This is a genomic window from Desulfospira joergensenii DSM 10085, from assembly GCF_000420085.1.
GTDB lineage: Bacteria > Desulfobacterota > Desulfobacteria > Desulfobacterales > Desulfobacteraceae > Desulfospira > Desulfospira joergensenii.
In genome coordinates this window covers 173,014-288,356 of the sequence record NZ_ATUG01000003.1, presented here as the reverse complement: position 1 = coordinate 288,356, position 115,343 = coordinate 173,014, and the positions used below count along the sequence as shown (strand labels likewise).

109 protein-coding genes and 3 tRNA genes (2 of these 112 only partly in view) are annotated in these 115,343 nt (G+C 50.6%); 46 read left to right on the top strand and 66 right to left on the bottom strand.

Annotation, left to right across the window (positions count from 1 at the left end):
• From F608_RS0125530 to F608_RS0125505, 6 genes are all read right to left on the bottom strand, one after another.
• A protein-coding gene (locus F608_RS0125530) for a branched-chain amino acid ABC transporter permease (protein WP_022668583.1) crosses the window boundary here: on the bottom strand, positions 1-960 show its 5' portion. 315 nt of this gene lie to the left of the window's left edge; the window shows 960 of its 1,275 coding nt (coding positions 1-960); its start codon is at positions 958-960; its stop codon lies beyond the left edge, outside the window.
• 57 nt (positions 961-1,017) lie between these two features.
• Entirely contained in the window at positions 1,018-1,953 is a 936-nt protein-coding gene (locus F608_RS0125525; RefSeq protein WP_022668582.1) for a branched-chain amino acid ABC transporter permease, read from the bottom strand.
• Between the two features lie 168 nt (positions 1,954-2,121).
• Positions 2,122-3,297, bottom strand: a complete 1,176-nt coding sequence (locus tag F608_RS0125520) for an ABC transporter substrate-binding protein (protein ID WP_022668581.1) — start codon at positions 3,295-3,297, stop codon at positions 2,122-2,124.
• Positions 3,298-3,558: 261 nt separating this feature from the next.
• Positions 3,559-4,602 (bottom strand): sigma-54 interaction domain-containing protein, encoded by a 1,044-nt coding sequence (locus F608_RS0125515; RefSeq protein ID WP_244154338.1) that lies wholly within the window; start codon positions 4,600-4,602, stop codon positions 3,559-3,561.
• Positions 4,603-4,650: 48 nt separating this feature from the next.
• Entirely contained in the window at positions 4,651-5,040 is a 390-nt protein-coding gene (locus F608_RS0125510) for a response regulator (protein WP_022668579.1), read from the bottom strand.
• Positions 5,041-5,148: 108 nt separating this feature from the next.
• Entirely contained in the window at positions 5,149-6,090 is a 942-nt protein-coding gene (locus F608_RS0125505) for a calcium/sodium antiporter (RefSeq protein ID WP_022668578.1), read from the bottom strand.
• 133 nt (positions 6,091-6,223) lie between these two features.
• Between F608_RS0125505 and F608_RS0125500 the strand changes: the two genes are divergently transcribed.
• Positions 6,224-7,231 (top strand): 3-oxoacyl-ACP synthase III family protein, encoded by a 1,008-nt coding sequence (locus F608_RS0125500; protein ID WP_022668577.1) that lies wholly within the window; start codon positions 6,224-6,226, stop codon positions 7,229-7,231.
• A gap of 17 nt (positions 7,232-7,248) precedes the next feature.
• On the opposite strand, the gene pgi is transcribed toward F608_RS0125500, so the two are convergent.
• Positions 7,249-8,871, bottom strand: a complete 1,623-nt coding sequence (pgi, locus tag F608_RS0125495) for a glucose-6-phosphate isomerase (protein WP_022668576.1) — start codon at positions 8,869-8,871, stop codon at positions 7,249-7,251.
• 132 nt (positions 8,872-9,003) lie between these two features.
• On the opposite strand from pgi, the gene F608_RS0125490 reads away from it, so the two are divergent.
• Positions 9,004-10,236, top strand: coding sequence for a protein GlmU (locus F608_RS0125490; RefSeq protein WP_022668575.1), 1,233 nt, complete (start codon positions 9,004-9,006; stop codon positions 10,234-10,236).
• 25 nt (positions 10,237-10,261) lie between these two features.
• Positions 10,262-11,617: a phosphoglucosamine mutase gene (gene glmM / locus F608_RS0125485; RefSeq protein ID WP_022668574.1), complete on the top strand. Its 1,356-nt coding sequence runs from the start codon at positions 10,262-10,264 to the stop codon at positions 11,615-11,617.
• A gap of 123 nt (positions 11,618-11,740) precedes the next feature.
• Here glmM and F608_RS0125480 read toward each other — a convergent pair whose 3' ends face one another.
• Complete coding sequence (locus F608_RS0125480; protein WP_022668573.1) at positions 11,741-12,451, bottom strand: Bax inhibitor-1/YccA family protein; 711 nt, start codon at positions 12,449-12,451, stop codon at positions 11,741-11,743.
• Positions 12,452-12,741: 290 nt separating this feature from the next.
• On the opposite strand from F608_RS0125480, the gene xseA reads away from it, so the two are divergent.
• The 6 genes from xseA to fusA all read left to right on the top strand — a co-directional run bounded on the left by xseA (position 12,742) and on the right by fusA (position 20,101).
• Entirely contained in the window at positions 12,742-14,082 is a 1,341-nt protein-coding gene (xseA, locus tag F608_RS0125475) for an exodeoxyribonuclease VII large subunit (protein ID WP_022668572.1), read from the top strand.
• A gap of 37 nt (positions 14,083-14,119) precedes the next feature.
• The gene (gene xseB, locus F608_RS0125470; RefSeq protein ID WP_022668571.1) at positions 14,120-14,347 is read left to right on the top strand and encodes an exodeoxyribonuclease VII small subunit; all 228 of its coding nucleotides are present in this window, start codon (positions 14,120-14,122) and stop codon (positions 14,345-14,347) included.
• Complete coding sequence (locus tag F608_RS0125465; RefSeq protein WP_022668570.1) at positions 14,334-15,266, top strand: polyprenyl synthetase family protein; 933 nt, start codon at positions 14,334-14,336, stop codon at positions 15,264-15,266. The genes xseB and F608_RS0125465 overlap by 14 nt, the downstream gene beginning before the upstream one ends.
• 49 nt (positions 15,267-15,315) lie before the next feature.
• Positions 15,316-17,205 (top strand): 1-deoxy-D-xylulose-5-phosphate synthase, encoded by a 1,890-nt coding sequence (gene dxs / locus F608_RS33355; RefSeq protein WP_022668569.1) that lies wholly within the window; start codon positions 15,316-15,318, stop codon positions 17,203-17,205.
• Positions 17,198-17,956, top strand: coding sequence for a TlyA family RNA methyltransferase (locus F608_RS0125455; RefSeq protein ID WP_022668568.1), 759 nt, complete (start codon positions 17,198-17,200; stop codon positions 17,954-17,956). The genes dxs and F608_RS0125455 overlap by 8 nt, the downstream gene beginning before the upstream one ends.
• Positions 17,957-18,031: 75 nt before the next feature.
• Entirely contained in the window at positions 18,032-20,101 is a 2,070-nt protein-coding gene (gene fusA / locus F608_RS0125450; RefSeq protein ID WP_022668567.1) for an elongation factor G, read from the top strand.
• An 83-nt stretch (positions 20,102-20,184) separates the two neighbouring features.
• Here the strand turns inward: fusA and F608_RS0125445 are convergent, their stop codons facing one another.
• Genes F608_RS0125445 through F608_RS0125435 form a run of 3 tightly spaced genes read right to left on the bottom strand, consistent with a single transcriptional unit; the run spans position 20,185 to position 23,158 of the window.
• Entirely contained in the window at positions 20,185-21,291 is a 1,107-nt protein-coding gene (locus F608_RS0125445; RefSeq protein ID WP_022668566.1) for an SPL family radical SAM protein, read from the bottom strand.
• A 12-nt stretch (positions 21,292-21,303) separates the two neighbouring features.
• Positions 21,304-22,293, bottom strand: a complete 990-nt coding sequence (locus tag F608_RS0125440) for a ParB/RepB/Spo0J family partition protein (protein ID WP_022668565.1) — start codon at positions 22,291-22,293, stop codon at positions 21,304-21,306.
• Positions 22,280-23,158: a phosphoribosylaminoimidazolesuccinocarboxamide synthase gene (locus F608_RS0125435; protein ID WP_022668564.1), complete on the bottom strand. Its 879-nt coding sequence runs from the start codon at positions 23,156-23,158 to the stop codon at positions 22,280-22,282. The genes F608_RS0125440 and F608_RS0125435 overlap by 14 nt, the downstream gene beginning before the upstream one ends.
• 199 nt (positions 23,159-23,357) lie before the next feature.
• Between F608_RS0125435 and F608_RS0125430 the strand changes: the two genes are divergently transcribed.
• Together F608_RS0125430 and F608_RS0125425 are read left to right on the top strand one after the other, a co-directional pair.
• Entirely contained in the window at positions 23,358-24,668 is a 1,311-nt protein-coding gene (locus tag F608_RS0125430; protein WP_027363120.1) for a TolC family protein, read from the top strand.
• A 282-nt stretch (positions 24,669-24,950) separates the two neighbouring features.
• On the top strand, positions 24,951-25,265 hold the full coding sequence (locus F608_RS0125425; protein ID WP_022668562.1) for a hypothetical protein: 315 nt from the start codon (positions 24,951-24,953) through the stop codon (positions 25,263-25,265).
• A 20-nt stretch (positions 25,266-25,285) separates the two neighbouring features.
• On the opposite strand, the gene aroC is transcribed toward F608_RS0125425, so the two are convergent.
• The 16 genes from aroC to F608_RS0125345 form a co-directional block, all read right to left on the bottom strand.
• Positions 25,286-26,338, bottom strand: coding sequence for a chorismate synthase (aroC, locus tag F608_RS0125420; protein WP_022668561.1), 1,053 nt, complete (start codon positions 26,336-26,338; stop codon positions 25,286-25,288).
• A gap of 124 nt (positions 26,339-26,462) precedes the next feature.
• On the bottom strand, positions 26,463-27,719 hold the full coding sequence (aroA, locus tag F608_RS0125415) for a 3-phosphoshikimate 1-carboxyvinyltransferase (RefSeq protein ID WP_022668560.1): 1,257 nt from the start codon (positions 27,717-27,719) through the stop codon (positions 26,463-26,465).
• A gap of 33 nt (positions 27,720-27,752) precedes the next feature.
• Positions 27,753-28,556 (bottom strand): shikimate dehydrogenase, encoded by an 804-nt coding sequence (aroE, locus tag F608_RS0125410; RefSeq protein ID WP_022668559.1) that lies wholly within the window; start codon positions 28,554-28,556, stop codon positions 27,753-27,755.
• 19 nt (positions 28,557-28,575) lie between these two features.
• The gene (pheA, locus tag F608_RS0125405) at positions 28,576-29,697 is read right to left on the bottom strand and encodes a prephenate dehydratase (RefSeq protein WP_022668558.1); all 1,122 of its coding nucleotides are present in this window, start codon (positions 29,695-29,697) and stop codon (positions 28,576-28,578) included.
• Positions 29,698-30,189: 492 nt separating this feature from the next.
• Positions 30,190-31,428, bottom strand: coding sequence for a hemolysin family protein (locus F608_RS0125400; RefSeq protein WP_027363119.1), 1,239 nt, complete (start codon positions 31,426-31,428; stop codon positions 30,190-30,192).
• Positions 31,429-31,559: 131 nt separating this feature from the next.
• Positions 31,560-32,741, bottom strand: a complete 1,182-nt coding sequence (gene lpxB / locus F608_RS0125395; RefSeq protein ID WP_244154337.1) for a lipid-A-disaccharide synthase — start codon at positions 32,739-32,741, stop codon at positions 31,560-31,562.
• Entirely contained in the window at positions 32,731-33,558 is an 828-nt protein-coding gene (locus F608_RS0125390) for an LpxI family protein (RefSeq protein ID WP_022668556.1), read from the bottom strand. The genes lpxB and F608_RS0125390 overlap by 11 nt, the downstream gene beginning before the upstream one ends.
• Positions 33,559-33,581: 23 nt before the next feature.
• A complete protein-coding gene (gene lpxA / locus F608_RS0125385; protein WP_022668555.1) occupies positions 33,582-34,352 on the bottom strand; it encodes an acyl-ACP--UDP-N-acetylglucosamine O-acyltransferase in 771 nt (256 codons plus the stop codon).
• 51 nt (positions 34,353-34,403) lie between these two features.
• A complete protein-coding gene (gene lpxD / locus F608_RS0125380; RefSeq protein WP_022668554.1) occupies positions 34,404-35,438 on the bottom strand; it encodes a UDP-3-O-(3-hydroxymyristoyl)glucosamine N-acyltransferase in 1,035 nt (344 codons plus the stop codon).
• A gap of 14 nt (positions 35,439-35,452) precedes the next feature.
• Positions 35,453-35,986, bottom strand: coding sequence for an OmpH/Skp family outer membrane protein (locus F608_RS0125375; RefSeq protein ID WP_022668553.1), 534 nt, complete (start codon positions 35,984-35,986; stop codon positions 35,453-35,455).
• 62 nt (positions 35,987-36,048) lie between these two features.
• Positions 36,049-38,724 carry an outer membrane protein assembly factor BamA gene (bamA, locus tag F608_RS0125370; protein WP_244154336.1) on the bottom strand — a complete coding sequence of 892 codons (2,676 nt, stop codon included), beginning with the start codon at positions 38,722-38,724 and terminating at the stop codon, positions 36,049-36,051.
• A 4-nt stretch (positions 38,725-38,728) separates the two neighbouring features.
• Entirely contained in the window at positions 38,729-39,424 is a 696-nt protein-coding gene (locus tag F608_RS0125365) for an ABC transporter ATP-binding protein (protein ID WP_022668551.1), read from the bottom strand.
• A complete protein-coding gene (locus F608_RS0125360; protein ID WP_022668550.1) occupies positions 39,417-40,640 on the bottom strand; it encodes a lipoprotein-releasing ABC transporter permease subunit in 1,224 nt (407 codons plus the stop codon). The genes F608_RS0125365 and F608_RS0125360 overlap by 8 nt, the downstream gene beginning before the upstream one ends.
• Before the next feature lie 10 nt (positions 40,641-40,650).
• Positions 40,651-42,129, bottom strand: coding sequence for a lysine--tRNA ligase (lysS, locus tag F608_RS0125355; RefSeq protein ID WP_022668549.1), 1,479 nt, complete (start codon positions 42,127-42,129; stop codon positions 40,651-40,653).
• A 108-nt stretch (positions 42,130-42,237) separates the two neighbouring features.
• Entirely contained in the window at positions 42,238-43,551 is a 1,314-nt protein-coding gene (locus F608_RS0125350; RefSeq protein ID WP_022668548.1) for a sensor histidine kinase, read from the bottom strand.
• Positions 43,544-44,755, bottom strand: coding sequence for a type II secretion system F family protein (locus F608_RS0125345; RefSeq protein WP_022668547.1), 1,212 nt, complete (start codon positions 44,753-44,755; stop codon positions 43,544-43,546). Before F608_RS0125345 ends, F608_RS0125350 begins: the two co-directional genes overlap by 8 nt.
• Positions 44,756-44,898: 143 nt before the next feature.
• Here F608_RS0125345 and F608_RS0125340 point away from each other — a divergent pair, with 143 nt between their 5' ends.
• Both F608_RS0125340 and trpS read left to right on the top strand, forming a co-directional pair.
• A complete protein-coding gene (locus F608_RS0125340) occupies positions 44,899-47,574 on the top strand; it encodes a CBS domain-containing protein (protein WP_022668546.1) in 2,676 nt (891 codons plus the stop codon).
• A 61-nt stretch (positions 47,575-47,635) separates the two neighbouring features.
• Positions 47,636-48,646: a tryptophan--tRNA ligase gene (gene trpS, locus F608_RS0125335; protein ID WP_022668545.1), complete on the top strand. Its 1,011-nt coding sequence runs from the start codon at positions 47,636-47,638 to the stop codon at positions 48,644-48,646.
• Here the strand turns inward: trpS and F608_RS33350 are convergent.
• Both F608_RS33350 and argJ read right to left on the bottom strand, forming a co-directional pair.
• On the bottom strand, positions 48,590-49,327 hold the full coding sequence (locus tag F608_RS33350; RefSeq protein ID WP_022668544.1) for a pseudouridine synthase: 738 nt from the start codon (positions 49,325-49,327) through the stop codon (positions 48,590-48,592). The two genes, trpS and F608_RS33350, sit on opposite strands and share 57 nt — an antisense overlap.
• 1 nt (position 49,328) lies before the next feature.
• The gene (argJ, locus tag F608_RS0125325; protein WP_022668543.1) at positions 49,329-50,495 is read right to left on the bottom strand and encodes a bifunctional glutamate N-acetyltransferase/amino-acid acetyltransferase ArgJ; all 1,167 of its coding nucleotides are present in this window, start codon (positions 50,493-50,495) and stop codon (positions 49,329-49,331) included.
• A 235-nt stretch (positions 50,496-50,730) separates the two neighbouring features.
• Here argJ and F608_RS35350 point away from each other — a divergent pair, with 235 nt between their 5' ends.
• Both F608_RS35350 and F608_RS0125315 read left to right on the top strand, forming a co-directional pair.
• Positions 50,731-52,683 (top strand): methyl-accepting chemotaxis protein, encoded by a 1,953-nt coding sequence (locus F608_RS35350; RefSeq protein WP_022668542.1) that lies wholly within the window; start codon positions 50,731-50,733, stop codon positions 52,681-52,683.
• Between the two features lie 124 nt (positions 52,684-52,807).
• Positions 52,808-53,005: a hypothetical protein gene (locus F608_RS0125315; RefSeq protein ID WP_027363115.1), complete on the top strand. Its 198-nt coding sequence runs from the start codon at positions 52,808-52,810 to the stop codon at positions 53,003-53,005.
• A 19-nt stretch (positions 53,006-53,024) separates the two neighbouring features.
• Here F608_RS0125315 and F608_RS0125310 read toward each other — a convergent pair whose 3' ends face one another.
• The 18 genes from F608_RS0125310 to F608_RS0125225 all read right to left on the bottom strand — a co-directional run bounded on the left by F608_RS0125310 (position 53,025) and on the right by F608_RS0125225 (position 66,802).
• A complete protein-coding gene (locus F608_RS0125310) occupies positions 53,025-53,690 on the bottom strand; it encodes a flagellar brake domain-containing protein (protein WP_022668541.1) in 666 nt (221 codons plus the stop codon).
• A gap of 218 nt (positions 53,691-53,908) precedes the next feature.
• Positions 53,909-53,983: transfer RNA gene (locus F608_RS0125305), tRNA-Cys, on the bottom strand.
• 7 nt (positions 53,984-53,990) lie between these two features.
• Positions 53,991-54,065, bottom strand: a tRNA-Gly gene (locus F608_RS0125300).
• Positions 54,066-54,118: 53 nt separating this feature from the next.
• On the bottom strand, positions 54,119-54,685 hold the full coding sequence (pgsA, locus tag F608_RS0125295) for a CDP-diacylglycerol--glycerol-3-phosphate 3-phosphatidyltransferase (protein ID WP_022668539.1): 567 nt from the start codon (positions 54,683-54,685) through the stop codon (positions 54,119-54,121).
• Positions 54,686-54,692: 7 nt separating this feature from the next.
• Positions 54,693-55,337, bottom strand: coding sequence for a fructose-6-phosphate aldolase (gene fsa, locus F608_RS0125290; protein WP_022668538.1), 645 nt, complete (start codon positions 55,335-55,337; stop codon positions 54,693-54,695).
• 1 nt (position 55,338) lies between these two features.
• Positions 55,339-55,854, bottom strand: coding sequence for a 2-amino-4-hydroxy-6-hydroxymethyldihydropteridine diphosphokinase (gene folK, locus F608_RS0125285; protein WP_022668537.1), 516 nt, complete (start codon positions 55,852-55,854; stop codon positions 55,339-55,341).
• 28 nt (positions 55,855-55,882) lie between these two features.
• Positions 55,883-56,332, bottom strand: coding sequence for a hypothetical protein (locus tag F608_RS0125280; protein WP_022668536.1), 450 nt, complete (start codon positions 56,330-56,332; stop codon positions 55,883-55,885).
• A complete protein-coding gene (argH, locus tag F608_RS0125275) occupies positions 56,333-57,712 on the bottom strand; it encodes an argininosuccinate lyase (RefSeq protein WP_022668535.1) in 1,380 nt (459 codons plus the stop codon). It abuts the gene before it with no gap.
• Between the two features lie 40 nt (positions 57,713-57,752).
• Complete coding sequence (gene argF / locus F608_RS0125270; RefSeq protein ID WP_022668534.1) at positions 57,753-58,670, bottom strand: ornithine carbamoyltransferase; 918 nt, start codon at positions 58,668-58,670, stop codon at positions 57,753-57,755.
• Between the two features lie 14 nt (positions 58,671-58,684).
• A complete protein-coding gene (locus F608_RS0125265; protein WP_022668533.1) occupies positions 58,685-59,863 on the bottom strand; it encodes an aspartate aminotransferase family protein in 1,179 nt (392 codons plus the stop codon).
• The gene (argB, locus tag F608_RS0125260; RefSeq protein WP_022668532.1) at positions 59,856-60,761 is read right to left on the bottom strand and encodes an acetylglutamate kinase; all 906 of its coding nucleotides are present in this window, start codon (positions 60,759-60,761) and stop codon (positions 59,856-59,858) included. The genes F608_RS0125265 and argB overlap by 8 nt, the downstream gene beginning before the upstream one ends.
• Complete coding sequence (gene hslU, locus F608_RS0125255) at positions 60,758-62,128, bottom strand: ATP-dependent protease ATPase subunit HslU (RefSeq protein WP_022668531.1); 1,371 nt, start codon at positions 62,126-62,128, stop codon at positions 60,758-60,760. Before hslU ends, argB begins: the two co-directional genes overlap by 4 nt.
• A 9-nt stretch (positions 62,129-62,137) precedes the next feature.
• Positions 62,138-62,710: an ATP-dependent protease subunit HslV gene (gene hslV / locus F608_RS0125250; protein ID WP_022668529.1), complete on the bottom strand. Its 573-nt coding sequence runs from the start codon at positions 62,708-62,710 to the stop codon at positions 62,138-62,140.
• Positions 62,711-62,731: 21 nt separating this feature from the next.
• Positions 62,732-63,670, bottom strand: a complete 939-nt coding sequence (gene xerA, locus F608_RS0125245) for a site-specific tyrosine recombinase/integron integrase (protein WP_027363113.1) — start codon at positions 63,668-63,670, stop codon at positions 62,732-62,734.
• Between the two features lie 11 nt (positions 63,671-63,681).
• Entirely contained in the window at positions 63,682-64,281 is a 600-nt protein-coding gene (locus F608_RS33340; RefSeq protein WP_022668527.1) for a uracil-DNA glycosylase family protein, read from the bottom strand.
• A 5-nt stretch (positions 64,282-64,286) separates the two neighbouring features.
• A complete protein-coding gene (coaBC, locus tag F608_RS0125235) occupies positions 64,287-65,483 on the bottom strand; it encodes a bifunctional phosphopantothenoylcysteine decarboxylase/phosphopantothenate--cysteine ligase CoaBC (RefSeq protein ID WP_022668526.1) in 1,197 nt (398 codons plus the stop codon).
• A gap of 14 nt (positions 65,484-65,497) precedes the next feature.
• Positions 65,498-66,049, bottom strand: a complete 552-nt coding sequence (locus tag F608_RS33335; RefSeq protein WP_022668525.1) for a hypothetical protein — start codon at positions 66,047-66,049, stop codon at positions 65,498-65,500.
• A gap of 225 nt (positions 66,050-66,274) precedes the next feature.
• Positions 66,275-66,802, bottom strand: a complete 528-nt coding sequence (locus F608_RS0125225; protein WP_022668524.1) for a hypothetical protein — start codon at positions 66,800-66,802, stop codon at positions 66,275-66,277.
• Between the two features lie 247 nt (positions 66,803-67,049).
• Here F608_RS0125225 and F608_RS0125220 point away from each other — a divergent pair, with 247 nt between their 5' ends.
• Genes F608_RS0125220 through F608_RS0125195 form a run of 6 tightly spaced genes read left to right on the top strand, consistent with a single transcriptional unit; the run spans position 67,050 to position 73,419 of the window.
• Positions 67,050-67,658 carry a GspH/FimT family protein gene (locus tag F608_RS0125220; protein WP_022668521.1) on the top strand — a complete coding sequence of 203 codons (609 nt, stop codon included), beginning with the start codon at positions 67,050-67,052 and terminating at the stop codon, positions 67,656-67,658.
• On the top strand, positions 67,655-68,344 hold the full coding sequence (locus F608_RS0125215; RefSeq protein WP_022668520.1) for a prepilin-type N-terminal cleavage/methylation domain-containing protein: 690 nt from the start codon (positions 67,655-67,657) through the stop codon (positions 68,342-68,344). Before F608_RS0125220 ends, F608_RS0125215 begins: the two co-directional genes overlap by 4 nt.
• Positions 68,345-68,346: 2 nt before the next feature.
• The gene (locus tag F608_RS0125210; protein ID WP_027363110.1) at positions 68,347-68,799 is read left to right on the top strand and encodes a prepilin-type N-terminal cleavage/methylation domain-containing protein; all 453 of its coding nucleotides are present in this window, start codon (positions 68,347-68,349) and stop codon (positions 68,797-68,799) included.
• Positions 68,799-69,338: a pilus assembly PilX family protein gene (locus F608_RS0125205; RefSeq protein ID WP_022668518.1), complete on the top strand. Its 540-nt coding sequence runs from the start codon at positions 68,799-68,801 to the stop codon at positions 69,336-69,338. Before F608_RS0125210 ends, F608_RS0125205 begins: the two co-directional genes overlap by 1 nt.
• Positions 69,339-69,372: 34 nt before the next feature.
• Positions 69,373-72,981 (top strand): PilC/PilY family type IV pilus protein, encoded by a 3,609-nt coding sequence (locus F608_RS0125200; protein ID WP_022668517.1) that lies wholly within the window; start codon positions 69,373-69,375, stop codon positions 72,979-72,981.
• 33 nt (positions 72,982-73,014) lie between these two features.
• A complete protein-coding gene (locus F608_RS0125195) occupies positions 73,015-73,419 on the top strand; it encodes a hypothetical protein (protein WP_022668516.1) in 405 nt (134 codons plus the stop codon).
• A 168-nt stretch (positions 73,420-73,587) separates the two neighbouring features.
• Here F608_RS0125195 and F608_RS0125190 read toward each other — a convergent pair whose 3' ends face one another.
• The 10 genes from F608_RS0125190 to F608_RS0125145 form a co-directional block, all read right to left on the bottom strand.
• Positions 73,588-74,355, bottom strand: a complete 768-nt coding sequence (locus tag F608_RS0125190) for an ABC transporter permease (protein ID WP_022668515.1) — start codon at positions 74,353-74,355, stop codon at positions 73,588-73,590.
• Entirely contained in the window at positions 74,348-75,292 is a 945-nt protein-coding gene (locus F608_RS33330; RefSeq protein ID WP_051148655.1) for an ABC transporter ATP-binding protein, read from the bottom strand. The genes F608_RS0125190 and F608_RS33330 overlap by 8 nt, the downstream gene beginning before the upstream one ends.
• Before the next feature lie 16 nt (positions 75,293-75,308).
• Positions 75,309-76,202 carry a hypothetical protein gene (locus tag F608_RS0125180; protein ID WP_022668513.1) on the bottom strand — a complete coding sequence of 298 codons (894 nt, stop codon included), beginning with the start codon at positions 76,200-76,202 and terminating at the stop codon, positions 75,309-75,311.
• Between the two features lie 314 nt (positions 76,203-76,516).
• Complete coding sequence (locus tag F608_RS37220) at positions 76,517-76,978, bottom strand: type IV pilin protein (protein ID WP_425248206.1); 462 nt, start codon at positions 76,976-76,978, stop codon at positions 76,517-76,519.
• Positions 76,979-77,295: 317 nt separating this feature from the next.
• Positions 77,296-78,684, bottom strand: coding sequence for a sigma-54-dependent transcriptional regulator (locus F608_RS0125170; protein WP_022668511.1), 1,389 nt, complete (start codon positions 78,682-78,684; stop codon positions 77,296-77,298).
• A 24-nt stretch (positions 78,685-78,708) separates the two neighbouring features.
• Entirely contained in the window at positions 78,709-79,995 is a 1,287-nt protein-coding gene (locus tag F608_RS0125165) for a dihydroorotase (protein ID WP_022668510.1), read from the bottom strand.
• Positions 79,979-80,920: an aspartate carbamoyltransferase catalytic subunit gene (locus tag F608_RS0125160; RefSeq protein WP_022669423.1), complete on the bottom strand. Its 942-nt coding sequence runs from the start codon at positions 80,918-80,920 to the stop codon at positions 79,979-79,981. The genes F608_RS0125165 and F608_RS0125160 overlap by 17 nt, the downstream gene beginning before the upstream one ends.
• Positions 80,921-80,930: 10 nt before the next feature.
• A complete protein-coding gene (gene lepB / locus F608_RS0125155) occupies positions 80,931-81,560 on the bottom strand; it encodes a signal peptidase I (RefSeq protein WP_022668509.1) in 630 nt (209 codons plus the stop codon).
• A gap of 21 nt (positions 81,561-81,581) precedes the next feature.
• A complete protein-coding gene (locus tag F608_RS0125150; protein ID WP_027363107.1) occupies positions 81,582-82,745 on the bottom strand; it encodes a homocysteine biosynthesis protein in 1,164 nt (387 codons plus the stop codon).
• A 33-nt stretch (positions 82,746-82,778) separates the two neighbouring features.
• Positions 82,779-84,149 carry a M23 family metallopeptidase gene (locus tag F608_RS0125145; RefSeq protein ID WP_022668507.1) on the bottom strand — a complete coding sequence of 457 codons (1,371 nt, stop codon included), beginning with the start codon at positions 84,147-84,149 and terminating at the stop codon, positions 82,779-82,781.
• Positions 84,150-84,371: 222 nt separating this feature from the next.
• On the opposite strand from F608_RS0125145, the gene kdsA reads away from it, so the two are divergent.
• From kdsA to ahbD, 19 genes are all read left to right on the top strand, one after another.
• Positions 84,372-85,187: a 3-deoxy-8-phosphooctulonate synthase gene (kdsA, locus tag F608_RS0125140; RefSeq protein WP_022668506.1), complete on the top strand. Its 816-nt coding sequence runs from the start codon at positions 84,372-84,374 to the stop codon at positions 85,185-85,187.
• 40 nt (positions 85,188-85,227) lie between these two features.
• Positions 85,228-85,743: a KdsC family phosphatase gene (locus F608_RS0125135; protein WP_022668505.1), complete on the top strand. Its 516-nt coding sequence runs from the start codon at positions 85,228-85,230 to the stop codon at positions 85,741-85,743.
• On the top strand, positions 85,710-86,318 hold the full coding sequence (gene lptC, locus F608_RS0125130; protein ID WP_244154335.1) for an LPS export ABC transporter periplasmic protein LptC: 609 nt from the start codon (positions 85,710-85,712) through the stop codon (positions 86,316-86,318). The genes F608_RS0125135 and lptC overlap by 34 nt, the downstream gene beginning before the upstream one ends.
• Complete coding sequence (locus F608_RS35345; RefSeq protein WP_022668503.1) at positions 86,296-86,934, top strand: LptA/OstA family protein; 639 nt, start codon at positions 86,296-86,298, stop codon at positions 86,932-86,934. Before lptC ends, F608_RS35345 begins: the two co-directional genes overlap by 23 nt.
• Before the next feature lie 2 nt (positions 86,935-86,936).
• Positions 86,937-87,671, top strand: coding sequence for an LPS export ABC transporter ATP-binding protein (gene lptB / locus F608_RS0125120; RefSeq protein ID WP_022668502.1), 735 nt, complete (start codon positions 86,937-86,939; stop codon positions 87,669-87,671).
• A 1-nt stretch (position 87,672) separates the two neighbouring features.
• Complete coding sequence (gene rpoN / locus F608_RS0125115; protein WP_022668501.1) at positions 87,673-89,115, top strand: RNA polymerase factor sigma-54; 1,443 nt, start codon at positions 87,673-87,675, stop codon at positions 89,113-89,115.
• Between the two features lie 11 nt (positions 89,116-89,126).
• Entirely contained in the window at positions 89,127-89,669 is a 543-nt protein-coding gene (hpf, locus tag F608_RS0125110; RefSeq protein ID WP_022668500.1) for a ribosome hibernation-promoting factor, HPF/YfiA family, read from the top strand.
• An 8-nt stretch (positions 89,670-89,677) separates the two neighbouring features.
• Entirely contained in the window at positions 89,678-90,136 is a 459-nt protein-coding gene (locus F608_RS0125105) for a PTS sugar transporter subunit IIA (RefSeq protein ID WP_022668499.1), read from the top strand.
• Positions 90,137-91,018, top strand: a complete 882-nt coding sequence (gene rapZ / locus F608_RS0125100; protein ID WP_022668498.1) for an RNase adapter RapZ — start codon at positions 90,137-90,139, stop codon at positions 91,016-91,018.
• On the top strand, positions 91,015-91,428 hold the full coding sequence (locus tag F608_RS0125095) for a PTS sugar transporter subunit IIA (protein WP_022668497.1): 414 nt from the start codon (positions 91,015-91,017) through the stop codon (positions 91,426-91,428). Before rapZ ends, F608_RS0125095 begins: the two co-directional genes overlap by 4 nt.
• A 100-nt stretch (positions 91,429-91,528) precedes the next feature.
• Complete coding sequence (gene gap / locus F608_RS0125090; protein WP_022668496.1) at positions 91,529-92,536, top strand: type I glyceraldehyde-3-phosphate dehydrogenase; 1,008 nt, start codon at positions 91,529-91,531, stop codon at positions 92,534-92,536.
• Between the two features lie 14 nt (positions 92,537-92,550).
• The gene (gene tpiA, locus F608_RS0125085) at positions 92,551-93,309 is read left to right on the top strand and encodes a triose-phosphate isomerase (RefSeq protein ID WP_022668495.1); all 759 of its coding nucleotides are present in this window, start codon (positions 92,551-92,553) and stop codon (positions 93,307-93,309) included.
• A gap of 14 nt (positions 93,310-93,323) precedes the next feature.
• Entirely contained in the window at positions 93,324-93,656 is a 333-nt protein-coding gene (gene secG, locus F608_RS0125080) for a preprotein translocase subunit SecG (protein WP_022668494.1), read from the top strand.
• A gap of 9 nt (positions 93,657-93,665) precedes the next feature.
• Positions 93,666-93,750, top strand: a tRNA-Leu gene (locus F608_RS0125075).
• Between the two features lie 128 nt (positions 93,751-93,878).
• Complete coding sequence (locus tag F608_RS0125070) at positions 93,879-94,064, top strand: hypothetical protein (RefSeq protein ID WP_022668493.1); 186 nt, start codon at positions 93,879-93,881, stop codon at positions 94,062-94,064.
• Positions 94,065-94,107: 43 nt separating this feature from the next.
• Positions 94,108-95,853, top strand: a complete 1,746-nt coding sequence (locus F608_RS0125065) for an AAA family ATPase (protein WP_027363105.1) — start codon at positions 94,108-94,110, stop codon at positions 95,851-95,853.
• On the top strand, positions 95,850-97,031 hold the full coding sequence (ahbC, locus tag F608_RS0125060) for a 12,18-didecarboxysiroheme deacetylase (RefSeq protein ID WP_022668491.1): 1,182 nt from the start codon (positions 95,850-95,852) through the stop codon (positions 97,029-97,031). The genes F608_RS0125065 and ahbC overlap by 4 nt, the downstream gene beginning before the upstream one ends.
• An 11-nt stretch (positions 97,032-97,042) precedes the next feature.
• On the top strand, positions 97,043-98,017 hold the full coding sequence (gene hemB / locus F608_RS0125055; RefSeq protein WP_022668490.1) for a porphobilinogen synthase: 975 nt from the start codon (positions 97,043-97,045) through the stop codon (positions 98,015-98,017).
• Entirely contained in the window at positions 98,017-99,138 is a 1,122-nt protein-coding gene (gene ahbD, locus F608_RS0125050) for a heme b synthase (protein WP_022668489.1), read from the top strand. The genes hemB and ahbD overlap by 1 nt, the downstream gene beginning before the upstream one ends.
• Positions 99,139-99,325: 187 nt before the next feature.
• On the opposite strand, the gene F608_RS0125045 is transcribed toward ahbD, so the two are convergent.
• Together F608_RS0125045 and F608_RS0125040 are read right to left on the bottom strand one after the other, a co-directional pair.
• Positions 99,326-101,416, bottom strand: coding sequence for a 6-phosphofructokinase (locus F608_RS0125045; RefSeq protein WP_022668488.1), 2,091 nt, complete (start codon positions 101,414-101,416; stop codon positions 99,326-99,328).
• A gap of 85 nt (positions 101,417-101,501) precedes the next feature.
• The gene (locus F608_RS0125040) at positions 101,502-102,917 is read right to left on the bottom strand and encodes a GGDEF domain-containing protein (protein ID WP_022668487.1); all 1,416 of its coding nucleotides are present in this window, start codon (positions 102,915-102,917) and stop codon (positions 101,502-101,504) included.
• Between the two features lie 166 nt (positions 102,918-103,083).
• On the opposite strand from F608_RS0125040, the gene ftsY reads away from it, so the two are divergent.
• From ftsY to F608_RS0125010, 6 genes are all read left to right on the top strand, one after another.
• Positions 103,084-104,193 carry a signal recognition particle-docking protein FtsY gene (gene ftsY / locus F608_RS0125035; protein WP_022668486.1) on the top strand — a complete coding sequence of 370 codons (1,110 nt, stop codon included), beginning with the start codon at positions 103,084-103,086 and terminating at the stop codon, positions 104,191-104,193.
• The gene (locus F608_RS0125030; protein WP_022668485.1) at positions 104,194-104,640 is read left to right on the top strand and encodes a GNAT family N-acetyltransferase; all 447 of its coding nucleotides are present in this window, start codon (positions 104,194-104,196) and stop codon (positions 104,638-104,640) included.
• A 15-nt stretch (positions 104,641-104,655) separates the two neighbouring features.
• Positions 104,656-105,096: a GNAT family acetyltransferase gene (locus tag F608_RS0125025; RefSeq protein WP_022668484.1), complete on the top strand. Its 441-nt coding sequence runs from the start codon at positions 104,656-104,658 to the stop codon at positions 105,094-105,096.
• Positions 105,097-105,150: 54 nt separating this feature from the next.
• Positions 105,151-105,435, top strand: a complete 285-nt coding sequence (locus tag F608_RS0125020; RefSeq protein WP_022668483.1) for a hypothetical protein — start codon at positions 105,151-105,153, stop codon at positions 105,433-105,435.
• Between the two features lie 166 nt (positions 105,436-105,601).
• On the top strand, positions 105,602-106,030 hold the full coding sequence (locus F608_RS0125015) for an Hsp20/alpha crystallin family protein (protein WP_022668482.1): 429 nt from the start codon (positions 105,602-105,604) through the stop codon (positions 106,028-106,030).
• Between the two features lie 205 nt (positions 106,031-106,235).
• Positions 106,236-106,682: a DUF2147 domain-containing protein gene (locus F608_RS0125010; protein WP_022668481.1), complete on the top strand. Its 447-nt coding sequence runs from the start codon at positions 106,236-106,238 to the stop codon at positions 106,680-106,682.
• A gap of 73 nt (positions 106,683-106,755) precedes the next feature.
• Here the strand turns inward: F608_RS0125010 and F608_RS0125005 are convergent, their stop codons facing one another.
• The 7 genes from F608_RS0125005 to lepA all read right to left on the bottom strand — a co-directional run.
• Positions 106,756-107,193 (bottom strand): universal stress protein, encoded by a 438-nt coding sequence (locus F608_RS0125005; RefSeq protein ID WP_022668480.1) that lies wholly within the window; start codon positions 107,191-107,193, stop codon positions 106,756-106,758.
• 18 nt (positions 107,194-107,211) lie between these two features.
• A complete protein-coding gene (locus tag F608_RS0125000) occupies positions 107,212-109,788 on the bottom strand; it encodes a TRAP transporter permease (protein ID WP_022668479.1) in 2,577 nt (858 codons plus the stop codon).
• A gap of 118 nt (positions 109,789-109,906) precedes the next feature.
• Positions 109,907-110,884, bottom strand: coding sequence for a TAXI family TRAP transporter solute-binding subunit (locus F608_RS0124995; RefSeq protein WP_022668478.1), 978 nt, complete (start codon positions 110,882-110,884; stop codon positions 109,907-109,909).
• Between the two features lie 90 nt (positions 110,885-110,974).
• Entirely contained in the window at positions 110,975-113,134 is a 2,160-nt protein-coding gene (locus F608_RS0124990) for an acetate--CoA ligase family protein (protein ID WP_022668477.1), read from the bottom strand.
• A 15-nt stretch (positions 113,135-113,149) separates the two neighbouring features.
• Positions 113,150-113,914, bottom strand: coding sequence for an enoyl-CoA hydratase/isomerase family protein (locus tag F608_RS0124985; RefSeq protein WP_022668476.1), 765 nt, complete (start codon positions 113,912-113,914; stop codon positions 113,150-113,152).
• A gap of 425 nt (positions 113,915-114,339) precedes the next feature.
• The gene (locus F608_RS36345; RefSeq protein ID WP_022668475.1) at positions 114,340-114,489 is read right to left on the bottom strand and encodes a hypothetical protein; all 150 of its coding nucleotides are present in this window, start codon (positions 114,487-114,489) and stop codon (positions 114,340-114,342) included.
• A gap of 6 nt (positions 114,490-114,495) precedes the next feature.
• Positions 114,496-115,343, bottom strand: partial view of a translation elongation factor 4 gene (lepA, locus tag F608_RS0124975; RefSeq protein ID WP_022668474.1) — the 3' end only. 970 nt of this gene lie beyond the right edge of the window; the window shows 848 of its 1,818 coding nt (coding positions 971-1,818); the start codon falls outside the window, past its right edge; its stop codon occupies positions 114,496-114,498.

Sequence of the window (115,343 nt, the reverse complement as noted above, 5' to 3'; positions counted from 1 at the left end):
AGCCCAGAAGGCCCCGAACATAAAGGCGCTCATCTTGGTTTTCCGGGTCTTGATTGTCATGGATTCGGCTGCGGCCTCGTCGTCCCGGACCGTGTTCAGGGCCTTGCCCAGGATGGAGCTGACAAAATTGTGCACGATCCAGATACAGAGCAGGGTCCAGCAGAAGATCACGGGCAGGGGAGCGTAATCGGGCTGACCGCCCATGCCCCTGGCCCCGCCCAGGACCTGAAGATTTTCCACTGCGGATTTCACGATGAACATGAATGCAAGGGAGATGATGGCCAGATAATCTCCCCGGGTTCGGAAAGAGGGAATGGCAACGGCCAGGGACCCCAGGGCGGCGGCGGCACCTCCGGCCAGAAGGGCCAGGGGAAAAAGCCAGGGGCCCAGGGCAGGGGGCAGGAGCGCAGCCCCGAAGATTTTATCATTGGTAAAGAGCAGCAGGGTGAAGATGGAGGAAACATAGGCCCCCAAAGCCATGAATCCGGGGTGGGAACAGGAAAACTCCCCCTGGTATCCGTTGATCACGTTGATGCTTACGGTGAGAATGATGGAGATCATGGTCAGCTTGATGATCAGGACCCTGTAGTCGTTGATACCGGCCCAAAGATGGAGAATGGCATAAAAAGCGGCCAGATGGATCACGGCGGACAGCCAGAGGGGAAGGCGTTCCAGGCCGGCAGCCAGAGAATTGGTAAAAAACGTGCTGAGCCTGGAAACCACCAGGATCGGTATCACATATACGATCAGATCATACCCGATGGCGCCGGGTATCATCAAGGGTTCCTTAAGCATGATCAGGGCGCCGAACAGCACGGGTATCTTGGGCAGCCCCAGGTAGTATGAGATATAATCGTATCCCCAGTAATACTCAATCAGTACGGCGGCCAGAAACCCCAGAAACCATCCCAGCACGGGCACTGTTGAAAACATATTTTTAAATTTTCTTGCGAATTCCATTCATCTTTCCTGTAAATAAAGTCTAAAGCCAAAAGTCTAATGGACAAAGCAGTTAGGTTATAACCTGAGTTTGGTGCTGTGCTCCATTCCGAAAAATCCCCTGGGTCTGAAGGTCAGGATCACCAGGATTATGGAATAGGCAATCAGGTCCCGTAAGGTTGACGGGAAAATCGTGGCCACGAAGATCTCGATGAATCCCAAAAGATAGCCGGCCAGGGCAGCTCCCTTGATGGAACCCCGGCCTCCGAGAATGGCCGCCACAAAGGCTTTCCATCCGATAATAACCCCCATGTAGGGATCCAGAATGGGATAGGCCTGACCGTAGAGTATGCCGGCGACGGAAGCAAGACCGGCTCCAACGGCAAAGGTCAAAGGCGCGATGATATTGATGGAGACCCCCATGAGGGGGACGGCAAGAAAGTCATAGGACATGGCCCTCATGGCCATTCCCCATTTGGTTTTCTGAATAAAGGCGTGCAGGGCGAGCATGAGGAGAAAGGAAAGGATGATGATCATGGCCTTGACATTGGTAAAGTAGATGCCGCCGATTTTATAGGTAACGGATTCCATAAGGGGAGGGAAGCTCAAGCGTTTGGCCCCCAGCAGAATGAGAATCCCGGTTTCAAAAATAATACCGATCATCAGACCCGTAATGGCGGCTGAGGCGCGCGGGGCGGCACGCAGGGGCCGGTATCCGGCCACCTCCACAAAGACCCCGATCCAGGAGGCCAGGAACATGGTCACCACCACGGTGGAGATAAAGATCAGGGGGGCAGGCAAAAAGCCTGCGAACATGGCCAGAAAAAGAGTGGCAATCCCGAAGCCGATGTAAGTGCCCACCATGAAGATATCGCCGTGGGCAAAGTTAAAGAGCATGAGTACCCCGTATACCATGGAGTACCCAATAGAGATCACCGCATAAAAACTGCCCCGCTGGAGGGCATTGATCAGGTTTTGTAGAATATATTGAAATAATTCTATCAAAGGTTCCATTCACCAACTCCTGTTGAAAAGCAAGAAAAGCGAGAGCAGCCATCAGCGAGAACAGCATTTTGCATTCGCTTTTCAATATATTTATGGTCTAGGACCATATAGGTTAATAAGGAATGACTGCTGTGCCCGGGGCACAGCAGTCATCTATTAAAAAGTTAGGTATTCTCTTTAGGGGCAACTGGATTTATAGAATTCGTAATCCCCCTGGTCGTTGATCTTGACAATCACGGCGCATTTAATGGGATCCCCTTCTTCGGTGAAGGTCATATTGCCGGTGATGCCGGAAAAGTTCTTGATTTTGGCCAGGGCATCACGGACGGCGGTTCTGTCTTTTTCGATCCGGCCGGTGATTTTTCCGGTATCCTGAATGGCCTGCTGGGCCAGGCGCAGGGCATCCCAGGTCAGTGCGGCCACGTCGTCGGGGATGTAACCGTAGGTTTTATTGTACCGGTCAATAAATTCCTTGGTGGCGCCTTTGGCTCCGGCTGCTGCATAATGAGAGGAAAAGAACAGGCCATAACAGGCCTCTCCGCACAGTTCAACGGTCTCTGCAGATCCCCAGGAATCAGACCCTACGATGGGGCCTTTCCATCCAAGGTTTTTGGCCTGGCTGACGATCAGAGGCACCTCATTGTAGTACTGGGGAGTAAACAGGACTTCGGCTCCGGATTTAACGATCTTGGTCAACTGGGAAGAGAAATCCGTATCCTTGGTGGTAAAACTTTCAAAGGCGACCACTGATCCGGCCCCATGTTTTTTCTCCCAGGCTTCCTTGAACACTTCGGCCAGGCCCTTGGGATAGTCCGAGGCTACGTCGTAGAGGACGGCTGCCTTGGTAAATCCGAACTCATCGGTGATAAAGTTGGCCACAACCGGTCCCTGGAAGGGATCCAGAAAACATCCCCGGAAAACATAGGGGCGGTCCAGGGTGGTGTTGGGGTTGGTGGACCAGGGGCTGATCATGACGGTCTTGTACTTGTTGGCCACTTCACCGGCCGGAACCGCCTGCTTGGAAGACTGGGGGCCGATAATGGCCAGAACGTCATCCTGGGAAATCATCTTTGTATTGGCTTTTACAGCGGATTCAGCCTTGGATTCATTGTCTTCGATGATCAGTTCCACTTCGTATTTTTTCCCGCCCACTTCCAGGCCGCCTGCCTTTTCAATGTCCTCAAGCCACATCATGGCCGCATATTTACTGCCTTCTCCTACCTTGGGGATATCCCCGGTCAGGGGCGCGTTGATGCCGATCTTGATAATGGTTTTCCTGGCGCTGAAGGCAAGGGGTGAAAACAGCATGGTCACGACAAAGGCTGCAAGGGTGAAATAAACAAGTTTTCTCATGGGTCCTCCTCTAAGATAATAAAAATAATTTTTCTGAATCCCCATATTTCTTATTGAGGAAATCCAAAATCATTGGCCGTTTAATTTCATTAAACCTAAATATTTTTCCAATCACACGAAAAAGATCCCTGTGATGCAATCAATGTTTGCGGGAAATATAAGTTTTATCTATATGTAAAAAAAAAGGGGAAGTAAACCCAAATTTTCAGTCAGATCGTAAATTTAAGAACTCGAAAAAGAGAGAATAAAACAGACGGCTTGTTATTTTACAGGGGGAGAGACCTTGAATTCGTTCATCTTGTACAGCAGGGTCTTATAGCTGATTTTTAAAATCTTGGAAGCCTTGGACCGGTTCCACCCGACTTTTTCCAGAACAAAGGTAATCACTTCTCTCTCAACCCTGTCAGAGGCCAGTTTTTTGATCTTCTTCAATGAGATGTCTTCAAATAACTTCTCCGAACTGGTGGACAGGTCCACAAACTGGGAGATGATGGATACACGCTCGTCGCTTAATTCTTCATGGACATTAATTTCAGACGCTTCATTCCGGGGCCGGGATGAAGGAACCTCGGGGATCAGTTCGGGGGGATGATCCTGGGGCAGTTCCTGGAATATCTTTTTCCAGGAGTTCATGACCATCTGTTTTTTGATGCAGTTTTGAAGCTGCCGTACGTTTCCGGGCCAGGGATATTCACAGAGCTTGGCCAGGGTGTCCGGGTCGGGCTTGGACCCCTGGCTGTCCGGGTACTCGGATTTATATATCCTGAAGTAATATTCAATCAGGGGGGGGATATCCTCTTTCCGCTCACGAAGGGGGGGGATGTCAATCTTAATGATATTGAGACGGTAGAAAAGATCTTCCCTGAATTGTTTTCGTTTCATGCTTTTTTCTAGATCGTGGTTGGTTGCGGCGATGACCCATACATCGGTTTTAAAATCCTGGTCCGATCCCAGGGGAGAGAACTCACCGCTCTGCAGGACATGAAGCATCTTTGACTGAAGTGCCAGGGGCATATCACCGATTTCGTCCAGGAAAAGAACCCCTTTGTCAGCGGTCTGGAACTTGCCCGGCCTTTTTCTGTGGGCACCGGTAAAGGCTCCTTTTTCGTATCCGTAAAGTTCGCTTTCCAAAAGGGTTTCCGGCAATGCCGCACAATTTATCTTTACAAAATTTTTGGAAGACCTTGTGGATTCCGCATATAGATTCTGAGCAACCACCTCTTTTCCTACCCCTGTCTCGCCCGTGATCAAAACATTCAGGCAGGTATGGGCTACATGGTTAATCAATTCCTTGATTTTCAACATTGACTTGCTTACGCCGATTAAGGGTGTACTCATAATTTTGTCGTAGATTTATTTTTCTGGGTTATCTTTGGTTAAGAGGGCGGAAACCTTTTCTTCAATTTTAAAAAGATCTATGGGTTTAAACAGGACCAGATCCGCTTCTGCTTCGGATGCAAGTGCTCCGGGCTGATCTCCGTAACCTGTCATGGCGATGATTTTGATATGGGGATACTCCTTTTTTACGATGGAGATTAATCCCACCCCACTGATGTTCGGCATGACAAGATCCGTTATCAGGCAGTGAAAAATATGGGATTTATCTTTCAGGATCTTAAGGGCTGCAAACCCGTCCACGGCGGTTTTCACTTCATATCCCATTGAATTGAAAAATTCATAAAAGGTGGACAGGATGTCTTCGTTGTCATCGACTATTAAAAGTCGTAAAGGGTTTTCTGCCATTTTTTTTTACCTTAAGAGTGCAAGGGAATCTTGTATAATGGTTAGTGCATATAATAGATCCGCAATGGTTTGCAAGAGAAAAAAAGAAAAAAAGAGTAGATTTTTATCTTATCTAAAGTAGGACACGACAATATAGATGAAAAATAAGGCGATAAACAGGGTTCCTGTTTTTTTATTCACCCCCCGGCCCAGAAAAGCCACACTGCCTAACAGGACAGTGATGAAGAGCATGAAGGGGAACTGAAAAGAGTGAAGTTCCGGATTAATGGCCATGGGATTGAACATCCCCACAGTTCCCATGACCAGGCAGATATTAAAGAGATTGGATCCCACCACATTCCCCACGGAGATATCACTTTCATTCCTGGCCGCGGCAACGGCGGAAGTGGCAAGTTCAGGCAAAGAGGTTCCCAGGGCAACCACTGAAATACCGATAAAGGTTTGGGACAGCCCGATTTTATTGGCAATGACAATGGCTTCAGTGACAACAAAATCCGCCCCGACCCCAAGCATGATGATCCCCAGAACGATGTAGATGCCGTTTTTCAGGATCTTTTTGCCGGACCGGACAGGGGAGGGGGTATCCGGACAGCCCTTGTTGTTGTCCTTTGCGGTCAGGATGCCGTAAACCAGAAACACCAGAAGCAGGAGCAAAAGGATAATCCCGTCGGTCCGCCCCAGATCTGAATCCAGGCAGAGAATCCAGAACACCAGGGAAACAAGGATCATATAGGGAATTTCAATCCTGGCCACCTGTTTTTTCACGGAGACCGGCTTAAGCAGGGCGGAAATCCCAAGGACAAGGGTGATATTGATGACATTGGAACCGATGATATTGCCGATGGATATTCCCCCGGACCCTTTTATGGCCGCCACCAGGCTGACCAGAAGCTCCGGGGCGGATGTGGCAAGGGAGACAATGGTTAATCCAACGATAACCGGGCGGATAGCAAACATGATGGCGGTGGAGGCTGCCCCTTCCACGAGAACAGTGGAGCCGATATAAAGCAGGGCAAGGCCTGCGGCCAGAATCAATAATTGAATGAGCACGGGTAGCTTTCTTTGGATATGGGTTCGGATGCTAAGGTTCTTGCCTTAACACAAAATTAATATTATAAGGCGTGAATAATAAATCACTGGAATGAATTTATCAAGGCAGATAATTAAAACAAGGAAGCCACCAATGAAACAGAGCATGATAAAAGGAACCGGCATGTTTGTTCCTCCCAATATAGTCACCAATCAGGATCTTGAAGAGATAATGGATACCTCGGATGAATGGATCCGCCAGAGAACCGGTATCCGGCAGCGGCATTGGATTACCGAAGAGTGCGGTTCTTCGGATCTCGGATATGAGGCCGCCCAAAAAGCCCTGGATATGGCCGGATGGACTCCCGAGGATCTTGATTTTATTATTTTTGCCACATTGAGCCCGGACATCATGTTTCCGGGGTCTGGCTGCCTCATGGCGGCGCGCCTGGGTCTCAACTCCACGCCGGTTCTCGATATCCGTCAGCAGTGCACCGGATTTCTCTACGGCCTTGCAACGGCGGATGCCTATATCAAATCCGGACTGGCCAAAAAAATTCTTCTTGTGGGCGGAGAGGTTCACTCTTCCGGGCTTGACAAATCCACCCGGGGCAGGGACGTGACCGTCATCTTCGGTGACGGAGCCGCTGCCGTATGTCTGGAAGGAATCGAGACCGATGAAAAGGTGGGGCTGCTGGCATCCGCACTCCATGCGGACGGGCATTTTGCCTCTTCCCTCATGACCGAACTGCCGGCCTCTAGGCTTGTCGACCGCTTCCCCAAGGAACTCAGCCTTGACGATCCCCGGTACTATCCGGTCATGGACGGCCCTGCCATTTTCAAAAAAGCCGTCAGAATGCTGCCCAAGGTGACCAATGAAGCCCTTACGACCGCAGGCATCACCCTGGACCAGATTGACCTGATCATTCCCCACCAGGCCAACAAAAGGATCAACCAGGCTTTTGGTCAATTCCTCAAGGTCCCTGAAGACAAGGTCTTTCATAATATTGAAAACTACGGAAATACAACGGCGGCAAGCATTCCCCTTGCCCTGCACGAGGCCATGGAACAGGGCCGGATCGGGACTTCCGGTCAGATCGTTTTATTTGCCGGTCTCGGCGCCGGCCTGACCTGGGGGGCGTCCATCTATAAGTTCTTCTGAATAATTTAAGAGAGACCCTATAGCTTACCTTTAAAAAGAGTGGTCAGATAAAATTCTTCGGCCCTTCCCATGTGATCAAAACCGTGGGAAGGGTCGTTGTTTTTTGATTGGATCTCGGTTCGGATGGAGGTTGCCAGGGTTTTTCCCAGCTCCACGCCGAACTGGTCAAAGGGATTGATCCCAAGGATAAATCCTTCCAGAACCGTTCTTGCCTCATAGAAGGACAGGAGTGTGCCAATGCTCCGGGCGGACAAATCATTGATCAGAATCACCGACGAGGGCCGGTTACCCGGAAAAAATTTTTCAGGCCGTTCGTCTTCCTTGCCAAGGGCCAGGGCCGTGGTCTGGGCAATCATATTGGCCCAGAGTTCCTGGTGGTTGGATACCCCCTTTGAAAGAGCGGCCCTGCCCGTAAACCCCGGAGTGACCACACCGATGAAATCAATGGGAAAGGCCGGACCCTGGTGGGCCAGCTGGAAAAAAGAGTGCTGGGCATTGGTTCCGGGTTCTCCGAATATGATGCATCCCCCGGGCTGATTCAAAAATTGCCCCTCTTCCGTCACCATTTTTCCCAGGCTTTCCATATAGAGTTGCTGAACATGGGGGGCCAGCCTGGATAGACCGCTGGAATAGGGGATGACGGCCTGGGCCGGATACCCGAGGCAGAAGATGTTCCAGATGCTGATCAGGGCGGCGGTTAAGGGGATGTTCTCTTCCGGCGCTTTTCTTTGGGCATGAAGATCCATTAAATGGCATCCTTGAAGAAAGTCCTCAAACACTCCAAAGCCGAAGGCCAGGCTCAAAGGCAGTCCGCCCACGGCGGAACTGACGGAATATCTGCCGCCGATGAAATCAAACATGTGAAAACTGTCCAGGATGGCTGCGGACGGATCATCGCCGGGACTTGCTTTTGCCGTAATCGTGACCAGATGGCCGGATACATTCAGATCATGGTCTTTAAGAAAGGTTTGAACCTGTTCCAGGTTGGCCATGGTCTCGGTGGTGGTGTAGGATTTGGAAATAACGATCCAGAGGCAGGTTTCAGGGTCGATCTCTTTGGTAATGGTGCCAAAATTATCAATGTCCACATTGGAGAGAAATGAGAGTCTGATTTTGGGATCATGAACGGTTTTTAACGCCTCATATACAAACTCACACCCCAGATAGGACCCTCCGATCCCAACGATCACGGCATGGGTAAAGGGTTTGCCTGTGGAGCCCTTTATCCTGCCTGCATGAAGGGAGGATGAAAAATCCTGAATCTCCTGATTCACCCGGGCCATTTCCCCAAGTACATCCACCTCTTTTGTCCGCAGTTCTTTGCGGCTAAACTCCCGGGCACCGGTATGGAGGGCGGCCCGTTGTTCGGTTTTATTCACCAGGCTTCCCAGGGTCATTTGAGAAAAGGTCTCCAGGGCCCGGGTCTTTTCTGCAAGAGCATGGAGGGAGGCCAGACTCTCCCCATCAATCCGCTGCCGTGAAAAATCAAAAAACATGGAATCCGCGCCCAGGCTGAACCTCTGAAACCGGTCCGGTTCCCGGATCAGATTTTTCAGGTGGTATTCACTTTGACTGAATTTTTCCGCCTGAAGACTGAGAGCTTTGAATTCGTCAAGTTCATGCATGGTTGCCCGGCTCATCTTTGTTCTCCTATAAAAGGGTATGAAATCCATCAAGATGGTCCCTAGGATAGTAAACCTGGCCCCCCGGGTCAAGCCGGGAAACTTAAAAATCCTTGACAGGGCAGGCAGAAGAAATCTAATAGTGAAGCCATGAAAGAGCGTAAAATAGAAGCTTTACTCCAAAGGGGGGTCAATATTCCCAATCCGGATTCGGTTTATATCGCGGAGGAAGTCGATCTGGACCGGATTTCCACGGACAATGTCACTCTGTTCAGCGGAACCAAGCTTATGGGGTCCCGAACCCTGATCATGGAAAATTCCAGGATCGGGTATGAGGCACCGGTCACCCTGGAAGATACCCTGGTGGGGAAAAACACCCGGCTCAACGGCGGATTTTTCCAGGGAGCTGTTTTTGCCGGGGAGAATACCTTTGGGTCTGGGGCCCATGTCCGTTCCGGAACCATTCTGGAAGAACAGGCCAATGCCGCCCACACCGTGGGACTCAAGCAGACTCTTCTTTTTCCCTTTGTCACACTGGGAAGCCTGATCAACTTCTGTGACTGTTTCATGGCCGGCGGCACCAGCCGGAAAGACCACTCGGAAGTCGGGTCTTCCTTTATCCATTTTAATTATACCCCGAACCAGGACAAGGCCACTCCGTCCATGATGGGGAATGTGCACCAGGGGGTCATGCTGGATCAGCGGCCCATTTTCCTGGGGGGGCAGGGGGGCATTGTGGGCCCTGTCAGAATCGGGTTCGGCTGCATTTCAGCTGCCGGCTCAGTTGTTCGAAAGGATGAAGAGAAACCGGACCGCCTGATTCTGGCAGGGGGAATGAAATCCATGTCCATGCCCTGGAAGCCCGGGGTCTACTCCCAGGTGGAAAGAATTTTCAATCATAATCTCAGATATATTGCCGGACTGATCTCTCTGAAGGCCTGGTATGCCCATGTCCGGCCCCTGTTTGCCGGGGATGATCTTTCAAAGGCTCTGGTTTGGGGCATGCAGGAAAACCTGGACATCTGCCTAGGGGAAAGGATCCGCAGGTTGGGAATTTTTTGTGAAAAACTAATTACCTCCAAAGAGATCCTAACCTCAGGCTCAAAAAAAACAAAACCCAATGGTGTATCCACCCGGATCAACAGCCATGACAGGGCCATCCAAAATTTTACCCTTGCCAAAAGAATTTTTGAGGCGGAATTGAAAAAAGAGCAAATGAACGAGGGCGGAGAAAAAGTAATCCGGGCAGTAGAGGCCGGAATCCGAGAAAAAGGAAAGGATTATACTGGCGTTATCAAAGGACTTTCTTCCCAGGCCCGGAAAACCGGAAGTGAATGGCTGTACAATATTGAAAACCGGATACTAGAGCCCCTATTGATATAAATCAGATCGGAATTAAGGCAAAAAAATGGCAGGACTTTTCGGAACAGACGGTATCAGGGGCAGGGCAAACACCTTTCCCATCACCTGTGAAATCGCGGTCAAAACAGGCCGGGCAGTGGGAAATTTTGTCAGAAAAAATCAAGATCAGTTTCTGATCATCGGAAGGGACACCCGGGTTTCTGGCCATATGCTGGAAGCGGCTTTGGCCGCAGGTGCCTCATCAGCCGGGGTGGAAGTCCGCCTTGCCGGAGTAATTCCCACCCCAGGGGTTGCCTATCTTTGTTCCTGTCTGAAAGGGGCAGGGGCCGGCATCGTGATTTCCGCTTCCCACAATCCCTATTATGACAACGGAATTAAAATATTCAGAAAGGGCGGAATTAAGCTCACCGATGCCCAGGAAGAGGAGATCGAATCCAGAATTCTGAATGACCAGGACGATGTTTCACAGAAAAATATCGGAAAAATTTCCATAATTTCAGATAGTTTGGATAAGTATGCCGCTTTTCTTCTGTCCAGGTTTCCAATCAGGAAACCCCAAGGGCCCGGCGAAAACCCCCTCAAGCTGATCATCGACGCATCCAACGGCGCGGCGTCAAAAATCGGACGCATGGTATTTGGCTCCGGCCTGTTTGATCCTCTCTATATCTTTGATCAGCCAAACGGATGCAATATCAATGAGAAGTGCGGATCCCAGCATACGGACACCCTGAAAAAACGGGTTATAGAAGAAAAGGCCGACGCCGGCCTTGCCTTTGACGGCGATGCAGACCGCCTGATCGCAGTGGATGAGACCGGCAAGGAGATTTCAGGGGACCAGATTCTGGCCATTTGCGCCAAATACGCAAAGAAAAAGGGAAGCTTGAAAAACAACACCCTTGTAAGCACAATCATGAGCAATATCGGACTGACAGAGACCTTAGACTCCCTTGGCATCAGACACTTAAAATCCGATGTGGGCGACCGCAAGGTATTGGAGGAGATGATGCGGTCCGGAGCCGTGATCGGCGGTGAGGACTCGGGGCACATGATCTTTCTTGAAGATCACACCACAGGAGACGGCATACTTTCAGCCCTTAAGCTCCTTGAAATAATGATGACCGCAAAAAAGCCCTTATCCGAATTGGCATCCATTATGACCGTATATCCCATGGTTTTGATCAACGTGGAAGTGGATGCATCAAGGCCGGATTTTAAAAGCATCCCTCCCATTGCCAAAACCATTGACCAGGTGGAAGAAAAATTGTCCGGCCGGGGCAGGGTGCTGATCCGGTATTCCGGTACACAACCTTTGCTCCGGGTCATGGTGGAAGGGCCGGATCAGGATCAAACCCTTGCCTATTGCGAGAAGATCTGTCAGTCCATCCGGGAGAATATCGCCTGACAATCGATTCAGTGGCGGGCATTGCACGTACAACGGGAGTTTTGGTATAAACAAACCTCACCAAAACGCCCGTATTTACTATTGCATATACAATATGCAATGCAGATGTCTATTTAGCAGATCTTAATCTCTGGCCACGCCCAGCAGATGGAGCAGATGGACAAACAGACCCATGAAATCCAGGTAAAGACTCAAAGCCCCCATGATGGCGCCTTTGCGAACCATGGCTCCGGTGGCGTTATCCGGCATTGTCACGGCCATGGATTTCAGTTTCTGGGTATCATAGGCCGTCAGACCGGTGAAGATAACCACGGCGATCATGGAAATGATCATCTGCATCATGGTGGAGCCGATAAAGATATTGACGACCATGGCAATGATGATTCCTATAAGACCCATCATCATAAACTGGGCCATACCGGTGAGATCCTTTTTAGTCACCATGCCGTAGACGCTTGCCGCACCAAAAGTAGCTGCGCAGATGAAAAAGGTCGAGGCGATGGACGATGATGTGTAAACCAGAAAAATGGGAGCCAGGCAGACACCGTAAAGCACGGTGAGAAGCGCATAAAGGCCCGTGGCGGTGCTGGCCTGCATTTTATTGATTCTGGCGCCCAGGAATCCACAGAGAATGACCAGTCCGATCATCATGGCAAAGGGCATAATGGGATTTCCGTAGACCATCTGAAGAATGGCCGGACTGGTGGAGACAAAATAGGAAGTGACTCCTGTAAGAGCCAGACCGACTGCCATCCAATTGTATGTACTTCGGATAAAGGCATTCACCCGGCTGGCAGTGCCTGCATACTGGGATGTTGAAAAATTTGTATTCATTGGTTTCCTCCGTAAAATGGATTGTCTATATATCTTGACTCGTAATATAACATCAAAAGAGGGGATTGCAAGATTACAATTTGATTAATTCCCCTTGGAACCCGGGCTATCCGTACATTCCGGGTATTTTATAAAAAGTTTACATAATATATATTATCAGACCTTTGATATCCGGGGGTTTTAAAAGAAAAATCAGGTTTGATTAAAATATCAGAATTCCAAGATTTGTATTGTTAAAACCACACCATTGTTCTATAAATATTATCTTTGCATTTGAACGGGTTGGGAAGATGGCTGCAGAAAAAAATAATGGAAACATATACACGGTTTCAAACCTGACCAGAGAGATCAAGTCTCTTTTGGAAAATAAATTTCCCTTTGTATGGATCATCGGGGAAATTTCAAATTATGCGGTTCCTGTTTCCGGGCATTCCTATTTTTCCCTCAAAGATGCCAAAGCCGTTGTCAACTGCGTCATGTTCAAAAATCAAAAGACCTCCCTGAAGTTCAACCCGGAAAACGGGCTCAAGGTTATCGGGCTTGCCAGACTTTCCCTGTACGAACCCAGGGGTGCATACCAGCTCATCTTTGAACATATGGAACCCGAGGGGGCCGGATCCCTTCAGCTCGCCTTTGAACAGCTGAAAAAAAAATTGTTCCAGGAAGGTCTGTTTGACGCGGCCCATAAAAAAGAAATTCCGTTTCTGCCTCTGAAAATCAATCTCATCACTTCCGGAACCGGTGCGGCTGTCCGGGACATCATAAAGGTCGCCAATCGCAGGCTTCCCCTTTGCCGGCTTGAACTTCTGCCGGTCAAGGTCCAGGGTGAAGGCGCAGATCGAGAAATTGCCCATGCCCTTGAACTGGCCAACAGGTCGGGAAAATCCGATCTGATCATCCTTGCCCGGGGCGGCGGATCCATGGAGGATCTGGCGGCTTTTAACTCTGAAGTTGTGGCCCGAGCCATATTCGAATCCAACATTCCGGTGATCACCGGGGTGGGACATGAAACCGATTTCACCATAGCCGATTTTGTGGCGGATCTAAGGGCCCCTACCCCGTCTGCGGCTGCTGAATCGGCCCTGCCCGACAAAAAAAATCTCATTCAGATTCTGGAACGTCTTGAAATGTCCATGGTTTCTTCCATGAATCAAAGATTGGGCTTTTTAACAAACAGGATCCATGATCTTGAATCCAGGCTCAAAAGTCCCAGGCGGACCATGGATGATTACCGGTTCAGGCTGGAAGAGCTTGAATCCAGGATGATGAATTCCCTTGAAAATCAGCTGTTTCATAAAAAGGAGAAACTCTCCTGGGCCTGCCGGAATTTGAACGGCTCCCAACCCCAGGTCGAGGCCGGAACCCGTCAACTCAAAGAGCTTTCCAAGAGAATGGGGCTGGAAATGAAGGGATGCCTGGACAGATCCCGGACCCGGCTGGATCAGCTTGAAATGCATCTGTCGGCCCTCAGCCCTGAATCCGTACTTGACAGGGGGTACAGCATCGTCCAGACCCTTCCTGAAAAAACAATTGCCATGGACGCCGGCAAAATTCAACCCGGGACTTCCGTTGAGGTCTTCTTGTCAAAGGGACGGCTGATGGCCCGGGTCGAAGATTCTATATGCGAATAAAACAATCGGGGAAAAATCCCCTGGAGAAATTGTAAATATGGCCAAGAAAAAAAGTTTCGAAGAATCACTCAAGCAGCTTGAAGAGATCGTCCGGGAAATGGAATCCGGGGACCTGCCCCTTGAGCAGGCCCTGAAAAAATATGAAACCGGCATTGCCCATGCACAATACTGCAAGAAAATCTTGAACCAGACCGAGAAAAAGATAACGGTTTTAACACAGGGACTGGATGGCTCCCTGGAGGAAACTCCCCTTGAGGACCAATGAACTTTCATTTGATCTGCCCGCTTATCTGAAGAGTTGCCGGAAACTGGTCAATGACGGGCTTACAAGAATTTTTACAGGCTTTGATCAAAACAGGGAACTGATCCGGGCCATGGATCACTCCCTCATGGCCGGAGGCAAGCGGTTGCGCCCGATTCTGGCCCTGGCCTCGGCCCAAGCCTGCGGCGGGAATCCCATGCTTGCCCTGCCCGCCGGCTGTGCCATTGAACTGATCCACACTTACTCCCTGATCCACGATGACCTGCCGGCCATGGATGATGACGATCTGAGAAGGGGGGTTCCCACCTGCCACAAAAAATTCTCCGAGGCCACCGCCATTCTGGCGGGGGACGGCCTGCTCACCCATGCCTTCCGTGTCCTGTCCCGGCCCCATGATCTATTTGAGGTCTATCCGGACAATGCCGTTCTTTTAAAGGTGATCGCAGATATTTCCCTGGCAGCCGGCATCGACGGAATGGTGGAAGGACAGATGCTGGACATGCAGTCCCAGGAACTGTTAAAAAAAGGGCCTTCAGATGAAATTCTGGACCGTCTGATCCGGCTCCATACCCTTAAAACCGGGAGGATGATATCGGTCAGTGTGGACTCGGGTGTGCAAAGCGCAAATGGCGGAGAAAAACTTCGCACTCCCCTGCTAAAGTATGCCGATTCCATCGGACTGGCCTTCCAGGTCATGGATGATATCCTCAACATTGAGGGCGATCCAAAGATCATGGGAAAGGCGGCAGGCTCGGATGCGGCCAGTGAAAAGACCACTTTCCCTGCGGTTATGGGACTTTCACGCTCCAAAGAATATGCTGAAAAATTAATCCGGGACGCATGGGATGCCCTGGAAGGGTTTGACCAAAAGGCAGATCCTTTACGGGCCATTGCCCGGTATATCGTTCAAAGGAAGAGATAGACGTAAAACAAGTTATTTAAAAATATAAAATTAAACACAGGTAAAAAATTTGAGTCTGCTTGAACAAATCAAAACGTCCAGAGATGTAAAAGCCTTGTCCCGGGACCAGCTGCCGGACCTTGCAAAGGAACTGCGAAGCCGGATTATTGAAGTGGTTTCAAAAAACGGGGGGCACCTGGCTTCCAGTCTGGGGGCCGTTGAACTGACCCTGGCCATCCACTATGTATTTGACCTTCCCCAGGATACCCTGATCTGGGATGTGGGGCATCAATCCTATGCCCACAAGCTTCTGACCGGACGCAATGAACTCTTTGACACCCTTCGCCAGTACAAGGGAATCTCCGGATTTTCCAAAATCAAGGAAAGTCCCTATGACGGATTTACCGTGGGCCATTCATCCACATCCATTTCAGCGGCCCTGGGAATCCGTTCTGCCAAGGGCTTGATCCAAGACAATTCAGACGTGATTTCCGTAATCGGAGACGGATCACTCACCGCCGGTATTGCCTATGAAGGACTGAACCAGACCGGGGATCTGAAACCGGGAATGATCGTCATCCTCAATGACAACGACATGTCTATATCTGCCAATGTCGGGGCCTTGTCTTCATACCTGAGCCGGACCTTTTCATCCAAGACCCTTCAGAATATGAGGAACCAGTTCGGTTCTTTTTTAAAGTCTTTTCCCAAGATCGGCGACGACATGTACGGACTTGCCAAACGGTGGGAAGACTCCTTTAAAACATTCGTCACCCCGGGAATGCTCTTTGAAGCCTTTAACTTCGACTATTTCGGCCCCATCAACGGCCATAACCTCGACCACCTCATCGACATTCTGACCAATATCCGGCATCCCGATTCCCCGGTACTTCTCCATGTCACCACCCAAAAAGGCAAAGGATACGGACCGGCTGAAAAAAATCCGGTTTATTTCCACGGAGTGGGCTGCTTTGCCGTTGAAACCGGGAAAAGCGATAAAAAAGCAAAAGATAAAGTCCCCACCTATACAGAGGTTTTCGGGGATCATATGATCCGTCTGGCCAAGAAGGATGAAAGAATCGTGGCAGTGACTGCGGCCATGCCCGAGGGAACCGGTCTGACCCGGTTTGCCCGGGAGTTTGAAAACCGGTTCTTTGATGTGGGGATTGCAGAGCAGCATGCCGTTACCTTTTCCGCCGGCCTGGCATCCAGGGGGCTGAAACCGGTGGTGGCCATTTATTCCACCTTTCTGCAGCGGGCCTATGATCAGATCCTCCATGATGTCTGTATTGATGCCCATCCCGTGATCTTTGCCATTGACCGGGGCGGCATCGTGGGAGAAGACGGCCCCACCCACCATGGTCTGTTTGATTATGCCTATCTGAGAAGCATCCCCAATATGGTGGTCATGGCCCCTTCCAATGAGAATGAACTGGCCAGGATGCTTCAGACGGCGGTAAATCATCCGGGACCCATTGCCATGAGATATCCCCGGGGCAAGGGGGAAGGAGTCAAAATTGAGGAAAATCCATCCCCCATTGAAATCGGTAAAGCCAGGATGGCCAAGGAGGGTCAGGATCTCCTCATTATTGCCATTGGCCGGTCCGTGAACGATGCCCTTGAGGCTGCCCGGATTCTGGAGGAAGAAAATATCCGGGTCTCGGTAATGGATGCCCGATTTGTCAAGCCTCTTGACGAATCTCTTATCCTTGAAAGGGCCGGAAAAATCAAAAGAATCATCACCGTGGAAGAGCATGTCCTGGACGGAGGCTTCGGTTCAGCCGTTCTTGAGCTGCTCTTTGACAGGAACCTGGGCCAGGTTCAGGTCAAGCGGATCGGTATTGAGAATTGTTTTGTGGAGCATGGTTCCCAGGCGGTTCTCCGCAGGGACTATCACATCGATACAACGGCCATTGTAAATGAGGCCCGCGCCCTTTTGGGCAAAGAGCCGGATGCATAAGGACAAGCCTGTAAAACAGAGACTCGACCAACTCATCACTGAGAAAGGGCTGGTGGGATCCAGGCAAAGGGCCAAGGCAATGATCATGGCCGGCAGGGTATTGGTGGATGATGCGGTCTGTGATAAGCCCGGAATCCCGGTGAGTACCCAGGCCCAAATTGTGGTCAAGGATGACGACAACCCCTATGTGAGCCGGGGGGGGCTCAAACTTGAAAAGGCATTTGAGACCTTTCCCATTAGTGCAAAGGATCGGGTCTGCCTTGATATCGGGGCGTCCACAGGCGGATTCACCGACTGCCTCCTACAGAACGGAGCCAAAAAGGTCTATGCATGTGATGTGGGGTACGGACAGCTCGACTGGTCCCTGCGCAAGGATGACCGGGTGGTTGTCATCGAAAGAACCAATATCCGGTATATGGACTATGATGTGATCGGTGAAAAAGTGGATATGGTGGTGGCTGACACTTCTTTTATCTCACTTAAAAAAGTGATTCCGGCTGCGGAAAAATTTATGGCTGCCGGAACCGAGGTTCTGGCGTTGATCAAACCCCAGTTTGAAGCCGGAAGAGAAAATATTGGCAAGGGAGGTGTTGTAAGGGATCCAAAAACAAGGGAAGCCGTGAGAAAAGATCTGTCGGATTTTTTCCAGGAACGGGGGTATGAAATCAGGGGAATAGTCCCCTCCCCTATTCTCGGCCCCAAGGGAAACCAGGAAAGCATCATATTCATGGTTTTTCAGGAAAGCCCGTAAAAAACACTGTTTTTTTTATTTAAATTCTATTATTTAAATATTACTTTTTTATTAATTGTTTTTAAAGGAGCAGGAATGAGCGAAGAAATCAAAACCATGAGAAATGTGGCTTTGGCAGGCCATGGAGGTGCGGGCAAGACAACTCTTGCTGAGGCTATGCTGTTTAAGGCCGGGGTGATAAAGCGTCTGGGAAGGGTTGAGGAAGGAAACACAGTCATGGATTTCCAGCCGGAAGAAACCCGGAAGCAGCAGAGCATCAACACGGCATTTATCAAGTATACCCATAACAAGCATACCATCTCCCTGATGGATACTCCTGGTGACCAGAATTTCTTCTCTGCTTCCAAAACCTGTTTTCCCGTGGCAGACAGTATGATCTTTGTCATAGACGGCGTGGGCGGCCCTTCCGCCATGACCGAGGAAGCCGGAGCCAGTGCCCTGGAGTACAATCTGCCCGGAGTCGTTATTGTCAACAAACTGGACAGGGAAAGAGCCGACTATACCGTCTGTCTTGAAGCATGCAAAACCGCCCTGAAAAAGAAAATTGTCCCCATCTGCTTTCCCATCGGCCGGGAAGACAATTTCAAGGGACTGGTGGATATCGTGTCCGGCCAGGCATTTGAGTATGATGATGACGGCAAGGCAAAAAAAGTGGATATTCCGGCGGACATGGCCGACGACATGGCCATGGCAAAGGAAGAATTTGTTGAAAACATAGCAGAACTGGACGACGAACTTCTTGAGAAATACCTTGAAGGCGAAGAAATTACCGAAGATGAATTAAAGGCCGCTTTCCGCCAGGGCATTTTAGGGGCCGAGTTTTACCCGGCCGTAAGTGCCTCTGCCACGAAAATGATCGGCATTGAACTTATACTTGAGTTGATCAACGATTATCTGCCCTCTCCCCTGGATCGGGGGGACTGGACAGCCAAGGACGCCAATGGAGAGGAGGTTGTTGTTTCCCCTGACCCCAACGCCGAATTCTGCGGTTTTGTGTTTAACACCATTGTCGATCCATATGCGGGAAGACTTTCTCTTTTCAGGGTCATTTCAGGCAGCCTGGGCAAAGAAGGAAATCTTCTTAACGTAACCAAGGACACCAAGGAAAGATACTCCCAGCTGCTGGAGGTGGCGGGCAAAGAGCAGAAAACCATCACATCCGCCCTGCCCGGTTCCATTGTAGCAGTGGCCAAATTAAAGGAAACCCTGACCGGAGATACCCTCACCGAGGGCAAAGAAATTCAGATTCCGGCCCCGGCCCCCATGCCGCCGGTGATCTCTTTTGCCATTTCTCCAAAATCCAAAAATGATGAGGACAAGATCCACGAAGCGATCAGAAAAATGCTCGAGGAGGACACCGGTCTTCAGCTCAAGAGGGAAGAAGAAACCCGTCAAACCATACTTTCGGGACGCGGCCTGGTCCATATTGAAGTCACGGCTGAAAAGATCCAGAGAAAATTCAACGTGGGAATGGATATTGCCACACCGAAGGTCGCCTACAGGGAAACCTTTAAGAAAAAAATCAGGGTCCAGGGCAAGCATAAAAAACAGTCCGGCGGCCATGGTCAGTACGGAGACTGCTGGATCGTACTGGAACCCCTTCCCAGGGGAACCGGGTTTGAGTTTGTCGACAAGATCGTGGGCGGCGTGATTCCCAAAAATTACATCCCGGCCGTTGAAGCGGGTATCCGGGAAAGTTCGGCCGTGGGTATCCTGGCCGGATTCCCCTGTGTGGACTTCAGGACCACTCTGGATTTTGGCTCCTACCATTCTGTAGACTCTTCAGAAATGGCCTTTAAAATGGCCGGATCCCTGGCCTTTAAAAATGCGGCCAAGGATGCCAAGCCCACCCTGCTGGAACCCATCATGAAGGTGGCCGTAAAAGTGCCCGACGACAACACCGGCGATATCATGGGAGATCTCAACTCCCGGAGAGGTCGTGTCCTGGGCATGGATTCCGAAGCAGACAAGCAGATCATCAACGCCCTGGTTCCCATGTCTGAGATGCTGAGATACGCCCCGGACTTAAGTTCCATGACCCAGGGCCGGGGTACCTTTACCATGGAATTTGAGCAGTACGATGAAGTCCCGGGCGACCTGTCCAAAAAGATCATAGAACGGGTCAATTCGGAAAAGGAAAAATAATCCGGACAGACAGACCGCCGGTGTACATTAGAAGAATCAGGCCGGGAAACTGAGTTTCCCGGCCTGTTGTTTATGGAATGGATTTACAAAAGAGCGGAGTTCAACCGGCAGTGCTCAACCGCGCTAAGATCCAGCATGCGGCCGAGTTCCCCTTCTTTTCCCGGAAAATAACCCATGCAGGTTTCCCAGGCTTCCCGGTCTTCCATGCAGAAATAAACCAGGGTTTGGGGTGCGTGCTCCCGGATCCGGGCGACCACTTCCTTATATAGATTGATCCTCAGGGGTTTAAAATAGCGCATCTTATTGTCCAGACCCAGGATAAACTCTCCGTAACAGATATCAGAATCCGGAAACCGATTTTCAACAATCGGCTTGAGCTTGGGCATGAACCTGAAGCTTCCCATGCTGATCCAGACGATGGACTCGGGCCGGACATGGGCAAATATTTCATCAACCACCTGTTTATATTCTTGTTCACACCCCTCATAGATCACCAGGGGATCAAAATGAAAGGCAAGGCCATACCCCTTTTGCTGGCACAATTTTGCAGTTTCCAGCCGGGCCTTCAGGGATGCGGTCCCCCGTTCCTGGGTGCGGATGACGGCCGGGGTGTTCACGGACCAGGCCAGAACGGTTTTTTGGTTATGATCCAGGTCAAGGAGGGAAGATACATTTACGGTTTTGGTTTTCAGCTCCAGCAGACTGTTGGTCTGCCGGGCAAATTTCTCCACCAGGAATTTAGGGCCCAGGCTGATCTTCTCCCAGATCAGGGAATCCGTGTACTCTCCGGTTCCCATTCGGAAAATCCGGTTCTTGTTAAATGCCCCCTCCAGTTCCCGGGACAGAATATCGAATCCGGCAAAATACTGGAGAACCGGGGGATGGAAATAGGCCTGGAGAATACAATAGGAACAGTCCATGGTACAGAAGGTACCCGTGTGAAGGATGGTATAGTCGCAGCAGGTATAGTGGCTGGTTCCCGGACACTCCCGGATAACCGCCCCCCTGTTTCGGGTGATGTAAAGGATGGACTTGGCCCTGGAAACCGGATCCAATGATCCATTGATGAAATCGTAAACTTCTCTGGAGTCAGGCACAATTTCCGGTTCAATTCCCACCTTGTCCAGAAGATAGCCGACCTCTTTATCAGACCTGATGTCTGCATCCATAAACACCCGGGAGAGTTTCATTTTTTTGCCCCCCTACCCGTGTTCCCTGTCAAGGATCGTGGACAGGGCAGGGTTTTTTTCAAGAAGAATAAGGTCTTCCCCTCTTTTTTTTAACTCATCCCTGGTTTTAAAATCAAAGGACAGGGTGTAGGTCGTTCCTTCAAGGTTTTCCGGGAGGATAAATCGGATTCCCTTGCCCAGGTTCAGTTTATTGATGGAATTCCTAACTTGGCCAAGTTTTTTTTCAAGATTGGGATACCGGCGTTTCTTTAAAACCTGCCGGACAAGATTGGCCTTTAACCCGAGATCTTCGGTCTCCCGGCCAAGGATCTCCTGGATCTCCTTTTCCTGATACAGGCTCTGGGGATCGAGTTTTTCCCTGGCAATGATTTCCATGGCCCAGGTGATCATTTCGATCTGCTTTGAGGAGGAAGCCTTGATTTTTGAAAAAAGGTCGAGAAAAAGACCGGGAACCGGAGGATCGTATTTTAAAATCCTGAGGCCGGCTTTCAGGGAAAGGCTCCCCCTGTTCAGCAGATCAACCACCCTGGGGTCCAGGTTTTCCAGGGCCATTAGCTCCCGGATATGGGATGAATTGAACCGGCAGTTGAAGATTTGGGCGGAGATCCGGGCAATCTCATCCACTGTTGTGAACCGGTTGAGCAGCTTGAGCCCTCTGATGGTTTCCGCCAGGGTCAGCTCCCTTTGAAAGGCATTCTCAGCCACGGCCCTGACCGCGCACTCCTTTTCGTCGGCATCCTCGAGGAGAATGCAGTCGAGTGCTCCGGTTTCCCGGTCAGCGGTTTCATGGTTGAGGCGGAGGGCCCGGATCCGTTTGAAGCCGGATACGATGATCAAGGAATCATTGACCGGCCAGAGAACCGGAGGAGAGAGCAGGCCGTTCTCCTGAATGGAAAAGGCCAGGGAGGAAAGATCCTCCTCCCCGGAACTGATTTCAAACCGGGTGTCAGAAAGATCAATCTCTGCCACCCGGATTCTTTTCAGGATATTAGAGGGTTTCACCGGTTAATCTCGTATAGATATCCTTATAGGTATTGGAGGTGTTCTCTATGATTTCCGCAGGAAGCTCGGGACCGGGCGGGGTTTTGTCCCATCCGGAATTGACCAGCCAGTCCCGGACCGTCTGCTTGTCATAGCTTTTCTGGCCTCGCCCGGGTTCGTAATCATCCTTAGGCCAGAACCGGGAGGAGTCCGGAGTCAAAATTTCATCAATGAGAATGATCTCGTCGTCCAGCATACCGAATTCAAACTTGGTGTCTGCTATGATAATCCCCTTTTCAAGGGCGAGTTCCGCCCCTTTCTTGTAGATGGCCAGGCTGAGGCTCTTAATCTTCTCTGCTTTTTCCTTACCCAGGATCTTTATCGTTTCTTCAAAGGAGATATTGATATCATGATCTCCCACTTCCGCCTTGGTGGAAGGGGTAAAAAGCGGAGTTTCAAGCTGATCCGATTCCTTAAGGCCTTTGGGAAGCTCTATCCCGCATACATGGCCTTCCTTTTGATATGATTTCCATCCGGAACCCGAGATATATCCCCTGACAATGCACTCCACAGGCAGGGGTTCCGCCTTTTTCACCAGCATGCTTCTCTTGTCCAGGGCATCCCTGTGAGCCTTGAACTCATCCGGATATTCGTTGACATCCACGGTGATGATATGGTTTTTGATGATATCTTCCATCTGTTTGAACCAGAACACGGAAATCTGATTCAACACCTTGCCCTTATCGGGTATGAGATTGGGCAGAACCACATCAAAAGCGGATAGCCTGTCCGTGGTCACCATTAAAAGGGCATCTCCGGTATCAAAGATGTCCCTGACCTTGCCCTGCCTGACCATGGGCAGATCATCGTTAAGTATGGATGTCATGGTGTTCTCCTTATGGTTTAATTTTTATTGGGCTGACTTATACCATATAAAGCCTTTTTTTTCTATTCCCGGGTTAAAGAATCTGAACCCGATGCCGGGAATCCTCCCCGTCCAAGTTTACTTGATTTCAAAACTTGACGAACCAGGATCAATCATAATATTGTTACCTGAATTTTCCATCCATAATACGAGGTCGGCCATGAAAAAGAACAGGTTGTTGTTTGTAATAATCCAGATTTCGATATTGTTTACCGCATTTCAGGTTTTTGCCGTGGATGAGGCTTCAGGCCCGTCATATTCTTTGGGGGATCTTTGCCGGGCAGCCAATAAAAATGCAGAACGCATTCATATCGCAGCAGATGATGTAAATATTGCCAAGGAAGAAAAAAATCGGGCCCTGTCGGTTCTCATTCCCAGGGCAACTGCATTCGGCAGCTATCTGAACCGCCGCCAGGATGAAGCAAATAATCCGGACTCCCTCACCCTGGGTGTGAAACTGACCCAGTCCTTTACCATAAACGGGAAAGAACTGACCGCCTATGAGTACAGTAAAAAGGGGATCGAAAAAAGCCGGTTTGCCTTGGAAAGTATCCGGGCCGATTATCTCTTTCAGGTGGCCCAGTCCTATTTTCAGACCCTGAGTGCAAAACGGCAGAAGGAAATCGCCGCTGCCGATGTGGAACGGCTGAAAACCCACAGAAACTCTGTCCAGGAAAAACTCAGCGTGGGAAACGTCACAAAGACCGATCTCTTTCGGGCAGAAGCGGAATTGTCCAAAGCCCGGACATCCATGGTCACGGCGGATCACGGCGTTCTTCAGGGGAAAGCCAATATTGCAAGGCTTGTGGGCATTGACACCGGTTTTACCGTTTCAGGAGATGATGTGGAGGATCTCGGCAACTTCAACCCGGTCCTGGAAAAAATTCAGGTCCTGGCCCTGGAAAACAGGAATGAAGTCAAAGAAGCCCAGAAAGACCTGGAAAGGGCAATGGACAATCTCAAATATGAAAAAGGGGATTATTGGCCTTCCCTGAGCCTGGAAGCCGGGTACAAAGAGTCCGACCTTTCCTATGAGGCCGCACCCAGCGATGTTGAATACGATACCGAAGAAGCGTATGTCCAGGCTGAACTGAGCTTCACCCTTTATGACGGCGGTTTGCGGGGGGCACAGGTCAGGCAGGCCCTTGCCAGGGAAAGACAGGCAAAACAGGCTTTGGAAAGTACCAAGAACCAGATCATCCTTGAATCCAGGGTGGCATTTCTGGAATTTCAAACCGCCCGGACCACTCTGGCCAACCTCCAGGATGAACTGAAATCGGCCAGGGAAAACTTCAATGCCGTCCAGATGCAGTTCAAATACGGCATGGCGGACAGTATTGACATGATGGACGCCAACACCCTCCTGGTGACGGCCGAACGCAGGATTTCCGATGCCGAGTACACCCTGTCCCTGGCAGGCCTGAAAATCCTGTATACCAAAAACGACCTGGTTGACTATCTTTTGAATTAACCCGGGGTGGAAAAATCAAAAAAACCCCCCGATTCCCTGCCCCGGCGCAGCTGAATCCGGATTCAACCCCTGTATACGGGAATCTAAAATTTCCCGGCAGGGCTAAGTGGCTACAAATATTTGACTAAAACCCGGTCTTCTAGTTCAGCCCAAGGGGTTTTTACCTGAATATCCAATGTTTTCAATACCTAACCTTGACTTACGTCCGGAGTTGAAATATTCTTTGGGAAATCATCAGAAATGGGTTGGGCCCAGGCCTTAACCGGTAAAAAGGAGCTTAACATGTATGAAATCATAGCAAACCCTGAAGATTATCAGATTGATCATCTGATCAACGGCACCGGAAACGCCAACATGGAGATTTCCCAGGAAGAAAGGGATAAATGGGCCGGGGAAGTGGTGAATTTCAGTGAAAAGCTGATGGACTTTGCCAAAAAATCCAGACAGCTGGCAGACCTTCTCGGTTCCAAGGAAAAGATAGCTGCAACCCCCGCATCCCTGAAAACACTGAAAATCCAACTCTTTACGATCAACGATTCTTTAAATTCCGCCCTTGAAATCGCAGACAAACTGGAAACAGACATTATTAAAAAATAAGTCTGTTTTTTTGCTTTTGTTCAGACCAGGGTTTTCTGCCGTAAAATATGGTCTGTGAGTACCAGCGCCATCATGGATTCACAGACCATGTTTATTCTCGGGATCGCGCTGATGTCGTGGCGTCCCTTTGTAGAAATCGTGGTTTCCTCTCCTTGGGTATCAATGGTTTTCTGGACCTTGGAAATGGAAGGAATGGGCTTGACGTGAACCCGGGAAAGAATCTCATCCCCGTTGGAGATTCCTGCCAGGATCCCGCCGGAGTGATTGGTCTGAAACCCGGTTGAAGTGATTTCATCGTTGTTCTCAGATCCGGTCATGGCAGCGGCTTTCAGCCCGGAACCGATTTCAACGGCTTTGACCGCACCGATGCTCATCAGGGCTTTGGCAATGTCCGCGTCCAGCTTGTCAAAAACAGGGTCCCCAATTCCCGCCGGGACATTTTTCGCCCGGATCTCAACCACACCCCCCAGGGAATCCCCCTGACTCTTTACCTCTTTGATCCGGGCCTCCATGGCTTCGGCGGCCACCGGATCAGCACATCTTAAAACGTTCTTTTCAATGACGTCCGGATCAAAGATCGTGGTCTGAATCCCCCCAAGGGCAAGGGTGTGGCTCATGATCCGGATCTGGTATTGATCCAGAACAATCTGGGCCACTGCACCGGCTGCCACCCGGGCTGCGGTTTCCCGGGCCGAAGCCCTTCCCCCTCCCCGAAAGTCCCGGATCCCGTACTTTTTCGTATAGGAATAATCCCCGTGGCCGGGTCTGAAAAGTCTGGATATATCTTTATATGATCTGGATCTGGCATCCTTGTTCTCAATGAGGATCATGATGGGGGTGCCGGTGGTTCGATCCTCAAATGTTCCGGACAGAATCCTGGGCCGGTCCGGCTCTTTTCTCTTGGTGGAAGCCGGTCCCTTGCCGGGTTTTCTTTTATCCAGGGCAGTCTGGATCATTGATTCGTCAATGGGGAGTCCCGGGGGACAGCCCTGGACCACCACACCCAGGGCAGGACCGTGGGATTCTCCAAATGTGGTAACCTGAAACACTTTTCCAAAACTGGAACCTGACATGGTTTCACCTCTTTTTTAATAAAAATTTAGAATTTCCGGTTATCTCTAATAATTAGAATTTTGGTTTGAGTTCAAGGCGCAGGAAATTGGGTCAAAAGGCAATTATTAGAGGTGACCTTCTGCGCTAGAGCCTGTCAAAGATCTCCCAGTAACCGGGAAAAGATTTTTCAACACAGGAGGGATTCTCAATCTCCATTTCCCCAACCATAAGGCCGGGCAGGGAAAAGGCCATGGCGATCCTGTGATCGTTGAATGTTTCAATAAACGCACCTTTGGGGGTTCCCCCGGTGATCTCCATCCAGTCATCGCCCTGTTTGGCCTCAATGCCCATCTTCAAAAGCTGGGAGACCACGGCATCAATCCGGTCGCACTCTTTTTCCCTTAGATGACCTATATTGGTAATCCGGGTCTTTCCCCCGGCAAAGGCTGCGGTAACGGCAATGGCAGGCACGGCATCCGGGGTCTTTGACATATCCACGTCCACCCCTTTGAGTCCATTGCCCTTCACTGCAACGCTGTTGTCTTCCATAAACAGGGTGCAGCCCATTTTTTCAAGGATATAGACCTGATGTAAGTCCCCCTGCAGGGAATCTTTGCTCACATTTTCCACCCGGATCTTTTTCCCGGTAATGGCTCCTGCCGCCCAGAAATACCCTGCATTGGAAAGGTCGGGCTCCACAAAATAATCCCCCGGCTCATACCCTTGCCCCCCGGGAACCCTGTACCGGGTGGGACTGATCCTCTCTGCGGTGACATTGAACTGTTTCATTACGTCCATGGTCAAATCGATATAGGGAGAGGATACGGGTGGTCCGGTGAGTTCGATATCAAGACCCTTTTCCAGAAAAGGACCGATCATGAGCAGGGAAGAAAGATATTGGCTCGATTTTGAACAGTCCAGCCGGGTGTGTCCCCCTGTCCGGTTTCCACCCAAGATATGCACCGGCGGAGTGCCCTGATCATTTTCCGACCGGGCCGTGATTCCGATCATTTCCAGGGCTTCCATGAGCTCTGACATGGGCCTTTCACACATTCTCCGGTCTCCGGTAAGAATAAATTCCGAACGGCCCAGGCCGGCAATGCCGGCCAGAAGCCGCATGGATGTGCCGGAGTTGCCCAGATAAATCGGGTCATCCCATTGGCCGGGTCTGCCGTCAAATCCTTTTACCTGCTTCAGATTGGGACGGATCTCCCGGATGTCTGCGCCCATACAGGCCAGGGTCCGGGTGGTCAGGGTAATATCTTCGCTTTCCAGAAGGTTGGTGATTTTCGAACTTCCCTTGGCCAGGGCGGCACAGATCAGCATTCTGTGGGAAAGGCTCTTGGATCCGGGGACGGCTATCGTCTGGTCTTTAATCGATCTTGGTTTTATTTTTTTCAAATCTTGATTTCTCCATTCAATCTTAGGATGATCTCATCGGTTTTCCAATACGGTTTTACGAAGGATTTCCAAATCCGGTTCAATTCCGGTCCATAGCCTGAACTGGGCCGCTCCCTGGGCAATGAACATGGAAAGCCCGTCAATCACATCACATCCTTTTTCCCTGGCCGCCGAGATCAGACCGGTATTCAAAGGGGTGTACACGGCGTCCATGACCACCATTCCCGGTTTAAGAAGCCGGGCGGGATAGGCCATCTGATCGATATCGGGTTCCATTCCCAGGGATGTGGTGTTGATGACGATATCCGGATCCAGGCTCTTCAGATCCTGGGGAAGGACAAACCGACCCTGGAAGCGGTCTGCCAGGTCCCTGCCCTTTTGCACGGTCCTATTGGTGATGACCAGGCGCCCCTGGTGTTTCCATATTCCATAAGCAACGGCTTTGGCGGCCCCTCCGGCCCCGATAATACAGACGGTCTTGTCTTTGATTCCAAAGGGTTTGAGGGGATCCACCGCAGCCTTGGAGTCGGTATTGTACCCCAGCAACTTCCCGTTTTTATTTACAAGGGTATTCACGGCCCCTATCCCAAGGGCCTCTTCATCGATCCAGTCCAGGTGGGTCATGACCGATTCCTTAAAGGGAATGGTTACCGAGGCCCCTTTGATCTGAAGGGTTCGAACGGATTCAACGGCAGACCCGATGTCCCTGGGTTCAAAGGCAAGATATACTGCGTTGATCTTCTGGTCGGCAAAGGCCCGGTTGTGAATCAAAGGGCTTTTGGAATGGCCCACCGGCCAGCCCAGTACACAGTATAAATCCGTGCTCGTATTGATCATTTGGGTTGCTCCTGCTTTTTCATAACTTTTCAGGCACGAAAACGGGATAGGAGCCCAGAACCTTGAGGGAAAGGGCTGACGTCCCGATCTGGTCGATGGTTTCGGCAACAACAGGGTCCTGGACATGACCTTCGATATCCATGAAAAAATAATAACTCCAGTTCTGATTCCGGGTGGGCCTGGATTCCAGCTTCAGCATGTTCAGACCTGCCCGCTCCACCGGGGCCAGGGTCCGGAACAATGCGCCGGGGACATGGGAGGTGGCGAACATGATGGAGGTTTTATCCCGGCCGGTTTGATCGGGACTCTCCCTGCCGATGACCAGGAACCGGGTGACATTTCCGGAATGATCCTCGATTCCGGATTCAACGGGAAGCAGTTCATAGATATGGGCGGCTTTTCGGCTGGCAATGGCGGCAGCATCCGGATCTTCTGAGGCGATCAGGGCCGCCTTGGAGGTGGAACTGGTCTCCGTGACCCGGACATGGGGAAACTTTTTTTTCAGCCACCCCTTGCACTGGGCAATGGCCTGGGGATGGCTGTAAACGGTTTTTACATGGCCGGGGTCCCCGGTAATGGAAAGCAGGTCATGGGAGACCGGCTCGTAATGCTCGGCACAGATCTTCAGATCGAATTGGGAAAAGAGATCCAGGGTGTGATTCACCGCTCCTTCAATGGAGTTCTCTATGGGCACCACGCCGAAGTGGCTCTCTTTTTTTTCCACTTCCCTGAATATGTCAAAGAGGCCCGGCTGCTGGATAAAATTGCCGGAATGTTTGAAATAATGCAAGGCGGCAATATGGGTGTAGCTGGCCTTGGGTCCCAGAAAGGAAATGGTTTTGGGCTTCTGGATTTCCCGGGTCGCCGTGATGATGACATTGAAGATATACTGGAGAAGATCTTTTGAGGCAGGGCCCTTATTGATGCGGAACAGATTTTCCATGACCCTTCTTTCCCGGGCCCGGTCAAGGATCTGTCCGCCCTTTTCCTTTTTAACGGCCCCCACTTTTTCGCCGATGAGAAGCCTCTGGTTGATCAATTCCAGGATGGCGGCATCGATCCTGTCGATCTCTTCCCTGAGGGGGGCCAGTTCTTTTTCAGATTCCCGGGCCGGGTTTGATTTTGGGTTGTCTTTTTCCATGAATTCAGCCTTGAATAAAAAAAACCGCAGCAGATTTCCCTGCTGCGGTTGATTGCTTTTTTCTTAAATGGAATGGTCAGCTCACCACAGACAGGGGGTTCCGATAAAAAAAAATCGAAAATAATAAAAATAAAAGTCCGTAAGATCTGATTTCATTCCCTGTCTCTCGTAAAATTGCCAGTTTCCGTTGAAACTTATAACCGGCGCTGAAATATGTCAAGACATTTTCCCCGGGGTATGTTTTGTTTCGGGAAAGTCTTTTCAAAGATTTGGATTGGGTTAGATTTTAAATAAAATATATTTTCAGATTGACTCATGGGTGTTTCTTCTTTATAAGATAGGCCAGAAATAATGATTAAGGCTTGCTGATTCTGACCTGAACCTGAGCCCTTTCCTTTTGCCCACGAGCGGATGCTCCTGCTGAAAAGCCTTGATCTAGTAAATATCCTGGCCTTCGGGCCAGGATATTTTCATTTAAAAGCCCTGTTCCGGTTATTCCCTGTTAAAGATAAAGGATTTTATCCGGTTGCCATCCATGTCCTTGACAGTGACCGTCCAATTGTCCAGTTTAATGGATTCCCCGGGTTTGGGAATTCTTTCCACCTGCTCCAGAAAAAAACCTGAAAAAGTGTCATAGTTGCCCGATTCCGGGATGGATATGCTGATTTCCCTGTTCAGGTCCTCAATGTCGATTTTACCGGCCACCATCCATCTATTCCCCTTAAGCCGGATAATATCCGGCACGTTCCTATCGGTCTCGTCTATGATTTCTCCGATGATCTCCTCCACCACATCTTCAAGGGTGACAATTCCGGCCACCCCGCCGTGCTCGTCCACAACCACCGCCATATGGCTTTTCTTGGCTTTAAAGGCATGAAGAAGGGAATCCAGTTTTTTGAACTCCGGAATAAAATAGGGCTTTTTCATGATGGTCTTTATGTCCAGAATAGCGGATTGATCCCCGGAGGCCGCAAGTTTCTGGAAACTGGAAAACAGGTCCTTCACATGAAGAATGCCGATGATATTATCGATGGTATCTTCGATGACCGGTATCCTTGAATATCCTGTTTTCAGGGTTTTCTGGATATCGAGTCCTTCGGCAACGTCAATGACAAACATGTCGGCCCTGGGGGTCATGATCTCTGAACAGGAGGTATCGTCAAATTCGAAAATGTTTGTGATAAACTCCTTTTCCTCTTCTTTGATTTCCCCCTCCTCCTCCACCACTTCCACCATGGTCATGAGTTCGTCTTCGGTCACAGCCTCCTGGGCATTGTCAAAGGTGCCGTGGAGTTTGGGGATAAAGTTCAGGATAAAAATCAAGGGCCAGAACAGCCTGGACATCCAGAACAAAGGGAAGATCACCGCCCGGGACACCAATACGTTGTTGTGATTGGCAAAGGACTTGGGGAAAATCTCGCCAAATACCAGGATGAGAAGGGTCATGACCCCTGTGGCAATGCCGACGGCATTGGATTTAAAATGGGAAATCGAAAGGGATGTGGCCAAAGCAGAGGCACTGATATTGGCGATGTTGTTTCCGATGAGAATGGTGGTCAAAAGGGTATGGGAGTCTTCCTTCATGGTGAAAATCAGGTGGCCGGTTTTTGAACCGTCCTTGGCAATGTGAAGGGCCTTGATCTTGGAAATGGAAAAAAGTGCTGTCTCAGAAGATGAAAAAAATCCGGAGAGAAACAGGCAGATGAACAGCATGGTCAATTCAAAGGTCATCAAGATGAAAACCGTCCTTTTAAATTTTGCAATGGATTATGTTTAATAGTTTTTATCATCATTTGTCAATCTTATCCAATGGTCTATCTGTTGGCAGATCACTTCTTTGAACCCGGTAACAGGATAAAAGATCATTTGACCAGATCCAGTGCGATCCGGGCTGCCCGTTCAGATGCGCCCGGAGATCCCAGCAGTTTTTTTACCAGGGACAGTTTTTGGGAACATCCGAGCAAATCCCCCATCATATCAAGGGCTTTTGAACTGATCTTCAATGGAGTTGCCTCCTCCTGTAAAAGTTCGGGCATGACTTCCCTGTTGGTAATGATATTGGCCAGGCCGGCATATTTGACCCTGACCAGGATCCTGGCAAGTTTGTAGCTTAAAAAGGACATTTTATAGATAATGATGGTGGGGACACCGTAAAGGGCAGCCTCAAGAGTGACCGTTCCGGATGCCGCCACCAGCAGGTCCGCCCTGTCAAATATCTTTTTGGGATGTCCCGGGACCAGCTTAAACAATCCATCGGAATTAAAGGGGGCAATCAAGGCCTCAATCTTATCCCTGGAAACGGAATCGGCGCATGAAACCAGAAACCGGGTCTTTTTATCCCGGTCATGGATGAGTCTGCCGGCCCGGAGCATGATCTTCAGCAGCTTATCGATTTCAGCCTTTCTGGAGCCCGGTAAAATTCCAATGGTTCTGATTCCCCCCTCTTTTGCCAAACCGGTTCCGGCAGGATCATGAATTCTGGATGCCGGATTTTGTTCGGACAGATTGTCCACCAGGGGATTGCCCACGTAGGTGGCCGGAATTTGAGCCTTTTTATACAATTTTTCCTCAAAGGGAAAGATCAATGCCGCATGGTCCACAAAGGCCCGGATCTGTTTGAGCCGCCCCGTGTTCCAGGCCCAGACCTTGGGAGTGATATAATAGAGGATCTTGATCGAATATTTTTGTTTGGCAAAGCGTGCCGCCCTGAGATTAAACCCGGGATAATCAATGAGGATAAGCAGGTCAGGCCGGTTTTTCCTCAATTGATTTTTAAACTCATCAAAGGCCAGTTTGATGTACTTCAACTGAAAAACGATTTCAGTCAACCCCATGGCAGAGAGCTTATCAATGGAATAGAACAGGTGAGTCCCGGCCATTTCCATGTTCATGCCTCCCATGCCGGATATCCTTGCTTTTGGATCTTTTTTTTTAATTTCCCTGACCAGGGCAGAGGCATGAACATCTCCGGAGGGCTCCCCGGCAAGAACCATGATATGACGGGGCTTGGAATTGGCCCTAGAGCAAGTATCTTTATGATTCACTGGGAATGTCTTCATCAATGAGCCCTATAATCGCTATCCCATGCCTGTCTGCAAGGTCGACCATCTCTTTTCTGTCAAAGGAAATGGATCTTTCCGCCTCCAGGGCCAGGACCCTGGCTCCGGAGTCAGCCATGGTCCGGATGGTTCCCAGGCCGGAAGAGGGAAGATCAAACCTGAGATCCTGGCCCGGCTTGGACAATTTAACCACCACGGCACCGCTCTTATGGGAAAGTCCCCCTCCCCGCCGGATGGTGGCATCGGTTCCGTCAATGGCCTCAACGGCCAGAATGGTTCCATTGCTGATGACAATACACTGGCCAATATCGAGCCTGCCGATTTCCCTTGCAATTTTCCATCCCTGATAGATGTCTTTTTTTTCAGCCCTGTCAGGACTTCTCCGGGTCCAGGAGCCCCTGGGACTGATGAGTTCAGGCAGAAGAAATGTGGAAGGTCTGATCTGGATTCCCTCTTTCAGCAGCAGGTCGGCAAAGGAAGTGAGTACGTTGTCATCATGGGTCCGGCCGGTTCTGGCGATGAATGCAAGGGCCTTGAAATCCGGCCGGATATCTTTAAATATATTGGTCTTTTGGATGGATCCCAGCATGACGGCCTGATCAATACCCTTGGCTTTAAAAAATTTAACCATCTTTGAGACCTGGCCCAGGTAAAGCCATTTAAAGTCGTCAACAAGGGCCGGAAGGGTTTCATCGGTTTCAGAATAAAACCCCACGGCAGTCACCTCAATCCCTTTTTCTGCGGCTTTTCCGGCAAAGAGGAGAGGAAATTGACCGCCCCCGGCAATCAGTCCTATTTTCATGTTCCCCTTGGATACATCCTTATCTATCGGGTCACGCCCCGGTTGGATTCAACGATGAAATGAATAAAATTCTTTACTTCCGGGATCTGTTCGACTTCCGCCTTTACCCTTTCCGATGCCTGTTTTACCGTCAGACCGATCCTGAAAAAAATCCGATAGGCTTTTTTCAATTCCCTGAGGGTGGAACTGGAAAATTTATGCCGTTTCAGCCCGACATTGTTGAGACCGTGGAGGGTGGCCCTGTCACCGGCTGCAATTACATAGGGGGGGATATCCTTTACAACGGCTGATTTCCCTCCGATATAGGCATAATCACCGATCTGAACGAATTGATGAATGGCCACAAGTCCGCCGATGGTGGCATGGTCTCCGATTTCAATATGGCCGGCCAGGGTGGAGTTGTTGGCCAGAATAACCTGTCTGCCGGTTCTGCAGTCATGGGCGATATGGGTATAGGCCATGAGATAATTTTCTTCGCCGACTTCGGTTATCCCCCCTCCGGCTTCTGTGCCCCGATTGATGGTGACAAATTCCCGGATAATGCTTCCCCGGCCGATTTTCAGATAGCTTTTCTCACCGTGAAATTTCAGATCCTGGGGTGCCCCGCCAATGGAGGCGTACTGGAAAATCTGACAATTTTCACCGATGGTGACGTATTTCTCTATGGTGGTGTAGGGTCCGATACTTGTACCGGAACCGATGCGTACATGGGATGCGACTATGGAATAGGGTCCGATGGTAACGTTGGAATCAATTTCTGCAGAAGGGTCTATGATGGCTGTTGGATGGATCATACTTGCTCCGTTGTTGCGTATAACGACTGACGGGTATTGGGTTTATTTGTTCTAGACAACATCCTGATTCTCTAAGGACTTAAGCCGTTTTTCCAGGGCAAGCAGTTTTTTTCTCATCCCAGGCAGCCTGGGAATGATATTAACTGCCTTGAGCCAGGTTTTATGGGGCATATGAGGTATTCCGGAAACGATCTCCCCCTCGGGAACATCGGCGGACACCCCGGCATAGGGTCCGACAATTGAGTTGTCTCCGATGGTCAAATGCCCGGATACCCCGGCTTTACCGGCGATGATGACATTTTTTCCGACCTGGGTTGAACCGGCGATGCCCACCTGGGCCACGATCAGGGTATTTTCCCCGATCTTTACGTTGTGGGCAATATGAACCTGGTTGTCTGTTTTTACACCGGAACCGATCCTTGTGATGCCAAGGGTGCCCCGGTCTATGGTATTACAGGCACCGATTTCAACATGGTCACCGATCTCTACGATTCCGGTATGTGGAAATTTTTCATGGACCCCGGCTCCCTGTGCAAACCCGTATCCGTCCGACCCGATCACAGACCCGGAATGGATGAGGGTATGGCTCCCGATCCGGGTTCCGTCCATCACGGTCACATTGGGTTTGATGGTCGTATGGTCACCGATCCTGGCGCCCCGGCCAATAAATACATGGGGCATAAGATGAACATGGTCCCCGATGACCGCATCATCCTCAATAACCACATTGGGATCCAAGGTCACCTTTTTTCCCAGGGAAACGTTTTCCCCGACAACGGCAGAGGGACTGATATAAGGCCTTTTCTTTTGGGGCGGATGAAAGATCTCCACCACCTTGAAAAAGGAAAGTTTAGGGTGGTCCACCCTTAGTAAAGTGGTCTGGCTTTCCTTTGTAACGGACCGGGGCACGATTACCGCGCCGGCCCTGCTGGAATCGAGCCGTCCCAGAAAGGAGGATTCACCGGCAAAAGTGATATGGTGGGATTCGGCATCATCAAAGGAGGAAATCCCCGAGATAACAAGGGACCCGTCTCCGATGATCTCCGCCCCGATGATCCGGGCGATTCGGTCAATACTTACTTCCATGTGAACCTTTGTCGCTATTGTCCCTTTGATGTCTTTGCATTGTATTTTTGGATTACGCTGTCCGTGATATCCACCTGATCCGGAACATAGAGAATACCGGCTGTCTTTCTTTCCAGAATCATGAGATATCCTTCATCCTTACCGATTTTACCGGCAATTTCGAAAATATCCTTTTGAATCTGGTTGATCAGGGTGATTTCCATGCGTTTGAGTTCCTTGGCAAAATCTTCCTGCATCTTTTTCAGGTCATTGACCCGGATCCGGAAATCCCTTTCCTTTTCCCTCTTTTTTTCAGGGCTCAGCACCAGGGCTTCCCTTTCAAAGGATTTGGACAATTCTTCCAGTTCTTCTTTGCCTTTTTTCAATTTGCCCTGGAGTTCCTGGCCCTTGGTCTTGAGTTGCTGCTGGGTCATCTTGCCGGCGCTGGATTCCTTGAGAATCTTATCAAAATTGACAACCCCGATCTTGGCCACGTCTGCACTGAAAGCCGGAGTATACCCTGTTAAAAAAAATAAGGTGATGACCCCGGCGATAATAAGTTTTTTCATTGTTCCTCCTGAAATTATATAAATTTTTTAATTCCTGTATCTTAAGCTTCTTCCCGGGCCGTTTAGAAAAAAGCACCCACGGAAAAATCAAATTGACCGTCTCCGGTATTTTTTATGTCCTGACCTTCGACCACCCATCCATAGGCAAGTCTGATGGCCCCCATGGGAGAATTCCACCTCAGTTCAAATCCGGCACTGGAGTATTGTTTGGCAAGGTCTATACTGTCACCGCTCCTGTATACATCCCCGCGGTCATAAAAGAGCACCCCTGCCACGCCCATTTCCTCCTGCATGGGAAAAATAAGTTCAACATTGAACAGGAGGTATTGTTCCCCTCCCCTTTCAACGGTCGCACCGGGTTCACTCACATTAATGTCGGTATTATCAAATCCCCGGACCGAATTAATACCGCCAAGGTAAAACCGTTCCCAGTCAATGTCAACACTTCCATCGGTCCTGTCGTCCAGGTAACCGGCTTCGGCATGGAGCCCCAGGGTAAACTTCCAGAACAGGGGTTGCCAGTATCCGGTTTCCGCAAGAAACTTTGTATAATCGATTTCTCCTCCGAGGAACTCCCCTGCATACTCAATGGAAAATTTATGAAAGGCACCTTCCGTGGGAAGGAAAAAATGATTCCTGGAATCATATTTAATATAGGGGGTGATACTGGAGCTTAAAAACTCCCCTTCGGTAACACTGGTGTGGGTAGTATCGACATCGGAGATATCAAATTTTTCTATGTTATAGTTTATCCCCACCGAAGTATAGTCCCAGAATTGACGGGACCCGAACCGGAGGTTCACTCCTGTGGAATCCCGGTCATAGTAGTCATACTCTTTCTCCAGACGATACAGATCGATTCCGGCGGAAATGGGTTTGTCAAAGAGCCAGGGCTCGGTAAAACCGATATTGTAAAGAACACTTTCCTGGGATAGTTTGGCCATGATCTTCCCGGTCTGCCCCCGGCCGAAAAGGTTCCTCTCCTGGACGGCAGCCTGAACAAATCCTCCGTCATCACTGCTGTAGCCTCCTCCAAAGGATACGTTGCCGGTGGATTTTTCAGTTACTTTGACCTCAAGGTTGCGCTCATTGGTTTCATCGGTCTTGACCGGCTGAATATCAAAGGTCTGAAAATAATCTTTATACCCCAAATTTCTATAACTTCTCTGTATGCCTGATTTTGAATAGAGGCCCTGTTCCTCCACGGCCATTTCACGCCGGATAACCTTATCCCTGGTCTTTGAATTCCCAGTGATGATGATCCGGTTAAAGTAGACCAGATCTCCCTTATCGATTTCATAGCGGATATTCACCAGGTGATTTTCATCATCCCGGTTCGTGACAGGGGCCACGTTGACATTGGCATATCCTTTGTCCGAATACATGTCGGTGAGGGTGATCACATCCTTTCTGATCAGTTCCCGGTTGTACAACTCGGATTCTTTGACCTGGATCTTTTCGAAAAGCTCTTCTTTGGTGACCAGAAGATCTCCGGCTATATCCACAGAACCGGTCTTATACTGTTCTCCTTCCTCGATTTTAAAAGAGACTGAGATGCTCTCCTTGCCAAATTGAATGTCAGGATCCGAAACCTTTACATTGATGAATCCCCTGTTTTTATAGAAAGATTCAATGCGGATGGCATCATTGGCAAGCTCGGTCTCATCCAACTCACCGGATGAGGTCATCCAAGACCAGAATCCCTCTTCAGAGGTTTCCATCTCATCCAGAATATCATCATCATCAAAATGGGTATTCCCCTCAAATACAATGGATTCAATTTTAATTTTTTCACCCTCTTCTATGGTAAATATGATGTCGGCCTGATTGTTCTTAAGGGATTTAACATCATATAGGATCCGGCAGTTGTGATAGTTTTTATCCGTGTAAAGGCGTTTGAGTTTTTCCACATCCGAGTTGATTTTATATATATTCAGAATGGATCCGGTCGTGGTGTCCACCACATCGTAGAGTTCTTCATCCTCATAGACCTGGTTGCCTTTAAATTTAATGGCCCGGACGCTTGGCTTTTCCTTGACTTCAAAGATGATTTCCAGCCCCCGGTCCAGGGGATTCTTTTTGACGGTCACGTCATCAAAATACCCCATCTTATATACCAGGCCCAGGTCTTTGGTAAGCTTTTCAGGATCTGCAATATCACCCACCTGCAGGGTAATCACCCGTAAGATGGCATCTGCCTCCACACGCCGGTTCCCGGTAACGGAAATGGTCGATACGATGCTCATATGAAGCAATTCCCCGATGATGGACCGGGCAAGGCGGTTGACGGCGGCCCCGATTGTCCCCATGGATTTTGCCTGGGAAAAAAAGGTCAGGGGAGGTTCATCTTCAAAAATGCTCCTCATGCTGGCGTCAATACTGATCCGCTGGCCTGAGATAAATACGTTGCCGGTAATGATCCGGTCCACACCCAGCCGGATGCCTTCCTGCCTGAATTTTAAATAATCCCATTCTGCAATTTTCTCAATTTTTTCAGGACTGGAATACTCCCTGGCAAAGACAACTTTTACCCCGTCTTTTTCAAGTTTCTCCTTGAGCATCAGGGCCAGGCTTTCCCTGATCTTTTCGTTGGGCTGGCTGGCCTGAAGGGAAAAGGGGAAAATGGCCACGCTCTGCTCCTGTTCTGCATGAAGTGTACTTGTCAGGCACAGGAAAACAAACCATGCCAGGCCCCAGGCCTTGAGAAATTGTCTGAAGTTCATAATGTTTACCGTCATTCCTTTATTCTGCGGGTATAATTCTGGCATCTTCAATGGTGACACACCTGTCCATCATCCGTGCAAGCTTCATATTGTGGGTGACCACGATCATGGTCATACCGAGTTCCTTGTTCAGTTCGTCCAGGAGTCCGTGGACGGCCCGGCCGTTTTGTTGATCCAGGTTGCCGGTGGGCTCATCCGCCAGAAGAAGATCGGGCTTCATGACCAGGGCCCTGGCAATGGCAACCCTTTGCTGTTCTCCTCCGGACAGATCTTCCACCCGGTGAAAGAGCCTTGAACCAAGCCCTACTCTTTCAAGCATACTTAAGGCCTGTTTTTCAATACTTTTTTTGGATTTGCGTCCGATCAATCCGGGTATCATGACATTCTCAAGAGCTGTGAATCCCTGGAGCAGGTAATGAAACTGGAACACAAATCCGATTCTGGTGTTCCTGAATTGGGCAAGGGCCGGGTCCCCCAGGGAAAAAAGATCCTGTCCCTGGAATGCCACACTGCCTGAATCCGGCCGGTCCAGAGTGCCGATGATATTCAAGAGGGTCGATTTTCCGATTCCCGAAGCGCCCACCACGGCAATGGTCTCTCCCCTATCTATCCTGAAGTCGGCATCTTTGAGAACGTGGATGGTTGTTCCCTTGCCGTTAAACCCCTTTGAAACGGCATCCATTGTCATAAGGGTTTTTAAACCGGTGTCAGCCATATCGGATGGCCTCCACAGGATCCATTTTTGATGCCTTATGGGAGGGATACAAGGTGGATAAAAAACAGATCACCAAAGAACTCAAGGCGATCACCACCACATCCGGAACTTCCAGTTCCACGGGCAGGGTTGAAAAGGGGTAGGCCTGGGGCAGGCGGATAAAATCATATCTTTTCAGAAGAAAGCAGATCAGAACCCCGGCACCGGTTCCAAGGCTCGTGCCCAGAAAACCGATGATCATCCCCTTGATCATGAAGATCCGCCGGATGATGTCACGGGTGGCGCCCATGGCCTTTAAAACGGCTATTTCCTTGGTCTTGTCCATGACCATCATGATCAGGGCGCTTGCGATATTAAAGGCGGCCACCAGGATGATCAGGGTCAAAATGATAAACATGGCGGTTTTTTCAAGCTTGAGGGCAGAGAATAGGCTGTGGTTGATATCCATCCAGTCCCGGATATAAAAGGGATACTCCAGGGAATTCAAAACCTGTTCCCGGATGGATTTCACCTTGAACACCTCATCCACCCAGATTCCGATGGCAGAGATCCTGTCTTTGGAAGAAACCAGGCCCTGGGCCTGGTCGAGGCGGGTATATGCCAGCATTCCGTCATATTCGGACATGCCCGAGGAAAAGGTTCCCCTGACGACAAAACGCTTCATGGAAGGGATCTGGCCGATGGGGGAAATAAAACTCTTGGAGGACATGAGGATGAGTTTGTCTCCTTCAATGACCCCCACGGAATTGGCAAGTTCCTTTCCAAGGATAATGCCGGGCAGATTTCCATTTGTTTTATCCGGTCCAAGGGCTTTTTCAAGCCGGGCCGCCGAATACCCTTTGATCAGGGAAGCCCCGTGTTCAGGCGATATTCCCCGGACCATGACCCCTGAAAACGACCGGCCTGTCCGGATCATGGCCTGGCCAAAAAGGATGGGAGAAGTGTCAATTATATGGGGACTGGTTTTTAACTTGTCCAGAAGTCCCTGGTAATTGTCAAAGGTGCCCTGGTAATTCATGATGAGGATATGGGGCTCCAGTCCCAGTATTCTTTTCCTGAATTCGGTTTCCGCCCCACTCATGACGGCAATCACCACGACCAGGGCCATCACCCCCAGGGTCACGCCGGCCACGGAAAGGAAGGTGATCAGGGAAATAAATCCTTCTTTTCTTTTGGCCTTGAGATATTTCCGGGCTATGAATAGTTCAATGGTCATCAGGTAGCCACTAGGCGTTCTTTTTCATGTGGGGAAAAAGGATGACCTCCCGGATGGAAGCGGAATTTGTCAAGAGCATAACCAGGCGGTCAATTCCGATCCCCTCTCCGGCTGTAGGCGGCATGCCGTATTCCAGGGCCTCCACATAATCCGAATCCATGATATGGGCCTCGGAATTGCCTTCGTCCCTCTGGCGTACCTGCATGAGAAAACGATTGTGCTGATCTTCGGGATCATTGATTTCCGAAAATCCGTTGGCAATTTCCCGTCCGGCAATAAAGAGTTCGAACCGGTCCGTGAGTTCAGGGTCGGTTTCGCTTTTCCGGGACAAAGGAGAAACCTCCACAGGATACCCGGTGATAAATGTAGGCTGGATCAGCTTGGGCTCGACCAGAACGTCAAAGAGCTTGGTCAGCACCTTGCCGTGCCTGTCTTTTTTAGTGATCTGGATCTGGTTGGCTTCGGCAAATTCGAGCAGAGCCTGGGTGTCCTTGAGGATGGCAGGATCGATTCCACCGATGGCGGAGAGGGATTCAATCATGGAAATCCTCTTCCATCCCCTGGAAAAATCAATGGAATGGCCCTGGTATTCAACGATTTTAGACCCGGCCACTTCATTGACAATGGCCTCAAACATCTCCTCGGTCAGGTCCATGAGGTCTTCGTAATCGGCATAGGCCTGGTAAAACTCCACCATGGTAAATTCCGGGTTGTGCCGGGTGGATACCCCTTCGTTCCGGAAATTCCGATTGATTTCAAAAACCCGTTCAAAACCGCCCACCACCAGACGCTTCAGGTAAAGCTCCGGGGCAATCCTCAGGAAGAGCTCCATGCCCAGGGCATTGTGCCAGGTTTTAAAGGGTGTGGCTTCGGCTCCCCCTGCCAAAGGCTGCATCATGGGGGTTTCCACTTCCATGAACTCTTTTGCTTCGAAAAATCTTCGCATGGCCGCCACGATCCGGCTTCTCTTCAGGAAGATCTCCCGGGATTCATCGTTCATGATCAGATCCAGGTATCTTTGACGGTACCTCTTTTCAGGATCTTTGATGCCGTGAAATTTTTCAGGAAGGGGTCTTACAGCCTTGCTCAAAAGCCTGAATTCCTGGGCCAAAAGAGTCCATTCACCGGTACGGGTCTGAAATAGAGGACCCTTGACCCCGATAAAGTCTCCGATATCCAGTTTTTTGAACAGGCCGTAGGTCTCTTCTCCCAATATGTTTTTCTGCAGATAGGCCTGGATCTGATCCGACCCGTCCTTAAACCGGATAAAGGAAGATTTTCCCATTTTGTTGATGGCCATCATCCGGCCCGCTACCTGGAACTGCCGGCCCTCTTCCCCCAGGGAATCCGGATCCCGGTCAATGATCTCCTTGAGACGGGCAATGGATCCGTCGGTATTAAAATCATTGGGGTATAGGTTGACCCCTTTTTCCTTTAGTTCATTTATCTTTTCTTTTCGAACCTGAATCAGTCTGCTTTCTTTATCCATAAATATTGATGCTTTCTCTAATTGTGTGGTGTCCGTTTGTGAATTTTTTATCGATCCTGTCTTTCAGACGATAAAACATGAATAAATAGCTTGAATCAGGAGGATTTGTCAAGATTTTGTTGGTGAATCAGGTGATTTTGCATTTTTAAAGATAATGGTAAAGACACTTCCTTTGCCCGGAATTGAATCAAAATCGATCATTCCCCCATAGGTATGGATGAGTCTGTGAATGATGGAAAGCCCCAAGCCGGTTCCTTCGGCTTTGGTGGTGAAGAAGGGATCAAATATCTGGCGGGAAGTCTTGGAATCAATTCCCTTTCCATTGTCCTGGATGGCCAGATAAATTCTCTGATTCCTGGGAGATTCAAGGGTGATGGTAATTTTCCCCCTGCCGGGTATGGCTTCAGCCGCATTCTTCATCAGGTTCCACAGAATCTGCTGCAGATGGATGGGGTTAATGTCTATGTAAAGATCTTTCCCGAGAACGGGGTTGAGTTCAATTCTCTGTTTCCACTGGGGGGTATTCAGAAAAAGAGCGATCACATCTTCAACCGCCTCGGAGATATTCACTGGAACGGCCCCGGCCCTGTTGGGTTTTGCAAACAAGCGAATGTCATTGACGATATTTTTGAGTCTTTCCGTCTCCCTGAGGATGATCTGCATGAGTTTGTCCTCATGGGTGCCGGGCCGGGTGTCCTCCCGGAGCATTTGGATAGAACCGGACAGGGAGGCCAGGGGATTTTTAATTTCATGGGCAATGCCCGAAATCATCTCATCCATGGCCTCCATTTTTTCCACCCGCTTCAAATGTTCCTGGGTAATCTTGAGATCCTGGCGGGCGATTTTCAATTGAAAGGAAAGGATCCCGCTCAGAAATGCAACGGCAAAAAATGCGGTTATGGTGATGATGATCCGGTAAATCACATGGGCGGGATCCTCACTGATGGGAGAAGGGTTCCAAACGGCCGGTATGAAGTTGTAGTATTCAAGTTCAATGAGAATACCGTATTGAATGCTGGCAATGGTTGCAACGAGAAGACTGCCCTTTCGAAGAAGAAGCATGGCCGAATAGATGATGACCACCAGGTAAAGAAAGGTGAAAACCGAGTTAAAACTGCCGGTGAGAAAGATAATAGCGGTTACTGCAAAACTGTCAAATATGATCTGCACATAGGCCAGGGGCAGAAGATGACTGCCCCACTTGAGCCAGACCGCATATCCGATGGACAATGCCAGGAAAGCAGCAGCCAGATAATAGAGGCTCATAAAGGGCTGGGGCAGCATTGAAAAGCCCTTCCCTGTTGTAAATATCAGACAGGAAAAGGCCAGGATAACTGAAAAGATAATCCTGGCCAGAATGGTCCACTTGAGCTGGCGGAAAAAATAGGAATCTTTTCGAAGAGAAGACGCCAGGTTAACCAACGGAACCTGCCATGGAAAATATGGGAAGGTACATGGCAATAACAAGCCCCCCCACCACAACCCCCAGGAACACCAGCATGAAAGGCTCGATCATATCGGTGAGGGTTTTTACGGCCTGATCCACCTCCTCGTCATAAAAGTCGGCAATCTTTTCCATCATGGCATCCAGGGCTCCGGTGGATTCCCCCACGGCAATCATGGAGCATACCATGGAAGGAAAGACACCGCTTTCCAGGAGGGGGTCTGCCATGGAGCGCCCCTCGGAGATCCCGGTTTTAACGTCTTTTATGGCAAACTCAACGACCTTGTTTCCTGCTGTTTTACCAACAATGTCCAAGGCCTCCAGGATAGACACCCCACTGGAGATCATGGTGGATGTGGTCCGTGTAAACTTGGCCACGGCCACTTTTCTGATAAGAATTCCGATGACGGGCATCCTGAGAAAGAGATCATCCATGATGACCCGGCCTTTTTTTGTCTTGTAGAACCGTTTAAGGAAGAACACAGCTCCAACGGTTGCGCCGAGGATATACCAGATCTTGGCAACGACAAAATCACTCAAGGCCACCACAAGCAGGGTGGGGGTAGGCAGGCTGGATCCCATATCCTTGAACATCTTGTCAAATACGGGAATGACAAACACCAGGATAATGGTTACGACAATGATGGCCACGAAAATGGTAATGGCCGGGTAGGTCATGGCACCCTTGACCTGTTTTTTCAGCTTGGCCATCTTTTCCATATAGGCGGACAGCCTTCCCAGGATCACATCCAGGATACCCCCGGCCTCTCCGGCGGCAATCATATTGATGAACAACTCATTGAAAACCTTGGGGAATTTCCTCAGGGAATCCGCAAAGGTCTCCCCGGATTCCACGGACTCCTTGATTTTCTTGAGATTTTTCTTAAAAGTCGGGTTCTCCTGCTGGGACTGGAGGATATCCAGGCATTGGAGCAGGGGCAGGCCCGCATCGATCATGGTGGCAAACTGCCGGCAGAAGATGATGACATCTTTTTCTTTGACCTTGGGCTGGAGAAACTCGACGTTCTCTAAAATGTCTTTTGGCTTTTTCCGTATCCTGGAAGGGGTTATTTTACGCCTGGCGAGACTAGAGGCCACCTGATCCGGATTCTCGGCCTCCATTTCCCCCTTGACCTTTCTGCCCTTGGGGTTTTTACCTTTCCACTGATAGATGTCCGGCATGGGCTTTCCTTTTTTTAAGATCCTGGTATATTCAATCCTCCTGGTAAAGTCCTACGGGGGTATTATACCAGAATCGGTTCATTTGTAAAATTTTAAGGGATAGTATATAAATTTCATCATCTGAATTCAACAGGAGTTAATCTTTGTCCGGGAAAAAACAGATTATCCAGGTTCCAACAGTCATCACCAGCCATGTAAATGCGGATTACGATGCCATCGGGGCCATGCTGGCGGCCCAAAAGCTTTATCCCGACAGCGTGATCATTTTTCCCGGATCCCAGGAAAAGAGTCTCAGGGACTTTTTCATCAGCTCCATGAGCTACCTCTTTAACATGGCTGAACCCGGAAAGATCGATTTCAGTGCCACCACCACCCTGGTTCTGGTGGATACCCGACAAAGAAACCGGTTGACCGGAGTGTCAGAACTCCTGGATAAAAAAGACCTGACCGTTCATATCTACGACCACCACCCTTCCCTGCCCGGTGATGTGGCCGGCCACTACTCGGTCATTAAAAATTACGGATCCACCACCACGATTTTAAGTGAGATCCTCCAGGAAAAAAAGATCCTTCCCACAGCGGAAGAGGCCACGGTCATGGCCCTGGGAATTTATGAAGACACCGGTCTTTTTACCCATTCCTCCACAACCCGGGCCGATTTTAACCAGGCCGGGTATCTGCTCTCCTGCGGCGCCAGCATCAATACCATTGTCAGCCTGGTGGTCAGGGAAATCAAAACCGAGCAGGTCACCTGGCTCAACGAACTTCTCAACGAGATGACCGTCCACAAAATCAACGGGGTAGATGTTCACATCTCCACCATCTCGGCCTCTGAATACGTCACTGACCTGGCATCCATTGTCCAGAAAATCATGAGGATGGAAAGCCTGGACCTGTTTTTTGCCATTGTTCTCATGGGAAACAAGGTGAATATCATCGCCAGGAACCGGCTGCCGGAAGTAGATGCAGGGAAAATCCTGGCCGGTTTCGGAGGAGGGGGACACGCCTTTGCGGCTTCGGCCAAGGTGGACAACAAAACCCTGACCCAGGTTGAACACATGCTCATCGACCGTCTGAAAAAAGATGTCAAACCCGTCCAAATCGCCAGATCTCTCATGACATCCCCGGCCATTACCATTGCCCCCCGGGCAAGCTGCCAAGAGGCAGCCAGGCGGATGACCCGCTACAATCTCAATACCCTGATCGTAGTTGACCCGAAAAGCAATGCCTATGAAGGGTATATCACCCGGCAGGTGGCTGAAAAAACCCTTTTCCACAAGCTGGAAAATCAGCCGGTTGAAGAGTATATGAACTCTGAAGGCTCTTTTGTCTCCCCTGGGTCCAAGATATCTGAAATCGAACAGAGGATCATGGAGGAAAAGCTGAGAATCGTCCCGGTTATTGAAAAGGGAAAGATACAGGGGGTGATTACCCGCACGGACCTTCTCTCCTACCTAGTCCAGCACAATAAAGCCCTGAAAGAGTCTGAGCAGATCATCTCCCAGCGCCATCACGCCCGGGAGCGGCAGGTGGACAATATCCTGGACCAGCGCCTGGACCGGCACACCCTGGAACTTCTGAAAAACATCGGCAGAACCGGAAAAGAAATGGGGCTGAATACCTATGTTGTGGGCGGATTTGTCCGGGACCTGCTCCTGAACCGCTCCATTGACGACATAGACATTGTGGTGGAGGGAGACGGCATTGCCTTTGCCAGACATTTTGCCGAAACCATGGAATGCCGGGTCAATACCTATAAAAAATTCGGTACGGCCGTGATCTTATTTCCCGACAACTTCAAGGTGGATGTGGCCTCGGCCCGGCTGGAATATTATACCATGCCGGCAGCCCTTCCCATTGTTGAACAAAGCTCCATCAAGATGGATCTGGCCAGGCGTGATTTTACCATCAACACCCTGGCCATTTCCCTGGATCCGGATCATTTCGGCATCATGATCGATTATTTCGGGGCAAGCCGGGACATTAAAGACAAAACCATACGAATCATCCATAACTTAAGCTTTGTGGAAGACCCCACCCGTATTTTCAGGGCCGTCAAATTTTCAAACCGGTTTGGATTCAAAATCGGAAAGGTCACCTCAAATCTTATTAAAAACGCCATAAAGATAGACTGTTTTAAAAACCTGAGCGGCATCCGGGTGCTGTCGGAACTCAAACAGATCTTCAGTGAGGAGAACCCCATCCCGGCCATCCGGATTCTCGAGTCCTACGGGCTTGAAAAGGTGATTCACCCCAGTCTGAACATTACCCCCAACATTTACGGCCTTTTTGAATCCGTAAACAAGGCCCTGACCTGGCATGACCTGCTCTATGTCGACCCGGACTATCCCAGGTGGGCGGTCTATTTCATGGCCCTGCTCCACCGATGCTCCTTTCAGGTCTGCGAAGAGATCTGCAACCGGCTGATCCTTTCGGTGAATGAGAGGGCCCTGATGCTCGAAAAGAGGTATAAGGCAGAAAACCGGCTATCTCTGATTGAGGAGAGTTATCCTCTGACCCGGCAGGAGCTTTACTGGGGACTGATTAACTTTAAAACCGAGTTTATCCTCTATATGATGGCCCTGACCAAAAAGGAAACCATCAGAAAAGACATCTCCAAATTCTATACCCACCACCGGCATGTCAAGCCCCTGATCCGGGGCCGGGACCTTCTTGGACTCGGAATCAGACCCGGTCCGGTCTATACTGAAATCATCAACCGGGTCCTGAACGCCAAACTGGACGGAAAGCTGGCCACAAAGAAAAAGGAGCTCGCCTTTGCCCAAGAGTATGCCAGGGCCAATAAATTGATTGATTAAACCCTGGGTTTTTGATACTTCCCCAATTCATACCCAAACCCAATTTTAGGACCCTATAAAAATGAAAAACGCAGATTTTCTCACAGGCATCACCACCAGCGGAACTCCCCATCTGGGCAATTATGTGGGTGCCATCCGTCCTGCCGTCGAATCCAGCAGAAACCCGGACCTGACTTCCTATTATTTTCTGGCCGACTATCATTCCCTGATTAAAAATCACGACCCCAAGAAAAGAAAACAATCTTCCCTGGAGATTGCCGCAGCCTGGATCGCCCTGGGACTTGACCATGAAAACTGCGTATTTTACCGCCAGTCCGATATCCCTGAAATCCCGGAACTGACCTGGATCCTGACCTGTCTGACCGCCAAGGGACTCATGAACCGGGCCCATGCCTACAAAGCATCTGTCCAGGAGAATGAAGAAGACGGAAACAAGGACCCGGACAAGGGAATCACCATGGGGCTTTTCTCCTATCCCATTCTCATGGCCGCCGATATCCTCATGTTCAACGCCAGAAAGGTACCCGTGGGGAAGGACCAGGTTCAGCACCTGGAAATGACCCGGGATATTGCAGCCCGCTTCAACCACCTGTATAAGAAGTTGTTTATCCTGCCCGAGGTGGTCGTGGATGAGAGTTCCGCCGTTCTTTCGGGCCTGGACGGAAGAAAGATGAGCAAGAGCTACAACAACTTCATCCCCCTGTTTGATACGGAAAAACGTCTGAGAAAGATGATCATGAAGATCCAGACCAATTCCCTGGGCCCGGATGAGCCCAAGGATCCTGAAACCTGCACTCTCTTCTCCATATACCGGGCCTTTGCCACGGAAGATGAGGCCAAAACAATGAAGGCCCGCTACAGCAAGGGCATTGCCTGGGGAACCATGAAGCAGGAATTGTTCGAATATATCAATGAAATCCTAAAACAACCCCGCAAGGCTTACGATGAACTGGTACAAAACCCCGGGGACATAGAAACCATCCTCCGGGCAGGGGCGCTCAAGGCCAGAGAATTTTCAGGACCCTTTCTGGACAAGATCAGAACGGCCGTGGGCATCGGAATTATCGGTTAACTGCCGGATCTCTTCCCGGCTCAGGTGGCGCCATTGTCCCGGTTTCAGGCGGCCGAGGGTGAGATTTGCCATCCGGGTCCGCAGCAGGCGCTCCACCCGGTTCCCGGTCTTGCCCACCATCTTCCGGATCTGCCGGTTGAGACCCTGTTTCAGGATGATCCTGAATTCGTTTTTGCCCAGGCGTCTGACTTTGGCCTTCCGGGTCCTGGTTCCGTCAATAACCATGCCTCCGGCCATGGTCTCCAAGGCCTGATCCTTTATCGGATATAGAGTCGTGACCCGGTATTCCTTTTCATGGTCATGGGAGGGGTGCGAGAGCCTGTTGTGGAGCTCACCGTCGTCGGTAAGCAGAACCAGGCCTTCCGAGTCCTTATCCAGCCTCCCCACGGGATACACCCTCTGCTTTACAGGAACAAGTTCCAAAATGATCCGGGTTTTTTCCTGGGCACAGGAGGTGACGATTCCCCTGGGCTTGTTGACCAGGATATAGGTGTGGGAGGATCTCCCGGGGGGCTTTACCGGCTTTTTATCAAACCTTACCCGGTCCTTGCCGGGATCGACCTGGGTACCCAGGGTGGTGACGATTTTTCCGTTTACCTCCACCCGGCCGTCAAGAATATGGGCTTCGGCTTTCCGCCTGGAGCAGACCCCGGCATGGGCCATATATTTTTGAAGCCTCATCTCAGGTCCTGTAGTCGGCATTGATTTTCACGTAGCCTTCTGAAAAATCACAAAACAAAAAGCCATCGCTCTCCTGGCCCAAATTCAGGTCCAGGGTCATTGTTATCTCCTCCTTTTTCATGATTTCTGAGGCCTTGGCTTCGGCTTCCCTGCCCTGCCATTTTCCCTTGACCACCAGGGCCACATCTTCAAAGTAGAGATCCATGAGATCGGGATCCACCCGGGCGCCTGAGCGTCCGGCAGCCGCGGTAATCCTGCCCCAGTTGGGATCCTGTCCGTAAATGGCGGTCTTGACCAGATTGGAATGGGCAATGGCCTCTGCCGCTCTGAAGGCATCTTCAGCCGTCCCGGCCCCTTTAACGACAATCCGGGCCAGTTTGGTTGCCCCTTCCCCGTCCCGGACGACCATCTTTGCCAGCTCAAGACAGGTCTTGTCCAGCATCTCCTGGAAAATCTTTCCGTTGCCGGAATCAATGACAACCCCGCTCTGTCCCGAGGCCAGGCATAAAAGGGTGTCGTTGGTGCTGGTATCCCCGTCCACGGTGATCCGGCTAAAAGATTTTTCATTGGCCAGGATCAACCGTTTTTTAAGATCCATGGAATCGATATCCGCATTGGTGCACACATAGGCCAGCATGGTGGCCATGTCCGGCCTTATCATGCCCGAACCCTTGGCAATTCCAATCATGTGAACCCTTTTCCCGTCGATTTCAACCTGGTTCTCAATAATCTTGGGGAAGGTGTCCGTGGTGAGGATGGCCCGGGAAAAATCTTCAAGCCCCTGGGGGGACAGACTCTGCTTTAACAGGGGAATTCCCGTACGAAATTTGTCCATGGGCAGGGGAGCTCCGATCACCCCGGTGGATGAAACCATGACCCGTTCCCTGGGAACGGCAAAACTTTCAGATACCAGGGAGGCTGATTTCTCTGCGTCTTCCAGCCCCTGGTCTCCGGTAAAGCAGTTGGCATTACCGGAGTTGACCAGTACGGCCTGGCAAAGCCCCTTTTGGATGACCTTTTCTCCCAGGAGAACCGGTGCTGCCTTGACCCTGTTTTTGGTGAACAGAGCAGCCGCATTTGCCGGGCGGTCGCACAGGATAATTCCCATATCCTTGAGGCCCTCTTTTTTTATACCGGTATGGACACCTGCAAACCTGAATTCCTTCATGAAAACTCCCTGATCTGTATAATTCCAATCCAAGCCCTTAACGGTGGATATTATAAGACCGTCAAAACCGGGTGTAAATGCTTTGGGTCAATAAAATTCGGGAAAAATGGATTTACCGGGCATGATTTCGAAACCAATTGATTTTCTCAACATTAATTTGCTATGATAGACAAATTTCCAATACAATTTCAATACAATTGAGTCTACGAATTTTAATCCTTTTTTTGAGGTAGTTATGAAGCTTACAGCCAAACTTCTTGTTCCTTTGGTGGCCCTGATTGTTTTCGGGCTTGCCGTCTCCATTATCGTCGCTTATTCCATCGCGAGAACCGGACTGGAGACGGCAGTCGAAAGCCAGATCCGTCAGCTGTCCCAGTCCACGGCCTCCAAAATCAATACCTGGCTTGTGCGAAACCAGCTGGACGTGGATACCTGGTCCAGTATGGATGTCGTCACCGGATCATTGGAATCGTCGGATATGGATGGCAATCGGTCCTCGGCCAGCGCCAGGATGAAATATTATATCGACACCCATAAAATTTTCAGCGGAATGCGGGTTGCGGACAGCAGCGGCCTGGTCGTCGCCTCCTCCCACGCAAAAAACATCGGCAAGGTCAATGTTTTTTCCAGGGATTATTTCAAGCATTCGATAAAAGGAGAGATTTTCATCTCCGATCCCCTTGTCAGCAAAACCTCGGGAAAGCCGATCATGGTCATATCCGCGCCTGTGAAAAGCGGAAAAGAGGTCAAGGGAATTGTATATGCAGTCGTTGATCTGGGTGCTTTTACCGAGACTCATATCGACAAGGTCAAAGTGGCGGAAACCGGATATGTATACGTGATGAATTCCCTGGGGATAGTTCTGGCCTACCCCCCGGATACGGGCCAGATCATGAAGCTGGACCTGAGCCAGCTTGAATTCGGAAAACGGATTCTTGAAATGAAAAACGGGTCGCTCACATATGAATATAAAGGAGGTGAAAAAATAGTCAGTTTTTCACAGGACCCCCTGACCGGTTGGATAATTGTGGCTACGGCTCCCGTTTCCGAGGTTTTCCAGGCAGCCGATACCATAAGAAACCAGCTCATGGTCATCGGTGCTGTAATCACGGCTGTTCTCTTCCTCTGCATTGTCTTTCTGGTATCTGCCTTTGTGATCAAGCCCCTTAAACTGGTTATTGAGGGGCTGAAGGACATTGCCCAGGGAGAGGGAGACCTGACCCGCAGGCTCGACGGTTCGCGAAAAGATGAACTGGGAGAACTGGCCAAATGGTTCAATTCCTTTCTGGAAAATCTCCAGCAGATCATTGCCGGCATCGCCCATGAGTCAAAATTTGTAAATGATTCATCCGACAAACTTCTGGATATTGCCACCCGATCTGCCGCAAATGCTGAAGACACCTCCCAGAAGGCCGCTACGGTTGCTGCGGCCTCCGAGGAAATGGAGAGTAATATGAATTCCATTTCCCAGGCCATGGAGGAAACCCTTCACAATACAAACATCGTTGCCAGTGCAGCAGAAGAGATGACCTCCACGGTGAATGAAATTGCCAAAAATTCGGAGCAGGCCCAGGGGATTTCAGCCCAGGCAGTCACTCAGTCCACCACAGCCTCGGAAAAAATGGATCTGCTGGAAAAATCGGCTGTTTCCATAGGCGCGGTCACTGATACCATTAATGATATTTCCGAGCAGACCAATCTTCTGGCCCTGAATGCCACCATTGAGGCAGCCCGGGCAGGAGAAGCCGGAAAAGGCTTTGCCGTCGTTGCCGGTGAGATTAAGGATCTGGCCGGCCAGACCGCCCATGCAACCGCCGATATCAAAGGCAAAATTGAATCCATTCAATCCACCACAAAAGAGGCCGCCGGAGAAATCAGTTCGGTTATGGCCATTATCAACGATATCAACGATATCGTTCTCACCATTGCATCGGCCATTGAAGAACAGTCTGCTTCCACCAAGGAGATCGCCGGCAGCATGGCTGAATCCTCCGGAAAAATTGACATTGTCAGCCAGAACATCCAGGAAGGGGTGGGTGTCATCCGGGAGATCAATACCGATATCGCCGGGGTTAACGAGGCCTCTGTGGAAATTTCACAAAACAGCCAGCAGCTGGAAAACAATGCCCAGGAGCTGAGCCGCATGGCAGACAAGCTCAATACCATTCTGGGCAAGTTTAAATTCTGATAGGGGAAGACAACAGGCCCTGGAGGGTAAACCCAGGGCCTGACCTGTTCCAAACCTTCCTCTGATACCGGCGTAAAAGATATCCAGACCGTTCTTACGAATCAAATATGTTGGGGGCTCAGGGATGAATAGATTAAATATTTTCGGTTTTCCGGCGGACAACGGCGGACGAAGGCGGATCAAGGACAGACGCTGCAGGATCGATCCTCTGGTGAGTTTTGAGCGCAGAACCGGCCTTAAACGTCGGAGCGGATTGAACAGGAGATTGAAAAAGATTCAAATTTTCAAGGTCAGTGATCGCCGGAGGCTGCCCGGACTTTGAGTCTGAGCTTTATTCTCTTCTAAGATTGAAATCCTTCAATGGAGCAGAGGAACTCCATCAGGGGACTGATAAATTTCTTAGTCATGTCCGAGAACTCCGTACCGATGGAGATCTGCCGTTTCTCCCGCCGGATGTTCCGGATATAGGCCATGGCACCCAATTCACTCTCAACCCCGGGAAACTGGCAAAAGATCCTGAGCAGGTCCCCTTCCCGGAAAATGAAATTATTCTTTTTGTCATCGATATATTTAAAACAGCATCCCTTTTTACTGATGTCAAATACAACCACGGGAAGGTGATTTTTCTTCAGCTCTACCCGGCCCGGAATCACCACACTGTTCCTCTTGACGACCCTGAGTTCCTGTTTCTGGACAATTTTGGGATATTCAATGGCAAGAGCCCTGATTGGGTCTGTAATCATTTCAATGACGCTGGTCTGAAATGCATACAACGACCCCTCATGGAGGTATTTAACGATCATCTTATTGCCCGGGTAGAGTTTGTTCTGAACACTTTTGAACCGCTTGGGAAGGGTGATGATCATGAACTCGTTTTCAAGCAGGCCCACGAATATGCTGGAAACCGAAAAACTGACACCTGTGATATCCAGATAGACCTCGGTACCGATCTCAATATTTAATCCCTCAGATTTGTCAAGTTCCAGAATGTCCTCGATTCCCTCCATGGATTTTTCCTTTCAATAAACCTTAGGCCTTTCTTTTTCGTCCTTACCGGCGAATTATCATGTATGGTTATTCAAATCTTGTATGGTTTCAATCCAGTTTTGTCAAGGATAAACCCGAATCGATAAATGGATGGATCTTTCCATATAGACTGCTTTCCGGGGAATGAGACCGTAAAAAAAGGGTTTCGAAATCGGTTTCGAAACCCTTGATTTTTTTATGGAGGCGGCTTCCGGATTTGAACCGGAGAATAACGGCTTTGCAGGCCGTTGCCTTACCCCTTGGCCAAGCCGCCTTGAAGGTGGAGCGGGAAACGGGATTTGAACCCGCGACTTCGACCTTGGCAAGGTCGCACTCTACCACTGAGTTATTCCCGCCCAGCAACAAAAGGTATTAATATAGGTTTGAGTCTATTTTGTCAATATGAAAATCAGAACACCAGATATTTTTTCGCCTTGATAAAATAGTCGGTTCCGGACCAGACCGTAATGAGCAACGCCCCGTATAAAAAGAATTGTCCGACGGCAGTAAAGTCAATCCCAAGGTAGGGGTAATGCAGGGTTAGAGGAATAATGGCCGCGATCTGAAACCCGGTTTTAACCTTTCCCAGCCAGGAGGCAGAGACATCCTGCCCCCTTTCAATGAGCACGCATCTCAACCCGGTCACAGCCAATTCCCTTCCTATGATCAGACTGGCAATCCATCCGGGGATGAACTCAATGCCCACCAGCATGATCAGGGTGGAAGAAACCAGGAGCTTGTCTGCCAATGGATCCAGGATCTTTCCCAGAGGGGTGATCAGCCCCCTTGTTCTGGCCAGATACCCGTCCAGGTAGTCTGTGACAGATGCCAGGGAAAAAAGGAGGGCCGCAATCAGGGTGGTCCAGCGGTGATCACATGTCAGAAGCCCCATGATCACCGGTATTGAAACGATTCTGGAAAGGGTTATGAAATTGGGGGTCAGAACCGCCTCCTTCACCTTCTCCGGCCAGGTCATAAAGGGATTACCCCTTTTTCTTGTTCCAGTCGGCCATGAAGGATTCAATTCCCTTGTCCGTCATGTGGTGGGAAGCCAGCTTTTTCAGGACACCGTGGGGGATGGTGGCGATGTCAGCCCCCATCATGGCCGAATCCAGGACATGGAGGGGATTCCTGATGCTGGCCACGATGATCTGGGTGTCAAACTCGTAATTGGCAAAGATCTGAACGATCTCTTCGATAAGCCCCATGCCTTCCTGGGCCAGATCATCGAGACGTCCCACAAAGGGAGATACATAGGTGGCTCCGGCCTTGGCAGCCATGAGTGCCTGGAGTGCGGAAAACACCAGGGTGACGTTGGTCTTTATCCCTTCGGACGAAAGGGTTTTCACCGCTTTGAGTCCTTCAACGGTCATGGGAATCTTAACCACGATGTTTTTCCCGATCCTGGCCAGCTCCCTGGCCTCTTCCACCATGCCGTCGGTTTCAAGGCTGATGACTTCCGCACTCACCGGTCCGTCCACAATCTGGCAGATCTGGGCGATGATCTCCTTGAATTCACCCTTTTCCCTGGCAATGAGGGTCGGGTTGGTGGTGACGCCGTCCACCATTCCCATGCTGTTGGCGTCCTTGATCTGATCGATATTTGCCGTATCTATAAAAAATTTCAACTCAGTCCTCCTTTGGGTCGAGAGGAATCACTTCCTGATCCTTCTCATTTTCAATTGTTTTCAAGAGTTCAATGGTTTTCAATTTAAAAACCGGATGAATCGTATCCGCTCCTATATCACAGATGGGCCTTAGAACAAAACATCTTTCATGCATCCTGGGATGGGGAATTTCAAGAAGAGCGGTTTTCAGAATCCAGTTTTCAAAATAGACAATATCCAGGTCAATTTTCCTGGGGCCGAATCTGAACGCCTTCCCGGCACTATCCAGGGAAGACTCAATCCGCTTTAGAATTTCAAGAAGTCCAAAGGGGTTGTCTGCCTTTGTCTCAATCCGCAGGGCAGCATTGATAAACCAGTCCTGGTCTGCGTAGTTCTGGGGCCGGGTCCGGTAAAATTTTGAAACTTCCTTTACAGAGACAAAGGGATCTTGGTCCAGACATTGGACTGCCTGGTCCAGGTTCTCTTTTTTCTCCCCTTTGTTGGAGCCGATACTTAGAAAAGCGGTCAAAGAAGACATGATCTGATATTTATGGGAACAACCCGGTTTAATCGCTTGAATTCTGACCCGTCCCGGACGGGTCGACCAAGATGGTTTGGGTATATTTGCTTCTCATACCATCCGGGCCCAGGGCCTGAACCCGAAAATAGTATCTGCTGACCGGATCCAGGGTCAGTTCATATTTCATATCCGGCATGGGAATCGTGGCCATGGACTTAAACACAAAGGGACAGCCCTCACAGTCGCCGGGCCCCTTGACAGCGGCAGACACCTCAAAGGCTTCGGGTCTGACCCGGGCCTTGTCAGGATCTGTTTTATGGTTCCATTGGATAAAAACCCGGGTTCCGGTCAATTGAAAGGTCAGGTCAATGGGGGGGGCCAGATTTAGGCCTTCTTTCAGGGGCGGCAGGGGCGGTCCCTTTTTGCCGCAGGCCGTGACCATGGCCAGGGCGGTGAGCCAGACCAGCCCAAAGAGCAATGTTCTGTTTATCTTCATCTAAATATTCAGCTCCTTTTCCGCCCGGTCCAGGGCCTCTTTTACACCGGCAAATCCGGTTCCGCCATAGGTGATCCGTCGGGCAATCATCTGTTCCAGGGATATGAATCCGTATACATCTTCCTGAACCAGGTCACTGAAAGAGTGCAGCTCGGAGAGGCTCAGCTGCTCCAGTTCTTTGTTCTGCCCAAGGGCAAAGGCGACGGCTTGACCCGCAACGGAATGGGCCTGCCGAAAAGGCATGCCCCGGTTGACCAGATAGTCGGCAAAGTCCGTGGCATTTAAAAATCCCCGTTGGCAGGCGGCCAGCATGGCCTCTTGATTCACTCTGATGTGTGGAAACATCCGGGTATATACGTCAAGACAGATATTCAGGGTGTCCACGGTGTCGAACAGGGGTTCCTTGTCCTCCTGCATGTCCTTGTTATAGGCCATGGGCAGGGATTTCATCAGGGTGAGGATGGAAACCAGATTCCCGATGACCCGGCCGGTCTTGCCCCGGACCAGTTCGGCCACATCCGGGTTCTTTTTCTGGGGCATGATGCTGGAACCCGTTGTAAATGCATCGGAAATGGTGATAAAGGAAAACTCCGAAGAGGACCAGAGGATCAGTTCCTCTGACATCCGGGAGAGATGCATCATGCAGATGGATGCATGGGAGATGAATTCAATGACAAAGTCCCGGTCCGATACCGAATCGATGCTGTTGTCGGATACACTGCCGAATCCCAGGACTTCCCGGGTATATTCCCGGTCCAGGGGATAGGTGGTCCCGGCAAGGGCAGCCGCTCCCAGGGGCATGACATCCACCCGTTTCAGGGAGTCTGACAAACGTTCAATATCCCGTTTAAACATCTCATAATAGGCCAGAAGATGATGGGCAAAGAGAACAGGCTGGGCCCGCTGAAGATGGGTGTAGCCGGGCATGATCACATCCTGATGTTCCCGGGCCAGGCCCACCAGGGCCCTTTGAAATGCCCTGAGCATCCCAATGAGATGCCGGGTTTCCTTTTTCAGGTAGATGCGCACATCCAGGGCCACCTGATCGTTTCTGCTTCGTCCCGTGTGCAGCTTCCGGGCAAGATCTCCGCATTCCCGGCCCAGGGCATCCTCCACGTGCATGTGGATATCTTCCAGGCTGTTTGAAAAGGCGATCTCATCCTTTTCAATCCGATCCTTGACCCGGCCCAGACCCTGGATCAGAGCCCGGGCCTCCTCTTCCTCAATGATGGACACCTTGGCCATCATCTTCAGATGGGCAATGGACCCTTCAATATCGCTGGCGTAAAGGCGCTTATCCACGTCAATGGAGGCATTGAACTTTTCCACCAGTTCGTCTGTGGATTCGGAAAATCTGCCGCCCCAAAGTTTTTCACTCATAATATTTTTAATTCCCCGATTCTCAATTATCCATTCTCAATTATCCATTGAGAATGAGGGCTTCCAGAATGGCCTTGTGCATGTGACGCTTGTTCTCTGCCTGGTCCCAGAAGGCCGCGTCTGCCGCTTCCAGGACATCCTCTGCGATCTCCTCCCCCCTGTGGGCCGGCAGGCAGTGCATGACAAGAACATCTGGCTTTGCTCCGGATAACAATTCCTTATTGACCTGGAAGCCCTGAAACGTCTTGATTCTGTGTTCCAGTTCAGCTTCTTCCCCCATACTGGCCCATACATCTGTATATACAACGTCGGCCTTTTTCACCGCTTCTTTGGGATCGTTTGTAAGTACAATATTGGGTTTGGTTTCCGCTCCCGAACCCTCAAGGATCTCCGGGCGGATCCCGTGTCCGTCCGGGCAGGCCAGGATAAGGTTCATACCCAGAACCGAGGCGGCGTTGATCCAGGAGTTGGCCACGTTGTTGCCGTCCCCCACCCAGGCGATCTTCACCCCTTCATATCCGCCCTTGTGTTCGATAACGGTCATGATATCGCTCAGGATCTGGCAGGGATGAAAAGAGTCGGTCAGGGCATTGATCACCGGGATTGAGGAAGTGGCTGCAAATTCTTCCACAAGACCATGATCAAAGGTTCTCATGGCCAAGCAGTCAATGTACCGGGAGAGCACCCTTGCCGTATCCTTGGCAGGTTCGTTCCTGGAGATCTGGGTGTCCTGGGTGCTCATGTAGATGGGATGGCCTCCCATCTGAATCATGGCCGTTTCAAAGGCGATCCGGGTGCGGGTTGATTTTTTGTCAAAAATCAGGCCCAGGGTTTTTCCGGTGAGCCGGGTATCCATGATTCCCCGGCCGTATCGTTTCTTGAGTTCTAGGGCCCTGTCAAACAGGTGTTTAAAATCCTTTGGTTCAAGGTCCAGCAAGGATAAGAGATCTTTTTTCAAAACATGCCTCCGGTTTACAACAGGCTGTCCAGAACAGCCGCAAGTTGGTCGATTTCAGTTTTCTCCACAATTAATGGGGGCGCAAACCTCAGGACTTTATCCTGAATTCCGTTAATAATAAAGCCTTTTTTAAAACAGGCATCGACAACGGCCCCGGCCTTTTCATCGATTTCCATCCCAATGAGAAGGCCTTTGCCCCGGATCTCTTTGACCCGCTCATGCCGGTCCCTGAGTTCCCCTAATTTTTCTTTAAAATAATCTCCTGTTTCAATGACCCGGGCAAGAAAATCCGGATCACAAATCAGGGAAAGGGCCTCAAGGGCCGCTGCCGTTGCCAAAGGGGTTCCGCCGAATGTGGAGCCATGACTTCCGGGCCCAAAGCCTTTGGCCGCCTCTTTTGTGGCCAGCACGGCGCCGATGGGAAAGCCGTTGGCCAAGGCCTTGGCCAGGGTCATGATATCCGGAAAAACTTCGTAGGCCTGGTGGGCAAACAGGGTGCCGCACCTGCCCATGCCGGTCTGAATTTCGTCAAATATCAGCAGGGTCCCGGTTTCATCACAAAGGGCTCTGACCTGCTCCAGATAGCCTTGATCGGCCGGGATCACCCCCCCCTCTCCCTGGACAGGTTCCAGCATCACGGCACAGACCGTGTCATCCATGGCATTCTTCAGGGCATCCAGATCGTTGAACGGCACATGGATAAATCCTTCCAGCAGGGGATAAAACCCGTCTTTGATTTTATCCTGTCCCGTGGCGGACAGGGTGGCCATGGTCCGGCCGTGGAAAGACTGCTCCATGGTGATGATCTTGTGCCGTTGGGTGTCCCCTTTGACCTGGAAAAATCTCCGGGCCAATTTGATGGCCCCTTCGTTGGCCTCGGCACCGGAATTGGCAAAAAAAACGCGCCGGGCAAAGCTGTTCTCGACCAGGGCCTGGGCAAGATCGGCCTGGGGCCGGGTATAGAAAAGGTTGGACACATGGACCAGGGTGGATGCCTGTTTTTCAATGGCCCGGGTGATCCTGGGATGGCAATGCCCAAGGTTGCATACGGCAATACCCGCCAGAAAATCTATATAGGTTTTTCCCTCGGAATCCGTGAGACGTGTCCCCTCCCCTTTTACAAAGGGGGCACTGCCCTGGCGCAGATAGGTTTGGAATACAAAATCGTCTGTTTTTTGAATAGAATCAGTCATCCTTTATCCTTTCGCCTTTACCCTCTAAATAAACCTGGGTGCCGATTCCGGAATCCGTAAATAATTCCAGCAGAAGTGCATGGGGAATTCTGCCGTTGATGATGTGGGATTTTCCCACCCCGCCCCGGACGGCATCCAGGGCCTTTTCCACCTTGGGGATCATGCCCCCGGAGATCCGGTTGTCGGAAATCATCTCGCCTGCGGTCTTCCCGCTGATGGTAGAGACCAGTTTTTTTTCCTGGTCCAGGACACCGTCCACATCGGTGAGCAGGATGAGGCGCTCTGCCTGGAGGGCCGTTGCCACCTTGGCCGCCACCACATCGGCGTTGATGTTATAGGTTTCTCCCCGGGAGCCGATGCCCACCGGTGCGATAACAGGGATAAAGCCTTTGGCCGTCAGGGTGTGGATGATGTCCGGGTTGATCTCCTTGACATCCCCCACCATGCCGGGATCAATGATTTCCGGGGGTTTGGATTCATCCTCCTGGAAAAGGATCTTCATCTTTTCGGCCAGGATAAGGCCCCCGTCCTTTCCGGTGAGACCCACAGCCTTTCCTCCCTCCTGGTTGATCCGGGCGACAATATCCTTGTTGACCTTTCCCCCCAGAACCATTTCCACCACATCCATGGTGGATTCATCCGTATACCGCATGCCCCGGATAAAAGTGGAGGTCATGCCCATGGCCTCCAGAACCAGGTTGATCTGGGGACCTCCCCCGTGCACCACCACCGGATTTACGCCGATATACTTTAACAGGGTGATGTCGTTGGAAAAATCCTGCTTGAGTTTTTCATCCTTCATGGCGTGGCCCCCGTATTTGACCACGATGGTTTTCCCGGAAAACCGTTTGATATAGGGAAGGGCCTCAATTAATATGTCTGCAACGGTCTGGCTCATAGGATGTACCTGCTTAAATCCTGGTTTTCTACGATGTTCATCAACTGGTCTTCCACAAAGCCTGCATCAACTACTATATCCTTTACATCAACATCAGGTGCCTTGAAAAGAATTTCCTCCAGAAGTCTTTCCATGAGGGTATGCAGCCTCCGCGCCCCGATGTTCTCCGTGGTGGCATTCACCTCAACAGCGATGTCGGCTATCTTTTCCACGGCATCCTGGGAAAAGGAGAGATTCACCCCTTCGGTCCGTAAAAGGGCGATATACTGGAGAATCAGGGCGTTCCTGGGCTCGGTCAGGATCCGGCTGAACTCCTTGGCCCCCAGGGAGTTGAGCTCCACCCGGATGGGAAACCTCCCCTGGAGTTCCGGGATCAGATCCGAGGGTTTGGATACGTGAAAGGCGCCCGAGGCAATGAAGAGAATATGGTCCGTCTTTACCGTGCCGTACTTGGTGGGAACGGAAGAGCCCTCCACAATGGGCAGCAGATCCCGCTGGACCCCCTCCTTTGAGACCTCCGGACCTTGGCTTTTTTCCTTGCCGGCGATCTTATCGATTTCATCGATAAATATGATACCCGACTGCTCCACCATGGCAATGGCATCTGTCTTTACCCGTTCCATATCCACGAGATGGGAGGCCTCCTCCTGGGTTACCAGCTTCATGGCCTCTTTGACGGAAACTTTTCTCCGCTTGGTATTTTTGGGCATAAGGTTCCCCAGCATGTCCCGGACGTTAATGCCCATTTCCTCCATACCGGTGTTTGAGAAAATCTCCACCATGGGAGAGGTTTTGTCTGCCACATCCAGATCGATCATCCGTTTGTCCAGCTTGCCCTTCCGGAGCATGGACTTGAGCTTTTCCCTTGTCCCGGCCCCGGACTTTTCCTCAGAGTTCGGGGTGCCGGTCACCTCAATGGAGTTGTCTCCACTGATCCCGGTATGCTGGGATGAAGGAGGCAGAAGAATATCCAGAATCCGTTCCTCGGCAATCCGGGCCGCCTTTTCCTGGACCGAATCCTGCTGCCTGGCCCTGAGATTGTTGACCGTAAGCTCCACCAGGTCCCGAATCATGGATTCCACATCCCTTCCCACATATCCCACTTCGGTGAATTTGGAGGCTTCAACCTTGTAAAAGGGAGAGTCGGTGAGATTGGCCAGGCGCCGGGCGATTTCGGTTTTGCCCACGCCGGTGGGGCCGATGAGGATGATGTTCTTGGGGGCGATTTCCTCCTGGAGGTCCTTGTCCAGCTGGCGTCTCCGCCACCTATTTCTCAGGGCAATGGCCACGGATTTTTTGGCATCGTCCTGGCCGATGATATACTTGTCCAGTTCGATTACAATTTCTTGGGGTTTTAAATCTTCCATTCTTAAATTTTACTTTTCTTTTGGGTTTATCGGGTCGGATTCTATCTCTTCCAGGGTCACATGGTGATTGGTGTATATGCAAAGATCCCCTGCAATGGCCATGGCCTTTTCAACGATTGTTCTGGGGGAAAGGTCGGTGTTCTCCATCAGGGCGACGGCGGCGGACTGGGCGGAAACAGACCCGGACCCGATGCTGATCACCCCCTGATCCGGCTCAATGACATCCCCGTTCCCTGAGATCAGGTAGGTATTGGATTCGTCTGCGGCGATCATCATGGCTTCCAGGCGCCTAAGATACTTGTCCGTCCGCCATTCCCGGGCCAGTTCCACACAGGCACGGGTCAGACTCCCATTGTACCTTTCCAGTTTTTCCTCCAGCTTTTCCGAAAGGGTCAGGGCATCGGCCGTGGCCCCGGCAAACCCGGTGATAATTTTATCGTTGTATATTCTTCTGACTTTTCTGGCCTTGTGCTTGGTCACGATATTGCCCAGGGTGACCTGGCCGTCTCCGGCCACCACGACTCCCTGCCCGTTCCTCAGGGCCAGTATGGTGGTGCCGTGGAATGTATCAAAATCTGCCATTGTATCAAAACTCCTTGGTTTTCAGCTCCTTGGGTGTGCCTTGTCATATACCCGGGTCAGATGATCCATGCTCACATGGGTGTAGACCTGGGTGGTGGACAGGCTGGCATGCCCCAGTATCTCCTGGATCCCCCTCAGATCGGCACCGGAATCCAGCATGTGGGTGGCAAAGGAATGGCGCAGGGTATGGGGGGAAACCGGGACAAAGAGACCGCATTCCCTGACGATCTTGTCCAAGATCCTCCGAATGGACCGGCTGCTCAGCCTGGAATGAAACCGGTTTAAAAAAACCGGGGTACACTTTTCCTTCAGGGCGGCCCTGTAGGTTTCAATGGCGGCCAAAGCCCTTTTCCCCACAGGGACCACCCGTTCCTTGCTGCCTTTGCCAAAGACTCTAATCATTTGGGAATTAAAGTCAATGTCATCCATGTCCATGGAATGGATTTCCGATACCCGCATGCCCGTGGAATAAAAAGTCTCAAACATGGCAAGGTTCCGTTTGTCCATCCAGGATGCAGTGGGAATTGAGTCCAGAAGCCTGTAAAGGTCGTCAATGGTCAGGAACCTGGGGATGGTTTTTTCTAGTTTCGGAAAAGGCACCCCGTCTGCCGGATTCAGATCCATATGGTTCGCCCGCACCAAAAAATTGAAAAAGGACTTCAGGGAAGAAAGGCGCCGGGACAGGGTTTTCTTTGACCGCCCCTCCCGGACCTCCGCAGCCAGGTATTGGCGGATGTCCTGCTTTCGGATCCCGCGAGCGCAAGGTAAAAAACGAATCTGGAGTTCAGTTTCACTCTCCTGCCGGGAAATGACCTTTGCATGCTCAGGACGTTCCCCATCCGGTGTCCGGGAAAGAAAAAAAGAGATAAAGCGAATCAAATCGGACCGATAGGCCCGGCAGGTATGGGGGGAATATCCCTTTTCAGCCACCAGGACATGGATGAACTCCTCCAGGATCAGGTTGGGGGGACTCATTTTTTTAGACCCGCCTTTGTCATTACCTGTTGAAGAGCATTCCAGACCGGCCTTTTCAGGTCCGGCTCCGCCAGCAGATCATTGGGATGATAGGTGGGCATGGCCGGAATCCCGCAACAGGTAAGAAAGCGTCCCTGGATCTTCTCCATGGACTCCCGGGAACCGGTAAAACACCGGACGGTTTTCTCTCCCAGAAGAATGAGAAAGTCCGGACAGGATATTTTGAGTCTATTTTCCAGGGTTTCGGGCCGGGTGCAGGTACAGATGAATACCTTGGCCGGGTCCAGATTCATGGCCCGGATGATTTTTTTTAAAAGGGCACCAGGTTCACCCTTGAAAAAAGAGGGCTGGGTGTCCACAAACCAAATCTTAGAATTTTCAGGTCCCTGGGAAAGAAAATCTCTTCCCGGCGGGCCGGGCATTGTTTCCGGATGAACCCAGGACTCCAGGATCTGTTTTGAAGAGTCGGAAATCTTTAAACCAATATTGTCCAGGTCCTTCTGGTCGGAAACAAACTGGGATAAATCCCTGATCACCCGGTCAAGGGAAAGGGAAATATCAAAAGATTCCGTTTTATCCGGGGTTTTGGAAGGCATGGCCGTTATCCCAGATGACCCAGGATCGTATCCAGAACAATATCGGCCACCTTGGTTTTTTCCATGAGGGGAACATCCCTGAAATTTCCGTCCTTGGAAAAGATCTTCACCTTATTGGTCCGGGACTGGAATCCGGAGTCTTCCCCCCCCACCATATTGGCCACGATCATGTCCAGATTCTTTTTTTCCATTTTCATGCGGGCATGGACCTCCAGATCATGGGTCTCTGCGGCAAAGCCTACCAAAAACTGCTGGTCTGTTTTTAACTCTCCGATCTTTTTAAGGATATCCGTGTTTTCCGTCATGGACAGGGTCATTTGGGTCTGCCCGACCGTTTTCTTGATCTTGAGCTCTTCTTGGTGAACAGGCCTGTAATCGGCCACAGCCGCCACCTTGATGATAATGTCGGCCCGGGGAAGTTCGTCCAGCATGGCCCGGGCCATCTGGTCGCAGGTCTCCACAGAGATGAGACCAACCCCCGGCGGAGGGGCCAGATCCACGGGACCGGACACCAGAGTGACCTCCCCTCCCCTTTTTTCGGCGGCTGCTGCAACGGCATATCCCATCCTGCCCGAAGAGTGGTTGGAGATGTACCGGACCGGATCAATGGCTTCCCGGGTCGGCCCGGCAGAGATGAGGAGTCTTTTCCCCTTCAGGTCTTTTGGGTTCAGCATGGCCGTGATCCTGTCCAGAATAAACCAGGGTTCGGGAAGCCGCCCTGCCCCGACTGTCTTGCAGGCCAGGACCCCTTCATCCGGATCGAGAATATGGAGCCCGTCCTGTTCCAGAAGATCCAGATTCCTCTGAACCCTGAGATTCTGGTACATATCCGTGTTCATGGAAGGGCAGACCAGGATGGGGGAGGTTACGGCCAGGAAGGTGGTGGTCAGGGCATCGTCGGCCAAGCCTTGGGCCAGCTTGGCAATGCAGTTTGCCGTGGCCGGAGCGATCACGGCCCCGTCTGCCAGGGAGGCCACGTCGATATGGGCCACGGAAGAACCTGTGTCTTTCCAGAGATCTGTGATCACTGGGTTTTCAGAGAGCACTTCAAAGGTGGTCCGGCCCACAAAATGCCGGGCCGCTTCGGTCATGACGACATGGACGTCGGCCCCGGCCTTTTTAAGAAGGCGTAGAAGTTCGACAGACTTATAGGCGGCAATCCCTCCGGTGACGCCCAGTAAAATATGATTGTCCTTGATCATGAAAAATTCCGGATTTAATTGGACAGGTCGGATTCAGACATGTCCTGGGAGGAAAAGTGCTGATTCGCATCCCCTACCGTGGGCGCCACCCCGATTTCCACATAGGTGTTGATCTGTTCGTCCCGGATGGTGATCACGGCGCATCTGGAGGGTTTATTAAAGACCATGATGGTGGTCCCCGGGGATTTGATCTGGCTGATGATCCCCCAATTGTCCTTCTGCATATTGTTATTGAAAAAGTTAAAAAGAGAACGGCTGTCCACCCGCCCCTTGAGGGTCAGGACACCCGACCTGAATCCGGGCGTGGTTACCACCATGGTCCTGTCCTTGACGATTTTCAGCTCCATGGGAACCAGGACATCCACAAAATCATAGTACACGGCCGTGGTCTTCTTGGACTTGGATGAAGGCGGTTCCGAAGAGGCTCCGTCCTCGGGGCTGCTGGAAAAGGGATTCCCCCCGCATCCGGAGAGAAATATCATGATCATAATCCCAAACCCGATATGGATCAGGGCAGATAAGGGGGTGAAACCGGTTCTTTTCCGTTCTGCTGTCTTATTTTTCATCTGTCTCTCCTCGGTCTCTATAAATAGCTCTTTTGCTGATTTTGGCTGGTCCTGTCTTTCTAAAACGAATTGTCCCAAAAGTCAATTTAGACGGAAGATTAATTGACGGAAAGGCCTTTTACGGAAAGTTTTAGATTTTTTGCCCGGAAACGATAAATGGAGAATAAATTTGACTTTTCTCTGAAAGTCAAAACCACGCTCCCATGGTCAAAAATTGTCCATCGTTTACTCAGGATTGTCAATCTCTTTCAATTTCCGGTTGAACCTATCGAGTTCGATCTGGTAGGCGGTAATTTTTTTATTCAGGGCCTGGACCCTGGCGTTGTACTCTTCAATCCCGGCAGGTGTCTTCAGGGTTTCCTTAAGGACAAGCAAGGCCTCTTTTTCCTGATTAAGTTCTTTTTCCTCCTGATTCAGCCAGGCTTTCAGGGTTTCCATTTCAGGATTCTGAACCTTGTCCGGGGCGCCGCTTTCACCCGCAGTCCCGGAACTGGAGGCGGAAGGACTGGAGTTTTGTTTCTCGTGATCGCCTGATTTTTTTTCGACGATCTCTTCAAAAGACCTTGCTCCGGGCCTTTGGGTTTCAGGGACCTGTGACAAGTCATCGGTAATAACAATGGTGCCGCCGGAATCCCTGTACTGATAAAAATCCGCCCCGGCCGGGAAAACCCCAAGGACCAGTACGAAAAAAAAGATCCAAAGGAGATACCCAAATCCCAACCCGGTTTTTCTATATTTCAATTTTACAGCCATATATCACCATCCCATAATCGTATTTCAACGGTCCTTTCCTTTTTATACCATGAAAAAGAGGGTTCTGCTCTTTCATCGCCCCGGTTGTAAAGGTCTGCCATGCGTCGGGTATTCCGGAAAATTCAACGCATAAGGCAAACCGTCCGGGATGAAACGGGTCTGCGTGGTATTGTTATTGCAATTCTTTGGCCCAGGGCTTTAAAATAAATTGACTTTGCCAATGCCAGCATTGATAATACAGGATATAATGAAGAATACAAAATCCAATACATTCATGCAAATGAAAAATAACTCCGGGTTCACCCTCATCGAACTGGTCCTTGTCCTGATCATTATCGTTGTGCTGGCCAGTGTCACCATCGCCAATTTTTCCTCCTGGCAGGACAATATATATCTTAAGTCTGCTGCAAGGGATCTATACTCTTCCATGCAGGAGGCCAGGATGATCGCCGTGGAGAACAATTCAAGCACGGCCATTGTCTTTGATACGGCCAACAACCGGTATTACCTGTGTGATGACCCCGGGGCCGATGGCTGGGACGGGGCAAACGATTATACCGGAACCGGAGACAACAACATTCTCCGGACCGTTGACCTGGCGGCGGCCTACAACAACAGGGTCAGGTTCGGTCCCGGCAATGTGACCGCCGGCAGCCCTGGCAGCGGGGATCCGCTTCCGCCCGATAATATCAGTTATTCTTCTCCGGTGAATATCTTAACTGTGAATTCCAAGGGAATCGGCAACGGCGGATACGCTTACCTGGAAAACCCGAACCAGGATATCTGCTATGCCGTGGGGACCCGGGTCAGCGGACTGGTCAAAATCTGGAGATGGGACGGAGGGGCCTGGCAATGAGAAAGGATAAAGGATTTACCCTGATTGAACTCATGATCACCATGGTCATTGCCGGCCTTATCATGATCGGCGCCTATGCCGCCTATACATCCCAGCAGAAGACCTACTACGCCCAGGATCAGGTCACGGAGATGCAGCAGAATATCCGGGCGGCCTTATCCATCATCACCTCGGAACTCCGCATGGCCGGGTATGATCCCACGGGAAGCGGGAATTTCGGGATCGTATGGGCTCTTCCCGGGCGGTTTCAGATGACCACCGATATGGACGGGGACGGGGTTGTAGACGGCCCCGAGACCCTTGAGTTCGGATTTTCATTTGCCATGGATGCAGACAGTAACGGAGACGGGATCCCGGATAATGACAATGACGGAGACGGGGTTCCCGATCCCATTGACATCGGCATGCAGACAAACAATGCCGGCGGATACCAGGACATTGCCGAGAGTATCCAGGCAGTGGAATTTCTCTATTATAATGCATCCGGGAACATCACCGCAACGGTCGCTGATATCCGGTCCGTCCAGATGACCGTCCTGGCCAGGGCCCGCCGTCAGGACCCCCAATTCACCCATACAACAACCTATACCACCCCATCCGGACAGAACTGGGGACCGTATAATGACAATTTCCGCCGCCGGATGCTGACCACCCGGATCCGGTGCCGCAACCTGGGGTTAAATTGACCATGAACCTTTTAAAAGATAATCAAGGCTTTACCCTGATCGAGGCGCTGATGGCCATGCTGGTCCTGACCATCGGGATCCTGGCATTGAACTCCATGCAGGTTTCCAGCACCCGGGGCAATTCCAGTGCAAATAATCTGACAGTTGCCAGCTCCGTTGCCGGTGACGGGTTCGAACGGTTGCTGAACCTGGACTACGATGATTCCACAATGGATCCGGCCGGAAATCCCCACGATGAAACCGAGCTTACCGGCTATCAGCTGCCAGCGGGCGTGGCGTCGATCTCCTGGAATGTCGCGGAATGGACCAATACCGACGGAACAGATAACGACGGCGACGGAACCACGGACGAGGCAGATGAGTTGAATATCAAATTGGTCAGCCTTACCGTGAATTACCAGGATCAGCAGGCCAAGACCCTAACCATTAATTTTCTCAAAAGTGAGCTATATTGATGAAATTAATTCAAACAATAATTTCTCCCGTTAAAAACGAATCCGGTTTTGCCCTCATCTCCACCCTGCTGATCATGTCTCTTCTTACCATCACCGGCCTGGCCGCCATCAACACCACCAGTTTTGAACTCAAAATTGCCGGGAATGAACGCCGGGCCCATCAGCGATTTTATTCGGCCGACTCCGGATGGAAACAAGCCGGTCCCTATCTCAACGCCCAGGCCACGCCCCCAAGTTTTGTCAACACCACCTTGAAAGCAGGTGATTCCAGCTATGACTGGGACGATATCTATTATAACATCGTCCGGAATTTCGGTGACGGGGGAGACAAGACCACCAACGCTGCCTTTTCGACCGGTACCGAAGACGGCAGAATTTCAAATATTCCATACTGGTACCGCCTGGCCTATCAGAATGATTTCCCGGCCATAGGGTTCGGGGCCGGTTACCGAGATTTCCAGTACGAGGTAAAATGCAACTCCAACGGGACTTCCGAAGTCGTGACAGGGGTCAGGAAAGTCTACCGGGTCGGATATTAATTTTCCTATCCAAACAATGAAAAAGGGGTACATCATGGCGAAAAAAAATTCAGGGCAAACCTTTCTCTATTTTCTTTTTCTGGTTCTTGTAATCTTTATCCCGGAACAGGCCCGGGCCCTATGCCCCATTGATCCTTCCGGCACCTATATTGAAGCGGAAAATTTTTCCGGTTCCTATAATCTGGACGGTACCCCCAATGCGGGGGACTGGTTTAGTACGGCAGCCGAAGGCAGCGGCACGGTTCTGGTCTCGGGAAGCGGCGGATCTGCCACCACCACCCCGGGCAAGGAAGTAAAAACATATCAGGTGACCTTTTCAACCACCGGGACCTATTATATCTGGATGCGGGGAAAGGCATTATCCGGATCCCAGGACTCCATGTTCTTTACCGTGGACAACGATGCCTGGAAGGCCTGGAATTTCGGAAGCACTTACAACACCTATATCTGGACCAAATCCATGCAGGTGGGGACGGACAACACCATCCAGATCAATACGGCCGGCACCCATACCCTCAAGATCGCCATGCGGGAGGCAGATACCAGCATAGACGGGTTTTACCTGACAAAGGGAAGCGAAACCCCGGCAAACCCGCCCACCGGTAACAGTGTCGATCCCCAGACCGGATGCCCGGGCCCCTACTGGACGGCCAATCCCGATTCCCTGGGGCCCACCTGTTTCAAGGGATACAATGCCGCTGCCCAGACCTTTACCATCACCAACACCGGAAACAATGATGATCCGGCAACCGCAACCATCACCATTGATGAGACCTGGGCCGTGGCTGCCGACTCGGTTGTCCCGGCCCTGGCCCAGAACGATTCCCATACGGTGACGGTCAATTTCAACACCTCTGCCTTGTCTGCCGGGACCTATACGGCCACACTGACCATTACCGGAGCCGCCAACAACTCTCCCCTGAAAGTTCCCATCACCCTTATCGTCAAATCCGTGCCCTCCACGGCGGCCTGCGGGGAAATCCCCCTTTATGCGGAAAACCTGATCAATCCGGCCATCATGGTTCAACTGGATACCTCGGGAAGTATGAACGACAAGATGGATATCGGGGGCGGGGTTGAGATGAGCCGCATCGCCATTGCCGAGGACGTTCTCAAGGAAGTGTTTCTCGACCGCAGCATTGCCTGGGGTTTTGCCACCTGGGCCGGCGGATCCTGCAATGACTCGGACAGTGACAATTCCCCGACCTATTATACCAAGTACAGGATCGGGATCCACGAGCATGATGCAGCTCACCAGGCAGCCCTCCAGGACAAGGCCGATGACGGTTACCCTTCGGGATGCACCCCCCTTGCCCCTACCATGCGGGCCGGACTGGAGTACTTCAAGTCCAACCGGTTGGACAGCTACTACACTGAAACCTATTTTAAATACTCCTGCCAGCCCAGAATCCTGGTGATCGTCACCGACGGCCTGGGAAACACGGCCACGGACAACACAAGGATCGATAAGGCGGTGGAGGACCTGATCACCGAAGGCGTCAGCATCGTGGCCGTAGGCTTCGGCCTGACCAATGCCGACCAGCTGGACCGCATCGTTAAAAAGATGCAGACCGCCGGAGAGGCAGATGACGAGGATCAGCTCTACCATCTGCATAATGAGGACGCCACCGGGACCGCTGTCCCGTTCATGGCCCAGAACCGTCAGGAGTTCATCGACGCCATGAACTCCATTGTCTCCAATGTAAAAGCCCAGGTCTTTCACGGTTCTTCTCCCGCACCCACCACCTCGGTGGACAACGGCGCCATATTATTGAACGCCTCCTTTGACGCCTCCGACTGGACCGGGAATATCACGGGAACCCGATTCAATACGTTTACAGGAGAGCTTGAAGCCACCTATCTGTGGGAAACCAAGACCAGCATGCCCGCAGTGATCAACGGATTTATCTACGACAGTACCGCCACGACCACGGGATATGTCTCCGCCTATACCGACGCCTCCATAGCCGGGGATAATTTTTTATGCAAGGCCATGGGGGATGTCATCAATTCCACCCCGGCCATTATCGGATCGCCGCCCTACTACTATAAATTTGATTCCTATTTTGCCTTTAAGTACGATGAAAACGTCAGGGCCAGGGATGAGCTGGCCTATGTGGGTTCCAACGACGGGGCTCTTCATGTCTTCAAATTATCCGACGGAAGCGAAAAATGGCGGTTTTATCCGGACAGCGTGAAAACCGAGATGGCCCTTGCCGGGACAAATCCCAGCGATGATATGTGTTCCCCTTCCTACTGCCATAAATTCCTGGTGGACGGATCTCCAGAACCCATGGATATTTACGTGGATTCCACCGGCTGGCGGACCGTGCTGACCACCGGGCTGGGACAGGGAGGATCCGCCTTTTTCGCCCTGGACGTGACCTATGGTGAAGATTTTGATGCACCGGCCAAAACACTTTCCGGGGGCACAACCCTGGAGGTAAAATCAAAGTTTCTATGGGAATTTACAGATACGGATCTGGGCCTGGCCACTTCATGGCCCTCCATTGACAGGGTTTACTCTGATCCCAAAGGAACCGGATGGGCCACCTATTTCGGTTCGGGATACCGTTCTTCCGACGATCCCCTTCTCCAGTCCGACAAGGAATCCTACCTTTTTGCGGTCAATTCCTGGGACAAGAGCCAGGTCTGGCTGGATGCTTCCGATACTCCCATCTATAAGATCAAGCTGCACCCGACAACCCTGAAAAATGACGTTCCTGGGCCGCCCTTGGTCATTGACACCCAGGATGACGATTACCTGTCCGACCGGATTTATATGGGCAATCTCTACGGCAATATGTACCGGGTGAAAGAAATCGGATTCAACCAGAAGCCCGTATCCGAACTCTTCTATGATGCCGGAACAACGGACCACACCACGCCGGTGACGGCCAAGGCCGGATATGCCTATGCCGGCCACGGGGATATCTGGCTCTACTTCGGAACCGGCAAGTATATTGATCAGGTGGATAAACTCACCGTTGATCAGCAGTACTTCCTGGGGCTGTTCGATGAGGGAGCTGCCACGGCCACGGCCTATAAGAAAAGCGATCTTGTGGAAATGAAAACCAGCATCATAGAGGCATATGCCCTGAACGCGGACGGAACCCTAGCCGATCTGGACGGTGACGGCAATGCTGATTTAAACAAATACCGGACCCTGTCCTGCACCTCCCCTGACATCCACGGGGTATGTAATGCCGACAATAAATCCTGGATCCTCAACCTGGCCATTCCCGCCGATTCAGGCTCAGAGCGGGTGATATCCCAGCCCTTGGTAGTCGGCGGAGTTGTCTTTTTCACCACCTTTGTTCCGGACGGGGATGTCTGCGAGGGCAACGGGGATACCTGGCTTTTTGCCCTGGACTGGGAAAACGGGAATGCTGTGAGCCCTGAGGTCTTTGATATCAACGGAAACGATGAGTTTGACTCGGGAGATACACAGGTCCGGACTGAATCCGGTGATACGGCAAGTGTTGCCGGGATCTATATCGGCACGGGAAAACCCTCCGGCGAACTGGTCATCTACAACGACATTCTCTACGTGGGAACCACGGATCAGCCCCCCACGCCTGTCAATGTCAATCTGCCGGACCAGCGGACAAGGCTCAGGTCCTGGCAGCAGATCTTTAAATGATTTCCCTGAATACAATAAAGCAGGAGGAGTGTTATGAAATCCTATACAATCATTATCCTGAGCCTCATACTGGGGGTCTGTTTCATTGGCATCTCTTCTGCTGAAGAGGCAACTGACTACAGGGTGGTTACGGATATCGTCTATGAACTGGCCAACAGCGGGAATGTGGCCCAGATCGGGGACTTCACCGTATCTGAAATCCGGTCCGTCTGGCAGAACAGAGGGGAAAAGGACGCCCAGGGCCAGCCCGTACTGATCCAGGTCAGCAGAAGCTATATCCGCCAGGGAAAACCGGCCAGTGTTTTTCTGATCAAAAAGGACGAATCCGGTTTCTGGACCGCGGACAGGATCGTCGTATACTCCGGCAAGGGCCTTAAGGACGCCATCCAGGCCCTGCCCTTGTCCAAGAGAAAGGAACTGCTAGGCACCTCTGATTAATCCGTCCCCATAAAGTTCCCCGCCGCAAGAGGACGGGGTATTCCTATAAGAATTTATCAATTTTAACGTCGCAAGCAACGGGGTATTAAACCCAATGCTTCACAAAAAAAACACCCGCCCCAGGCGGGTGTTTTTTGCTTTCAGCTTTAGACTTTCAGCTTTAGGCTTCTAGGTAATATCCCTGCCCTGAAAGATAAACATACTGATCAAAAGCACGGCCAGGGTATAGCAGGCGGCATAGGCCAGGGAGAGAAGCACTTCCTCTCCTGAGATGGCCAGATGATGGACCACCCGGGTCTTGTAATTCAAAAATTCCAGGTTGGGGAGAATATAATAGGCAGCATCAGCTAAATTTTTAAACAAAACATCTTCGGTTGCGGCGGCAAGGCTTTTCAAATCCCGGGTAAAATGACCGATGATAAAGATCCCCAGGGTGAACATCCCGCTCAAAAAGGGGCTGGCAAAGGTGGAAAAGAAAAAGGCAAAGGCCAGGATGATCATGATCTCGAAAAATATGGGGATAATGGCCGTGAGCAGGCTCCAGGGAATCTGGGGATCGTAGGCGAAACAAAGGCCGAACAAAAGAACGGACATGACTACCACCTCCACCAGGATGGTGAGACCCAGACCCAGGTACTTTCCCATGAGAAACTGCCACCGGGCCAGGGGTTTGGACAGGATGATGAAGATGGTTCTTTTTTCCATCTCCTTGTATACCATACCGATACCCACAAATATGGCAATCAGGGTTCCGGCAATGGAGATGGATCCCAGGCCGAAATCCTTGATGATCTTTAAGGGATCACCAATGGTCAGCTTGCCCAGGACCGTGGAGAACATCACCAGGATCACGGCAAAAAAGAGCAGACTGTAAAAGATCTTGTCCCTTATGGATTCCCGGAAGGTATTCAATGCAATGGCCGTGATCTTATTCATGATCGTCTTCCCCATCATCTATACTTTTAATGTAAATATCCTCTATGCTCTTTCTTCCCGAAGCAAAGGAGATCAGGTCGAGTCCCTGTTCCTTTACCTGTTCCATGATCCGGCCGGCCAAATCCTGATCCCGGGTGGAGATGATGTTCCGGCTCCCCCTCACCACCTGTTTGATATCGGTTTCCCGGTCCAGCCCGGACAGATTGAGCTGCCCGCCCCGGCAAGTGATCTCCCAGGAGGTTTCCCCGGCAGTGACGGGATCATCCATGGCCACGATCTGCTGAAGCTCACCTTTGGCCAGGATCCCGGCCCGGTCACAGATCATCTCCACATCGGCAATGATATGGGAGGAAAATATAATGGTCTTTCCCTGGTCCCGGCAGTTGAGAATAATATCCCTCATATCCTTTCTTCCCATGGGATCCAGGCCTGACATGGGCTCATCCAGGATCAGGAGTTTGGGATCATTGACCATGGCCTGGGCAATGCCGATGCGCTGGAGCATACCCCGGGAAAACTTTCGAAGCTGGACACCTCTTGCATGATCCAGTCCCACAAGATCGAGCAGATCCCCTACCCTCTTTTTTTTCAAAGCCCGGTCCATGTCAAAGAGACTGGCATAAAATTCCAGGGCTTCTTTTGCGGTAAGATAGGAATAAAAATAGGGATGCTCGGGCAGATAGCCCACCAATGCCCGGGTCTTTAGATCGGATACAGGATTTCCCCAGAAAGAGATCTCCCCCTTGTCCGGCTTTATCAGCCCCAGCATGAGCTTAAAGGTTGTGGTCTTACCCGCTCCGTTGGCTCCGAGATATCCGAAGATCTCGTTGTTTTTAATTTCTAAGTCCAGGTTTTTAATCACCAAGGACTTTTTTAACCAGCCGTTGGAAAAGCTTTTGTGAATTCCTTTTAATTTTATTGCAGTTTGCTCTAACACCTTATCAGCCCCTGTTTTATTCTGCCGGAACCATATTAAGAATAGATTTTGGTGATTTGTCAATGTGGACTTTCAGGTTTTTCGACTTTTTGGTATTTCGAACTAAATGATCTTCCCGGGATATATAATACCTGCCTCCCCTGGGATCAAACGGCACAGAGTTAATCATACCTTTTTCTATAAGTTCTCCTAAATTGTTAGGATACCTGTAAAATTTTGAAATGAATTGATCTACGGCCTGTCCCAGGAATTTTATGTTGTTGGTATTAATTATTTCATTGAGCCGTTGTGTCAGCTTGGTTTTTAGTTCTGGTTTATCCGTACTTTTTATCATCTCTTTCAAAAAAGCCACAGCGATCTCCGGTGAATCAGCGTCGGCATAAAGCCTGGATACCAATAAAGGAATATAAGCTGGACTTTCAGGAAATTTTGCAGCCTGTTCAAGATAATGAGCGGCAGTTATATAATCATTTTTATGATACATGTAATTGAAGGCTATAAAAAAAGGAAAATACCAATATCTAGGATGAGATGTAGAGATATTTTTCATGCCCTTTTTAAGTAAAAGTGTCGACTTTTCCACATCATTCAATTCTGTAGTAAGAATAACTCCACCAAATTCGTAAGGAATCTGGTAAAAAGGATCTAACGTGGTGACAATATCTAAAATATGACTCAACCATGAATAGTTTTGATCGGTGGAAGCATGTTCGCCAAAATAAGATAGTGCTTTAATCCATAAAAAATCAGCTAATATCTCATCGAATCCAAGGGCTGCGCCTTTTAAAAAATTTCCAGATGGCAGATAAAATAAATCTTCGATAATAACAGGTTGAAATTTTTTATCGATGTTTGAACTGATAAAAAAACAAAAAAGCATGAGCACTATGCAAAAGGCTATTTTTTTCATGGCTTGATTTCAATAACATGCCATAAGATAAAACACTATCAAAAATATTTAACTGTTGAGTTTTCCAGGTTTTGTAAAACCTCTCTTACAATTTTTTAAAAACCATATTAACAAAATCCAATACTGTTGTTCCAATCTTAAATTAAAATCTTTTGAGATAATTTTTCTGTGAAGGAAAATTCTTGTACATGGATGAGTTTTTATTGAAAATTTTGTATGGCTTGTAAATGAAAAAAGAGAGAGGTCAAAAGCTTTGACCTCTCTCTTTTTTGAAATAGAATTCTCTGGGGATAGTACTGACTATAAAGTAAGGTTTAGAATGCAGTTGCAGGGACAGGACCTGTAAGTGCACCAGCATCAGTCATGGTGAAAACTGCATTTGTACCATCGGCATCCAAGTCACCTGTTGCGGTAGCTGAAAAAGTAGGTGGAGTTGCTGCTGCGGGAGCTGTTACGGCAACGGCATACTGATAGTAAACATCACCAGCGGGTGCAAATCCTATAGTTGCGAAACCTCCGCCAGCATCCCACGTTCTTTTCCCTGCTGTTATGGCAGCAGCGGGGTTTGCGGCGCAAGGAAGGTAAGCATCTTGTTCAGCTCTGTAAGCCTCTTGCGATGTCTTAATTGCCCCCAGGTTGGTCTTTGCCTCAGCAGTCTTAGATTTCAACTGATACTGCAGGAAATTCGGAATAGCAATAGCCGCCAAAATACCGATAATAGCCACAACGATCATGAGTTCGATCAAGGTAAAACCCTTCTGGTCTTTCTTCAACATTTTAGTCATTTTAATTCTCCTTATTTTTGGTTGACTTAAAATTGTTTGTTCGTTTTCTCAACTGCCTAACCTAAATAGCAACGGGTGTGCCAGGGGGGTAAAAAAAGGATAGGTAAATGTTAACAGGCTGAAATAATAGAATAATTTTTCTTAAGGGAGAGATTGCTGAAAAAAAATTGAGTTGTAAGAGTACCCGGAGTTAACAAAAACCATTTCCTGGCTGACAAAAAATGTCAAAACCATCCAAACCTTGAAAAGACTGGAATCTTCAATGGTTATATAAGATCAAATTGATGGGGTGCCTGTGAAATTTCGTATCAGTCATCCACCTTATCCAACCGGTACCTCAGGGACCGCAGGGTCAGGTTCAGGTATTCGGCCGCCTTGCTCTTGTTGCCCCGGGCCAGTTCCATGGCCTTTTTAAGATAGGCCGATTCAATGGCGGAGAGGATTTCGTCCAGATCCACGCCCTGCTCCACCTGTTCCAGATCAAAGCGGCGGTCTTCGATGCCCTCCACCCAGCGGCGTTTCTTGTGCATGGAGATGGTCAGGCTTTCGGGCAGGATGATGTTGGTGGAGGAGAGTGCCACACTGCGTTCGATGAGATTTTCCAGTTCCCGGACATTGCCGGGGAAACTGTACTTGTTTAAAAAATCAATGGCATAGGAGGAAAGTTTGATAATGTCCTTGCCCATTTTTTTGGAGTATTTTTCGGCAAAGTGATTGGACAGAATCTCAATATCCCCTTTCCGGTCCTTTAAGGGGGGCACCTTGATGGGGATGACATTAAGGCGGAAAAAGAGGTCTTCCCGGAAGTTTCCTTCGATGACCTCCTCTTCCAGCTTCTTGTTGGTGGCTGAGATGATCCTAACGTCCACGTCGATCTCCTGGGTTCCGCCCACGGGCTTGAATGAGGTCTCCTGGACCGCCCGGAGCAGCTTGACCTGGAGCATCATGGAGAGTTCCCCGATCTCGTCCAGAAAGATGGTGCCCTGGTTGGCCGCTTCAAAGAGTCCCTTTTTATCGCTGATGGCCCCGGTGAAGGAGCCCTTGACATGGCCGAAAAACTCGCTCTCCATGAGGGTGTCCGGGATGCCCCCGCAGTTGACCACCACGAAAGGCTTGTCTTTCCGGTCGGAGTTCTCATGGATGGCCCGGGCGATCAGTTCCTTGCCCGTGCCGCTCTCCCCGGTGATGAGGACGTTGGTCTTGGTGGGGCCGATCTGTTCTATCTTTTTATAGATGGCCTGCATGCCCGGACTTTTCCCGATGATCCGGTTAAAGTACATGTAGTCCCGGAGTTCGGAACTGACCCTTTCCTTGTCGTGCTCCAGGGTTTTCAGCTCCAGGGCCCTGGCGATTGTTCCTTTGAGTTCGGTGTTGTCAAAGGGTTTGGGAACAAAATCATAGGCCCCTTCGTTCATGGCTTCCACGGCGATCTCGGTGGTGGAATAGGCGGAAATCAGGATGACCACGGTGTCGCCCTGTGTTTTCTTGACCTCCCTGAGCACGTCCAGGCCGGTGATGTCCCCCAGGCGGATATCGGACAGGACCAGGTCATACCGGTTTTTCCGGATCAGTCCCAGGGCCTGTTTCCCGTTTTTGGCCAGTTCCACACCATACCCTTCCTTGGACAGGAGGACCTCCAGGAACTCCCTCATGGAAGGCTCGTCATCCACCACCAGTATCTTGTGCTTGTCACTCATAAGGCCGTCACCTTCCACAGAATTTTACCTTTGGTAAACGATCTTCCCGTCAACCAGGGTCATAAAGATGTTTCCCCGGACTTTCATTCCCCCAAATGGGGTGTTCCGGCTCTTGGAAAGAAAATCTTCCGGATCAATTGTATACTCCGCATCCGGGTCGATAAGGGTTACATCAGCTACAGCTCCCGGTTTTAGATCGTTATCGACCCCCATGAGCCGGGCCGGATTCTTGGACAGTTTGAGAATCAGATCCTCCATGGACAAACGGCCCTCCCGGACCAGATCAAGGGCCAGGGGCAGAGCCGTTTCCAGGCCGATGATGCCGAAGGCGGCCCGGTCAAACTCCAGGTCTTTTTCATCGATGCTGTGGGGGGCATGGTCCGTGGCGATCATGTCAATGGTGCCGTCAATCAGCCCTTGGATAATGGCATCCCGGTCCTTTTCAGACCGCAGGGGGGGATTCATCTTGAAGTTGGTGTCATACTCTTTGATATCCCGGTCCGTCAGGGTAAAATAGTGGGGGGCGGTCTCACAGGTTACATTTGCCCCCCGTTTTTTGGCCTGGCGGACAGCCTCCACAGACTCGGCCGTGGAGATATGGCAGAAGTGGACATGGGCCCCGGTGAGCTCGGCCAGACCGATATCCCGGACCACCATGGCGCTTTCCGCGGCATTGGGAATCCCGGGAATCCCCAGGAGGGTGGCCCGGGGCCCTTCGTTCATGGCGCCGCCGGCAGCCAGGTTCCTGTCCTCGGCATGGACCAGAACCGGGATGTTCAGCCCCTTGCAGTACTCCAGGGCCCTTCGCATGAGCTGTGGATTTTCCACAGGCATTCCGTCGTCTGTGACGGCCCGGATCCCGGCCCTTTTCATGTCATGGATCTCGGCCAGGGTTTTGCCCAGGGATCCCACGGATACGGCCCCGGCGGGATAGACCCTGGCAGCCCCGGCTTTTTTACCCTGGGAGATGATAAAAGAGGTCACCTGACCATTGTCGTTCACCGGTTTTGTATTGGGCATGGAGCAGACCGCAGTGAATCCTCCCCGGGCCGCGGCTTTAAGGCCCGTTTCTACGGTTTCCTTATATTCATGGCCCGGCTCCCGGAGGTGAACATGGACATCGATGAGCCCGGGGGTCAGGATCATGCCCGGGGCGTCAACAATCTGAAGCTCCGGGGTTTGAAATTTATCCGGAACCGGTTGCCCCGGGTCCAGAATCGCCTCAATCCGACCCTCCTGGATCAGGATGTCCTTTTTTCCTTCCAAATTGCCAGGGTCGATCACCCCGGCGTTTTTAATCAACATCTGCATGTCGGCTTCCTCCTCCGGCCACAAGGTAGTAAAGGGCCATTCTCAGGGCCACCCCGTTGGTCACCTGTTCCAGGATCAAAGAGCATCCCGAGTCTGCCACCCCGCTGGAGATCTCGACCCCCCGGTTCAAAGGCCCGGGATGCATGACAATGGCATCCTTTCCGGCCAGATCCAGTCTTTTCCGGTTGAGGCCGTACAGGGCGGCATACTCCCTTTCCGTGGGAAAGAGAATATTTTCCTGGCGTTCCTTCTGGATCCTGAGCATCATGATCACATCGGCATCCGTTACGCAGGATTCCATGTTTTCAGCCACCCCACAGCCCAGATCCTCAATTCCCGGGGGAATCATGGTCCCCGGCGCGCATATGGTAACCTTGGCCCCCATCCTGGAAAGCCCGATGATGTCCGACCGGGCCACTCTGGAGTGGGAGATATCTCCCACAATGGCGATTTTAAGCCCCTCTATCTTTCCCTTTTTCTCCCGGATGGTCATCATGTCCAGCAGGGCCTGGGAGGGATGGGCATGGATCCCGTCTCCCGCGTTGATCACCGAGCATTTTACCCGTTGGGAAATCTGATGGGCTGCCCCGGATGAAGAGTGGCGCATGACAATGATGTCCGGATTCATGGATTCCAGGTTCCTGGCCGTATCCACAAGGGTCTCCCCCTTGACTATGCTGGAAGATGACTTGGAAATGGATACGGAATCGGCAGACAGCCGCTTGGCGGCGATATCAAAAGAGAGTTTGGTCCGGGTGGAGGGTTCCTGGAAAAAGAGAACAATGGTTTTTCCCCTGAGGGTGGGCACTTTTTTTACCGGTCTCTGGGAAATTTCCTTCATGCCCTGGGCCGTGTCCAGGATCATGGAGATTTCATCTTTATCCAGGGAATTTATATCCAGAATGTCCTTTCTTGTAAACACCATGATCTTTTCCTTAAAATAGCAGATTTCCGATGCGCCGCCACCGGATGCCCCAGTTTTCCTTGTTCCAGGACCAGTAGATCATGAAAGCCTCCCCTTTGACTTCACTTAAATCCACAAATCCCCAGAACCGGGAATCGTGGCTGTTGTCCCGGTTGTCTCCCATGACAAAGAGCTTGTTGTCCGGGATTTTTATCCTGTGCAGATTGTCCCTGGTGCTGAATTTGCCGGGGATGATCCGGTTATCCTTGTGGATGGCATAGGGTTCCGCCTCCACCTTTTTATCGTTGATAAAGACTTCCTTGTCCCTGATTTCAATGGTGTCCCCGCCCACGGCCATGACCCGTTTGATAAAATCCTTGGACGGGTCCTCGGGATAGAGAAAAACAACGATATCTCCCCGCTCCGGATCTTTTACCGGAATCAGGGTCTTGCCCCCGGTAAAGGGGATCTTTACCCCGTAGATGAACTTGTTGACCAGGATCTGATCCCCGATCTGAAGGGTTTCCAGCATGGAGCCGGAAGGAATTTTAAACGCCTGGACAATAAATGTCCGTATGAACATGGCAATGACAACGGCAATCAGGATTGCCTCGATGTTCTCCCGCCACGCATTTTTTTTCTTCGTCTTGATATTCGCCATGGATGAAATCTGCCTTTGGGTTTAATGGAACATGTGCTGGGGCTGACCGAGAAAGAACTTGGAACGCTGGATGGCTGTTTTCAGGATCCGGGCGATTTTTCTTGCCTTGACCATGCTGGACAGGGGTACCGTGACTACCTTTTGTCCTTTTACCATGATGGAACCGCTTTTCAGTTCAGCATAACTGACCTGGCCGTAGGATCTGGAGATGGCTTCGGGATAATCATACCCGTAATCCACGATCTGGGTGAAGATCTCTTCATCAGACACGGCCGTATACTTTAGAATTTCTTCATTTAATATGGGGATGGGAATGCCCAGGCCCACGGAAAGGGATATCCCGTATCCCCGGATGGACTGTCCCACCAGCCATTCCGGGGACATCTCCTTGAGATCCCCGATCACGGAAAGGGTGCCGGCAGGAGAAAGGGGGACCCCGTTAACACCCCGCTCCACATCCTTCTTGTGCTGGGTGCCGGTCCAGTTCACATACCCCTGGGCCCCGCCCAGGAAAATCCGGGTGCCAAGCCCGATGGTTTTCAGATATGGGTCGTTGAACAGGGGGCTGAGCTGTCCCGAGGTGGAGTAATTGGCATTGCCCATTTTGGATTTAAGGGTGCCCATATAGGTAAATTTGATTTTATCGGACCGGTTGATGGCACAATTGTAGTTCTGGTACCCGTTTCTGGGATTGCAGAGCATGGCGTTGGGAAGATCTTTGAGGGTAACGATTTTTTCGATCTTCCGATTGGGATAGCAGTCGGTGCCGTAACTTTCAGCCCGGATCTGAACCTCTTTTCCCGCCACCAGGTCCTGGATCACATGGCCGCCCCCGTAGTTGAATTCACCGGGATGGTGCTTGTTCAGGGGATCATCCTCACAGGTCTGGGTAGCGCCCAGGTAACAGTCCACCGCGGCCAGGCCCGAGTAGGCCGGCACATTGTTGAACCAGGTTTTTGTGGTCCTTACCAGGGGCTTGAACTGGCCGATATTGATAAAGGCCCCGGAGGAGCACATGGGTGCGAAGGTGCCTGTGGTGACCACATCCACCTGCCGGGCCGCCTCCACCACCCCTTCCCTGCGGGCAATATCAATGATCTCTTCGGCCGTGACAACAACCGCCTCACCCCGTTCAATCTTCTTGTTTATCTGTTCATAGGTTTTATTGATCTTATGACTGCTCATGATGTCCTTATTGAATTCTTTTGCCAATCCGGTTTAGTTTTTTAGGGTTCCGATTGCCTCAATTTTTGAGGTGATATTGTTTTTTATCCATGAAGCGTCCCACCATTCAACGGGATTGACAAATACATTGTGGACAATTATTGAAAAATGGAGGTGATCTCCGCCGGCCAGACCTGTTAATCCGGTATTTCCGAGAATATCTTCCTTGCCTACTTTGTCCCCCGGGCGGACAGCCATACTGCTCAGGTGGGAATAAAGGCTGGCCAGGCCGAATCCATGGTCCAGGATAATAGTATTCCCGAAAATGCCCACGGCCTCGGCCATGATGACCCGGCCGCTGTTGGCCGCTTTAACCGGGGCCTGGGCTGTGGAGGCAAGATCGATTCCCAGGTGAACGGCCCGGTCGATTTCTTTTCCGTTGTAGCGGTATATGCGGTGGTCGGCAAAGCCGGACCGGGTGGCGGCTCCGGCAAGACGCCCGAACCTGCCCTTCCACAGAACCTGGTTCACCGTGTCACTGGGTGCGGCCAGCACCTTTTCCACATTGGCCTTCCGAACCGCACCATTTACCTTTAAAAACTTATCCAGCATGGAATCGTCTGCACCGGAGTGTTCTCCTCCCATGCTGAAATCGGGCATCTTGGCCCCAAGAAACCGGTCGGAAATATTCAGGGTATCAATCTTGAATTTCTTGTCCCTTATATAATGGTAAAATCCCTTCTGAATGGAGTTGCCGGCGGCATCTTCCGCAATGACCCGGATTTTCGTTCCAGGCCCCTGGGTATAGTCCAGGGCAAAAAACGCGGCATAAATCTCCTTGTCATCAAACATCCCGGGATATCCCGGAAAAAAATTGTCACCCACCTTGACCCCGGTTTTGAGATCCGGTTCAAAGGTCCTGTAAATCACAAGCCCGGAACCGCCCTTGGATACGTTGTGCTGCTTGCTTAAAATTGTGATCTTCGGAGGGGTGGAATCGACAATCAGTTTTTGTTCAAAATAGGTGACATTGCCCTTGTTCCAGGACCGCCAGGAGTTGTCCGAGACCCGGATCCGGATCAGGGCCTCCCCATCCGTCAATCCCAGTTTATCAACCTCTATATTCAGGGTAAACCGTTCATGGGGCATGGACGGCCCCCCCAAAAGATTCAGAATAGAAGAAGGCGGATATGTCTTGTCCAGAAGGACTTTTTCATTGCCCTGCTGCACTACGGAAACCTGTACATTTCTCAGGCCTGTGCCCGGGTCACCGGCATCCAGACCCATCTCAAAACTTTTTTTCAGATAAAGGGAAGGCAGGCTGACTTCGACCCTAGGAGCGGTTCCTTCGTATTTATGAACCAGCACCCAGATAAGGGGAACGGCCATAACAACAAGTATCAAGAGGAAGAGAATTTTTTTCATACCAATCATGCCCCTGGGAAGCCGAATCTCACCATGGGAGGTCACTCCTGGAAAATTCGGGATATTTTCTATTTTTTTCAGCAGGTTAGCCACAATCGACTAAAATGCCTTTAAAAATACCAGCAATACCCTAACTTATCAAGCAATTCTTGACTTTTTTGACGCCTGGCTATAATTAGATCCCTAATATTGTTAACCGATAAAAACCTCTTGGGGCCTTACATGAAAAACTTCTTTTTTGATCTGCTTACATCCGGGAATGCCGGTTTTTTCCTGATTGCCGGACCCTGTGTCCTGGAAACCGAAGATATCACATTTCAGACGGCCGGGCATTTAAAAGAGGTGACTGAAAAACTCGGCATCCCCTTTATATTCAAATCCTCCTTTGACAAGGCAAACCGGACATCTGTCCAGTCCTTTCGGGGACCGGGATTTTCCGAGGGGCTTGAGATTCTCAGCCGGGTCAAGACCCAATTGAATGTTCCGGTGATCTCGGACATCCACCTGCCGGATCAGGCCCAGGAGGCTGCCAGGGTCCTGGATGTAATTCAGATCCCGGCCTTTTTATGCCGCCAGACAGACCTGATCTCAGCGGCCTGCCGGACCGGAAGGCCCGTCAGCATCAAAAAAGGGCAATTTCTTTCTCCCCATGAATGCAAAAACATCCTGACCAAGGCCGAATCTGCCGGAAATAAAAATATCTGCATCACAGAGCGGGGAACCAGTTTTGGATACAACAATCTTGTGGTGGATTTCAGGTCCATCCACATCCTCAGGGAAATGGGGGTTCCCGTGGTGTTTGATGCCACCCACAGTGTCCAGCTGCCCGGAGGTGCCCAGGATTCTTCCGCCGGTGAAAGACAATTTGTGCCCACCCTTTCCAGGGCAGCCATTGCCGCCGGTGCCCACGGCCTCTTCATTGAAACCCATCCTGAACCGGAAAAGGCCCTGTGCGACGGCCCCAACTCCATGCCTTTGAAGGATATGGAGTCCCTATTAACCACGCTTGTGGCCATAAAAAAGGCTGCGGGTCTGTAAACCGGCCGGTTCCGGCCATGCAGGCAGATCAGGAAATTTCATGAAAATTCATCTGGAGAATATAAAGCTTCTTTTATTGGATGTGGACGGGGTCCTTACCGACGGGACCATCACCTATTCGGATTCAGGGGAACAGATCAAGAGCTTCAACTCAAGGGACGGCCTGGGGCTGAGACTTTTGATGAAAGCCGGAATCCGGGCCGGTATCATTACCGGACGGGCCTCGGAAGCACTGCTCCACCGCTGCCGTAACCTGAAGATCGATCTCATATTTGACGGGGTCAGGGACAAGGCCCTGGCCCTGGAAACCGTCATGGAGCAGACCGGAATTCAAGCCGATGAAATCGCATTCATGGGAGATGATCTCATTGATCTTCCGGCCATGATCCGGGTGGGCGCACCCATTACCGTGTACGACGCCCCCCCTGAGGTCAAGGAGCGTGCCCGGATGGTTACCCGGGCCAGGGGCGGCAAAGGGGCTGTCCGGGAGGTCTGTGAAGCCATTCTTAAAGCCCGGGGGCTGTGGGACACGGCACTGGAACCCTTTATTTCATGAACCGGCCGGCCAGGCAGAGGATCATCCGTTTCCTTTCCGGGGGTCTTGTTCTTATCTTCCTCAGCCTCGGGGGGTTCCTCTATTTTACCCGATCCGTCATGGAGATCCCGGAAATTGAAAATATTCACATTGATTCCAAGGCAGCCCTCAAACTGGACGGCATGGAACAGGTTTCCAAGAAAAACGGAATCACGGAATGGGAACTCAAAGCCGCCTCCGCCACTTTGCTGAGAGAGGAAAACAAGGCCGTTCTCAAGGCGGTAAACGTCACCTTTTACACCCGGGACAACAAAAAGGTCTTTCTCTATTCAGACAAGGGAATATTGAACACCAAGACCCGGGATATGACCTTTCTGGAAAACGTTCTGGTGCGCCATGAAACATATGTTCTGAAAACTGATAAGTTGCATTATGAAAAAAAAACACATATAATACGGTCCGACGTGCGGGTCACACTTGAAGACCATGCCTCGGTCATTACAGCCGACTCCATGGTTACCGAGCTGAACAAAAACAGAGTCACATTTAAAGGACATGTCAAAGGAAACTTCAGTGAAAACTCCCAGATCCCTTAGCTCTGCCCTCTTTATCTGGACATGCTTTTTTTTCAGTCTGTTTTTCCTGGGTCTTCCGCTCTCATCCGCCCAAACCCAAGATAAAAAACCGAACCAGACCCTTGTAAAAAAAGAGGCACGTCCTGAAGAAACAGCCGGGAAGGATGCCGGCCCGGAATCCAAAAAACTCTCTGACACGGACAAGGCCCTGGCTCAAAAGAGTCTTCACGTTATCTCCGATACCATGGTGGCCCTCCAGGATTCCTCCACAATTGAATTCACCGGCAACGTAAGGGCCACCCGGGAGGATTCCGTCATTCTTGCCGATTCCATCAAGGTCTTTTTCCATAGTGACGACACCGGTAAAGAAGACCAGTCCAGGGTAAAGAAAATCATCTCCACGGGAAATGTCGAGTATACTTCAGGAGAGCGAAAAGCCTTTGCCGATAAAATGGTATATACCACCGAGGACGAGGTTCTTGTACTGACGGGCAGATCTCCGAAACTCCTGACCGGCAAGAGCTGGGTGACCGGCAAAAAGATCACCCTGTTCCGGAAAGAAGACAGGGCCATGGTGGAGAGCGACCCCAAAAGCCGTGTGGAAGCCTTTTTCGATCCCCAGGACAAGGTGGAGTAAAGATGTGGAAAAAGGGTGCAGAGCTTTCACTTGAAAAATTAGTTAAAATCTACAACAATAAAACCGTTGTGGACAGGGTGGACCTTATTGTTAAACAGGGAGAGGTTACCGGTCTTCTGGGGCCCAACGGGGCAGGAAAGACCACTACCTTTTACATGGCCATCGGCCTGATCCGGCCCGACCAGGGACATGTTTTCCTAAACCGGGAGGACATTACCCGGGATCCCATGTATATTCGGGCCAGAAAAGGGATCGGGTATCTGCCCCAGGAATCCTCCATATTCAAGAAACTGACGGTCAGGGAGAATATTACGGCCATCCTGGAGGTCCTGCCGGCAAATGGAACCGACATAGAGGAAAAGGCATCCGGCCTGATGAAGGAGCTTGGCATTGAAAAACTTGCCAATCAAAAGGCGGCCTCCCTTTCCGGCGGGGAAAGAAGACGGCTTGAAATCTCGAGGGTATTGGCTACGGATCCCCTTTTTGTCCTCCTTGACGAGCCTTTTGCCGGGATCGATCCCCTTGCCGTGATTGATATACAGCAGATTATTTCACAGCTGACCTCCAAGGGGATCGGGGTTTTGATTTCAGACCACAATGTCAGGGAAACCCTGGGCGTTTGTGATCATGCGTATATTATGAACCAGGGCGTTGTGATTGAATCGGGTCCGCCCGATAAGATCATTTCAAGTGAAATAGCAAAAAAAATCTATCTGGGAGATAATTTTAAACTATAATATGGAACTTGGCTTACAGCAAAACCTCACCCTGACCCAACAGCTGGTAATGACCCCCCAGCTCCAGCAGGCCATCAAACTGCTCCAACTCTCCAGGATTGAACTGGCGGAAATGATCCAGCAGGAAATGGAACAGAATCCCGCCCTTGAGGAGGCCTCTAATGAGGATACCTCCGACAAGAAGATCACGGCCAATGAGACCGAAACCAAATCCCCTGAAGCCGAAGCACCGGTCAGGGAGGTCACCATTGAAGAAAAGGTCCGTTCCGACGTGGACTGGGAAAATTATATCAACGAGTATAATTCCACCGGCCGGATCTATACGGAATCCGAAAACACGGAAGCACCTAATTTTGAGGCCTTTACCCCCGAAAAACAGACCCTTGAAGAACATCTGAAATGGCAGCTCATGATGTACGGTCTGAATTCGGACCAGGAACAGATCGGTCTGATGATCATCGGCAACCTGAACCGGGACGGATATCTCTGTTCCGATGTGGAGGAAATCGCCCTTACAGCCGAAACCGAACCAGACCAGGTAGAGGAAGTCTTAACGGTCCTGCAGACCTTTGATCCGCCGGGTGTCTGCGCAAGGGATCTTTGTGAAACCCTTCTTATCCAGGTGGACCAGTTGGGGATCAAGAACAGGGTCATTACCGATATCATCAAGTACCATTTAAAGAACCTGGAGAACAGAAACTCCAAAAAAATTGCCAAGGCCCTCCGGATCTCCGTGGATGATGTAAGGGCTGCCGTTGCCATCATCCAATACCTTGAGCCCAAACCCGGAAGGAAATTTTCAACGGAGGAACCCTCCTATATCATCCCTGATATTTACGTGTACAAACATGGGGATGATTTCAAAATCGTCATGAACGATGACGGCCTTCCCAAACTCAAGATAAACCGGTTTTACAAGAACGCCATTGCCAACGGTAAAGTCCTTCCCAAGGATGCCAAAAATTATCTGAATGAAAAGATGCAGTCCGCATCCTGGCTGATCAAAAGCATTCACCAGAGACAAAAAACCATATACCTGGTCATGGAAAGCATTATCAAATTCCAGAGGGAGTTTTTCGAAAAGGGGATCGCCTATTTAAAACCCCTGATCCTCAAGGATATTGCCGAGGACATAGAAATGCATGAATCCACCATCAGCCGGGTGACCAGCAACAAATACGCCTACACTCCCCAGGGCCTGTTTGAACTCAAATATTTTTTCAATTCCTCCATTGAGCGCATCGGAGGGGAATCCATGGCTTCGGCCAGCGTAAAGGAGACCATCCGCCAGCTCATTGACAATGAAAATCCTGAAAGCCCGTTAAGCGACGACCGGATCGCCTCCATCCTTCAGGAGTCCGATATCCAGATCGCCAGAAGAACGGTTGCAAAGTACAGGAAGGTTCTCAACATCCTGCCTTCCAACAAACGCAAACAACTTTAGGGAGATCTATCATGCAGATAATGGTGACCTTTAAAAATATCGATTCATCCGAATCTTTAAAGTCCTATGTCATAAAAAAACTGGATAAATTTGACAGACTTCTGGACGGTCCTGCCGAAGCCCACGTGGTATTGAGCGTTGAAAAGATAAGACACATTGCCGAGCTTACCCTGACCTGTGACAGAATCAATATCCATGCCCGGGAAGAATCGGAAAGCATGTACTCCTCCATTGATGCCCTGGTGGATAAAATCCGGGCCCAGGTTAAAAAGAACAAAGAAAAAATCAAACGTCATATGTCAGGCAAAAAACATAGCCTGAAAACCAATACTGAAGATTTTGAAACTTTAGAGCCCTGGACGGATCCTTTGGCCCCGGATGATATTATCATGGAAACCATTGACACCAAACCCATGGATATCGACGATGCCGTGGCTGAATTCATTTCCGGCCGCCAGGCTTTTTTTGTTTTTAACAACGCCCGGACAGAGCAATTGAACGTCCTTTACAAACACAACAACGGAAAGCTGGGACTGATCCAGCCCGGGGGATAGAGCTTCCTATGAAAATCAGTGAGATTCTAGACAAAGATTCGATTATTGATGACCTGAAATCAGCAGACAAACAGGGGGTCATCAATGAACTTTCCCAGGCGGTTGCCAAAAACGGTACGGCCCCTGCCCCGGAGATTGCCCGGGTGTTGATGGAAAGAGAGGAGCTGGGCAGTACCGGGATCGGAGGGGGGATCGCCATTCCCCACGGCAAGCTCAACACGGTTGAATCCGTGAAAGTGGGATTCGGTCTGAGCCGGACCGGTGTCGAATACGATTCCCTGGACGGCAAACCTGTCCATATTTTTTTCCTGCTGCTCACCCCGGAGAATTCCACCGGCAGTCATTTAAAGGTGCTGGCCCAGATTTCAAAACTCCTCAAAAGAGAAGATTTTAAGCTGAGGCTCAAGTCTGCCCGGACCGCTGATGAACTCTATGAAATCATCCGGGATCAGGATGAAGAATTTTAGATGAAACGACAAAAGGTCTATATTATTACCGGCCTTTCAGGCTCAGGGAAAAGCACTGCCATACAGGCATTTGAAGACGCCTCGTTTTATTGTGTCGACAACATGCCCATGGCCCTTGTTCCCAAATTCCTTGAACTTCCCTTAAAAGAGAGCCGGGAGATTAAAGGAATCGCCTTTGTCATGGACATGAGGTCCAAGACCTTTGTCCAGGAATATGCTCCCGGAATCGGGGCCATAGAGGATCTGGGCGTATTGCCCCAGATCATCTTTCTTGAGGCCGGAAAAGACATCCTCGTAAAGAGATTCAGCCAGACCCGGAGACACCATCCCCTTTCCCGGGGGACCAGCCTTGTGGAAAGCATAGAATCGGAAATAGAGACCATGGCCCCGGTTAAACTGACGGCCCACCATGTTATCGATACCAGCAATTACAATGTCCATGAGCTCAAATCCCGGATTCTGGACCTGATCTCCAGGGGCAGGAAACGGTCCAAGATCATGAAGCTGAACGTGGAATCCTTTGGATTCAAATACGGTATTCCCAATGAAGCCGACCTTGTCATTGATGTACGGTTTCTGGCCAATCCCTATTTCATACCGGAACTGAAAAACCAGGACGGGGAGTCCGAGGAAGTCAAGGATTTTGTCCTGTCCAATCCGGACACCAAAGATTTTCTGGAACGCTACACAGGTTTGCTCGATTACCTGATCCCGTTATACCGAAATGAGAACAAGGCTTATCTGACCATTGCCGTCGGATGTACAGGCGGCAGGCACAGAAGCGTGGCCATTGCGCGAAGTATTTTTGAACATCTCAACAAAAAGGGGCTTAGTCCCGGTATCATCCACAGGGATATTGACCGGGACGTCAAAGAAAAATGACAGGCATACTCATCGTCACCCATGCAGATCTCGGCAGGTCTCTGATCGAGACGGCCTCGCTTATCCTTGGCAGGGAGCCGGAAAACCTGATTTTTATCACCATTGATATCAAGGAAGATCCGGACCATCTCAGGAAAAAAATCAAACAGGCCATTGCAAAGGTCAAGGGCGATAACGGGGTGATCATTCTCACGGACATGTTCGGAGGGACTCCCTCCAATCTGAGTTATTCTTTTCTTGAGGAGGGAAAGGTGGAGGTGATCTCCGGGGTGAACCTTCCCATTCTTTTAAAAGCGGTTACGGCAAGGGAAAAGATGGACATGGCCAAACTGACCTCATCCCTGGTGGAGCACGGCAAAAGAAGCATATCCCTTGCAAGCGGAATTTTAAAAGGGACCAAACGGGCCTGACCCGTAAGTGTTAGCAGATTTTCATTCCAATACAGACCGCCGCAAGTTTCTCCGGGATATTCAGAATACAGACGGTAACAAACTTAAGTTAGGAGGAAAAATGAGCATTAAATTGGGAATCAACGGATTCGGCAGAATCGGAAGAATCGTGTTCCGGGCAGCCTTAAATCATCCGGAACTTGAGGTTGCGTTCATCAACGACCTTACCGATACTAAAACCATTGCCCATTTGCTGGAATACGATTCCGTGCATGGAAGACTGGACAATGAGATCAAGGCATCTGAAAATGGAATCGCCGTGGACGGCAGACAGATCACGGTGACCGCCTTTAAGGATCCCTCCCAGATTCCCTGGGGCGATTCAGATGTGGATATCGTATGTGAATGCACAGGAATTTTCAGGGACCGGGAAGGGGCATCCAAGCACCTTGACGGCGGTGCCAGAAAGGTTTTGATATCTGCCCCGGCTTCAAACCCGGATATCACCATTGTCATGGGAGTCAACCACGACATGTACGACCCCTCTTCCCACTCCATTATCTCCAATGCCTCCTGCACCACCAACTGCCTGGCACCGGTGGCAAAGGTGCTGCTGGAAAATTTCGGCATCGTCTCCGGGATGATGACCACCATCCACGCCTATACCGGGGACCAGAGAATTCTGGATTTTCCCCATAAGGATCTTCGCCGGGCAAGGGCGGCGGGTCTCTCCATGATTCCCACGACCACAGGAGCGGCCAAGGCGGTTTCCCTTGTCCTGCCTGAACTGGAGGGAAAGCTCAACGGCATGTCCGTCCGTGTCCCCACCCCCAATGTGTCCATGGTGGATCTGGTGGTGCTCACGGAAAAACAGGGTCTGACCAAGGAGGCCGTCAACGATTGCCTGAAAAAAGCCTCCCTGGAAAACCTTGCAGGAATCCTCGGCTTCAGCCAGCTTCCTCTGGTCTCCATTGACTATAATTCCAATCCATTGTCCTCCATCGTAGATGCATCCTGCACCGATGTGATCAACGGGAATATGGTGAAAATCTACTCCTGGTATGACAACGAAGCCGGCTATTCTGCCAGGATGATCGATCTTGCCCTGATGGTGGGTAAATCCCTTTAATTCAAGGAGGCCCCATGAGCAGAATTCCTCTTATTGCAGGCAATTGGAAGATGTATAAAACCGGCCCTGAGGCAGTGGAAACAGGGGCCCACCTGGCCTCTCTCTCTTCAGACGTATCAGATGTTGAAATCATGATCGCCCCTACCCACCTTTCCCTTGCCCTGGTCAGCCACGCCCTGAAAGGCACCCGGGTCAAAACCGGCGCCCAGAATCTCTTTCACGAAGATGAAGGGGCGTTCACCGGGGAAGTGTCCGCCAAAATGATAAAGTCAGCCGGTGCCGAATACGCCATTATCGGACATTCGGAAAGGCGCCAATATTTTCAGGAGACCGACCAATCCGTATGCAAAAAAGTTCAGGCTGCCGTTGCCGGCGGACTCAAACCCATTTTATGCATCGGAGAAACCGAAACCCAGCGGGACCAGGGTAAAACTTTTTTTATACTTGACAAACAGGTCTCAGATGGGTTAAAAGCTTCAGGTCCTGGAGACTTGGAAGATCTGGTCCTGGCCTACGAGCCCGTCTGGGCAATCGGTACAGGGAGGACCGCCAGCGTTGAACAGGTAGAAGAGGTACACCGGCATCTGCGGTCCAAGATCAGCACCCTCTTCTCCAATGAGCTGGCAGACCGGACAAGGATACTATACGGAGGATCGGTCAAACCGGACAATGTCTCGGATCTGATGAGCATTGAAGATGTGGACGGTGCCCTGGTGGGCGGTGCCAGTCTTGATGCAGACCAGTTTATTAAAATTATAAACTTTAACAAATAAAGTTTGAAAAAATAATGACAACCTTAATCGTTACTTTACATATCATCGTTTGCATTCTTCTGATCCTCATCGTTCTGCTTCAGAGCGGAAAAGGTGCGGAAATGGGAGTATCCCTTGGCGGAGGAGCGGGCCAGACCCTTTTCGGAGCGGCCGGTCCTGCTACCCTTCTGGCCAAAATCACAACAGGGGTGGCCATTATCTTCATGCTTACCTCTCTGACCCTGGCCTATCTGTCGGGTCACCAATCTGAAACCAGCGTCATGAAGGCAGGAACAACACCTGCTCCCATTGAACAGACCCAGGCAGATGACAACCAAAGTGATCAGGGGAATAACGCCGCAGACTAATACGATCATGCCGAAGTGGTGGAATAGGTAGACACGCACGCTTGAGGGGCGTGTGGGGCGACCCGTGGGAGTTCAAATCTCCCCTTCGGCACCAATAAAAATCAAGCCACGGGCAGAATGTCCGTGGCTTTTTTTGTTTTCAGGGTTGAAAATACAAAGGATTAAACCCGGGGATGCGTTCTCCGGGGTTAACACGTAAACCGTCACCCCCATGAGCAGACCATGACCGAGGAAACCAGAAGAGATTGTTTTAAGTGCAGGTTCTTCTATGTGACCTGGGAACCGGAACATCCCAACGGCTGCCGTGCAATGGGATTTAAAACCAAGCAGCTTCCCAGCATGGTGGTATTCCAGGCTTCTGGAAAACCGTGCTCCTATTTCAAGACAAAGGGAAAAAAGGAATCCTAGCCTGCCTTGAACATTGAACGATCTTGGTTATATTAAGATTATTATGAAAATATTAAGCGAGTACCAGGCCCAGGACCCCAAGAAGATTGAAAAGGAACTCGGAGAATTTCTCAACAAGAAATTCGGCGGGAATGTCCGGATTATCTCCCCTTCCATCCAGCCCCAGAAGGCCCCTGTTTCCGGCAAGTCTCCTTCCAAAGGCAAAAATCAACTGATTGATTTCGATATCAAACCGGCGGAGCTGATCGCCCATCTGGACCAGTACGTGGTCCGCCAGGACAAGGCAAAGTCTGTTCTTTCCACAAAGATCTGCACCCATTTCAACCGGATCCGCCATGCCCAGACCGGGGGAGAGGGCCATCCGAGGCTCACCGGGAACATCAAATCAAATATCCTTATGCTCGGTCCCACCGGGATCGGGAAAACCTATCTGATCCGGCTGATTGCCAAAAAGATCGGAGTCCCCTTTGTCAAGGCCGATGCCACAAAATTTTCAGAAACCGGCTATGTGGGCGGTGATGTGGAAGACCTGATCCGGGACCTGGTCAAGGAGGCAGACGATGACATTGAACTGGCCCAATGCGGGATCGTCTACATAGATGAAATCGATAAAATCGCTTCAAGCCCCAGCGTTATCGGTGCCCAGATTTCCAGGACCGGTGTCCAGCGCGCACTTTTAAAGCCCATGGAAGAAACCGATGTCGATTTAAAAGTACCCCATGATCCGGTTTCCATGATGCAGGAACTCGATTTCTTCCAGAAAACCGGCCAGAGGAGTAAACGGAGGATCAATACGGCCAATATTCTTTTCATCCTCAGCGGTGCCTTCTCAGGTCTCTCCGATGTGGTCCGGCAACGGCTCACCCGCCAAAGCATCGGGTTCGGTTCCAAACTGGCCCAGGCCAGGGATGAAATTGATCTGCTGAAACAGACCCGGGCGGAAGATCTGGTCAAGTTTGGTTTTGAATCCGAATTCATCGGCAGGGTTCCGGTCCGATGCGTCCTGGACACCCTTGAGGAAAAAGACCTTTACGCCATCCTCAAGATGCCCAACAATCCGGTTATCCTGAATAAACGGCTTGACTTTTCCGCCTATGGCATTGACATTGTTTTCAGTGATAATGCCCTTAAAGAACTGGCCAAACGGGCTTTTCAGGAGAATACCGGTGCCAGGGGGCTTGTGAGCGTGGTGGAAGACGCCCTTATCGAGTTTGAAGAGAAACTGCCTTCAACCCATATCCGGCATTTGACCGTCAACAAGGAAGTTTTATCCTCTCCGGCCTCTATCCTTGAGAAAGTCATCTCCAACGAGAACAAAGAGCAGCTGGAAATGGATTTTCAAAGGACCTGCCAAAATTTTAAAACCTATATTACCGATTATCTGCGGGAAAACTGGAAAGTCCTTTCCCTCCGTCACGGCCTGACCCTGTCCGAAACCCGGTGTGAAATGGTGGCCCAGTATTTTACCACCCGGGTCATGGAAATTGAGACTGCGGTCAAGCAGGTCAAGAAATTCCATGACTCGGTCAAGGAGATGGAACTGGAGGTCTCCAAATCCCATGACCTGAATCTGGTTTTTGAAGAAGATGCCGTTGATTTTCTGATCCAGCAGTTCATCGACCATAACGCCACCAGCGAAGAAATTCTGAAAACCATTTATGACAGCTTTTACGACGGATTTAATCTGATCCGGGAAAAAGCCGGGAAGAACCGGTTTTTTCTTTCCAAGAAAGCCCTGCTGGACCATGAATCCTATTTAAACGATCTTATCAGGAAAGAAATTAAATGATTGGAATCTCAAAACTTTACTGCGCCACCGTGGAACCTTCGGATACCTTACGCTACTCCAGGCATTCCGGAAAACTGCCTTCCCATCTGCTTCAATTTTCCAAGGACAAGAAGCCCGTGGTGGTCTGGAACATGACCCGGCGGTGCAATCTCAAATGCGTCCACTGCTACGCAAGATCCGAAGACATCTCCTATGACAATGAACTGAACCATGAACAGGCCCTTGCCATGATCGACGACCTGGCCGATTTCGGGGTCCCGGTCCTTCTCTTTTCCGGAGGGGAGCCCCTGGTCCATCCCAGGCTGGTGGATTATGCCAGATATGCCGTCTCCAAGGGGATGAGGGCGGTGATCTCCACCAACGGGACTCTGATTACCCGGGAAAAAGCCATGGTTTTAAAGGAGATCGGTCTTTCCTACGTGGGAATCAGCCTGGACGGGCTGGAAAAGACCCATGATATGTTCCGGGGAGTAAAAGGCTCTTTTAAAAAGGTCATGAAGGCCATTGAAAACTGCCAGGAAGCCGGCATCAAAGTGGGGCTGCGCTTTACCATCAACAAGAGAAATGTCCAGGATATTCCAGGCATATTCGACCTTCTGGAGGAAAAAAATATCCCAAGGGCCTGCTTTTATCATCTGGTCTATTCCGGACGGGGGTCGGAAATTGCCAAGGAGGATTTAAGCCACGAGGAAACCCGGAAAGTACTCGACTTGATCATGGACCGGACCCGGGATCTCCACGACCGGAACAAACCCAAGGAGGTCCTCACCGTGGACAACCATGCAGACGGTCCCTATGTCTACCAGAGACTTCTGGATGAAGACCCGGAACGGGCCGCAGAGGTGCTGGAACTCCTGGAGATGAACGAGGGCAACAACTCCGGCAGGGGCATTGGATGCATCTCATGGGACGGTGAGGTTCATCCGGACCAGTTCTGGCGGGAAATCAGTTTCGGGAATATAAAGGACAAGCCTTTTTCCAAAATCTGGACAGACCCTGAAAATGAGTTTCTCATGAAGATGAAGGAAAAGAAAAAGCATGTCAAGGGACGGTGTGCAGAGTGCAGATGGCTCGATATCTGTGCCGGCAACTTCAGGGCCCGGGCCGAATCCGTGGCCAATGATCCCTGGGATTCTGATCCGGCCTGCTATCTTACCGACGAAGAAATCAAAAAATAAGGAGATCCAATATGCTTTTTCCCGATTACAGGGGCAGACGGCTTCGGGCCACGGACAATTTCAGACGGATGATCCGGGAAACCAAACTCTCCGGGGATGACTTTATCCTTCCGCTTTTTGCCGTGGAGGGCCGGGCCGTTAAAAAACCCATTGAATCCATGCCCGGGCAGTTCCAGCTTTCCGTGGACCACATCGTTGACCAGGCCCGGGCGGCCAGGGATGCCGGTATCCCCGGGGTCATCCTCTTCGGGATTCCGGACAAGAAAGATGGGCTTGCCACGGGTGCCTATGCCTCCGACGGCATTGTTCAGAAGGCGGTTTCCGCGGTCAAGGAAGCCGTACCCGATCTGAGCGTAATCACCGATGTCTGCCTTTGTGAGTACACAGACCACGGCCATTGCGGGGTGGTTGAAAAGGGATGCGTCGACAATGACGCCTCTTTGGATCTTCTGGCCCGCACCGCCCTTTCCCATGTCCAGGCAGGCGCCGACATGGTGGCCCCTTCAGACATGATGGACGGACGGGTGGCTGAGATCCGGGGCATTCTGGACGATGAAGGATTCACCCATATCCCCATCATGTCCTATGCCGTAAAATATGCCTCTGCTTTTTACGGCCCCTTTCGCCAGGCTGCCGAATGCGCCCCCCAGTTCGGGGACCGCAAGACCTACCAGATGGATCCGGCCAATTCAGACGAGGCCGTCCGGGAAGCCACCATGGATATTGAGGAAGGTGCAGACATCATCATGGTGAAACCTGCCCTGTCCTACCTGGATATCATTTACCGGCTCAGACAGGAGATTGATCTCCCGGTTGCCGCCTATAACGTGAGCGGGGAATATTCCATCATGAAAGCCGGGGAGATGATGGGCTGGGTAAATGCCAAAGAGATTATCATGGAGACCCTGATATCCATTAAGCGGGCCGGAGCCGACCTGATCCTGACCTACTCGGCCGTTGATGTAGCAAGGGAGTTGAACGGATAATGACCCATTCAAATCAGAATCCCTCTGCTTCCCATCCGGGCGGTCATCCTTCTTCGGGACCACCGGAACCCAACACCATCCGGCTGGTGGCCTGGGAAACCACCCGGAGGTGCAACCTCTCCTGCAAGCATTGCCGGGCAGTGGCCGAAGACCATCCCTATGAAAACGAGCTGGATACAAAGGCATCCTTTACGCTCCTGGAACAGATCCGGGAGGTCGGCACCCCCATTGTGATCCTCACCGGGGGAGAGCCCCTTCTCAGGGAAGATATATTCGATATTGCCGCCTACGGAACCCAAATCGGCCTCCGCATGGTCATGGCCCCCAACGGAACCCTGATCACCCGGGAAACCGCCCTGAAGATGAAGGAATCGGGTATCAAACGGATCAGTGTCAGCCTGGACGGTTCCAATCCCGAGACCCATGACAGGTTCAGGGGGGTGGACAATGCCTTTAACCATGCCATCCGGGGGATAAAGATCGCCCGGGATGTGGGACTTGAATTCCAGATCAATACGGTCATCACCCAGGCCAACCTGGAGGAAATCCCCAAAATTTTATCTCTGGCAGAGGAGATGGGGGCCGTGGCCCACCATATTTTTCTCCTGGTTCCCACGGGCCGGGGAAAGTATATCCTGGATTCCGCCATTGACGCGGAACAATACGAAAAGACCCTGAACTGGTTTTACGACCAGAGGGAAAAGACAAAACTCCAGCTCAAAGCCACCTGCGCCCCCCACTATTACCGGATATTAAGACAAAGGGCCAAGGCCGACGGGAAAAAAGTCAGTTTTGAAACCCACGGCCTGGACGCCGTGACCCGGGGATGTCTTGCCGGAACCGGGTTCTGCTTTATCTCCCACGTGGGAAGGGTACAGACCTGCGGTTTTCTGGACGTGACCTGCGGGGATATCACCCAGCAGACCTTTAAAGAGGTCTGGGAAAACTCAAAGGTATTCAACGAACTAAGGGATTTTTCCAAACTCGATCCCAAATGCGGAATCTGCGAGTACAAGAGGGTCTGCGGGGGATGCCGGGCCCGGGCCTATGAGGCCACAGGCTCTTATCTGTCGGAAGAACCCCTCTGCTCTTATATTCCCAAAAAACATTCCGCCGGTTAAATCGGCCTGGTAAAATGATCGGATGGTAATCTTGGGGTAAGGTTCCTGTAAGCATCAAGTGGTATAAACCAATCAGCAGACGGAAGCTCTGCTTCTGAAAGCCCTCCTCCTATCATCTCTCTCAAGCGGGCCATCCTTGGATGGCCCGCTTGATTTTTATGGGAGGCCTTGAGACCGAATCCCGGTTTTATCCGTCAAGGGAACTGAGCATCAGGGTGATGGGCCGGTCTTCTTCAGTCCTGCCTGAAAAACGGATGGGCCCGGGTCTTCGATAGGCATCGGGTCCGGCCTTTGCCGCCACCCACTTCTCCCTGACCATCTTAAAGACCTTAAAGGCATTGGAGTCCAGGTCAACCAAGGCCTTTTCCATGACCAGCTCCAGTCTGCCTTTTCGTTCCTCCAGATGCATGAGTCTGGCAATGGGGATTCCAATGGGTTCCCATTGGGAAAAATCCTTTTCCAGATTTTTGATGGCGGCCATCTGTCCTGTGGATCCATTGGCAATGAGATGAAAGGCCGTAAACCCCAGGTTATAGGTATAGGTGCAGTCAAACTGGGTGGGGTCCGAGCCCCTTCCGTCATATCCGTAAAAATGGGTCTGGGTCTTGAACTCGGGCTGGGATTTCTTGAATATCTCCACGACAGGTCTGGGAATTTCCTCTTCGTCCCCCAGAAGGTCATTGGAAACCAGGGCCTGCTTCAAGGTCTTCAGGGAGATGATGGATTCCCTGACCAGAAGAAAGTCTGCCAGGGGATCTTTGAACAGGGCCTTGGCATGGGATTGAAGATCCAGGTTTCCCGTATCCATAAGGGTCTTGTATTCCTCCCTGTCGATTCCGATCTTATACCTGCCCTGCTCTTTTAATACCCCCAGGTACTCCTTGACCATGTCCATGATGATTTTTTCGGTCTTGACCTGGGAAAACTGAAAATTGCCGTGAAGGTCCCGCTCCACCAGCAGGCCTTCCTGGAAAAAAGAGGGCAGCTGGTTAAACAGCTCGTCATCCCTCAGGTTCCAGATGGGAAAAGGGGTATTGTCCACCATGCCCTGGCTGATATGGCGAAGGTACTCCAGCTTGTCTTTCAATCCGGGAAAGACCAGGTGAAAGCTAATATCATGGATATGATTGTAATCTGCTATGATCTTATTGAGCTTGATGATAAAGACCTGGATTTCGTTGATAAACTCAAGAATTCCCTCGGGAATGATGATGATCCCGTAATTCTTTCCAAAGGCCGCCCGCCGGACAATGGTATTACAGATCAGACGGGACAGGTGGCGCAGGGTAATCCCAAATGCATTATAATCGACGATTCCCCCTTCTTCTGCCTTTTCAAGTCGATCTCTATTGACGTAGTCGGCCAGTTCCTCGCCGATCAGAGAAAGGTTGGCATGGGTCTGAAGTGCGGTTTCCAGGGTCAAATGACTGGCCACCCGGCCCATGACCTTGCAGACATGCCAGTATTTCGTGGTGGATCCGGCATCCGAGGCAAGGCTTGCAATATTCTGGGAAAATCCCCGGGCCGCACTGTGAAACCCAAAGGATATGGCACAAAGCGTCTGACCGTCATTTGTTTTGACCTGGATATCCCCGTCTATGGTTTTGGGAACCCCGATGACCTTGATGCCGGATGATTTAAAGTGCTGGGCAAGAAAGGCGGCATTGGTATTTGAATCATCTCCCCCGATAATGACCAGACCGTCCAGTCCCAGATTCCGGCAGGTCTGCAGAGCCAGATCCATCTTTCCCCTGGAATCGATCTTTGTCCGGCCGGTCCGGATCATGGAAAAACCTCCCATGTTCCGATACCTGTCCACGAGGTCCCGGGTAATTTCAATATACCGGGATTCCAGAATCCCGTCGGGTCCCTTGAGAAAGCCAAAGAGTTGGGAATCCGGGTTAAAGGATTTTATGGCATCAAAGAGCCCGGCAATCACATTATGCCCGCCCGGGGCAGGTCCTCCGGAAAAGACAACCCCGATCCTTGTTTTCCGTTTAAACTCTTTTTTCTGATCCCGGGCGGAATCTCCGGGATCTACGATCTTCTGAACAGAGTTATCAATGATATCCGGCAGGATTCGCCGGGCCTCCTTGTGCAGCGTGAATTTGAATTCCTCTTTTTCTTCCAGGCAGGAATCCCCGGTGGTAAAAACCTTGATTTTTTGGGGGATAAATGACCTTCTTTCAATATTTTCCGGATTGATATCTGCGACTGCCTCTTTGACCAGGGGATGATTCAATATGGATTCCGGTTTGGGTCCGGGTTGTGGTTTCATGCACACTCCTGTTCAGTGGATGTAAAATAGATTTTGGTGGAAAGTTTACCCTGCTTTTCCTAAATTTTGTATGCAAGGTTGGGGTTTAGTAGACCACCACTTGGTTTCGTCCGTTTTCCTTGGCTTTGTAAACGGCAATATCCGCCCGTTCAAACACCTGGAGATGATTCTGATCTTCTGGGTTTGCCTGGGAGATACCGATACTTACCGTTACACTCACCTTTTCGTTTTTATAGAGAAATTCGATTTTTTCTATGGTCTTTCGAATCTTTTCCGCCGCGACCCTGGCCCCTTCGGACTCGGTCTCCGGCATGATCACCACAAACTCTTCCCCACCGTACCGGGCCAGCATATCATTGGTCCGGATCAGGGGCAGGCTCCTTTTTATGATCTCCTTTAGGCATCGGTCACCAATGGCATGGCCGTACCGGTCATTGATATTCTTAAATCTGTCCGCGTCAATGAGCAACAGGGAATAAACCGTACCGTACCGTTTGAACCGTTCCATCTCCTCCAGAATCTTCCTGTCATATGCCCTCCTGTTAAAGGCGCCGGTCAACTGATCCTGCTGGACTTTCTTCTCCAGTTCCCGGGAATGACGGGTGGCCTGGTCCAGCTCTTTTTTAAGTTTAACAAATCCGGACTTAAAGGCATCCATATTCTTTCTTGCAGCCATCTGGATGACCTTTTCCGTTTTCTGTTTCTTTAAAAGAGCCTGGTCAATGGAGGCCAGTCTGGCTGTGATCTGGGATTTGAGTTCCTCCAGGCTGGTGGCTATATCAGAAGTTTTTTTCAGTTCTCCCATTTCATCTTGAAGGACACTCTCAAACCCCTGTCCGGATTTGTACATGGAATCGGTCTGTTCATGGGAAATGATAAGCTTGGATTCGATCTGGAATATCTTATCGGCAATCTCAAGGACAAACAGACTGACCTTTTCCCTGTCCTGGTTGGTGTCCGAGATATAGGAAAACAAAAGATTGAAGATCTGATCCCGGATCCCGGGGATGTCCCCGGTATCGGAAAGGTTGATTATGCTTGCGGCAGCCTTGTCAAGGGCGGGAGTGTAAGTATCCTCCAGGCAGGACCTGAGGCCGTTTATCAGGTCATGGTAATCCTGCTTGAACTCCTCTATAAACCGATCCGTGGGAGATTTTTTAAAGGAAGAGAATATGGATTTTTTCTTATTCAGGGAAACCGGGCCGATGTCTTCTTTGATCATGGCGGTCTTTAATTGTTCAAATACATAGGTCATCTTGGTCAGGGATGTTCTCTTTTTCAGCCCTGTACTGATCTCCTTGCAGGCCCGGGAAAAGGAAGAATCTTCATCCTGGGCCACCATGTCGATGATGACGGGAAAGTACTTATTGTACAGCCGGTCTTTTTCCTCCGCCCTCTCCTCTACCTCATCCAGTTCCTTTATCAGGCTGTCCTTCTGGGATTGAAGCTTTTTCACCTGGTCCTGAAGAATTGCAATTTTCTCGTCCAAAGGCGTTACCATGTTTTGTCCTTTTTCTTCACCTTTCGTTGATTTGACCTCTTCTATCTTAAACGACTGACACCAATAAAGTAAAGCCCGGAGCAGCAGAAAAACTTGAACTTGATTCTACCTTTTGAAAATTGTAAAAGATCATACGCATGATCAACCTTTGATAGGAGAACTTTGTTTGATTTTTAACCTGTTTAAACGGAAAAAAGAGGTTCCGCCCTCCCCGGACCCGGCACAAAAGGAGAAAGGTCTTCCCGAACAGGAGGCTTCCCAGTCCCGGATGAAAGAACCAGAGCAGGCCTCGGTTTCCAGCCCTCAAATTTCGGAAACACCGGAAACACCGGCCGAGCCGGAAACAGACGAAAAAGGTTCCGGTTCCGGGCTTTTCAGCCGTCTGAAATCCGGTTTGAGCAAGACCCGGGATGTCCTGACCACGGATATCAACGAGTTGTTCACATCGGCCAAGGCCATTGACGAGGATCTGTTTGAAGAACTTGAAGAACTTCTGGTCACCTCGGATCTGGGCCTTGATATCACCATGGAGATGATGGACAGGATCCGGAAAAAAAGCCGGGGCTTATCCAGTGCCAATGAATTAAAGCAGGTGCTCAAGGATGAACTCATTGCCCTTTTTCCCTCAGATCCTGGAACAGAACCGGACAGGGCCGTGCCCAAACCCCGGGTGATCATGATGGTGGGGGTAAACGGAACCGGCAAAACCACCACCCTGGGCAAGCTGGCCATGAAGTATACCCGCCAGGGCAAAAAAGTATTGATTGCTGCGGCAGACACCTTCCGGGCCGCAGCCATCGAACAGGTGGAAATCTGGGCCGACAGATCCAATGCATCCATTGTCAAACACCGGGAAGGAGCAGATCCTGCGGCTGTGGCCTATGATGCGGTGGAGGCCTCCATGGCAAGGGGAATTGATGTTCTTCTCATTGACACGGCAGGCAGGCTTCACACCCAGAAAAATCTCATGGAAGAACTCAAAAAAATCCAGCGGACCGTGGGCAAGAAGATGAAAGGGGCTCCCCATGAAGTGCTCATGGTACTCGATGCCACCACCGGTCAGAATGCCGTTTCCCAGGCCAGGATATTCAATGAGGCCGTGGGCCTTTCCCAGATCGCACTGACCAAACTGGACGGTACGGCCAAGGGAGGTATTGTGGCTGCCATCTCAAAATCCATGGATCTTCCCATCAAGTATATCGGCGTGGGAGAAAGCATTGACGACCTCCAGGAGTTTGATGCCAAACTCTTTATCAATGCCCTGTTCGAGGACTAGGTGAAAATCTCTCTAATCTCTCCCAGGGATGAAAGGGTCCTTGGCTTTATCCGTGAACTGGATAAGTTTCAGGCCGGGCTCTACCCTGCCGAAAGCAACCATCTGGATGACATTGAAACCTTGATCCGGCCCAATGTTTATTTTGTGGGAGCTTCACGTAATAACGAGTTGATGGGGATCGGGGCAGTGAAACGGTTTGAAGATTACGGTGAAATCAAACGCATGTACGTGCCTGAAAGATACCGGGGCCTGCACATCGGGCAAAAAATCCTTCAGGCCCTGGAAGCCCATTTAAAGGAAGTTGACATTCATATGATCCGACTGGAAACCGGTATCCGACAGATCCCGGCCATCCGGCTCTATGAAAAAATGGGGTTTCTCCCCTGCCCTCCCTTTGGGAAGTATAAACAAGACCCTTTGAGCCTGTTCATGGAAAAGAGAGTCTGATCCCGGAGATTTAAAATGGAATTTATGGACCCGTTGGAGATAAAACCCTTTACCCCCGACTCAACTTCCCAGGTCATTCAACTCTGGGAAGAGTGCGGCCTCACCCGTCCCTGGAATGATCCTGAGAAAGATATCCAGCGCAAACTTCTTCAGAATCCCGAGCTTTTTTTCCTGGCCTGGAAAAAGGAAACCCTAGTGGGGTCCTGCATGGCGGGATATGACGGTCACAGGGGCTGGATATACTACCTCGGGGTGACTCCGGAACTGAGAGAAACTGGGATCGGAAAAGCACTTCTTGACCATGCGGAAAAGGCCCTGGCCAGGCTCGGGTGTCCCAAAATCAACCTCATGGTCAGGAAAACCAATTCCAAGGTGATCCGATTTTATGAAAACCGGGATTATTCCGATGATCCGGTTAAGGTGTTGAGCAAGCGGCTTGAAAATGATACAGAATAGCCTTGTTTCAGAATCTTCGATAAAAAAATTGCAGCTCCATAAAAGGAAATAGATTTGACCGGAATAAGCGAGATCCTTGTTTTAGTATTTCTCATCTGCCTGATCCTCATTGTCCCCCGAATGATGAAACCGGCTCCTAAAAAAGTCTCCCAAAAGCCTTCCGGGAAATTATCCCCCGGAATGCGGGCCGGAATCGTCGCCAGCATCCTGCTGCCTTTTGTTGCGGCCCTGATTTTAAAACCATGGGAGGGCAGGCTTGCCTTCTATGTCTGCATCGGTATTCTGCCGGTGATCCTTTCCTGGGCAGCGCTATGGGTTGCGGCCGGGAAAAAAAAATAAAGTCGATCCAACCCCAAAAAACATTACTTTAAAAGTATATTATATTTTAGTAATGAATAAAAAAAGTTTAATTATTTAGTTGACATATTTCTCATTGTGGTTAATTTGTTTTCAAACGAAAGCTCCTGAACACCAGGAGAGGAAACCAACCACAGGAGGAATAACAATGAGACTTGTACGATATAACCCTTTAAGCGAACTGTCTTTGTTCAGAAATTCTTTTAACGGCTTTTTCAATGATCCCCAGCTCTTTCCCAGGGAAACCCGGGTGTGGAATCCCCTGGTCGATATCCTGGATCAAGAGGATGCCGTCGTACTGAACGTGGAACTTCCCGGTCTTTCAAAAGAAGACATCTCCATTGACATCAAGGAAAAGGTATTGACCATCAAGGGGGAAAGAAAACTTGAGCAGGAAGAGAAAAAAGAAAACTACTATAAAAGAGAAAGAAGCTTTGGCTGCTTCCAGCGGTCCTTTTCCCTTTCCGATGATATCCTGACCGACGAAGTATCTGCTGATTTTAAAGACGGGATTCTCAAAATCACCCTGAAAAAGAACCCGGCCAAAGAAGAGGTAAAACAGATCACCATCCATTAAATTTTCAAATCCACTCTGTTCAATCAGAAAAACCGGGGCCCATGGCCCCGGTTTTTCCATTTTTGCACCCTCTGACCGCACCCCATCTCCGGGACGCCTGCACGGCCTGTCCTATTTTTTTCCTTGACAGGGGATAAACATGGAACTATGTACTAAAACAGTGTTCACAGCAACGATTTAACGACAACATTTGGGGGGACAAGTCATGAAAAAGATGTTTAAGCTTTGTGTTTACCTGGTTCTTTTTTCTTTCTGCATTATCTGCTCAGCCTCTGCCAAGGCGCCCGTAGAGGGGAAATGGAAAACCATTGATGATGAAACCAACGAGCCCAAATCCATTGTTGAAATCTTTGAAAAGGACGGAAAATTTTATGGGAAGGTTGTCAAGCTTTTCCGGAAACCCGGAGAGGACCCCCATCCCACCTGCAGTAAATGTCCGGATGATGATCCCAGGAAAGATCAACCCACCCTTGGCATGGAGGTGATCAAGGGCCTTGAGCCCGACGGAGACACCTATTCCGGAGGCACGATCCTGGATCCGAAAAAGGGGAAAATCTACGCCTGTAAAATCTGGGTGGAAGAAGACAAGCTCAAGGTAAGGGGAAGCATTCTTTTCTTTTACCGGACCCAGACCTGGCATCGGATGGAATAAAGGATCCCGGAGAAAAAGAAAAACAAAGGCCCGAGCTTATGGTCCGGGCCTTTGTTTTTGCCTGGCTGCGGTTTCACTTCAATACGTTGCGCAGCCGTAAAACCGAACAATTGGCATGTTTAACAATTTTACGGGCACAGGTATCGGAAAAAGCCTCGTTAATGGGCCGCCGGTGATTATGGTATACCACGATGAGATCGGCGCCCCATTTGTCCGCCATTTTTAAGATCTCTTCATAATGCCTGCCCACGAGCACCTTATGGGTGACTCTGCCCTGGGCACAATTTTCCCGGATAAAATTTTCAAGGGCCTGGTTAAAGTGTGCCCTGGCCTCATTCTTGATATCCTCGGTCACAAAGGAGGCTACAATGGGCATGGTGAACCCGGGCATGACGCTGACAATCCGGATCTGGGCATTGCTCAGGGAGGCAAGCTCTGCGGCATTGTCATAAACCGCCTTGGATGTCCCGGGGTAGTCGATATCAATGGGAACCAATATTTTTTGGAACATGGGTTTCTCCTGTAAAGATTAAACAGTCTCCAATCCGGTTTTCCTCTTTTTCTGGACCAGATAGATCAGGACCAGAACTCCCAGGGCCGGGATAAACATCAGCTGTTTGGGAGGACGGTGGGCAACCATGTTGACATTGACAATCTCCTGGTCAAAATCCACCCCCATTTTTTCCGCCCTGGAACCGAAGACCACATTGTCCACCAGAAGTCTGTCCCCTTCAACCCGGACCTCAAATCCGATCTCATTGAGCCGTTCCCCTCCTTTGCCGGCCGGGCCCACCGGAAGCATCAGAGCCTTGGCATATTCATTTCCGTCCAGATCTTCTCCTCGTATATCCATTCTCAGCATGGTATTGGGTTCGATCTTTTCCACAATTTGAACCAGCTCTATCCCGGGCCGGATTTCAAAGGGAGGATAAATTTTGTCCCAGAAAAAACCGGGCCGGAACAGAGTAAAGGCCACAAGCAGGAGCAGGAGGCTTTCGTAGATCCTGTTCCTGGTGATCCAATACCCTTGGGTGGCGGCGGCAAAGACCAGCATGGCGATCACTGCCGTAATAACGACAACGATAAGGTGAAACCAGTTTCCGATACCGATGATCAGCAATTCAGTGTTGAAGATAAACAAAAAGGGAAGGATGGCCGTCCGGATATCGTAACCAAATCCCTGGATCCCCGTCCGGATGGGGTCCCCCCCTGAGATACCGGCCGCGGCAAAGGCGGCCAGGCCCACAGGCGGGGTATCATCGGCCAGAATACCAAAATAAAAAACAAAGAGATGGACCGCCACCAGAGGGACGATGAGTCCGTTCTGGGCTCCCAGTTCCACGATCACCGGGGCCATGAGTGTGGATACGACAATATAATTGGCCGTGGTGGGCAGGCCCATGCCCAGAAGAAGGCTGATGACCGCGGTAAACAGGAGAATCAGCATGAGGTTGCCGCCGGAAATGAACTCGACAAACTCGGTCATGACAAGGCCGATGCCGGTGAGGGTAACGGTGCCGACCACGATACCGGCCGCGGCCGTAGCCACCCCAATACCGATCATATTCCGGGCACCGGAGACCATGCCCTCAATGAGATCGTCCCAGCCTGTCTTGAAACTGAATCTCGGGTCCTGGGTCTTTCGAAAAAATCCTTTTAAAGGTCCCTGGGTCAGAACGATCACAATGAGAAGCATGGTTGCCCAGTATGCCGACAAGGAGGGAGACAGTCGCTCCACGGTCAGGCACCACATGAGCACCACGATGGGCAGAAGAAAATAATAGCCGGCCTGGGCCGTGGATCCCAGATCCGGCAGTTCCGTTATCTCGTGGGATTTTTCCAGTTCCGGCACCCGGCAGGCAAACCAGATCAGTCCGATATAGGCCGCTGTCAGCATCAGGGTGACCACGTAGATGGTGGCCTTTCCGGCAACACCCTTTATCCAGCCCAGTCCGTAGTATGTGACACCGCCAAGGATGATGATGAACAATAGGGTCATGACAAAGGAAAAAAGTTTTTGGACAAGGGTCTTGGTGACCTTTTTTTCCATGCCTTTCAGCCCCATTTTGCAGGCCTCCAGATGGACGATATAGACCAGGGCGATATAGGAGATGATGGCCGGCAAAAAAGCGTGTTTGATGACCTCCACATAGGAAATCCCCACGTATTCCACCATGAGAAAGGCCGCAGCCCCCATGACCGGAGGGGTAAGCTGGCCGTTGGTGGATGCGGCCACTTCCACGGCACCGGCTTTTTCAGCCGGGAATCCCACTTTTTTCATCAAAGGAATGGTAAAGGTGCCTGTGGTGACCACATTGGCGATGGATGAACCGGACACAAGGCCTGTCAGGCCTGAGGATACTACAGCGGCCTTGGCCGGCCCCCCCCGCATATGTCCCAGACCGGCAAAGGCCGTCCGGATAAAGTAATTTCCGGCTCCGGCGGATTCGAGCAGGGAACCAAAGAGAACAAACATGAAAACCATGCCCGTGGAAACGCCCAGAGCAACCCCGTAGACCCCTTCTGTCGAGAGCCAGTAGTGGGACATGCCCTTTACCAGACTGGCCCCTTTATGGGCAATAACATCGGGCATATGGGGTCCTGCGAATGTATAAAACATAAAAACCATTGCCACGACCATGAGAGGCGGTCCAAGGGCACGCCGGGTGGCTTCCAGCAGCAGGGCCAGGCCAATCACGGAAACCACCAGATCAAACGTCGTGGGATTTCCCGGGCGGGCAGACAACTGGACATAGAAAATAAATAGATAAGCGGCACAAAAGGCTGCCAGCAGAGCTATAAACCAGTCCTGTAAAGGGATATACTCCCTGGGGGAAGATTTAAATGTGGGATAGGCCGTATAGGATAAAAACATGGCAAAGGCCAGGTGAATGGCCCGGGCTTCGGTATCGTTGAGTACAAAGACATTAAATATAAACGGAAGGGGGGAAGCATACCACAATTGGAACAGGGTCCAGGCAAGGGGAACAAAGAATAAAATTCTTTTGGGAAGGGTACCGACCGGGTTCCGTGCACCGGTGTCTGCCTCGGCAATCATCTCCTGGAGAGCATCATGGGATGATTCTCCGCTGTTTGCTTCGGTCATTCTAGGGGGTCCTCCAATTAAAAAGGGTGACGCAGCTTGAGCAAAAAAAAGCGTACGGCCGGGGCCGGACCGGATCCAACCGATCCAGAGCCCCTCCGCATATCCTGTTTTTCAGATCTTACATCAAACCCGCCTCTTTATAATACTTGACAGCGCCCTCATGCAGAGGGGCGGAAAGCCCGTCTTTGATCATCTCTTCTTTTTTCAGATTGGCAAAAGCCGGATGAAGCTTTTTGAACCGCTCAAAATTTTCAAAAACCGCCTTTACAACGTTGTATATGATCTTTTCCGAAACCTTGGCAGAGGTAACAAAGGTGGCACCCACACCAAAGGTTTTGGTGTCGGTATCTGTACCGCGGTACATCCCGCCGGGAATGACGGCAAACCGATAATAGGCATTATCCGAAACCAATTTCTCAATGGGAGGCCCGTCAACGGTAACGATGACTGAATCGCAGGCCGTGGTGGCCTCCTTGATGGATCCGGAAGGGTGGCCCACCGTATAGACAAAGGCATCGATTTTATTATCACAAAGGGCTTTGGACTGTTCTGCCGGTTTCAATTCCGAGGCCAGTTTAAAATCCTCTTTGGTCCAGCCAAAAGCCCCCATGACAACTTCCATTGCCGTGCGCTGTCCGGAACCGGGATTGCCGATATTTACCCGTTTGCCTTTAAGGTCGGTGAAATTTTTAACCCCGGAATCCGCCCTGGCCACAACGGTGAAAGGTTCGGGATGAACTGAAAAGATGGCTCTCAGATCTTCCATGGGCCCCTTGTCTTTGAAGGGTCCTTTTCCGTAATAGGCGTTATACTGCACATCTGACTGGGCAACGCCCATATCCAATTCCCCGGCGGCAATGGTATTCACGTTGTAGACAGACCCCCCGGTGCTCTCCACAGAGCATCGGATGCCGTGGGTTTTTCTTCCTTTATTGACCAGGCGGGCAATGGCTCCGCCGGTGGGGTAGTAGACTCCTGTGACACCGCCGGTTCCAATGGTAACAAAGGTCTGGTCAGATGCCTGAACAGGGACAGACCCCATGAAAAGAAAGATACCGAACAATGCTGCCATCCAAATTACCAATAATTTTTTCATTTAAACCTCCAAATTAATGATGAATCGTTTGTCAAATGCCTCAAGCCAACAATGATTTTTGTTTTTCCCCCTTTCATCTTCGCTTTTTTTCTATAATTTTTTCACAACCTGTTCCGGGTTCTTTTTGAGGATAATTCTGGCGTCCACCACATCCAGTCCCTCTTCGTAAAGCATCACCGGATTCAGATCCATCTCCTCTATTTCAGGATAGGCCTCCACAAGTTCAGAGCAGATGGAGATGAGTTTGCGCATGGACTTTTTATCGTATCCTTTTTGTCCCCTCACACCGTCCAACAGTACGGAAGACCGGGTATCTTCCAGAATTTTCTTACAGGATGCCGAAGAGACCGGAAGTACCCAGAAGGTTACATCCTTCATGATCTCCACCATGATTCCTCCCAGACCGTACATGATCACCGGTCCGAACTGCTCGTCGATTTTGGTGCCGATGATGACTTCAAGCCCCGGCCTGGCCATGGGAGCGACCAGGACCCCTCTGATATCCGCATCCGGGTTAAAGGCCCTGGCGTTTTTCATGATCTGCTGAAACCCTTTTTTGACATCGGCTTTGGTTTCAATATTGAGCAGGACACCTCCGGCGTCACTCTTGTGAAGGATATCCGGGGAGGCGATTTTCAACACCACTTTGCCCTTGATCTGGCAGACCATTTTCCAGGCCTGTTCCGCGCTGGCGGCGACGCCTCCCACCGAGGTAGGGGCACCGTGCATCTGGATCAATTGTTTGGCCTCATGTTCAAGAAGAGCGGTTCTGCCCTCTTTTCCGGCGTTCTCAATGATCCTGATCCCCTCCCTTTTGGCCTTTGCCCGCCAGTTCAACTCAAAATTTGTTATGCCGTGGTAGGATTTCAGATATCGCCCGTACCGGCAGAGGGAGGCAACAGCCTTGCATGAAATGTCCAGAGAATCATGGACAGGTATATCATAATGGCGCAGCAAATCCAAGGCATGGGATGGGTGGGAGGCATACAGGGAATGAACGAAAATGGGTTTGTGCCTTTTTCGGATCATGGCCCCGAACCTGTGGGCGGCAGCCTCTTCACCAATGGCAAGGCTTTTTTCGAACCGGATTCCATAGCCGCCGAAAAGCCCGACCACCAGAAGTCCCCCAACATTCGGATCTTTCATCAAAATTTTAGCGCAGTCGGCAAAGAGACTGGGATCTGAATCCGTACCTCCTGCCACATCCACGGGATTGACCAGAGAGGCGGCTTCTGGAAGGATGGAGCCAAGCTTTTCCTTTGTTTTTTCACTCAGTTCAGGCATGTTTACCCCGTAGTCGGACAAGAGGTCGGCTGCAATGGTGGCATGCCCTCCCCCGTCTGCCAGAATGGCGATATTGTTGTTTTTTACGGGGGGCTGGCTGGACAGGGTTTCCGCCACAGGAAAAAGTTCATCTGAATTTTCAATGACAATGATTCCGGCCCGTTCATAGGCGGCCTTGGCCACCTGACTCATGCCGGCAAGGGACCCTGTATGGGAGCCGGCGGACCGTTTCCCGGTTGCCGACCGTCCGCTTTTCAGGAGGATAATGGGTTTTTCAATTGAGGTTTTATAAGCCTCCTGCAGAAACTCCCGGCCCTGGCTCATGCCTTCCACGTACATGAGAATGGCCTTTGTATCCGGATCATTTCTGAAAAAAGCCAGGTATTCGTGGAACTTGATGTCGGCCTCATTGCCCACGCCCACGTAATAGGTGAAGCCTTCATGTTTTCGGATGGTGGCTTCGGTAATCAAGGTCAGGGCCATGTTTCCGCTCTGGCAGAGAAGGGCGATATTTCCCCTGGGAGGGTTTTCGATTCCCACCAGATTCATATTGGACTTGAGGTTGATCATTCCGGAAGTATTCGGACCGATAAGACGGACATTGGTTTCCCTGGCAGCCTGAATAACGGCATCCTCAAGCTCTTTGCCCTTGTCCCCCAACTCGCGAAAACCACCGGCAATAATTACGGCGCCGGCCACTTTTTTCTCCCCGCATTTTCGTAAAATCCCCGGGATGGTCCGGGCAGGGGTGGTGATCAATGCAAGGTCCACAGGCCCCTCAATGTCGGTCACCTCTTTATAACAGGGAATTCCCAGAATCATGTCTTCCTTGGGATTTACCGGATAAATTTCCCCTTCAAATCCGTCGGCCTTAAGGGTTTTAATGGCCTGATATCCCCGTTTGGTTTTGGATTTAGACGCTCCGATAATGGCCACTGATCTGGCGTTGAGCACTTTGTCCAACATGATCTTTTCCTTTGCTTATTTTTTCCGGTTTTCAAAATCTTCCAGGGATTCTTCCCTTTCTTTCGTCGATACACATGCCAGACAGGCTTCAATCTCGTAGTCCATAAGGGTTTCCATGCTGCACTCCCCCTGGGCCATGAGCAGCCCCTTCTTGATGAGCTTCAGGGAAAATGAAGAGTTGGCTGCGATCTTCTCCGCCATGGCCAAGGCCTCATCCATTAGATTTTCCAGGGGAACACACCGGTTGACCAGACCGATCCGTTGGGCCTCCTCACCATTAATGTACTCAGCCGTGAACAGAAGCTCCCGGGCCTTTGCCGGTCCGATCAGATCCTGGACCAGCCGGAAAGCGCCTCCGGTTACGGACGAGGTGACCTTGGCCTCGGGGGATCCGATCAGGGCCTCTTTGGCTGCGATTCGGATATCACAGGCCAGGGCCAATTCGTATCCCGATCCCAGTGCATACCCGTTGATTGCGGCGATGATCGGCTTTTCAAACCGGATGATTTTTCTGGAGGCCTCCTGGAGGGATTCAAGATAATTTCTATACTCTTCAATACTCCGGCCTTTGGAATCTTTAAGATCGGCACCCGTTGAAAATGCCCTGCCCTCACCGGTAATGATCAAGGCCTTGATATCCTTGTCCTGCCGGACCATTTCCAGAGCATCCTGGATTTCAATCCAGAGCTGCCGGTTCATGGCATTCAGCACTTTGGGCCGGTTGAGTTTGATCAGACCCAGCTTTTCTTTTTTTTCAAAGATGATGCATTCGTACTCCATGGGCGTCCCCTTTCCCTTACTATTTATTTTTACAGCGCCTTCCTCTTTCCATTCAAAAACCGACCCCAATAAAATACAACCAATTACCGGATTGGAGCATGGAACCTTCCTTTTGCGAATTTGGGTACCTTTGACAAGGGGAAGGGTTTTATCCCCTTATCGTTTTATTTTTCCATTCATGGACACGGGATATCGCCAAGGTGAAGCATGACGGTCGGATTGTCCAGTGAATCAAATTATAGATGCTGGAGGGAAGTTCAGGGTCAGTTGCTATAAATTTTGAGGCTGGATGTCAGCGGAACAGACCCCAACATTCTATAAAAAATTTATAAAAAGCCATCTGAAGGGATATCAAATATCATCATAAAAGAACAGGCGCAGATCAGGAGCCCACCCAAATGTGTCTCTGGAATTCATTGTTTCCCTTAGATTTTTAAGGGGATCAGAAGGGCCTCATCTTCTCCGGTACAGGATCTTTGGGCCATATGGCGGTGGCTTCCGTCCTGGATGCCCTGGGATCGAAACCCTTCTGATTTTTGCAAACTCCCTTTTTTCTCTTTTTGCTTCTGTTTCATAACCTCTTAATCGGATTTAAGAACTGACAGAAAGGCAGACTGGGGAATTTCAACGCTTCCCACCATCTTCATACGTTTTTTGCCCTTTTTCTGCTTTTCCAGAAGTTTTCTTTTCCTGGAGATATCTCCCCCGTAACATTTGGCGGTCACATCTTTTCGAAAGGCAGAAATGGTCTCCCTGGATATGATCTTGCCGCCGATGGCACCCTGGATCGGGATCTTGAACTGCTGCCGGGGAATCTCTTCCCTGAGCTTCTTGCAGGCGACCCGGGCCCTGGCCTCGGCCTTGTCCCGGTGAATGAGCTGGGACAGGGCATCCACCCTTTCACCGTTGATCAGAAAATCGAGCTTTACCAGATCGGTTTCCCGGTACCCGGCGATTTGATAATCAAAGGATCCGTATCCCTGGGTCACGGACTTGAGCCGGTCGTAAAACTCGTAAACCACCTCGGCCAGGGGCAGTTCAAACCGCATTTCCATACGGTTGGAGGTCAGGTATTGGTAGTTGGTGCTCACCCCCCGAAATTCATGACAGACCTGCATGACATTGCCCATGTATTTGTCCGGTACGATGATGGAGGCATTGATAAAGGGCTCCCTGATCCTGGTGATCTCGGCCGGGTCCGGATAGGCCACGGGGTTATCGATGATAAGGACCTCTCCGTCGGTCCGGGTGATCTCATACTGCACCGAGGGAGAGGTCAGGATCAGGGAGATGTCGTACTCCCTTTCCAGCCGTTCCTGGACCACCTCAAGATGGAGAAGCCCCAGGAACCCGCACCGATACCCGAATCCAAGGGCAACGGAGCTGTCCTTTTCATATATCAGGGAGGCATCGTTGAGCTTGAGTTTCT

What these genes read in the sequence shown, in the direction of transcription:
- F608_RS0125525 (WP_022668582.1), bottom strand. Translation starts at nt 1,953, where the DNA reads ATGGAACCTTTGATAGAATTATTTCAATATATTCTACAAAACCTGATC.
- argB (WP_022668532.1), bottom strand. Translation starts at nt 60,761, where the DNA reads ATGAGCCAGACCGTTGCAGACATATTAATTGAGGCCCTTCCCTATATC.
- xseB (WP_022668571.1), top strand. Translation starts at nt 14,120, where the DNA reads ATGGCCAAGAAAAAAAGTTTCGAAGAATCACTCAAGCAGCTTGAAGAG.
- tpiA (WP_022668495.1), top strand. Translation starts at nt 92,551, where the DNA reads ATGAGCAGAATTCCTCTTATTGCAGGCAATTGGAAGATGTATAAAACC.
- F608_RS0125105 (WP_022668499.1), top strand. Translation starts at nt 89,678, where the DNA reads ATGAAAATCAGTGAGATTCTAGACAAAGATTCGATTATTGATGACCTG.
- F608_RS0125150 (WP_027363107.1), bottom strand. Translation starts at nt 82,745, where the DNA reads ATGAGCAGTCATAAGATCAATAAAACCTATGAACAGATAAACAAGAAG.
- hslV (WP_022668529.1), bottom strand. Translation starts at nt 62,710, where the DNA reads ATGGCAGATTTTGATACATTCCACGGCACCACCATACTGGCCCTGAGG.
- F608_RS33350 (WP_022668544.1), bottom strand. Translation starts at nt 49,327, where the DNA reads ATGAGGCTTCAAAAATATATGGCCCATGCCGGGGTCTGCTCCAGGCGG.
- F608_RS0125265 (WP_022668533.1), bottom strand. Translation starts at nt 59,863, where the DNA reads ATGACTGATTCTATTCAAAAAACAGACGATTTTGTATTCCAAACCTAT.
- F608_RS0125390 (WP_022668556.1), bottom strand. Translation starts at nt 33,558, where the DNA reads ATGAAAATAGGACTGATTGCCGGGGGCGGTCAATTTCCTCTCCTCTTT.
- F608_RS0125070 (WP_022668493.1), top strand. Translation starts at nt 93,879, where the DNA reads ATGACCGAGGAAACCAGAAGAGATTGTTTTAAGTGCAGGTTCTTCTAT.
- trpS (WP_022668545.1), top strand. Translation starts at nt 47,636, where the DNA reads ATGAAAAACGCAGATTTTCTCACAGGCATCACCACCAGCGGAACTCCC.
- F608_RS0125215 (WP_022668520.1), top strand. Translation starts at nt 67,655, where the DNA reads ATGAGAAAGGATAAAGGATTTACCCTGATTGAACTCATGATCACCATG.
- folK (WP_022668537.1), bottom strand. Translation starts at nt 55,854, where the DNA reads ATGTCTTCTTTGACCGCTTTTCTAAGTATCGGCTCCAACAAAGGGGAG.
- F608_RS0125310 (WP_022668541.1), bottom strand. Translation starts at nt 53,690, where the DNA reads ATGGAGGGAATCGAGGACATTCTGGAACTTGACAAATCTGAGGGATTA.
- F608_RS0125445 (WP_022668566.1), bottom strand. Translation starts at nt 21,291, where the DNA reads ATGAAACTCTCCCGGGTGTTTATGGATGCAGACATCAGGTCTGATAAA.
- F608_RS0125315 (WP_027363115.1), top strand. Translation starts at nt 52,808, where the DNA reads ATGAATAGATTAAATATTTTCGGTTTTCCGGCGGACAACGGCGGACGA.
- lysS (WP_022668549.1), bottom strand. Translation starts at nt 42,129, where the DNA reads ATGGATAAAGAAAGCAGACTGATTCAGGTTCGAAAAGAAAAGATAAAT.
- F608_RS0125365 (WP_022668551.1), bottom strand. Translation starts at nt 39,424, where the DNA reads ATGGCTGACACCGGTTTAAAAACCCTTATGACAATGGATGCCGTTTCA.
- ahbC (WP_022668491.1), top strand. Translation starts at nt 95,850, where the DNA reads ATGATTGGAATCTCAAAACTTTACTGCGCCACCGTGGAACCTTCGGAT.
- F608_RS35350 (WP_022668542.1), top strand. Translation starts at nt 50,731, where the DNA reads ATGAAGCTTACAGCCAAACTTCTTGTTCCTTTGGTGGCCCTGATTGTT.
- F608_RS0125195 (WP_022668516.1), top strand. Translation starts at nt 73,015, where the DNA reads ATGAAATCCTATACAATCATTATCCTGAGCCTCATACTGGGGGTCTGT.
- gap (WP_022668496.1), top strand. Translation starts at nt 91,529, where the DNA reads ATGAGCATTAAATTGGGAATCAACGGATTCGGCAGAATCGGAAGAATC.
- secG (WP_022668494.1), top strand. Translation starts at nt 93,324, where the DNA reads ATGACAACCTTAATCGTTACTTTACATATCATCGTTTGCATTCTTCTG.
- F608_RS0125160 (WP_022669423.1), bottom strand. Translation starts at nt 80,920, where the DNA reads ATGGTGTTTACAAGAAAGGACATTCTGGATATAAATTCCCTGGATAAA.
- F608_RS0125170 (WP_022668511.1), bottom strand. Translation starts at nt 78,684, where the DNA reads ATGAGTGACAAGCACAAGATACTGGTGGTGGATGACGAGCCTTCCATG.
- F608_RS36345 (WP_022668475.1), bottom strand. Translation starts at nt 114,489, where the DNA reads ATGAAACAGAAGCAAAAAGAGAAAAAAGGGAGTTTGCAAAAATCAGAA.
- glmM (WP_022668574.1), top strand. Translation starts at nt 10,262, where the DNA reads ATGGCAGGACTTTTCGGAACAGACGGTATCAGGGGCAGGGCAAACACC.
- F608_RS33340 (WP_022668527.1), bottom strand. Translation starts at nt 64,281, where the DNA reads ATGCCTTCCAAAACCCCGGATAAAACGGAATCTTTTGATATTTCCCTT.
- kdsA (WP_022668506.1), top strand. Translation starts at nt 84,372, where the DNA reads ATGAAAAACTTCTTTTTTGATCTGCTTACATCCGGGAATGCCGGTTTT.
- pgsA (WP_022668539.1), bottom strand. Translation starts at nt 54,685, where the DNA reads ATGACCTGGCCGGAGAAGGTGAAGGAGGCGGTTCTGACCCCCAATTTC.
- F608_RS0125225 (WP_022668524.1), bottom strand. Translation starts at nt 66,802, where the DNA reads ATGGCTGTAAAATTGAAATATAGAAAAACCGGGTTGGGATTTGGGTAT.
- argJ (WP_022668543.1), bottom strand. Translation starts at nt 50,495, where the DNA reads ATGAAGGAATTCAGGTTTGCAGGTGTCCATACCGGTATAAAAAAAGAG.
- F608_RS0125040 (WP_022668487.1), bottom strand. Translation starts at nt 102,917, where the DNA reads ATGGTAACGCCTTTGGACGAGAAAATTGCAATTCTTCAGGACCAGGTG.
- rapZ (WP_022668498.1), top strand. Translation starts at nt 90,137, where the DNA reads ATGAAACGACAAAAGGTCTATATTATTACCGGCCTTTCAGGCTCAGGG.
- coaBC (WP_022668526.1), bottom strand. Translation starts at nt 65,483, where the DNA reads ATGATCAAGGACAATCATATTTTACTGGGCGTCACCGGAGGGATTGCC.
- aroE (WP_022668559.1), bottom strand. Translation starts at nt 28,556, where the DNA reads ATGATCAATACGAGCACGGATTTATACTGTGTACTGGGCTGGCCGGTG.
- F608_RS0125145 (WP_022668507.1), bottom strand. Translation starts at nt 84,149, where the DNA reads ATGAAAAAAATTCTCTTCCTCTTGATACTTGTTGTTATGGCCGTTCCC.
- F608_RS0125025 (WP_022668484.1), top strand. Translation starts at nt 104,656, where the DNA reads ATGGAATTTATGGACCCGTTGGAGATAAAACCCTTTACCCCCGACTCA.
- F608_RS0125345 (WP_022668547.1), bottom strand. Translation starts at nt 44,755, where the DNA reads ATGCCGGACATCTATCAGTGGAAAGGTAAAAACCCCAAGGGCAGAAAG.
- F608_RS0125095 (WP_022668497.1), top strand. Translation starts at nt 91,015, where the DNA reads ATGACAGGCATACTCATCGTCACCCATGCAGATCTCGGCAGGTCTCTG.
- F608_RS33335 (WP_022668525.1), bottom strand. Translation starts at nt 66,049, where the DNA reads ATGAAAAATAAGACAGCAGAACGGAAAAGAACCGGTTTCACCCCCTTA.
- F608_RS0125000 (WP_022668479.1), bottom strand. Translation starts at nt 109,788, where the DNA reads ATGACCGAAGCAAACAGCGGAGAATCATCCCATGATGCTCTCCAGGAG.
- F608_RS0125180 (WP_022668513.1), bottom strand. Translation starts at nt 76,202, where the DNA reads ATGAAAAAAATAGCCTTTTGCATAGTGCTCATGCTTTTTTGTTTTTTT.
- lptB (WP_022668502.1), top strand. Translation starts at nt 86,937, where the DNA reads ATGTGGAAAAAGGGTGCAGAGCTTTCACTTGAAAAATTAGTTAAAATC.
- F608_RS0125005 (WP_022668480.1), bottom strand. Translation starts at nt 107,193, where the DNA reads ATGTTCCAAAAAATATTGGTTCCCATTGATATCGACTACCCCGGGACA.
- F608_RS0125010 (WP_022668481.1), top strand. Translation starts at nt 106,236, where the DNA reads ATGAAAAAGATGTTTAAGCTTTGTGTTTACCTGGTTCTTTTTTCTTTC.
- F608_RS0125135 (WP_022668505.1), top strand. Translation starts at nt 85,228, where the DNA reads ATGAAAATTCATCTGGAGAATATAAAGCTTCTTTTATTGGATGTGGAC.
- F608_RS0125455 (WP_022668568.1), top strand. Translation starts at nt 17,198, where the DNA reads ATGCATAAGGACAAGCCTGTAAAACAGAGACTCGACCAACTCATCACT.
- lepB (WP_022668509.1), bottom strand. Translation starts at nt 81,560, where the DNA reads ATGGCGAATATCAAGACGAAGAAAAAAAATGCGTGGCGGGAGAACATC.
- F608_RS37220 (WP_425248206.1), bottom strand. Translation starts at nt 76,978, where the DNA reads ATGTTGAAGAAAGACCAGAAGGGTTTTACCTTGATCGAACTCATGATC.
- rpoN (WP_022668501.1), top strand. Translation starts at nt 87,673, where the DNA reads ATGGAACTTGGCTTACAGCAAAACCTCACCCTGACCCAACAGCTGGTA.
- pheA (WP_022668558.1), bottom strand. Translation starts at nt 29,697, where the DNA reads ATGGAAAAAGACAACCCAAAATCAAACCCGGCCCGGGAATCTGAAAAA.
- pgi (WP_022668576.1), bottom strand. Translation starts at nt 8,871, where the DNA reads ATGAGCCGGGCAACCATGCATGAACTTGACGAATTCAAAGCTCTCAGT.
- fusA (WP_022668567.1), top strand. Translation starts at nt 18,032, where the DNA reads ATGAGCGAAGAAATCAAAACCATGAGAAATGTGGCTTTGGCAGGCCAT.
- F608_RS0125510 (WP_022668579.1), bottom strand. Translation starts at nt 5,040, where the DNA reads ATGGCAGAAAACCCTTTACGACTTTTAATAGTCGATGACAACGAAGAC.
- F608_RS0125500 (WP_022668577.1), top strand. Translation starts at nt 6,224, where the DNA reads ATGAAACAGAGCATGATAAAAGGAACCGGCATGTTTGTTCCTCCCAAT.
- F608_RS0125065 (WP_027363105.1), top strand. Translation starts at nt 94,108, where the DNA reads ATGAAAATATTAAGCGAGTACCAGGCCCAGGACCCCAAGAAGATTGAA.
- F608_RS0125430 (WP_027363120.1), top strand. Translation starts at nt 23,358, where the DNA reads ATGAAAAAGAACAGGTTGTTGTTTGTAATAATCCAGATTTCGATATTG.
- hemB (WP_022668490.1), top strand. Translation starts at nt 97,043, where the DNA reads ATGCTTTTTCCCGATTACAGGGGCAGACGGCTTCGGGCCACGGACAAT.
- argH (WP_022668535.1), bottom strand. Translation starts at nt 57,712, where the DNA reads ATGAGTGAAAAACTTTGGGGCGGCAGATTTTCCGAATCCACAGACGAA.
- hslU (WP_022668531.1), bottom strand. Translation starts at nt 62,128, where the DNA reads ATGGAAGATTTAAAACCCCAAGAAATTGTAATCGAACTGGACAAGTAT.
- aroC (WP_022668561.1), bottom strand. Translation starts at nt 26,338, where the DNA reads ATGTCAGGTTCCAGTTTTGGAAAAGTGTTTCAGGTTACCACATTTGGA.
- F608_RS0125515 (WP_244154338.1), bottom strand. Translation starts at nt 4,602, where the DNA reads ATGTTGAAAATCAAGGAATTGATTAACCATGTAGCCCATACCTGCCTG.
- F608_RS0125200 (WP_022668517.1), top strand. Translation starts at nt 69,373, where the DNA reads ATGGCGAAAAAAAATTCAGGGCAAACCTTTCTCTATTTTCTTTTTCTG.
- F608_RS0125520 (WP_022668581.1), bottom strand. Translation starts at nt 3,297, where the DNA reads ATGAGAAAACTTGTTTATTTCACCCTTGCAGCCTTTGTCGTGACCATG.
- F608_RS0125375 (WP_022668553.1), bottom strand. Translation starts at nt 35,986, where the DNA reads ATGAAAAAACTTATTATCGCCGGGGTCATCACCTTATTTTTTTTAACA.
- F608_RS0125435 (WP_022668564.1), bottom strand. Translation starts at nt 23,158, where the DNA reads ATGACATCCATACTTAACGATGATCTGCCCATGGTCAGGCAGGGCAAG.
- F608_RS0125490 (WP_022668575.1), top strand. Translation starts at nt 9,004, where the DNA reads ATGAAAGAGCGTAAAATAGAAGCTTTACTCCAAAGGGGGGTCAATATT.
- hpf (WP_022668500.1), top strand. Translation starts at nt 89,127, where the DNA reads ATGCAGATAATGGTGACCTTTAAAAATATCGATTCATCCGAATCTTTA.
- F608_RS0124985 (WP_022668476.1), bottom strand. Translation starts at nt 113,914, where the DNA reads ATGGAGTACGAATGCATCATCTTTGAAAAAAAAGAAAAGCTGGGTCTG.
- F608_RS0125205 (WP_022668518.1), top strand. Translation starts at nt 68,799, where the DNA reads ATGAAATTAATTCAAACAATAATTTCTCCCGTTAAAAACGAATCCGGT.
- F608_RS0124995 (WP_022668478.1), bottom strand. Translation starts at nt 110,884, where the DNA reads ATGAAAAAATTATTGGTAATTTGGATGGCAGCATTGTTCGGTATCTTT.
- F608_RS0125360 (WP_022668550.1), bottom strand. Translation starts at nt 40,640, where the DNA reads ATGACCATTGAACTATTCATAGCCCGGAAATATCTCAAGGCCAAAAGA.
- ahbD (WP_022668489.1), top strand. Translation starts at nt 98,017, where the DNA reads ATGACCCATTCAAATCAGAATCCCTCTGCTTCCCATCCGGGCGGTCAT.
- F608_RS0125220 (WP_022668521.1), top strand. Translation starts at nt 67,050, where the DNA reads ATGAAGAATACAAAATCCAATACATTCATGCAAATGAAAAATAACTCC.
- F608_RS0125190 (WP_022668515.1), bottom strand. Translation starts at nt 74,355, where the DNA reads ATGAATAAGATCACGGCCATTGCATTGAATACCTTCCGGGAATCCATA.
- F608_RS0125280 (WP_022668536.1), bottom strand. Translation starts at nt 56,332, where the DNA reads ATGAAGATAAACAGAACATTGCTCTTTGGGCTGGTCTGGCTCACCGCC.
- lpxD (WP_022668554.1), bottom strand. Translation starts at nt 35,438, where the DNA reads ATGGAAGTAAGTATTGACCGAATCGCCCGGATCATCGGGGCGGAGATC.
- F608_RS0125210 (WP_027363110.1), top strand. Translation starts at nt 68,347, where the DNA reads ATGAACCTTTTAAAAGATAATCAAGGCTTTACCCTGATCGAGGCGCTG.
- xseA (WP_022668572.1), top strand. Translation starts at nt 12,742, where the DNA reads ATGGCTGCAGAAAAAAATAATGGAAACATATACACGGTTTCAAACCTG.
- F608_RS0125015 (WP_022668482.1), top strand. Translation starts at nt 105,602, where the DNA reads ATGAGACTTGTACGATATAACCCTTTAAGCGAACTGTCTTTGTTCAGA.
- lpxA (WP_022668555.1), bottom strand. Translation starts at nt 34,352, where the DNA reads ATGATCCATCCAACAGCCATCATAGACCCTTCTGCAGAAATTGATTCC.
- F608_RS0125425 (WP_022668562.1), top strand. Translation starts at nt 24,951, where the DNA reads ATGTATGAAATCATAGCAAACCCTGAAGATTATCAGATTGATCATCTG.
- F608_RS0124990 (WP_022668477.1), bottom strand. Translation starts at nt 113,134, where the DNA reads ATGTTGGACAAAGTGCTCAACGCCAGATCAGTGGCCATTATCGGAGCG.
- F608_RS0125045 (WP_022668488.1), bottom strand. Translation starts at nt 101,416, where the DNA reads ATGAAACCACAACCCGGACCCAAACCGGAATCCATATTGAATCATCCC.
- bamA (WP_244154336.1), bottom strand. Translation starts at nt 38,724, where the DNA reads ATGACGGTAAACATTATGAACTTCAGACAATTTCTCAAGGCCTGGGGC.
- F608_RS0125400 (WP_027363119.1), bottom strand. Translation starts at nt 31,428, where the DNA reads ATGACCTTTGAATTGACCATGCTGTTCATCTGCCTGTTTCTCTCCGGA.
- F608_RS0125165 (WP_022668510.1), bottom strand. Translation starts at nt 79,995, where the DNA reads ATGCAGATGTTGATTAAAAACGCCGGGGTGATCGACCCTGGCAATTTG.
- F608_RS0125480 (WP_022668573.1), bottom strand. Translation starts at nt 12,451, where the DNA reads ATGAATACAAATTTTTCAACATCCCAGTATGCAGGCACTGCCAGCCGG.